Origin of the sequence: Mesorhizobium sp. KR9-304, from assembly GCF_040049215.1 — a bacterium.
GTDB lineage: Bacteria > Pseudomonadota > Alphaproteobacteria > Rhizobiales > Rhizobiaceae > Mesorhizobium_K.
Window position 1 is genome coordinate 1 of sequence record NZ_JBDZDN010000005.1, and the last position, 114,510, is coordinate 114,510.

General features: G+C 61.6%; 108 protein-coding genes and 7 pseudogenes (1 of these 115 only partly in view). 73 read left to right on the top strand and 42 right to left on the bottom strand.

The window, feature by feature from the left end; all coding sequences use genetic code 11:
* The 3 genes from ABLE71_RS21835 to ABLE71_RS21845 all read left to right on the top strand — a co-directional run.
* A partial coding sequence (locus ABLE71_RS21835) for a cation-translocating P-type ATPase C-terminal domain-containing protein (RefSeq protein ID WP_348785605.1) occupies positions 1-201 on the top strand: 201 nt, incomplete at its 5' end.
* Positions 202-229: 28 nt separating this feature from the next.
* Complete coding sequence (locus ABLE71_RS21840; RefSeq protein ID WP_348785606.1) at positions 230-655, top strand: pyridoxamine 5'-phosphate oxidase family protein; 426 nt, start codon at positions 230-232, stop codon at positions 653-655.
* A gap of 75 nt (positions 656-730) precedes the next feature.
* Entirely contained in the window at positions 731-1,870 is a 1,140-nt protein-coding gene (locus ABLE71_RS21845) for an AI-2E family transporter (RefSeq protein ID WP_348785607.1), read from the top strand.
* A gap of 40 nt (positions 1,871-1,910) precedes the next feature.
* Here the strand turns inward: ABLE71_RS21845 and ABLE71_RS21850 are convergent, their stop codons facing one another.
* The 13 genes and pseudogenes from ABLE71_RS21850 to ABLE71_RS21910 form a co-directional block, all read right to left on the bottom strand.
* Positions 1,911-2,120 (bottom strand): hypothetical protein, encoded by a 210-nt coding sequence (locus ABLE71_RS21850; protein WP_348785608.1) that lies wholly within the window; start codon positions 2,118-2,120, stop codon positions 1,911-1,913.
* Between the two features lie 230 nt (positions 2,121-2,350).
* Positions 2,351-3,496, bottom strand: coding sequence for an MFS transporter (locus ABLE71_RS21855; RefSeq protein ID WP_348785609.1), 1,146 nt, complete (start codon positions 3,494-3,496; stop codon positions 2,351-2,353).
* Between the two features lie 351 nt (positions 3,497-3,847).
* Positions 3,848-4,480, bottom strand: a complete 633-nt coding sequence (locus ABLE71_RS21860) for a DUF3734 domain-containing protein (protein ID WP_348785840.1) — start codon at positions 4,478-4,480, stop codon at positions 3,848-3,850.
* Positions 4,466-5,021: pseudogene (locus ABLE71_RS21865) on the bottom strand (SDR family NAD(P)-dependent oxidoreductase); the annotation flags it as partial. The gene ABLE71_RS21860 and the pseudogene ABLE71_RS21865, both read right to left, overlap by 15 nt.
* Positions 5,018-5,230 carry a hypothetical protein gene (locus ABLE71_RS21870; protein ID WP_348785610.1) on the bottom strand — a complete coding sequence of 71 codons (213 nt, stop codon included), beginning with the start codon at positions 5,228-5,230 and terminating at the stop codon, positions 5,018-5,020. The gene ABLE71_RS21870 and the pseudogene ABLE71_RS21865, both read right to left, overlap by 4 nt.
* Before the next feature lie 147 nt (positions 5,231-5,377).
* Positions 5,378-6,490 carry an ABC transporter permease gene (locus ABLE71_RS21875; protein ID WP_348785611.1) on the bottom strand — a complete coding sequence of 371 codons (1,113 nt, stop codon included), beginning with the start codon at positions 6,488-6,490 and terminating at the stop codon, positions 5,378-5,380.
* Between the two features lie 2 nt (positions 6,491-6,492).
* A complete protein-coding gene (gene rbbA / locus ABLE71_RS21880) occupies positions 6,493-9,276 on the bottom strand; it encodes a ribosome-associated ATPase/putative transporter RbbA (RefSeq protein ID WP_348785612.1) in 2,784 nt (927 codons plus the stop codon).
* Positions 9,273-10,343, bottom strand: coding sequence for an HlyD family efflux transporter periplasmic adaptor subunit (locus ABLE71_RS21885; protein WP_348785613.1), 1,071 nt, complete (start codon positions 10,341-10,343; stop codon positions 9,273-9,275). The genes rbbA and ABLE71_RS21885 overlap by 4 nt, the downstream gene beginning before the upstream one ends.
* An 81-nt stretch (positions 10,344-10,424) precedes the next feature.
* A complete protein-coding gene (locus ABLE71_RS21890; RefSeq protein WP_348785614.1) occupies positions 10,425-10,595 on the bottom strand; it encodes a hypothetical protein in 171 nt (56 codons plus the stop codon).
* 15 nt (positions 10,596-10,610) lie between these two features.
* Positions 10,611-10,975 (bottom strand): annotated as a pseudogene (locus ABLE71_RS21895) (DDE-type integrase/transposase/recombinase).
* 209 nt (positions 10,976-11,184) lie between these two features.
* Positions 11,185-11,661 (bottom strand): MarR family transcriptional regulator, encoded by a 477-nt coding sequence (locus ABLE71_RS21900; RefSeq protein ID WP_348785615.1) that lies wholly within the window; start codon positions 11,659-11,661, stop codon positions 11,185-11,187.
* 14 nt (positions 11,662-11,675) lie between these two features.
* Positions 11,676-12,101, bottom strand: coding sequence for an organic hydroperoxide resistance protein (locus ABLE71_RS21905; RefSeq protein WP_348785616.1), 426 nt, complete (start codon positions 12,099-12,101; stop codon positions 11,676-11,678).
* A gap of 72 nt (positions 12,102-12,173) precedes the next feature.
* A pseudogene (locus tag ABLE71_RS21910) lies at positions 12,174-12,485 on the bottom strand (hypothetical protein); the annotation flags it as partial.
* Positions 12,486-12,673: 188 nt separating this feature from the next.
* Between ABLE71_RS21910 and ABLE71_RS21915 the strand changes: the two are divergent.
* From ABLE71_RS21915 to ABLE71_RS21925, 3 genes are read left to right on the top strand one after another with little or no spacing between them, the layout of a single operon-like run.
* Entirely contained in the window at positions 12,674-13,129 is a 456-nt protein-coding gene (locus ABLE71_RS21915) for a cyclic nucleotide-binding domain-containing protein (RefSeq protein ID WP_348785617.1), read from the top strand.
* 3 nt (positions 13,130-13,132) lie between these two features.
* Entirely contained in the window at positions 13,133-13,876 is a 744-nt protein-coding gene (locus tag ABLE71_RS21920; protein WP_348785618.1) for an MBL fold metallo-hydrolase, read from the top strand.
* 28 nt (positions 13,877-13,904) lie between these two features.
* A complete protein-coding gene (locus tag ABLE71_RS21925) occupies positions 13,905-15,263 on the top strand; it encodes an ISKra4 family transposase (protein ID WP_348785619.1) in 1,359 nt (452 codons plus the stop codon).
* Between the two features lie 62 nt (positions 15,264-15,325).
* On the opposite strand, the pseudogene ABLE71_RS21930 reads toward ABLE71_RS21925, so the two are convergent.
* Together ABLE71_RS21930 and ABLE71_RS21935 are read right to left on the bottom strand one after the other, a co-directional pair.
* Positions 15,326-15,967: pseudogene (locus tag ABLE71_RS21930) on the bottom strand (DNA polymerase Y family protein); the annotation flags it as partial.
* A complete protein-coding gene (locus ABLE71_RS21935) occupies positions 15,882-16,640 on the bottom strand; it encodes an ImuA family protein (RefSeq protein WP_348785841.1) in 759 nt (252 codons plus the stop codon). The gene ABLE71_RS21935 and the pseudogene ABLE71_RS21930, both read right to left, overlap by 86 nt.
* A gap of 207 nt (positions 16,641-16,847) precedes the next feature.
* Here ABLE71_RS21935 and ABLE71_RS21940 point away from each other — a divergent pair, with 207 nt between their 5' ends.
* The 7 genes from ABLE71_RS21940 (at position 16,848) to ABLE71_RS21970 (ending at position 25,213) form a co-directional block, all read left to right on the top strand.
* On the top strand, positions 16,848-17,588 hold the full coding sequence (locus tag ABLE71_RS21940; protein WP_348785620.1) for a DUF6088 family protein: 741 nt from the start codon (positions 16,848-16,850) through the stop codon (positions 17,586-17,588).
* Positions 17,569-18,660, top strand: coding sequence for a nucleotidyl transferase AbiEii/AbiGii toxin family protein (locus tag ABLE71_RS21945; protein WP_348785621.1), 1,092 nt, complete (start codon positions 17,569-17,571; stop codon positions 18,658-18,660). The genes ABLE71_RS21940 and ABLE71_RS21945 overlap by 20 nt, the downstream gene beginning before the upstream one ends.
* A gap of 207 nt (positions 18,661-18,867) precedes the next feature.
* Positions 18,868-20,727, top strand: coding sequence for a DEAD/DEAH box helicase family protein (locus ABLE71_RS21950; protein WP_348785622.1), 1,860 nt, complete (start codon positions 18,868-18,870; stop codon positions 20,725-20,727).
* Between the two features lie 58 nt (positions 20,728-20,785).
* A complete protein-coding gene (locus ABLE71_RS21955) occupies positions 20,786-20,974 on the top strand; it encodes a hypothetical protein (protein WP_348785623.1) in 189 nt (62 codons plus the stop codon).
* Position 20,975: 1 nt separating this feature from the next.
* Positions 20,976-22,913 (top strand): AAA family ATPase, encoded by a 1,938-nt coding sequence (locus ABLE71_RS21960; protein ID WP_348785624.1) that lies wholly within the window; start codon positions 20,976-20,978, stop codon positions 22,911-22,913.
* Positions 22,910-23,374 (top strand): hypothetical protein, encoded by a 465-nt coding sequence (locus tag ABLE71_RS21965; RefSeq protein WP_348785625.1) that lies wholly within the window; start codon positions 22,910-22,912, stop codon positions 23,372-23,374. Before ABLE71_RS21960 ends, ABLE71_RS21965 begins: the two co-directional genes overlap by 4 nt.
* 21 nt (positions 23,375-23,395) lie before the next feature.
* Positions 23,396-25,213 (top strand): DUF262 domain-containing HNH endonuclease family protein, encoded by a 1,818-nt coding sequence (locus tag ABLE71_RS21970; protein WP_348785626.1) that lies wholly within the window; start codon positions 23,396-23,398, stop codon positions 25,211-25,213.
* 6 nt (positions 25,214-25,219) lie between these two features.
* Here the strand turns inward: ABLE71_RS21970 and dndA are convergent, their stop codons facing one another.
* The 10 genes from dndA to ABLE71_RS22020 form a co-directional block, all read right to left on the bottom strand.
* A complete protein-coding gene (gene dndA, locus ABLE71_RS21975) occupies positions 25,220-26,386 on the bottom strand; it encodes a cysteine desulfurase DndA (protein ID WP_348785627.1) in 1,167 nt (388 codons plus the stop codon).
* An 11-nt stretch (positions 26,387-26,397) separates the two neighbouring features.
* The gene (gene dndE, locus ABLE71_RS21980; protein ID WP_348785628.1) at positions 26,398-26,775 is read right to left on the bottom strand and encodes a DNA sulfur modification protein DndE; all 378 of its coding nucleotides are present in this window, start codon (positions 26,773-26,775) and stop codon (positions 26,398-26,400) included.
* A complete protein-coding gene (gene dndD / locus ABLE71_RS21985) occupies positions 26,756-28,771 on the bottom strand; it encodes a DNA sulfur modification protein DndD (RefSeq protein WP_348785629.1) in 2,016 nt (671 codons plus the stop codon). The genes dndE and dndD overlap by 20 nt, the downstream gene beginning before the upstream one ends.
* On the bottom strand, positions 28,768-30,255 hold the full coding sequence (dndC, locus tag ABLE71_RS21990; RefSeq protein WP_348785630.1) for a DNA phosphorothioation system sulfurtransferase DndC: 1,488 nt from the start codon (positions 30,253-30,255) through the stop codon (positions 28,768-28,770). The genes dndD and dndC overlap by 4 nt, the downstream gene beginning before the upstream one ends.
* On the bottom strand, positions 30,255-31,373 hold the full coding sequence (gene dndB / locus ABLE71_RS21995) for a DNA sulfur modification protein DndB (protein ID WP_348785631.1): 1,119 nt from the start codon (positions 31,371-31,373) through the stop codon (positions 30,255-30,257). Before dndB ends, dndC begins: the two co-directional genes overlap by 1 nt.
* A gap of 486 nt (positions 31,374-31,859) precedes the next feature.
* Positions 31,860-33,623, bottom strand: coding sequence for a hypothetical protein (locus ABLE71_RS22000; RefSeq protein WP_348785632.1), 1,764 nt, complete (start codon positions 33,621-33,623; stop codon positions 31,860-31,862).
* 191 nt (positions 33,624-33,814) lie between these two features.
* Positions 33,815-34,930, bottom strand: a complete 1,116-nt coding sequence (locus tag ABLE71_RS22005) for an RHE_PE00001 family protein (RefSeq protein WP_348785633.1) — start codon at positions 34,928-34,930, stop codon at positions 33,815-33,817.
* Positions 34,931-35,247: 317 nt separating this feature from the next.
* Complete coding sequence (locus ABLE71_RS22010; RefSeq protein WP_348785634.1) at positions 35,248-36,405, bottom strand: TniQ family protein; 1,158 nt, start codon at positions 36,403-36,405, stop codon at positions 35,248-35,250.
* Positions 36,406-36,407: 2 nt separating this feature from the next.
* Positions 36,408-37,313 (bottom strand): TniB family NTP-binding protein, encoded by a 906-nt coding sequence (locus tag ABLE71_RS22015; protein WP_348785635.1) that lies wholly within the window; start codon positions 37,311-37,313, stop codon positions 36,408-36,410.
* On the bottom strand, positions 37,310-38,989 hold the full coding sequence (locus ABLE71_RS22020) for a Mu transposase C-terminal domain-containing protein (protein ID WP_348785636.1): 1,680 nt from the start codon (positions 38,987-38,989) through the stop codon (positions 37,310-37,312). The genes ABLE71_RS22015 and ABLE71_RS22020 overlap by 4 nt, the downstream gene beginning before the upstream one ends.
* Positions 38,990-39,184: 195 nt before the next feature.
* Here ABLE71_RS22020 and ABLE71_RS22025 point away from each other — a divergent pair, with 195 nt between their 5' ends.
* A complete protein-coding gene (locus ABLE71_RS22025) occupies positions 39,185-40,117 on the top strand; it encodes a recombinase family protein (protein ID WP_348785637.1) in 933 nt (310 codons plus the stop codon).
* Between the two features lie 315 nt (positions 40,118-40,432).
* Here the strand turns inward: ABLE71_RS22025 and repC are convergent, their stop codons facing one another.
* The 3 genes from repC to repA all read right to left on the bottom strand — a co-directional run bounded on the left by repC (position 40,433) and on the right by repA (position 44,228).
* Entirely contained in the window at positions 40,433-41,776 is a 1,344-nt protein-coding gene (repC, locus tag ABLE71_RS22030) for a plasmid replication protein RepC (RefSeq protein WP_348785638.1), read from the bottom strand.
* Positions 41,777-42,000: 224 nt separating this feature from the next.
* Positions 42,001-43,014, bottom strand: a complete 1,014-nt coding sequence (gene repB, locus ABLE71_RS22035) for a plasmid partitioning protein RepB (protein WP_348785639.1) — start codon at positions 43,012-43,014, stop codon at positions 42,001-42,003.
* Positions 43,011-44,228 (bottom strand): plasmid partitioning protein RepA, encoded by a 1,218-nt coding sequence (repA, locus tag ABLE71_RS22040; RefSeq protein ID WP_348785640.1) that lies wholly within the window; start codon positions 44,226-44,228, stop codon positions 43,011-43,013. Before repA ends, repB begins: the two co-directional genes overlap by 4 nt.
* 1,083 nt (positions 44,229-45,311) lie before the next feature.
* Here repA and ABLE71_RS22045 point away from each other — a divergent pair.
* Positions 45,312-45,530 (top strand): acyl-homoserine-lactone synthase, encoded by a 219-nt coding sequence (locus tag ABLE71_RS22045; protein ID WP_348785641.1) that lies wholly within the window; start codon positions 45,312-45,314, stop codon positions 45,528-45,530.
* A gap of 365 nt (positions 45,531-45,895) precedes the next feature.
* On the opposite strand, the gene ABLE71_RS22050 is transcribed toward ABLE71_RS22045, so the two are convergent.
* Complete coding sequence (locus ABLE71_RS22050; RefSeq protein ID WP_348785642.1) at positions 45,896-46,921, bottom strand: dienelactone hydrolase-related enzyme; 1,026 nt, start codon at positions 46,919-46,921, stop codon at positions 45,896-45,898.
* Entirely contained in the window at positions 46,911-48,524 is a 1,614-nt protein-coding gene (locus ABLE71_RS22055; RefSeq protein WP_348785643.1) for a hypothetical protein, read from the bottom strand. Before ABLE71_RS22055 ends, ABLE71_RS22050 begins: the two co-directional genes overlap by 11 nt.
* Before the next feature lie 113 nt (positions 48,525-48,637).
* Between ABLE71_RS22055 and ABLE71_RS22060 the strand changes: the two genes are divergently transcribed.
* Together ABLE71_RS22060 and ABLE71_RS22065 are read left to right on the top strand one after the other, a co-directional pair.
* Positions 48,638-49,066 carry a transposase gene (locus ABLE71_RS22060; RefSeq protein ID WP_348785644.1) on the top strand — a complete coding sequence of 143 codons (429 nt, stop codon included), beginning with the start codon at positions 48,638-48,640 and terminating at the stop codon, positions 49,064-49,066.
* Between the two features lie 82 nt (positions 49,067-49,148).
* Positions 49,149-49,532 (top strand): hypothetical protein, encoded by a 384-nt coding sequence (locus ABLE71_RS22065; RefSeq protein ID WP_348785645.1) that lies wholly within the window; start codon positions 49,149-49,151, stop codon positions 49,530-49,532.
* Here the strand turns inward: ABLE71_RS22065 and ABLE71_RS22070 are convergent.
* From ABLE71_RS22070 to ABLE71_RS22085, 4 genes are read right to left on the bottom strand one after another with little or no spacing between them, the layout of a single operon-like run.
* Complete coding sequence (locus tag ABLE71_RS22070) at positions 49,516-50,004, bottom strand: hypothetical protein (protein ID WP_348785646.1); 489 nt, start codon at positions 50,002-50,004, stop codon at positions 49,516-49,518. The two genes, ABLE71_RS22065 and ABLE71_RS22070, sit on opposite strands and share 17 nt — an antisense overlap.
* A 21-nt stretch (positions 50,005-50,025) precedes the next feature.
* On the bottom strand, positions 50,026-50,730 hold the full coding sequence (locus ABLE71_RS22075; RefSeq protein WP_348785647.1) for a thermonuclease family protein: 705 nt from the start codon (positions 50,728-50,730) through the stop codon (positions 50,026-50,028).
* On the bottom strand, positions 50,727-51,272 hold the full coding sequence (locus ABLE71_RS22080; protein ID WP_348785648.1) for a thermonuclease family protein: 546 nt from the start codon (positions 51,270-51,272) through the stop codon (positions 50,727-50,729). The genes ABLE71_RS22075 and ABLE71_RS22080 overlap by 4 nt, the downstream gene beginning before the upstream one ends.
* On the bottom strand, positions 51,269-51,838 hold the full coding sequence (locus ABLE71_RS22085) for a hypothetical protein (RefSeq protein ID WP_348785842.1): 570 nt from the start codon (positions 51,836-51,838) through the stop codon (positions 51,269-51,271). The genes ABLE71_RS22080 and ABLE71_RS22085 overlap by 4 nt, the downstream gene beginning before the upstream one ends.
* Before the next feature lie 217 nt (positions 51,839-52,055).
* Between ABLE71_RS22085 and ABLE71_RS22090 the strand changes: the two genes are divergently transcribed.
* From ABLE71_RS22090 to ABLE71_RS22170, 17 genes and pseudogenes are all read left to right on the top strand, one after another.
* A complete protein-coding gene (locus ABLE71_RS22090; protein ID WP_348785649.1) occupies positions 52,056-52,895 on the top strand; it encodes a lytic transglycosylase domain-containing protein in 840 nt (279 codons plus the stop codon).
* Between the two features lie 27 nt (positions 52,896-52,922).
* Positions 52,923-53,258 carry a TrbC/VirB2 family protein gene (locus ABLE71_RS22095; RefSeq protein WP_348785650.1) on the top strand — a complete coding sequence of 112 codons (336 nt, stop codon included), beginning with the start codon at positions 52,923-52,925 and terminating at the stop codon, positions 53,256-53,258.
* 4 nt (positions 53,259-53,262) lie between these two features.
* Complete coding sequence (locus ABLE71_RS22100; RefSeq protein WP_348785651.1) at positions 53,263-53,562, top strand: VirB3 family type IV secretion system protein; 300 nt, start codon at positions 53,263-53,265, stop codon at positions 53,560-53,562.
* Positions 53,563-53,564: 2 nt separating this feature from the next.
* The gene (locus tag ABLE71_RS22105) at positions 53,565-55,979 is read left to right on the top strand and encodes a VirB4 family type IV secretion/conjugal transfer ATPase (protein WP_348785652.1); all 2,415 of its coding nucleotides are present in this window, start codon (positions 53,565-53,567) and stop codon (positions 55,977-55,979) included.
* Positions 55,976-57,043, top strand: a complete 1,068-nt coding sequence (locus ABLE71_RS22110) for a lytic transglycosylase domain-containing protein (RefSeq protein WP_348785653.1) — start codon at positions 55,976-55,978, stop codon at positions 57,041-57,043. Before ABLE71_RS22105 ends, ABLE71_RS22110 begins: the two co-directional genes overlap by 4 nt.
* An 11-nt stretch (positions 57,044-57,054) precedes the next feature.
* On the top strand, positions 57,055-57,753 hold the full coding sequence (locus tag ABLE71_RS22115) for a type IV secretion system protein (RefSeq protein WP_348785654.1): 699 nt from the start codon (positions 57,055-57,057) through the stop codon (positions 57,751-57,753).
* On the top strand, positions 57,750-57,965 hold the full coding sequence (locus ABLE71_RS22120; RefSeq protein WP_348785655.1) for a hypothetical protein: 216 nt from the start codon (positions 57,750-57,752) through the stop codon (positions 57,963-57,965). Before ABLE71_RS22115 ends, ABLE71_RS22120 begins: the two co-directional genes overlap by 4 nt.
* Before the next feature lie 12 nt (positions 57,966-57,977).
* Positions 57,978-58,982, top strand: a complete 1,005-nt coding sequence (locus ABLE71_RS22125; protein WP_348785656.1) for a type IV secretion system protein — start codon at positions 57,978-57,980, stop codon at positions 58,980-58,982.
* A gap of 51 nt (positions 58,983-59,033) precedes the next feature.
* Entirely contained in the window at positions 59,034-59,729 is a 696-nt protein-coding gene (locus tag ABLE71_RS22130) for a type IV secretion system protein (RefSeq protein ID WP_348785657.1), read from the top strand.
* A gap of 14 nt (positions 59,730-59,743) precedes the next feature.
* Positions 59,744-60,535: a TrbG/VirB9 family P-type conjugative transfer protein gene (locus tag ABLE71_RS22135; RefSeq protein ID WP_348785843.1), complete on the top strand. Its 792-nt coding sequence runs from the start codon at positions 59,744-59,746 to the stop codon at positions 60,533-60,535.
* Positions 60,535-61,761, top strand: coding sequence for a type IV secretion system protein VirB10 (virB10, locus tag ABLE71_RS22140; RefSeq protein WP_348785658.1), 1,227 nt, complete (start codon positions 60,535-60,537; stop codon positions 61,759-61,761). The genes ABLE71_RS22135 and virB10 overlap by 1 nt, the downstream gene beginning before the upstream one ends.
* Entirely contained in the window at positions 61,742-62,773 is a 1,032-nt protein-coding gene (virB11, locus tag ABLE71_RS22145; protein WP_348785659.1) for a P-type DNA transfer ATPase VirB11, read from the top strand. Before virB10 ends, virB11 begins: the two co-directional genes overlap by 20 nt.
* Positions 62,770-64,848 (top strand): type IV secretory system conjugative DNA transfer family protein, encoded by a 2,079-nt coding sequence (locus tag ABLE71_RS22150; protein ID WP_348785660.1) that lies wholly within the window; start codon positions 62,770-62,772, stop codon positions 64,846-64,848. The genes virB11 and ABLE71_RS22150 overlap by 4 nt, the downstream gene beginning before the upstream one ends.
* Before the next feature lie 36 nt (positions 64,849-64,884).
* Positions 64,885-65,016 carry a hypothetical protein gene (locus tag ABLE71_RS22155; protein WP_348785661.1) on the top strand — a complete coding sequence of 44 codons (132 nt, stop codon included), beginning with the start codon at positions 64,885-64,887 and terminating at the stop codon, positions 65,014-65,016.
* A 95-nt stretch (positions 65,017-65,111) separates the two neighbouring features.
* Positions 65,112-65,405, top strand: coding sequence for a BON domain-containing protein (locus ABLE71_RS22160; RefSeq protein WP_348785844.1), 294 nt, complete (start codon positions 65,112-65,114; stop codon positions 65,403-65,405).
* Between the two features lie 60 nt (positions 65,406-65,465).
* Complete coding sequence (locus ABLE71_RS22165; RefSeq protein WP_348785662.1) at positions 65,466-66,794, top strand: glucoamylase family protein; 1,329 nt, start codon at positions 65,466-65,468, stop codon at positions 66,792-66,794.
* Between the two features lie 276 nt (positions 66,795-67,070).
* Positions 67,071-67,301, top strand: a pseudogene (locus ABLE71_RS22170) (hypothetical protein); the annotation flags it as partial.
* 165 nt (positions 67,302-67,466) lie between these two features.
* Here the strand turns inward: ABLE71_RS22170 and ABLE71_RS22175 are convergent.
* Complete coding sequence (locus ABLE71_RS22175; protein WP_348785663.1) at positions 67,467-68,753, bottom strand: hypothetical protein; 1,287 nt, start codon at positions 68,751-68,753, stop codon at positions 67,467-67,469.
* Positions 68,754-69,013: 260 nt separating this feature from the next.
* Here ABLE71_RS22175 and ABLE71_RS22180 point away from each other — a divergent pair, with 260 nt between their 5' ends.
* The 28 genes from ABLE71_RS22180 (at position 69,014) to ABLE71_RS22315 (ending at position 99,111) form a co-directional block, all read left to right on the top strand.
* The gene (locus tag ABLE71_RS22180; RefSeq protein WP_348785664.1) at positions 69,014-69,427 is read left to right on the top strand and encodes a hypothetical protein; all 414 of its coding nucleotides are present in this window, start codon (positions 69,014-69,016) and stop codon (positions 69,425-69,427) included.
* Positions 69,428-69,602: 175 nt separating this feature from the next.
* Positions 69,603-69,884: a DUF5676 family membrane protein gene (locus ABLE71_RS22185; RefSeq protein ID WP_348785665.1), complete on the top strand. Its 282-nt coding sequence runs from the start codon at positions 69,603-69,605 to the stop codon at positions 69,882-69,884.
* Positions 69,885-69,889: 5 nt separating this feature from the next.
* Positions 69,890-70,456: a hypothetical protein gene (locus ABLE71_RS22190; protein WP_348785666.1), complete on the top strand. Its 567-nt coding sequence runs from the start codon at positions 69,890-69,892 to the stop codon at positions 70,454-70,456.
* Positions 70,428-70,754 (top strand): DUF2933 domain-containing protein, encoded by a 327-nt coding sequence (locus ABLE71_RS22195; protein WP_348785667.1) that lies wholly within the window; start codon positions 70,428-70,430, stop codon positions 70,752-70,754. Before ABLE71_RS22190 ends, ABLE71_RS22195 begins: the two co-directional genes overlap by 29 nt.
* A gap of 2 nt (positions 70,755-70,756) precedes the next feature.
* Positions 70,757-71,425, top strand: a complete 669-nt coding sequence (locus ABLE71_RS22200; protein ID WP_348785845.1) for an isoprenylcysteine carboxylmethyltransferase family protein — start codon at positions 70,757-70,759, stop codon at positions 71,423-71,425.
* A 112-nt stretch (positions 71,426-71,537) separates the two neighbouring features.
* Complete coding sequence (locus ABLE71_RS22205) at positions 71,538-72,965, top strand: multicopper oxidase family protein (RefSeq protein ID WP_348785668.1); 1,428 nt, start codon at positions 71,538-71,540, stop codon at positions 72,963-72,965.
* An 84-nt stretch (positions 72,966-73,049) separates the two neighbouring features.
* Entirely contained in the window at positions 73,050-75,476 is a 2,427-nt protein-coding gene (locus tag ABLE71_RS22210) for a heavy metal translocating P-type ATPase (protein WP_348785669.1), read from the top strand.
* Positions 75,473-76,741 (top strand): MFS transporter, encoded by a 1,269-nt coding sequence (locus ABLE71_RS22215; RefSeq protein ID WP_348785670.1) that lies wholly within the window; start codon positions 75,473-75,475, stop codon positions 76,739-76,741. Before ABLE71_RS22210 ends, ABLE71_RS22215 begins: the two co-directional genes overlap by 4 nt.
* Before the next feature lie 27 nt (positions 76,742-76,768).
* Complete coding sequence (locus ABLE71_RS22220) at positions 76,769-78,148, top strand: MBL fold metallo-hydrolase (RefSeq protein ID WP_348785671.1); 1,380 nt, start codon at positions 76,769-76,771, stop codon at positions 78,146-78,148.
* Positions 78,145-79,656 carry a thymidine phosphorylase family protein gene (locus ABLE71_RS22225; protein WP_348785672.1) on the top strand — a complete coding sequence of 504 codons (1,512 nt, stop codon included), beginning with the start codon at positions 78,145-78,147 and terminating at the stop codon, positions 79,654-79,656. Before ABLE71_RS22220 ends, ABLE71_RS22225 begins: the two co-directional genes overlap by 4 nt.
* Positions 79,653-80,564 carry a ribose-phosphate diphosphokinase gene (locus ABLE71_RS22230; RefSeq protein ID WP_348785673.1) on the top strand — a complete coding sequence of 304 codons (912 nt, stop codon included), beginning with the start codon at positions 79,653-79,655 and terminating at the stop codon, positions 80,562-80,564. The genes ABLE71_RS22225 and ABLE71_RS22230 overlap by 4 nt, the downstream gene beginning before the upstream one ends.
* A 70-nt stretch (positions 80,565-80,634) precedes the next feature.
* Positions 80,635-81,342 carry an ABC transporter ATP-binding protein gene (locus ABLE71_RS22235; protein ID WP_348785674.1) on the top strand — a complete coding sequence of 236 codons (708 nt, stop codon included), beginning with the start codon at positions 80,635-80,637 and terminating at the stop codon, positions 81,340-81,342.
* A 4-nt stretch (positions 81,343-81,346) separates the two neighbouring features.
* The gene (locus ABLE71_RS22240) at positions 81,347-83,710 is read left to right on the top strand and encodes an FtsX-like permease family protein (RefSeq protein WP_348785846.1); all 2,364 of its coding nucleotides are present in this window, start codon (positions 81,347-81,349) and stop codon (positions 83,708-83,710) included.
* 3 nt (positions 83,711-83,713) lie between these two features.
* Positions 83,714-84,931, top strand: coding sequence for an HlyD family efflux transporter periplasmic adaptor subunit (locus tag ABLE71_RS22245; RefSeq protein ID WP_348785675.1), 1,218 nt, complete (start codon positions 83,714-83,716; stop codon positions 84,929-84,931).
* Positions 84,932-85,403: 472 nt separating this feature from the next.
* Positions 85,404-86,015, top strand: coding sequence for a Spy/CpxP family protein refolding chaperone (locus ABLE71_RS22250; protein ID WP_348785676.1), 612 nt, complete (start codon positions 85,404-85,406; stop codon positions 86,013-86,015).
* 31 nt (positions 86,016-86,046) lie between these two features.
* Positions 86,047-86,580 (top strand): SRPBCC family protein, encoded by a 534-nt coding sequence (locus tag ABLE71_RS22255; protein ID WP_348785677.1) that lies wholly within the window; start codon positions 86,047-86,049, stop codon positions 86,578-86,580.
* A 14-nt stretch (positions 86,581-86,594) separates the two neighbouring features.
* Positions 86,595-88,979: a phosphoketolase family protein gene (locus ABLE71_RS22260; RefSeq protein WP_348785678.1), complete on the top strand. Its 2,385-nt coding sequence runs from the start codon at positions 86,595-86,597 to the stop codon at positions 88,977-88,979.
* A 22-nt stretch (positions 88,980-89,001) separates the two neighbouring features.
* A complete protein-coding gene (locus ABLE71_RS22265) occupies positions 89,002-90,198 on the top strand; it encodes an acetate/propionate family kinase (protein WP_348785679.1) in 1,197 nt (398 codons plus the stop codon).
* Positions 90,199-90,477: 279 nt separating this feature from the next.
* Positions 90,478-92,994, top strand: coding sequence for a heavy metal translocating P-type ATPase (locus ABLE71_RS22270; protein ID WP_348785680.1), 2,517 nt, complete (start codon positions 90,478-90,480; stop codon positions 92,992-92,994).
* A gap of 8 nt (positions 92,995-93,002) precedes the next feature.
* Complete coding sequence (cueR, locus tag ABLE71_RS22275) at positions 93,003-93,401, top strand: Cu(I)-responsive transcriptional regulator (RefSeq protein ID WP_348785681.1); 399 nt, start codon at positions 93,003-93,005, stop codon at positions 93,399-93,401.
* Complete coding sequence (locus tag ABLE71_RS22280; protein WP_348785682.1) at positions 93,398-93,958, top strand: cytochrome c; 561 nt, start codon at positions 93,398-93,400, stop codon at positions 93,956-93,958. The genes cueR and ABLE71_RS22280 overlap by 4 nt, the downstream gene beginning before the upstream one ends.
* Before the next feature lie 202 nt (positions 93,959-94,160).
* Complete coding sequence (locus ABLE71_RS22285) at positions 94,161-94,598, top strand: YqaA family protein (RefSeq protein WP_348785683.1); 438 nt, start codon at positions 94,161-94,163, stop codon at positions 94,596-94,598.
* 160 nt (positions 94,599-94,758) lie between these two features.
* The gene (locus ABLE71_RS22290) at positions 94,759-95,118 is read left to right on the top strand and encodes a hypothetical protein (RefSeq protein ID WP_348785684.1); all 360 of its coding nucleotides are present in this window, start codon (positions 94,759-94,761) and stop codon (positions 95,116-95,118) included.
* Positions 95,119-95,201: 83 nt separating this feature from the next.
* Positions 95,202-95,435 (top strand): hypothetical protein, encoded by a 234-nt coding sequence (locus ABLE71_RS22295; RefSeq protein ID WP_348785685.1) that lies wholly within the window; start codon positions 95,202-95,204, stop codon positions 95,433-95,435.
* Positions 95,432-96,889: a TolC family protein gene (locus tag ABLE71_RS22300; RefSeq protein WP_348785686.1), complete on the top strand. Its 1,458-nt coding sequence runs from the start codon at positions 95,432-95,434 to the stop codon at positions 96,887-96,889. Before ABLE71_RS22295 ends, ABLE71_RS22300 begins: the two co-directional genes overlap by 4 nt.
* A 17-nt stretch (positions 96,890-96,906) precedes the next feature.
* A complete protein-coding gene (locus tag ABLE71_RS22305; RefSeq protein ID WP_348785687.1) occupies positions 96,907-98,268 on the top strand; it encodes a copper oxidase in 1,362 nt (453 codons plus the stop codon).
* A gap of 43 nt (positions 98,269-98,311) precedes the next feature.
* Positions 98,312-98,800 (top strand): cupredoxin family protein, encoded by a 489-nt coding sequence (locus tag ABLE71_RS22310; protein ID WP_348785688.1) that lies wholly within the window; start codon positions 98,312-98,314, stop codon positions 98,798-98,800.
* 26 nt (positions 98,801-98,826) lie between these two features.
* Positions 98,827-99,111 (top strand): copper-binding protein, encoded by a 285-nt coding sequence (locus tag ABLE71_RS22315; protein WP_348785689.1) that lies wholly within the window; start codon positions 98,827-98,829, stop codon positions 99,109-99,111.
* A 73-nt stretch (positions 99,112-99,184) separates the two neighbouring features.
* Here the strand turns inward: ABLE71_RS22315 and ABLE71_RS22320 are convergent, their stop codons facing one another.
* Positions 99,185-99,550, bottom strand: coding sequence for a hypothetical protein (locus ABLE71_RS22320; RefSeq protein ID WP_348785690.1), 366 nt, complete (start codon positions 99,548-99,550; stop codon positions 99,185-99,187).
* 164 nt (positions 99,551-99,714) lie between these two features.
* On the opposite strand from ABLE71_RS22320, the gene ABLE71_RS22325 reads away from it, so the two are divergent.
* From ABLE71_RS22325 to ABLE71_RS22340, 4 genes and pseudogenes are all read left to right on the top strand, one after another.
* Positions 99,715-100,059 (top strand): hypothetical protein, encoded by a 345-nt coding sequence (locus ABLE71_RS22325; RefSeq protein WP_348785691.1) that lies wholly within the window; start codon positions 99,715-99,717, stop codon positions 100,057-100,059.
* 125 nt (positions 100,060-100,184) lie between these two features.
* Positions 100,185-100,586, top strand: coding sequence for a FixH family protein (locus tag ABLE71_RS22330; protein WP_348785692.1), 402 nt, complete (start codon positions 100,185-100,187; stop codon positions 100,584-100,586).
* Positions 100,583-102,034: pseudogene (locus ABLE71_RS22335) on the top strand (efflux RND transporter periplasmic adaptor subunit). The gene ABLE71_RS22330 and the pseudogene ABLE71_RS22335 overlap by 4 nt, the downstream one beginning before the upstream one ends.
* A complete protein-coding gene (locus ABLE71_RS22340; RefSeq protein ID WP_348785693.1) occupies positions 102,031-105,198 on the top strand; it encodes a CusA/CzcA family heavy metal efflux RND transporter in 3,168 nt (1,055 codons plus the stop codon). The pseudogene ABLE71_RS22335 and the gene ABLE71_RS22340 overlap by 4 nt, the downstream one beginning before the upstream one ends.
* Positions 105,199-105,379: 181 nt before the next feature.
* On the opposite strand, the gene ABLE71_RS22345 is transcribed toward ABLE71_RS22340, so the two are convergent.
* A complete protein-coding gene (locus ABLE71_RS22345; protein ID WP_348785694.1) occupies positions 105,380-105,712 on the bottom strand; it encodes a four-helix bundle copper-binding protein in 333 nt (110 codons plus the stop codon).
* A gap of 53 nt (positions 105,713-105,765) precedes the next feature.
* On the bottom strand, positions 105,766-106,221 hold the full coding sequence (locus tag ABLE71_RS22350) for a DUF305 domain-containing protein (protein WP_348785847.1): 456 nt from the start codon (positions 106,219-106,221) through the stop codon (positions 105,766-105,768).
* Positions 106,222-106,447: 226 nt separating this feature from the next.
* Here ABLE71_RS22350 and ABLE71_RS22355 point away from each other — a divergent pair, with 226 nt between their 5' ends.
* A complete protein-coding gene (locus tag ABLE71_RS22355; protein WP_348785695.1) occupies positions 106,448-106,660 on the top strand; it encodes a hypothetical protein in 213 nt (70 codons plus the stop codon).
* Positions 106,661-106,733: 73 nt separating this feature from the next.
* On the opposite strand, the gene ABLE71_RS22360 is transcribed toward ABLE71_RS22355, so the two are convergent.
* Positions 106,734-107,261, bottom strand: a complete 528-nt coding sequence (locus ABLE71_RS22360) for a hypothetical protein (protein WP_348785696.1) — start codon at positions 107,259-107,261, stop codon at positions 106,734-106,736.
* A gap of 212 nt (positions 107,262-107,473) precedes the next feature.
* Here ABLE71_RS22360 and ABLE71_RS22365 point away from each other — a divergent pair, with 212 nt between their 5' ends.
* The 6 genes and pseudogenes from ABLE71_RS22365 (at position 107,474) to ABLE71_RS22390 (ending at position 111,557) form a co-directional block, all read left to right on the top strand.
* Positions 107,474-108,136 carry a TetR/AcrR family transcriptional regulator gene (locus ABLE71_RS22365; RefSeq protein WP_348785697.1) on the top strand — a complete coding sequence of 221 codons (663 nt, stop codon included), beginning with the start codon at positions 107,474-107,476 and terminating at the stop codon, positions 108,134-108,136.
* A gap of 71 nt (positions 108,137-108,207) precedes the next feature.
* On the top strand, positions 108,208-109,323 hold the full coding sequence (pdxA, locus tag ABLE71_RS22370) for a 4-hydroxythreonine-4-phosphate dehydrogenase PdxA (protein WP_348785848.1): 1,116 nt from the start codon (positions 108,208-108,210) through the stop codon (positions 109,321-109,323).
* A pseudogene (locus ABLE71_RS22375) lies at positions 109,320-110,037 on the top strand (pyridoxine 5'-phosphate synthase). The gene pdxA and the pseudogene ABLE71_RS22375 overlap by 4 nt, the downstream one beginning before the upstream one ends.
* Before the next feature lie 82 nt (positions 110,038-110,119).
* Complete coding sequence (locus ABLE71_RS22380; protein ID WP_348785698.1) at positions 110,120-110,536, top strand: YkvA family protein; 417 nt, start codon at positions 110,120-110,122, stop codon at positions 110,534-110,536.
* A 26-nt stretch (positions 110,537-110,562) separates the two neighbouring features.
* Positions 110,563-111,024, top strand: a complete 462-nt coding sequence (locus tag ABLE71_RS22385; protein ID WP_348785699.1) for a DUF411 domain-containing protein — start codon at positions 110,563-110,565, stop codon at positions 111,022-111,024.
* A gap of 14 nt (positions 111,025-111,038) precedes the next feature.
* Positions 111,039-111,557 (top strand): hypothetical protein, encoded by a 519-nt coding sequence (locus ABLE71_RS22390; RefSeq protein ID WP_348785700.1) that lies wholly within the window; start codon positions 111,039-111,041, stop codon positions 111,555-111,557.
* A 290-nt stretch (positions 111,558-111,847) separates the two neighbouring features.
* Here the strand turns inward: ABLE71_RS22390 and ABLE71_RS22395 are convergent, their stop codons facing one another.
* From ABLE71_RS22395 to ABLE71_RS22405, 3 genes are all read right to left on the bottom strand, one after another.
* Positions 111,848-112,108, bottom strand: a complete 261-nt coding sequence (locus ABLE71_RS22395) for a pyocin activator PrtN family protein (RefSeq protein ID WP_348785701.1) — start codon at positions 112,106-112,108, stop codon at positions 111,848-111,850.
* A 305-nt stretch (positions 112,109-112,413) separates the two neighbouring features.
* The gene (locus ABLE71_RS22400; protein WP_348785702.1) at positions 112,414-112,635 is read right to left on the bottom strand and encodes a hypothetical protein; all 222 of its coding nucleotides are present in this window, start codon (positions 112,633-112,635) and stop codon (positions 112,414-112,416) included.
* A gap of 5 nt (positions 112,636-112,640) precedes the next feature.
* Positions 112,641-114,510, bottom strand: partial view of a hypothetical protein gene (locus tag ABLE71_RS22405; protein ID WP_348785703.1) — the 3' portion only. 530 nt of this gene lie beyond the right edge of the window; 1,870 of the gene's 2,400 nt are visible here — the last part of the coding sequence; the start codon falls outside the window, past its right edge — the gene reads right to left on this strand; the stop codon is at positions 112,641-112,643.

Below are 114,510 nucleotides of genomic sequence, written 5' to 3' on the forward strand. Positions count from 1 at the left end.
GCTGCCGTCGGCCTGTCGCTCGCCCTCCATACGGCCGTGATCTACCTACCTTTCCTGCAGGAGGCCTTTTCAACCGTGGAGATGGATCCGGAAGACTGGGTTCTTTGCGCGGCTACCGCGAGTTCGGTGCTATGGTTGCGAGAGCTGAGCAAACTCGTCGACCGGCTTCTGTGGCGCCGTCAGACACTGGAGAAGACATGATGATCTTGAGGGAGATGACGCCTGCGGAATGTATCGATGTCCTCGGCGCATCGCGGCTTGCCCGGCTGGCCTGCGCGCGGGACGACCAGCCCCCTATCTGGTTCCCATCCACTATGCCTACGCGGCGGGGTTCCTTTACAGTTTCTCGCTGCCGGGGCAGAAGATCGAGTGGATGCGGACCAATCCCAGAGTCTGTGTCCAGGTCGACCAGTTTTTCGGCGAGCATCGAAAATGGCGGAGCGTGCTCGTCTTCGGCGCTTTCGAGGAACTACTCGACCGTATCGGCTGGAAACGCGAGCGCGATCATGCCTGGTCGCTTCGTGAAAAGCAACTGGTGGGAGCCTGGTGCGCTGAAGCCTATTCCGGAGCCGGCACCTCGTCGCATTTGTTCTATCGCATCAAGGCCGAACGGATGACCGGCCGGCGCACTCTCGACGACACTGCAGATTCGTGAGCGGTAAACGTGCATCTGCCATCCTGTTCCCGATGGTCTACCGGCGTGAGGGTGGTCGACAGATAGAGTGAGACCATGACACAGGAAGCAGAAAGGGAAGCATACGGCACTGTCGCAATTGAAGGCGGTGGGAGGGCTCCGCTGCTGGATTCAGGCGCCGCGAGGACGCTGGCCATCCTGGTCGCGACGGCGTTTGGCCTCTATCTGTGCTATCGCCTTGCCCTGCCTTTCCTGGCAGCCCTGACCTGGGCCGTAGTGCTTGCGATCGTTCTTGCCCCTCTTCACCGCAGGCTTCAGTCCCGCATTGGCAACACGAACCTCGCCGCCCTGGTGCTGGTCGCTGCAGCGGCGATCATCGTGTTGACGCTACTGATCCTCGTTGCGCAACAATTGCTGCGCGAGGCCGCAAGCGGCGCCGCCTATCTGGAGAACACTCTGAGGACGTCCGACCTGCGCGAGATCATCGGAAGCCATCCGACGATACTAGCAGCGGTCACCTGGGTCGAGCAGCAGTTCGATCCCGCCGGGGCGATCAGCGGCCTGACCCAATGGCTGACCGCGCAGAGTTCGTCGCTGCTGCGTGGCTCGATCAATCAGGCGATCGGTTTCGTCCTCACCTTCTACCTGCTCTTCTACTTCCTGCGCGACCGTGAGCGCGCCGTTCGGCAGATGATGGCGTTTTCGCCGTTGCGGCCATCGGAGACCACTCATGTGGCGGCTCGCTTCGTGGACACGGTTCACGCCACCATCTTCGGCACGGTTGCGGTTGCAGCCGTTCAGGGGACGCTAGGCGGGTTAATGTTCTGGTGGCTCGGTCTGCCGACGCCGATCTTCTGGGGGTTGGTCATGGGTCTACTTGCGATCGTCCCGGTGCTCGGCGCCTTCGTCATATGGGTTCCGGCGGCGATCCTCCTCGCTCTGGAGGGGAAATGGACGAGCGCGCTCATACTCGCAGTCTGGGGCGGTGTGATCATCGCGACCATCGATAACCTGCTCTATCCCATGCTGGTCGGGAACCGGCTGCGGCTGCATACCGCAGTGGCCTTCATCAGCGCGGTCGGCGGCATCATGTTTTTCGGAGCGGCAGGGCTCGTTCTCGGCCCGGCGACAATCGCCGTGACCATGGCGCTTGTGGAGATTCTTAAGATGAGATTCAGCACCGAAGAGCGCAACCACCGAGGCGGTGATGACGCCCTACACCCGTCGCAGCGATGACAAGTCGCGGCGGTCGGCGTCGCCGGCGGCGCGCCAGGAGTCAAAACCGCCTTCGAGGATCTCGGCGTGGGATACCCTCGTGGCGGAGCCAGGCCGTGACCGTCTTGAAGTTGCGGCGGTGCGCGGCCGACAGGAGACGCGGGTCGGCGTCGAAGTCCTCGGCCAATCGAACATCGATGATCGTCGGCTCGGTCGGCAGGCCGACGAGGCGGGAAAGCTGAGATGTTGTGATTTCTGTGTTCGACGGCATGAGCGTCCACTCCCTTGTTAGGAACGACGGACGCGATGTTTAGGCTGCCGCCTCACGGGTAATCGCGAATAACCCCTTGGCGCCCCGTCTAAGGGCAAAATCGCTACCCCGCAAGGAATTGTACTTCGGGATAGCGTCTCGGTTCCAGATTTCTACCCGTGACCTGCGATCCCTCGGTTCCTTTCCAAAGCGCGGGAGCGCGTGGAACCGATAGCGGCGGAGGCGCGTTATCAATCATTGCGACGTTCGGGCGACGTTTTCCACGTCCAGCTCAGAGTAAGAACAAGACTGATCAGCGCAAGAGTGGTGAGGCCCGCTCCGGCCAGAAAGGTCGCCGCCGGACCGTAGGCGTCCCATAGTGCGCCGGCGAGAACGCTTGCGATCAGCATGGCGATGCCCCCGGCGAAATTGACCAGGCCGAACGCCGTCCCGCGGAGGTCCTCTGGCGCGGTGTCGGCCACGAGACTCGCAAAGAGCCCCTGCGCGAGCGCCATGTGAAGCCCCCAGAAGACGACGCCGAGCATGACGATCTGAATGGTCGTGCCGAGGGCAAGGATGAGGTCTGCCACGATCAGGCATATGATGCCGACCGCGAGCAGCCCGCCTCGGCCGATCCGGTCCGACAGCACGCCGGCCGGATAGGCAGCGAGTGCGTAGACGATGTTCATCACCACCATGACGGCTGGTACGAGCGCAATCGGGAGCCCGACGCTCTGGGAACGCAGGATGAGAAACGCCTCGGAGAACCGGGCAAGGGTGAGGATCGTTGCGACACCGACCACGGTCCAGAAACGGCCGGACAGCCGTTTCGCATCCGCGAGGCGCAGCCGCGGCCTGGCTTCGGCCTGATGCCGGACCGGCTCGCGGACGGCGAACACCATCACCGCCAGGGCGACGAATGCCGGGACGACCGCGATCCAGAACACGAAGCGGAAATTGTCGAAGCTGAGCGTCATCAGGACGATCGCGGCAAGCGGCCCGATGAAGGCGCCGACCGTATCGAGCGCTTGCCGCAAGCCGAAGCTTGCGCCTCTCAAGTGTGCCGGCGCGAGATCGGCGATGAGCGCGTCCCGAGGGGCATCGCGCACCCCCTTTCCGATACGATCGATGAAGCGCGCGGCGACCACCCAGCCGACCGAGCCGGCCAGAGGGAAGATCGGCTTGGTGAAGGCCGCAAGACCATAGCCGATGACGGTCAGCAGCTTGCGCTTGCCGAGCCAGTCGGACAACGCACCGGAGAATATCTTGGTGATGTTGGCGGTCGCCTCGGCGATGCCTTCGATGAAACCGATCGCCAGCGTCGACGCCCCGAGCACGGTGACGAGATAGATCGGCAGCAGCGCATGAACCATCTCCGACGAGATGTCCATGAACATGCTGACGAATCCGAGCGCCCAGATGCCTGGTGGGAGCCTGCCGCTCAATTCTGACTTAGATGGGGGTGCGTCCACTACCGTAACCAGTTTTCGCGGATGAACGCCTCGCGGCCTGTGCTTTGCGATCAAGAGACGCCGACGCGCGTCTTCGGCGAGTTGCCGACCGGAAATCCGCACGGTCGATCGGGATCGTGCAAGTATTCTGCGGCCAAGGTTCATGACCAGCAGATAGTCGCGGCGGTGACTCACGTGGACGGGCATGATAGAGGAGAAGGAGATCTCCGACGGCCCGACGCAAGGAACCCGCATCGCCGTTGAAGCGAAAAAGGGGTCGGGAGTTCGTCCACGGAGTCATACGGAGCCACCGCGAATTGCCTTGCTGGCCACCGCGTAACCTTCGGCCTGATGCGCCTTGATGGTCTTGTATGAAAAATCATAATCGAAGGAAGCAGGTTCTCGGTTTTGTTTTTGACGCGCGAACCGCGTGATGGTGGTCGCAGCTCCGTCACCCATGAGCTGAATATAGGCCGGCAAATGCTTGATCCTGGCAATTTCCGCTGGCTCGATATGGGTGAGGAGGTGATCTATGAGCTTGCGATAAGCGCTGGTCGTTTCGCGATGGCGCGGGTCGCTTCTAATCCGTTCGGAATAGACGATCTCGTCCCGTCGGAGCGGTACCTCCACTATGTTGGTAGGAGGTGGACTTCTGCCCGAGAACAGGTCGACGATAAAAACCCGCTTCCCGTCCGGACCGCAGCGATCGATGAGAAGATCGATCGGAGAGTTGCTGACGATGCCGCCGCCCCAGTAGGCCTTGCCGTCGATGAGCGTCCAGGGGAACCCCGGCGGCAGGCTGCCGCTCGCCAGGATATGGTCGGGGGTGAGATCGTCGACATAGCTATCGAAGACTTCAAGCTCCGCCGTGGTGACATTGACCGCGCTGATGAGCAAGCGCACCGGGCTTGTCCGCACCGCCGCCACCATTGCGGTCTGTGTGTAGCCCGGCGCGATGGCATTTGCGGTGATGCCGCGTGACGCCCCTTCCAGCGCTAGCGCCTTGGTGAAGCCGATCACGCCGGCCTTGGCGGCGGCATAATTGGTCTGGCCCGACAGGCCGTTGACGGAGCTGATGTTGACTATGCGGCCGAAGTGGCGACCGCGCATGCCCTCGATCACCGTGCGGCACATGTTGAAGCAGCCGCCAAGATCGATGTCGATGACCGAGCGCCATTGCTCGCCAGTCATCTTGTGCAGCATCGCGTCGGCCGTGATTCCGGCATTGTTGACCAGCACGTCGACCGGGCCGTGCTTCGCCGTCACCTCGGTCACGCCTTTGGCGCAGGCATCGAGGTCGGCCACGTCCCAGGCATAGACGGGAAGCTCGCTCGCGCTGGCGAATTCCTTCGCCTCGGCATCGTTGCCGAAATAGTTGGCGATGACCTGATAGCCGGCCGCCATCAGGGGCGAGGCAGGTGGCGGCCCCGATGCCGGTGACGACGCCGGTGACAAGAGCAATGCGGTTCATTCAAGGAACTCCTTTGGCTTGAAGCCGTTCGCACAGACATTCGCCTTGCACGGCTCGGCAATCAGTTGGTCGCAGATATCGCCGGTCTTGAGAAGCCGGCCTGCTGCAAGGGACGCGAGTCCCTTTGGCGCGAGTGGTTCCTTCCGAATAAATGGTGCGACGCTGGCGTTGAAGTTGGCCCGATACTGGTCGAGGGTGTCTTTGGCCATCGAGGCGGAAGCATCGACAGGATTGTGAGCGGCAAGGTCTTGCTCCGGACGACCACAATCTGTTTGCGACTGGAAGGATAATCGGCCATGACATGCTCCAATCTATTGATGATCCTTAGGAAAGACGCCGTATCCCGCGATCCGGTGCTATTTCAGGAATTGTCTGAATCTGTTCAGCGCCAGATAGAAAAACGCGAGGCCGGTCACGAGCAGGGCCGCGAACTGAGGCCAGACGACATCCACTCCGGCGCCGCGGAACAGGATCGACTGAGCCAGAATGACGAAATGCGTATTGGGGGCGGCGAGCATAATGTCCTGGATGATCTGGGGCATGCTTTCGCGCGGCGTGACGCCGCCCGACAGTACCTGAAGTGGCAGCAGCACCAGCATCAGCAACAGGCCGAACTGCGGCATGGAGCCTGCGATCGTCGCCAGGAAAATGCCCATGCAGGTCATGGCGAAGAGGTGGAGGGCGGCGCCGAATAGGAACAGCGTCAGCGAGCCTTCAATCGGCACGGCGAGGACGCCCTGGACGACGAAGACGAGCGAGAAGGCCGACGCCGCCAGCACGACAAGACCCATCGACCAGATCTTGCTCAGCATGATCTCGGTGGGAGTGACGGGCATGACGAGGAGGTGCTCGATCGTGCCGTGCTCACGCTCACGAATGAGTGCGGCGCCGGTCAGAATGATCGACAGCATGGTGATCGAGGAGATTACATTGGCGATGGCCCCGAACCAGCCCTTGTTGAGCTCCTGATTGAACCGCGCGCGCAACGTAAGCTCGACCGGGACCGTCATTGCCGCCCGGTAGCGGTTCACAAACTCGCTGACCTCGCTGGAGACGATCGACTGGACGTAACCACCGCCGGAGAAGGCCTGCGACATGCGCGTGGCATCGACATTGAGCTGGATCGTCGGCGATCTCCCGGCCAGAAGATCGCGCTGGAAGTTCGGCGGGATGTCGAGCGCGAAAGTATCGAGGCCGGAGTCCATGCGCCTGTCCATCTCGCGCTGCGAGATGAGCTTCGGGATGGAAAAATATGGCGGATAGAACGCCGTGATAATGCGCGACGACACCGGTGACTGGTCCTCGTCGACGACGGCGATGGCCGCCTTATTGAGTGTCTCTGGCATTGCCGTCGAGGCCGTGTAGATCGACAGCGTGAAGGCATAGACGATCAGCACGACAAGCATGGGGTCGCGGGCAAGCCCTCGCAACTCCTTGATGCCAAGCTGAGTTATGTTTGCGACACGCATGGTCAACCCGCCTGCTTCTTGAGGAATGCCGTTCCGAGGCCGAGCAGGACGGGGACCGCGATCAGTAACGGCACAAACGAGCCGGCGAGGTCGCTGAAGCCGAGCGCCTTCGAGAAGGTGCCCCGTGCGATCGTCACGAAATAGGTCGCAGGATAGATCTGGCCGATGACGGCGCCCACCCCTTCGAGGGAAGACACGGGATCGATCATGCCGGAATATTGAACGGCCGGAATGAGGGTGATGAGCGCGGTGCCGAAGATGGCGGCGATCTGGCTGCTCATGAAGGTCGAGATCAGGAGCCCCATGCCGGTGGCGGCGATGACATAGAGCAGCGCCGCCGCCGCGAGCGTGAGAAAACTCCCCGTCAGTGGAACCTTGAACACAAAGACCGCAAACGCCGTCAGCGTCAGGAAATTCAGCATGGCGAGCGCCACATAGGGAATTTGCTTGCCTACGAGGAATTCGAGCCGGGTAACCGGGGTGACGTAGAAATTGATGATCGAGCCGAGTTCCTTTTCGCGCACGACGCTGAGCACGGCGAGCATGGCCGGGATCATCATCAGCAGGAGCGGAATGACGGCCGGCACCATGGCCACGAGGCTTTCGACACCGGGGTTGTACCGGTAGCGGATCGCGATCTGGAAATCGCCGATAATGGCGGCATCGCCATAAAGCTCGCGCGCCTTCTGGGTGAGCCAGCTCGCATGCATCCCCTGCACATAGCCACGCACGGTCTCGGCCCGGGAGGGCATGGCCCCATCAATCCAGGCACCGATCTCGACGGTGCGGCGGCCGCGCGCCACGTCGCGCCCGAACCCCGGCGGGATTTCGATGGCGAGGCTTAACTCACCATCGCGCATGCGCCGGTCGAGATCGGCATAGTCGGTGATCGGCGCCTTTTCCGTGAAATAGCGCGAGCCGGCAATCTGCAATGTGTAATCGCGGCTGACCGTCGTATCGTCTCGGTCCAGAACGGCAAAGGAGAGCTTCTCGATATCGATGTTGATGCCGTAACCGACGACGAACATCAAAAGGACACTGCCGAGGATCGCGAGCGTAGCGCGGATCGGATCGCGCCTGAGCTCCAGCGTCTCCCGTTGGGTGTAGGCGAACATGCGCCGAAAATCGAAAAAGCGACGGACGGATAGAGCAGCGGGGGGTACTGCTGCTCCATCCGCCGTCTCACGCAGCGCGGGGGGTTGCGCCGCGGATTTCTGTTCGCCGATCGCCGCTTCCAGATAGGAGATGAAGGCTTCCTCGAGCGTCGTGGCAGAGCGTTTTTCGATGATCGCGGCGGGCTTGTCGCTGACCAGGACCTTGCCGGTATGCATGAGCGAAATCCGGTCGCAGAGTTCAGCCTCGTTCATGAAGTGAGTCGAGACGAAAATCGTGACGTTGTCTTTCCGCGAGAGGTCGGAGAGGATCTGCCAGAACCCGTCACGGGCGACCGGATCGACGCCCGAGGTCGGTTCATCGAGGATCAGCATGTCCGGGCCGTGGATCATCGCCACGGCAAGCGACAGCCTCTGACGGATGCCAAGCGGCAAGCCATAGGGCAGGGCCTCCATGACGTCTTCGAGATCGAAGCGTCGCGCCATCTCCTCGATCCGCCCGGGTATCGCTTCGGCCGGCATACGGAACAGTCGGGCGTGCAGGTCGAGGTTCTGCCGCACCGTCAGCTCCGAATAGAGCGAGAAGGCCTGGCTCATATAGCCAACACGGCGACGGACCTCGATATCGTTGGGATCGACCTCATGGCCGAACAGCCTTGCCGTCCCTTCGGTTGCCGCAAGAAGGCCGGTGAGCATCTTCATCGTCGTGGTCTTGCCGCAGCCGTTCGAGCCGAGGAAGCCGAAGATCTCGCCGCGCGGGATGCGAAAGCTGACATTGTCGACGGCGGTGAAATCTCCAAAACGCATCGTGAGGCCCTCGGCCTCGATCGCGATCTCACCGTCGCTGTCCGGACCGCGTGGCGGAATCACCACCTCCTGATGTCCGGCGCGCTTTTCTTCCGGCAACAGGGCGATGAACGCCGCGTCGAGATTGGATGTTCCGGTCTTGGCGAGCAGATCGGCGGGGGTGCCGGTCGCCAGGATATGTCCGGCATCCATGGCCACCAGCCAATCGAAACGAGCCGCTTCCTCCATATAGGCGGTGGCGACGATGACGCTCATGCCCGGCCTGTCCTTGCGGATGTCGTCGATCAGCTCCCAGAACTGGCGGCGCGACAGCGGGTCGACACCGGTGGTCGGCTCGTCGAGGATGAGTAAGTCCGGATCATGGATCAGGGCGCAGCACAGGCCGAGCTTCTGCTTCATTCCGCCTGAAAGCTTGCCGGCCTGCCGGTCCGGGAACGGCGCGAGCCCGGTGCTCTCCAGCAACTGACCGATCCGGCGATCGCGTTCCCTTCGGTCTTGACCAAACAGGCGGGCGAAGAAATCGATATTCTCGTACACCGATAGCGTCGGATAGAGATTCTTGCCGAGCCCTTGGGGCATGTAGGCGATGCGCGGACAGGTCCGCTGACGATGTCGGGTGTCGGCGATATCGCCCCCGAGGATCTCGATATGCCCAGCCTGCACGACATGCGCCCCGGCAATCAGCGACAGAAGGCTGGATTTGCCGACGCCGTCCGGGCCGATCAGACCGACCATCACGCCAGAAGGAAAGTCGAGATTGATATCGTCGAGCGCGCGCGTCTTGCCGTAGGAGAGCCCGACGGACCCAAGGCGTGCAACAGGCGGGGCCGAAGACCCGTCGATCTGCTCTGCGCGCGGACTGCTCATCGCACCAGAGCCTCCGTCAGACTGACAGGCCATTCAGCTTGCGGATCGAGGCGGATGTAGGCCATACCGGGCAGACCCGTCTTGACCTGCTCGATGTGCTTGCGCAGCAGGTCCTTCGAGATCTGCGCTTTGACGCGGAACATCAGCTTCTGACGCTCCTCCTCCGTCTCGACCGTCTTCGGTGTGAACTGGGCGACGTCGGCCACGAAACTCGCCTTGGCCGGGACCACCAATTGGGGGGCGGCGTCGAGGACGATGCGGACCTCGGTACCAAGCGCGATGCGCCCTGCCTGCGCCGTCGGCAGGAAGAACGTCATATAGACGTCGCCGAGGTCGACGAGGTTGAGAACACGGCCGCCGGCGGACAGAACCTCGCCCGGCTGAGCGACGCGATACTGGACACGGCCGTCGCGAGGCGATCTTAGCGTGCTGTCATCGATATCCGACGTGATGCTCTCGATCGCCGCCCGCGCGGCGTCGACAGCAGCCTCAGCGTCGACCACCTGGGCCTTGGCGGAGCTGATCGCTGCTTCGGACGCCGCAAGCGAGGCTTTGGCCGCGCCGACACCGGCTCTGGCACCTTCTGCCGTCGCCCTGTCGTCGTCGAGCGTCTGCTGGGATGTGGTGTTGGTCTTAATGAGTTCTTCGGTACGCGCGAGCTTCCGCTCCGCCGCGTCGAGTTGCGCCTCGCGCTGAGCGACCACGGCCGCCGCCGCCTCCTTTTCCGCCTGGCGCTGGACGACAAGACTTTTGGCGGTATCGACGCTGATGATCGCCCTGCGCAACTGCGCTTCGGCCTGACGGCGTTGCGCCTCCAACTGCTTGGTGTCCATGCGGGCGAGGATCTGGCCAGCGGTGACGAAATCCCCCTCGTCGACGAGAATCTCCCTGATGCGTCCCGCCGTCTTCGTCGAAATGTCGATCTCGGTCGCCTCGATCCGGCCATTGCCGCTGGCGATGCCGGCCGGCAGGCCGGGATTGGCGAGGGTCTTCCACGCGTAATAACCGCCGCCCAGCACGACGACGGCAAAAAGGACGACTAGCCATCGGTCACGGCTTTCCTTCATGTCTCACATTCTCCTCGAATTGAACGCGGCAACGTAATGTTATTGAGCGATTGGCACAGCGACGGCTGGCCGGCTCGGTTGTCATGCCGCAACGACATGGGCGATTTCGCTCCAGGTTTGCATGGCGTCGTCGCGCAGATCTCGATGGTCGGCAGATGATAGCGTGTTGCGGGGAAAGTGGAACAGATTGGTGATCGGATCATAGATGGAGACAAAACGCTGAAGCTGGCGCGCCGATTTGAAGCGTTTCATGATCCTCCCCCGCTGTCATCGGGTCGGCTGATGCAATAGAGACGCCCGGTTGTTGAGGTCCGTATGTGACCGGTGTTCGACAGCCGGCATGACCTGGCGCCTGGCGGCACCATGGGAACGCAGCTTGTCGGTCATCATGCGCTTCGGTGCAACGCCCTGCTTCTTCAACAAGCGCGTCAACAAGCGCTTGGCGGCCTTGGTGTTGCGGCGGGCTGAACGATTTCATCGAGAACATAGCCATCCTGATCGACGGCGCGCCATAGCCTGTGTTTCTTCCCGTTGATGGTGACGTCCACCTCGTCAAGGTGCCAGATATTGTCGCGGCTTGGCTGCTTGCGACACAAGCGATGCACATAGTCGAGACCGAACTTCTTGCCCATTTGCGCACAGTCTCGTAGGAAACGCCGATGCCGCGCTCCAGCAACATCTCTTCAACCAGGCGCAGGCTCAGCGGAAACCGAAAGTACAGCCACACCGCGTGGGCGATGACTCGCAGCGGGAAACGATGGCGCTTGTAGCTGACGGCGGGCGTGTTCATGCCGTCCCACTATGCGGCAAATCCTGACACCGGGTTAAGTTGATAACGCCCTCAGGATGCCTCCTTAAGCGGGGAGGATGATGTCTTTCGTGACAGTGTGCGCACCATGGCCTGGACCGAAGCGCGCAGGCCCTCGATCGAGGCCGGGTCGAGATCGAGTTGCGTTGCAAGGGTTTGCGGCACGTCGACGGCCTTTGTCCGCAGGTCACGACCATGCTGTGTCAACGCAATCAGAACGCGCCGCTCATCCTGCGGATCGCGGCGCCGAATAATAAAACCGGCCTGTTCCATGCGCTTCAGCAGCGGCGTCATCGTCCCGCTGTCGAGATGCAGGCGCTCGGCGAGATCGCCGACGCTGACCAGGTCCCGTTCCCACAGCACGAGCATCACCAGATATTGCGAATAGGTCAGGCACAAGGGCGCCAGCACCGGCCGGTACACTCGTTGCAACAGGTTGGTAGCGGCGTAGAGCGGGAAACAGACTTGCCGGTCGAGCTGCAGCGGATCGTCATTGTTCGGAGCCGGCACCGGATCTCTACCCTTCAGCGCGTATTCACCGATAAAGCGACGTCGATATTGTCCCTGACCGCGTTGGAATAGGGACAGGCCTTGTGAGCATCAGCGACGATCGCCTCGGCACTCGCCTGATCAACGCCGGCGATCGTCACGTCGAGCTTGACCGACAGGCCGAAGCCGCCGGCGCCATTCGGCGACATGCCGACCGTGGCGACCACTTCGACGTCGTCGTCTCTGATCTTATTCTCCTTGTTGCGGGTCACGTGGATCACGGCATTGCCGAAGCAGGCGGCATAGCCAGCCCCGAAGAGTTGCTCGGGGTTCGTCGCGCCCCCCTTCCCGCCTAGGCCATTAGGCACGGCAAGGCGCAGGTCGAGAAGGCCGTCGTCGCTGCGCGCGGTGCCGTTGCGCCCGCCGACCGCCGTCACCGTGGTGGAATAAACCGTATTCATAAACGTTCTCCAGTAGCCATACCATGTCTTTAGCTAGCGGTTAGATCGCTAGCAAGTTAAATATGACCGACATCACTCGGACAGGGAGAGTACCAAAATCTGTGGGGTGATTATGCCGAGTGCAACGATCACTGGAGATGGGAATGGCCAGTCTGCGCCATGTGTGACGATATAGGCTATCACCATGTAGATGACGACCCCGATCAAGAAGGCTTCGAGGTAGTAGAAATTCACCGCGGCGGTCAGTTGCGACTGCGCAAAAATATCGACAACCTCAATGGCAAACCCAAGCGAGAGCGCCTTCATGATCACCATGAACGAGTTGGCGAGGTCCGGGATTGCGGCTACGATCACCTGGGAAAGCATGACCCGCCGGAACAATTGGCGTGCTCTGGATCACATCGACGGAGTCCCAGGCCGCAATGTTCGGCCGGGTGCTGAAGTTCTCGCGCGGCGCGCTGATTTCGGACGAGACGACGGGATGAACGGTTTGGACAGTTTTGCGCCCGTAGCTTCGGGAATGGGTCCTCACTACTGGGGCGCGGCCGCGGTCACACCAGCGGGAGAGTTACATGAGCCTTGAGGAAGACGCACTGCTTCTGGCGAAGGTCGAACTCTTTGCCAATGTCGCGCCGAGGCGCCTAAAACTGCTCGCGCTGGCGTCGAGTCGCGTGCTGTTCGCGCCGGGCCAGGATCTCTGCGTGGAGGGCGACGAGGGCTATGAGGCCTTCATCCTTGTTTCCGGCGAAGCCGAAGTGAAGATCAAGACGCCGTCGGGCGTGGCCACGGTTGCACGGCTGAAACGCAACGACATCGTCGGCGAGATGGCGATCCTGCGCGACATGCCGCGCACCGCGACGGTGACGGCGGTATCGGACGTCTCGACACTCAGGATCGGCAAGCAGGATTTCCTCAACCTGCTCAAGGAATTCCCGGAAGTCACCGTCGAGGTCATGCGCTCGCTGGCCGAGCGCCTGGCGCGCACCACCAGCGAAGTGGCGAACGCGCGGTCCGCCGCGAAGGCGTGATGGATGCCGTCGATGCTTGCCATCGAGGTTCGGATCTGGGGCGCGCGCGGCACGTTTCCGATGGTGGGTGGCGCCGAGGCGCTCGAATTCGGCGGCCATACGGCCTGCGTCGAGGTCCGAGCCGGCGGCGGCGTGATGATCTTCGATGCCGGCAGCGGAATCATCCCGCTTGGAAAGGCGCTGCTCGAGGAGGGCGTCACGGAGATCGACCTCTTCTTCAGCCATGTCCACTACGACCAAATCATCGGCTTGCCCTATTTCCTTCCTGCCTTCTGGAACAAGGCCAAGCTGCGCCTCTGGGCCGGGCACATGCTCGACGGCTCGACGCCCGAACAAATGGTCGACGGCATCTTCAGGGCGCCTTACTTTCCGATCACCAAGGACTACATGCGCGCCGACGTGGAGTACCACAAGTTCTCGCCCGGCGACGTGCTGCAGCCGTCTCCCGGCGTCCGTATCGTGACGGGTCGTCTGACACATCCGAACGGCGCGGTGGGTTATCGTATCGAGCGCGCAGGGGCGACCTTCTCCTACCTCACGGATTTCGAGCATGACGATGGGGCAGGCGACGCGGAGATCCGGCGACTGGCCAAGGATGCCGATCTTGCGCTGCTCGTCGCGACCTACACACCGGAAGGATATCCGCGCTACATGAAGTTCGGCCACTCCACCTGGGAGCGGTGCGGTGCGCTCTGCGCAGAAGCCGGCGGGAGCGGGAAAAAGGTGGGGGTAAGAACCTTCGGGTAAGCGAGGCCTTTTCCGGAAAGGACACTCGTTGATGACGCAATTGAGGATGAAGGTCTGGGTGGAAATTGTCGGCGCCGATGACGTTCCGCAGCATCGGGAGATCGCAATCGTCGAGCGGATTGTCGACGGTGCGCGGCTCGGCGATTTCGGCCTCTCCCTGGAGGAAGGCAAGGTGATACAGCGCCGTCTGCAGGAAGAGTTCACCCAGATTCAGGTGGATCAAGCCGGCCAGCAGGATCGGAAATGTCCCGAATGCAACCGCCTGCGCGGGGTTCATGACTATCAGTTTCGCACGGTCCATTCTCTCTTCGGCATTTGTCGCCTGCGCGTACCTCGGTTCCGCAGCTGTGCCTGCGGAAAGGCGGCAAGATCCGACACCGGAAGCATCGGGACCTTGTTGTTGGGCAGAGCAACACCGGAGTTGCAGCGCGTCCAAGCTGAACTCGGCTCGCGACTGTCGTTTCGTGAAGCAGCCCGGGTCCTCGATCTCTTTGTGCCCGCCTCCCGGCCACATAATCATCGTACCGTCGTCAACCGGCTCGCCAAGGTGGCCGATCAGATCGAAAAGTGGGACGCTGCAAGCCCTTACCGCATCAGCCGAGCCGACGTAGCGCCCATCTCCATATTCATTGACGGCGCCTACATCCGTGCGGTTCCGGGGTATCAGAGCCGACATTTCGAGATTGCGATGGGACGCGTTGTTTCACCGGGACGGCCACCGCGTCAGTTCGCGGCCGCGCCGAACGTGACCATCGGCAAGCATGATGTGGTCCGTGCCGCGATGCGGGCGCAGGGATGGCTGCCTGGCCGGGACGTGACTGTCTTCAGCGATGGGGACGTCGGGCTTCAGGGCATCGTCCTCAGCGCAACAAGGCAGCCCGTGACCCACATTCTTGACTGGTTCCATCTGTCGATGCGGCTCCGGCACATCGAACAGGTATGGGAAGGCCTCCGGCACGTCGAGGATCTGAACATCTACCTTCGAGACGTCGCCGTTGATGTGCCGAGGCTTCGGTATCTCCTTTGGAGCGGCTATGTCAGGGAGGCAACGAGAGCCGTGAAGAACATGCTCTACCAGTTGGAGCAGCACCCTCGGCTTCGAGACGCCAGCCACAAGCTCAAGCGTTTGCACGTGTTGATCTGCAATCTCCAAACCTACCTGGTGCAGAACGCGACGTCGATTGTCGACTACTGCCAGCGATACTGGTCAGGTCAGCCGATATCGAGTTCTCCAGCCGAAAGCGCAGCAAACAGCCTCGTCAATGCCCGCATGAACAAGAAGCGTCAGATGCGCTGGTCTCCTGCCGGCGCTCATCGGGTATTGCAAGTCCGGGCGGCGGTTGCTGATGGTCGGCTCAAGCAAGCCAAGTTTGCCCTTGCGGCTTGACCCCCAGCTTTTTCCCGCCCCCAACCAACCGGCGCATTCTTGCGGTTAACTGCTAAGCGACACAAGGCTAGCGACGCGCGCGGCGTGCCGGCAAGATCCGCAATTGTCTCGAAACCGAGCCGTCGCAGGCTGTCGATTGTCACGGCAGGCAGGCGAAGGGCAGCGATCGGCAATGGCAGGATCGCTTGGGCGATTTCGCTGGGCGGTACCACAAGGGTCTGCCGTGTACCGAAGCGGGCGAGTGCGTGAGCCGCGCCCCAGCTATCGGCGACCGCGGCGCGCGCGGCCAAGCCGGAGCCGCCGAGCCGCGCCACCATCTCGGAAAGCATAGCCGCCTCGCCGCCATGCAGATGATCGGCGCCTGTCGTGTCGATCACAAGACCGTCCGGCGGATCGGCGGCGGCGATCGGCGCATAGCGGCGCAGCGCCCACAACCCGAGCCGCTCGAGCGCCAGGGCGTCGGCATCGGGTTCGGCATCATGGACGATCAGGCCTGGGACGAGCGCCTGCGCTTTGCTCGCCGGCATGCCAATGCGCAGGCCAGCTGCGTGCGCTGCCTCGTCGGCAGCAAGCACAACACGACGGCGGCCGTCGCGGCCGATCAAAACAAGCGGCGTCTCAAGCGGAGGCGCGGCGTCGCCCGATTTCCTTCTGAAGCGGTCGGTCGACCACAACGGAAGGAAGAGCGATACGACCCTTGGCATCGCATGCCTCCACTGTGAAATCCGCACTCTCTCCGGCACGGCATCGGATCAGTTCGAGCTGCCAGCGTGCACGACCGACTCCCTGGACGGGCAACGGCGTCGATGGCAAAACCGACACCCGCCAGCGTGTTTCGGCTGCGGTCGGCTGGCCGAAATCGGTGGCCTCCGTCTGGCGGCGCCAACGGCGAATGGCGATGCCGATGGCGCCGGAGCTTTCGGCGGCGAGCTGAAGTCGCCGTGAGGCCGTCATCGAAAGCCTGGCAATCTCCGAAACGACAGCACCAAAACCGCCACGAAGACCCTCTTCGAAACAGGCGAGAACTGCCTTTTCGTCGCCGGCCTCGACATAGATCACCCTTCCTGGAGGAAGGCCGGCCTGTTCGATCGCCGGCGCGAACAGGTCAGGCCGGGTAACGCACCACAGCACCTTGCCGACCGTGCGCGCGGCAATTCCCGCTGCAAAGAGCGCCGCGGCCGCGCCATCGACGGCGCCATTGCCACCCCCGGCAACCTCATGCAGCGCCCCTAACGCCAGCCCTCCTCCCGGTAGAACCCTGTCGATCGCCGGAACGCCGAAGGAAAGGACGTCGCGCCGACGTGCAGAACCGCCCTCGAGGCACGCGACGCGCTCCCGAAGTTCGGACAATGCAAACCTGTTCGAGGACATGGCCATGCCCGTCGCACTCGTCTCCGTTTTTCGATATGTTCTATTTTTGTTCTCAACGACCCCAAGAGTCAATGAGCTGATGGTGCAAAGCTTCGAGTAAGGAAATGGCGAGGTACTGACCAAAGTTTGAATACAATTTCTGGTCAGCATCCGGGTGCCAGTTGCTACTGACCAATATTTATATATAATCTTCGGTCAGCAGCGGAACCCCAAATGCCAGACCCGACGTCCGACACGCTCGATCGCATTCACGACCGGATGGCCCAGGGGGCACCAGCCGGGGTTTGGTCGCGCGCCGACTTCCTCGACATCGGGACACCGAATGCCGTCGAGAAGGCGCTGCAACGGCTGACCCTGCGGGGCGACATTCGCCGACCCTATCGCGGTCTCTATGACAAGCCCAGCGTCAGCAAGCTAACCGGCAAGATGGTGTTTCCACCTCGCTCTTCGTTCATCGACGCGATTGCGCGGCGCGACAAGTTGCGCATCCTTGTCGACGGCATGACCGCCGCAAACGACCTCGGCTTGACGACGGCCGTCCCGGCGCGCTCGACGATCTATGCCGACACCTATCCCCGGACGATCGAAATCGAGGCAAGCGCCGGCGATCCGAAGGCGGCCACGCCAGTGATCTACAAGCTCGATTTCAAGCGCATCGCGGCCAAGACAGCGTTTTGGGCTGGGCGGCCGGCCATGCGGGTGGTTCAGGCGCTCACATGGTTTCGCGACGAGAAGTCGAGCCTTGATGCCGCCGTGAACGGCATCGTACGGCACCTCGCGCGAGACCCGAACCGGGAGAAGGTCGTGGACGATCTGCGCGACAACATTCATGCGGTCCCCGCGTGGATGTATCCGCTGGCAGAGACAATTACGCGCAGAATCGCCGAGGATCGAACCGAAAGCGCGCCACAGTCAGAACCCGCGAAGGGCGATCATGCAGAAGACGTTCATTGAGATCCTGCGCTCAAGCGTCGATGAACGCCGTACTCTCTTCGAGACGGTCGCGGCCCATCTGGAAACACAGGCGGCGAACATCGAAAAGGACCTCTACGTCTGCTGGGTGCTCGACTTCCTGTTCAACCGGCGCGGCGACGATCCGATTGGTCTTTACTTCAAGGGCGGCACCAGCCTCAGCAAAGCGTATGGATTGATCCGACGATTCTCCGAGGACATCGACATCGGCATCTACAAAGCCGATCTACACGTCCCGCTTGAAGCCGACATTGCCGCCCTGCCCTCCATCAATCAGCAGCAACGCGCGCTCGCCGACAAAGTCGACGAGGCCGCGCGGCAATACATCTCCCGACCGCTGAGGGAGCTGCTGACGAAGGAGCTCACGGCCGTCGAAGAGGCGGCCGAGCGGCCTAATCATTTTTCGCTGGGTTTCGGCTTTGATCTTTATCGCAACAAGGAAGCGCTCGACATTCTGGTGCTGGGCTACAAGAGCGTCTTCGAATCCGCGGGCAGCTATGTACAGGCGGCAGTCCGCATAGAAGGCGGCGCTCGCCCCGACCCCGAGCCGGCTGAACCGCGCGAGATCGTGCCCTATATGGCTGGCGAAATGCCGGACGGGGCGAGCCTGACTGTTCGGAACGTGACGACGGTGAGGCCGGAGCGGACCTTTTGGGAGAAGGTGCTGATCCTGCATGCGATGACGGAAATGACAGAGAAGCGGCGTCAGGATGTCAAGCCAGAGCGGCCCGTGCCTGACCTCAATCGGTACTCACGTCATTACTACGACGTCCATCAGATCTGGACCCATCCCGACTACGGTATCGCAACGGCATCCATGCTCGAGCTTGCCGAGGCCTGCCGCCAGCACAAGGAGCTGATGTTTCGCGCGCCCGACCATCGCTACGACCGCGCGGTACCGGGCAGCTATCGCCTCGTCCCGACGGAGGACATGCGAGCCAAGCTCGCGGCGGACTACCAACGGATGTCGGCGATGATTTTTGGAACGCCGCCTGCTTTCTCGGACGTCATGGCGAGCATCGAGGCGCTCGAGCAACATCTCAACGCACTTTGAGGCGCGCGTGGGACGGGGCTCTTGCACCATCTGCGTCAGCGATCTCCTGCGATAGCCACCTGACGAGCCTCGGCAAGGCGGCTAGGAATGGCCACGACTCGCTTTTCGGTACCGCTAACGTAATGTGCGGTTTGACATGGGGGTGATTGTACAATGGGACTGAGGGAGCTGCCGACTACACCCCATTTTGGGACGTCGACCCATAAAGTGCTGGAGTTCTTCTACGTCCCTGCGCTCAGCAACGCAAAGAACTACGATCGCGGCGTTGGATACTTTACCTCGAACTGGCTCAGACTCGCAGCCACGGGACTCGCCGCACTGGTTGCGAATGGTGGCACAGCTCGAATTGTCGCAAGTCCAAAACTCGATCGGGAAGACTGTGCCGCGTTGAATCAGGGCGCAGACGCGCGCAACGATCCTGTCCTGCGAGCTTCGCTTCAAGGCACAATCGCAGAGTTGGAGCACGACTTAGGTCACGACACGTTGTCAGCGCTTGCCTGGATGATCGCGGACGGCCTGCTTGAGTTTAGAATTGCAATTCCGACCGGGGAACTGGACGGCGACTTCCACGACAAATTTGGGACTTTTCGAGATGAGGCCGGGGATGCGGTAGCGTTTCATGGGTCACCGAATGACAGCGAAAAGGCATTCCGAAACTACGAGTCGATTAGTGTTTTCTATTCCTGGATAGACGGTCGCGAGGCCATGAGAGTCCAGAACGAGCAGGAGCGGTTCAACCTCATCTGGAACAACGGTGACATCAATCTGAGGGTCTATGACCTGCCGGACGCTGTTCGGCGCAATCTGATCGAGTTCACGAGCCGCACGGCGCGGCCTTATCCGCCGCCACAGGCGGAAGAGGAGGGTGGCGCCGTCCGATGGGAGCATCAGCGCGATGCAGTCGCCGCTTTTCTCAAGGCTAAGGCCGGCATTCTGGAAATGGCGACCGGCACGGGAAAAACACGGACTGCACTAAACATCGCCGAGGAACTCGAAGCGCGCGGCGAGATCAAAACCGCTGTGGTGGCGGCCTATGGCACCGACTTGCTCGACCAATGGCACAAGGAGCTGGTTCGCCGCACGACCATGCCGGTCTTCCGGGCCTACGAACGCCATCACGAGGCGCAGTCGTTCCTGAACGATCCCGACGGCGCGATCTTGCTGGCCTCTCGTCAGTTGCTCGCCGACATCCTGCCGAAACTGCGCGGTGGTGCCTTCGCCAAGGCGCTGCTCATCTGCGATGAAGTGCATGGGATGGGATCGCCCAGCCTGGTTGCGTCCCTGGCCGGTCGTCTAAGGCCGTTCGCCTACCGGCTCGGCCTAAGCGCCACGCCCGAGCGCGAATACGACGGCGACGGCAACCGCTTTATCGAAGACGAAATCGGGCCGGTAATCTTCGAGTTTGGCCTGAAGGATGCCATCCAAAAGGGCATTCTCTGCGGCTTCGACTATGTAGAGCTGGAGTATGAATTCTCTGACGAGGATCGCGCGGCCTTGGCCAAGGCGATCCGCCGCTATCACGCAAAGTCCCGCGCCGGCGAAGCACCGCCGATCGAAGCGCTGTATCAAGACATCGCGCGCATACGCAAACTCTCCCAGGAGAAGATCCCGCCGTTCCGCTCCTACGTGAGGGAGCATCCGGAAGTTCTGCAGCGCTCGGTCATATTTGTCGAGACTGCGGAATATGGTCTGCTCGTGCAAGACATCCTCATGGCTCAGCATGTCGATTTCCATACCTACTATGGGGATGACGACCGGGCGAACCTTGGCCGTTTTGCGCGCGGCGAGCTCGGCTGCCTCGTAACCTGCCATCGGATTTCGGAAGGCATCGACATTCAGTCGGTGAACAACGTAGTTCTCTTCGCTTCAGCTCGCGCGCGCTTGGAGACTGTCCAACGCCTCGGCCGGTGTCTGAGGATCGATCCCAAAAACACCGAGAAGCGCGCCACTGTCGTGGACTTCATTCGAGTGGAACATGACGATCAAGATGATCCAACCGGGGAATTGAGCGCCGACGAAGAGCGTCGTGACTGGTTTCGGGATCTCGCCGCCAGCAAACAGACCTAGCCATTCTGCTTTTTGTGCTAGCGTCATTTCAATGAAAGCAGAAAAAGGGGATCCGCGCGTGGGCGCCTTGCACTCAGACCTCGACACCGCCGTAGCGGAAGCCTTGTCGGCCGCCATCGATCAATCTACGGAATTCAAGCGCCGCCTGCGCAAGCTAATCGAGAACGCCACGACTTCGAACCTCGGCGACGACGACGTACGCGAGGTCATCGAGCTTGCCACCATCGACGACGGCCTGGAGGAATGAGGTGGAGATCAGGGTCCTAGGTTGGCGCTATGAGAACCTGCGCGGCGGCTTGCGCGACGTCAGCATCGACCTGGAGAGCGCGCCGGGCCGTTGGACCCTGATTCAGATGCCGAACGGCACAGGCAAGACCACGACCATGTCGTTGTTCCGGGCAGCGTTCTCCGGCGAACATCTGACGCCCGATTTTGTGCGCGATTTGCGCGCAGCCGACGACGTCGACAACGGCCTATTCGAGGTCCGCCTCTCGATCGATGGCAAGCCGTTTCGCATCCAGGTCCGGTTGAACTTCAAGGACGGCACGCACCAATACTGGACCGCCCGTTCCGAGGTCCGCAGCGGCGGCCTGGAAGAGGGCCTCTCCCTTCCGGTCGATCTGAAGCGGCTCCTGACGTCCGACTTCACGCGGCTCTTCGTGTTCGATGGGGAGCTGGCCAAGGAGATTCGCGCGGTGGGCAAGGACCGGGCGGCGATGGCGATCCGAACTCTCTACCGCCTGGACCGGCTGGAGCACCTGAATGTGCAGATCGGCCGGCTTGTCGAGGAGCAACAGCAGCGCGCGGCCGCGGTCTCGACCGCCACTGAGCGCAAGGGGGTGACCCGCTGGAAGCGAGCCTACGACGCCGCCGTCGCCCGCAAGACGGCCTTGGCAGCCGAGCAGCGCGAACTGCAGAAGCGGCGTAAGGAAATGGAGGCACGCCGGACCAAGTTGGCGGCCGAGATCAACGAGCGGATCGAGCAGGACGACGCGCTCAAGCTGCGCAAGTCGCAGTTGGACTCCGAGCGCGAGACGATCGACCGCGCCATCTTCGAGGCCACTACCCAAGGCATGGGCGTCCTGCGGCTGCCGGCGAAGATCCATCCCAACGTAGTCGAACGGCTGCGCGCGCTGGGCAACAAGCTCACCCGGCTCAAGCTCCCCAAGACGATCTCGGCCGAGTTCTTCAAGGAGCTGGCGGAACAGCCCGAATGTATCTGCGGCCGCGAGATCACGCCGAAGGACAAGGCAGCGATCCTGTCGCGGGCCGACAGTTACCTCGCCGAAGACCAGATCCTTGTGATCAACAAGATGAAGCTCGCCCTTCGCGAGAGCAGCGCCGACGGGGCGGAGTACACCCGTATCGCCACAACGCTGAACGGCGCTCTGCGCGACCTGCGGCGCAATAAGATGGCGCACGATCAGCTGGAGCTGGAGCGGGTCGAGGCCGGCGACACCGAACTCGAGCGCCTGCGCGCCGAGGTTAGTCAGCTCGGTCGGGATCTGGAGACCTCCGAGACCAAGCTCGAAAAGCTCACCACCCGCGACGTGATCCGGCAACGGCTGTTGGACGCCAACGATCAAAACAACATCCCGCTCTGCGATGCGGAAGTGAGGCGCTGTCAAGAGAAGCTCGCGACCGCCACGGATACCCTGCGTTTTGTCCTCCAGTCGGAGCGGGTGAAGGAGTTGGTGAGCACGGTGGCCGCGCTGGCCCTTGAGCGGCTACGCGAACGAGTCCGGATCGCGACCAATGCGAAGCTGGTCCAATTCGTCCCCAGCGAGTCACTGCAGGTAGCGCGCATCGGCGGCTCCCTGGAGCTGGGATCAAGCGGCCTGGCGACCAAGGGCGGCGTGAGCGAGGGCCAGAGCTTGGCAGTAGCTTACGCCTTTCTGACCTCGCTGCTCACCGAAGCGCCTTACAAGCTGCCCTTTATCGTCGATAGCCCTGCGGTCTCCCTCGACACGGCAGTGCGGCGGGAGGTCGGCGACCTAATCCCCGACCTTTTCGACCAGATGATCATGTTCGTGATCTCAAGCGAGCGGGAAGGTTTCGCCGACGCGTTCTATGGTCGAACGGGCGTGCGCTTCATCACGCTCTGGCGGGCTGACAGCGAGCGCACGGAGGTTCGCGACGGGTTGCCGTTCTTCCGGTCGTTCCATCAGGTCGAGGCGGCCGCATGAGCTTCGTAATCAGCCAAACCGGTCGTACGTTTTTCCGCGGGATCATCGCCCCGCCGAAGTTCCTGATGTTCGACGCCTACTACTGCTGTCTGATGGCTGGCCTGGACGCCCGTAAGATCGGATCCACGGAAGACCTGGACAGCGACCCGTTCCTCAATGGCTATCCGGACGACTTTAAGGGCCAAGCCGACATCATCGCGGGCCTGCTCATTGACGCCGAGCTCGATCGCAAGGACATTCAGGCCGAGGATCGTGCCAGCATTGAACGCGAGATGACCCGGCTCATTGACCCGACGTCCGCCACGCGCCTCAACAACGACGGCGACAAGCTGCTGAATCTCTACGCCGCCGCCGGCCTGGCGTTGATCCAGGACAAGATCATGCCGCCGAGTACGATCGAGGAATTCCTCGTGGCCTACCACCGCTTCTGGCATGTGGACGCCGAGCCAACCGAAGCCTGAGCCCCGGAGTGTTCCAACCGCATGTCGATCCATCCCGCATTGGAAAGCGTCGGCCAGCTTTTCGGAGCTAACCTCATTTTCCGTGTCCCGCGCTACCAGCGCTACTACGCTTGGGACGCCGAGCAGATCGGCGACTTCCTCGCGGACCTCGAACTCTGCCTGAGGGCGCGCGCCGGCGGCGATCGCCGCGAGCATTTCTTCGGCGGCCTGGTGACCGTCCGTACGGACGTCGAGGGGAGCTCTCGCCAAAACATGGAGGTCATCGACGGTCAGCAACGGTTGGCGTCGTTCTCCATGCTAGCGGCGCAGTTGCGCAATGCCGCTGTTCAGCTAGCGGAGTCGGTGGACGCCGCAGTGCCGGACAATCCCAAGGAATTCCTGCTGGAGTTCGCCAAGACCCTGAAGGCGAAGTTCGAGCGGTACAAGGACAAGATCAAGCTGCAGGTCGTCGAAATCGACAGGCTGGAACTTTCCAAACCCGACCTGATCTTCTTCAAGGACCTCGTCGAAGGCCGCAACCCGACCCCGAGTCGCATGTCTCACAGGCTGCTCAAGCAGGCCTGGGACCGAATAGCGGCGAAGCTGGCACAGATCGTCGCCAGCGAGAGCACGGACGTCGAAAAGGCGCAGGCCCTCTCGCTAGTCGACACCGTGATGGAGGAGGACTGGATCCTCATCCACATGATCACTGACTCCAAGGCTGAAGCCTACCGCCTCTTCCGAGTCTTGAACGATCGCGGGACAGGCCTCACCGAAGGCGAGCTGCTCCGCGCGCAGCTTCTTGAGGCGCTCGACGGCGTCGCGACCCCAGTCGAGATGCAAAGCGTCGAGGACACTTGGGACACGATCTTGGCCGAGCCGCCGGACGTGGTCGAACAGCAACTGCGTTCGATCTATGCCTCCCGGATTGGCAAGCGGCCGGGGAAGACGACCTTGCTGGATGAATTCCTCGCCGGCTGTTTTCCCGAACTCGCCAGCTTGCCCTTGTCGCCCGGCGACGTTGCTGGGGTTGTCGCCAAGGTCAAGAAGCTGCACGAGGAGATCCATCTGCTGGTGAAACTACAGGGCGGCGAATGGCCGTTCTCCTCCAGCACCAAGGTCACCGCCTGGGACCGTAGTCGCTTGGGCCTCCTCATCAACGAGCTCAAGCACACAAACTGCATGCCGCTGCTACTCGCCGCCACTCAGCTGGCCGAGAAGGACTTCGCTGATGTCGTGCAGATGCTTGAGCGCTTCATGTTCCGCTACAAGGTGATCTCCGATGCCCACATTGGCGCAGCGACCAGCGTCTACCACGAGCAGGCCGTCGCTATCCGTAAGGCGCCGGCAGCCTACAAGATCGCTGACCTTCGTAAGAAGCTTCAGGCGCTGCTCGACAAGAGCGCCAACGACGCCGTCTTCAAAAGCCGGCTTCAGGGCATGATGTATGAGCGCGAGCTCACCAATAAGCCTCTGAAGTACCTGCTGATCACCTTGGAGAGCTATCTGCGCTGGTATCGCGATGGGGCGAAGGGCGCGCCAAAGTGCCTGGACAAGATGGTGGTGTTTGATCCGTCGGCAACGACGGTGGAGCACGTTTACCCAGAGAAAGCCTCAGCCGCCGATGCAAACCTTGATCCCTTACTCGACACCTTGGGCAATCTGACGCTTTTGGGTTCGACCGACAACGACGCCGCTGGCAACAAGCCCTTCGCTAAGAAGAAGGCCATCTTCGAGAAATCGCTTGTCGGCCTCAACCAGGAGATCGCCAAAAACGCTGCTTGGACCGCGGCGGTCGTCGAAGCGCGGCAGACCGACCTGGAACAAGTCGCCCTGAAAGTGTTTCGCATGACCCCTTGAGGCCGGTCAGGCCGCGGGCCGGGCGAAGCTGCTCAATATTCCCGCTTCGGCGAGAATTAGGTCGAGGGCGCAGTCCATGTCGGCTTGCGAGGTGTGACGCCCTGGCGCGATCCGGAACGCGGTTCGCGCGCGCCCCGTGTCGCCGAACATCGCCTTCAGGACGTGGGAGGTCTCGATCTTGTCCGTTGCACAGGCGCTGGCGGCAGAGAAACTTAGGTCCGCTCGCAAGTTGCGGATCAGGGCCAGTGGTTCGACCCCTTCGATCGAGAACGATAGGTTGTTGGCCAGCCGCTCCGCCGGGTGCCCGTTTAGCTTGACGCCGGGGAGGCTTGTTTGCAGCCTGTCGCGGAACAGGTTGCACATGGCACGAAGACGAACGCCATCGGCCTGCGCGCAGCGCCGCGCGATGGCCAAGGCTTCGCCCATCCCGACTATAGCGGCGGTGTTCAAGGTCCCCGGGCGCAGACCGCGCTCCTGACCGCCACCAAACAGGATCGGGGCGACGCGGGCCTTGGGTTTGCGGGCGCGGATGTAGAGCGCGCCGATGCCCTTCGGCCCATAGGCCTTGTGGGCTGACAGGCTGGCCAGATGGATGTGGTCGCGCTCGACGTCCACCGTGCCATAGGCGACCACCTGAGCCAGGTCGCTGTGGAAGAGCACGCCGCGCGCTTCACAGAGTTCGCCGATTGCCCGAATGGGCTGAAGCGTCCCGACCTCGTTGTTTGCCGCCATTACCGAGACCAGGGTCGTTTCGTCGGTGATCGCATCCGCGATCGCATCGACGCTCACCCGACCAGCCTCGTCCACCGGCGCGTAGGTTACGCGCCAGCCATCTCGCTCAAGCGCGCGGGCCGGCTCAAGGATTGCGGGGTGTTCGATGGCGGTGGTGACGACGTGCTTCTTGTTGGGGTGCGCGCGTGCGACGCCCAGGATCGCGAGGTTGTTTGCCTCGGTGCAACTGCCTGTGAACACGATCTCCTTAGGCTGCGCTCCCAGCGCCTCGGCCACTTGCGCCCGCGCGCGGTCCACCGCCAACCCAGCCGCATGACCATGCGCGTGTTCGACGCTTGCCGGATTCCCGAAGATCTCGCGCAGGAAGGGCTCCATCGCGGCGACAACGGCTGGATCGATCGGCGTCGTAGCGTTGTGATCGAGATAGAGGGGGCTGGCCACGGCGAGATCGCTCAGGCGGCCGCCGGCACGAGGCGCAGGATGTCGGCCGGCGACTTCGCCCGCACCGACAAAGTCCCGACGCCCCGATGAATGTGGCCCCGCAACCGGTCCAGCAAAATCTCGTCCTCGAGCGGCGGGTCGGGTTCCTGGCCCTCTTCGACGAAGCGCAGAAAGGCGGCTATCAATGCCCCATACTCGCCAGTTAGCGTGTAGGCGTTGAACTCCGAGCCGTCCTCGTCTGGTATGGCGGCGCCGCCAAGCGGGCCTTCCTCGAGCGAGGTCATGATGGCCATCCGGCAAAGCAGGTTGGGTGTGACGCCTGTGCGCTGGCGCAGCGACCGCAGCTTGCTGGTGGCGTCAGCGGAAATTCTAAGCTTGCTGTAGTGCACGTCGGCCCTCCCGCTTGGTTTGGGTATCAGCGAAGTAGCCATGCGACGCCACCGTGCGGCCGCTGGCCGGGTCATAGTCCAGGCGATAGGCGTGGGAGACGCTGGCCTGCAGGTCCCCGACCAGGCGATCGTCGATCTCGGTGTCGGTCGATAGCAAGATCACCTGATGTGACGCGGCAGGAAAATAACGTTCGACGAGATTGGCTCGGTGCTCGGAATCAAGCCGCGCCAGCGGGGTGTCGATAATCATCGGCAGCGGCCGGCCGCTGGTCCGCGCCAAAGCCCATAGCATGGCTATGGCGTAGACCTGCTTTTCGCCCGCCGACAGTGCCGCCTTGGGCACTTCGCGGCCGGCCGCGTCGATCAGGGTGGCCGCGAAGGACGCCACGTCGATTCGCACGTCGGCGATCAGATCGCCCTTGCGTACGAGGTGATTGAAGCAGCGCACGAATTCGACGCGCAACTGCGTGAGCTTGTGGTCCAAAAGGCGATGCTCGTAGTTCGCGAGCGCCTGCGCCGTCCGGGCGGCGAGTTCCGCCCGGTGTGTCGCGGCGTCCGAACCGGCCTGCTCCTCAAGAAGACGTCGGCGCTCGCGCTCCATCGTGACCAGCTGGCCCCGAAGCACCTTTAGCTCCTCTTGCTTGCCCTTGAGGAGCGATTCCGTCGATCCGACCCGTTGATCGGCTAAGCGCAGCTCGTCGAGCATGATCCCCGAGGCGGCGTTGTCGGCCCGAGAGAGCATGACCTCCAACTCGCGACTGCGCCGGGCGAGCGCGTCAAATTCGTCCAGCAGGGCGAACGCGCGCGGCCGCACCACGGTTTCGACCTCCGCCAGCCGGGTCAAGGCTGCGGTGCCGTCGCCCACTTCGCGGAACGCCGACGACGTCATAGCCAGTGCCGCCGTGCCGCTATGGGCTTCTATGAACCGGCGAAGGTCGGTCCAGTGCTTTTCGCTCCAGGCAGCGTCACGCCTGGGCCCGTCGCCGGTCCGCCAGGCTATCAGCGCTTCCTTTAGCGCTTCGGTGGACATCGCCGTAGCGTCGCCGCCGCTGGCGCGGGACAGCGCTTTGCGGAACGCGCCTATCAGCTTCGGCGCCATAGCGAACGGCAGCAGCTTGTTGGAGAGATCCCGAAGCTCATGCTCGCTGCGGTGCATGGCGCGCCGGACTTCCTCACGTTCGGCCTCGATCCGCACCCGATGCACCGCCGCGTCACCGCCTTCGGCAATAAATCGGCGCCTCACCTGCTCGGCCGCGCGCGCTTGGGAGTCACGCGCCGATGTGAATTCGGCAACCTCGTCGCCCAGCACCGTAGCTTGTCGCTCGGCGACGCCGACGTCGCGGATCAGGTTTTCGAGACGAGTGACCAAGTCCCCGTCATCGACCCGCTGATGCCGGGCGAGATAGAGGCCCAAGTCGGTGCGCAGGCGCCCGACCAGCTCGATCCCGAGCAGGCCCCGAACGGCTTCGGCCAACTGCTCGTTGTCTTCTTCGCCATCGGCGATCTCGCCGATCTTCTCGCCATCGAAAAAGAACAGTTGCGAAACCCCAGGGGGGATCAGCTCCTGAAGGAAGTGGTGCCACTCCTCGCGCGGCACCGAGGCGATTGCCGCGCCGTCCTTGTCGAGAAGCAAGCTCTCGACAAGGCTCTTGCCGCGCACCGCCCACTCCCGCCGGACGCGGTAGCGATGCACCGTTCCGGCCTCGGCGTAGTCAAATTCCAGGGCGACGGCGGCCGCGGGAGTTGTCGCGTCGCGATTGATACGTTGACGCAAGTAGGCCTCGTAGTCGGCTTGGCTTACGCGAGCGCCAAGGGCGCGCCGACCATAGAGCGCAAGGCGAACCGCCTCCAGGAGCGTCGTCTTTCCAGCGCCGTTCTTCCCGCCGATCAGAATGATCGGCGTCGGACCGCCCAAGCGCTGTCGCGGGACGAGATCCAAATCGGTGACTCCCGCATAAAGGCCGAAGTCTTCAAGTCTGATGCTGCGCAGGATCACGGGGCGCTCTCCGCCTGCGCGTCCTCTAATGGCAACTCTAGCGCGTCAGCCTCCTCGAGATCATCGACCTCAACAATGTCCGCCGAGCGGCTCCCCAGGCGTTCCTGCAGCACCGTCTCGAGGTCGCGCCACTCCTGACGAAACAACTCCTCGATCCGGGTATGGATGGCGTGTCGGCGCTTCAGGCCATGGGCGGCGCGTTCCACGTCGAGCAACCGTATGACTAGCTCGGTCGGCACGGAACGCTCGCTACAAACCTCTTCGAGCAGGCGGCCGTCCTCAGCCGTGAAGCTGACGCTGTCTTCCATCACCCAGTCGAGCTCGCGGCCAATGGCCGCGCGCACGATGGTCGGAACCGAGTCGGCCCAATCGCCCCGCTCGGCGCGCCAGATGCGGCGAATCTCATGCAGCTCCGCATCGTGGATCAACAGAGTGTCGTCGCCCGGCGGCGCCTCGCGCTGTACACGCACTTGCGTTTCGAGCAGGCGCTGTAGGAGGGTCTTGCAGTAGGTCAGCGTATAGGGTCCGGGCACGGGGGTGTCAGTGCCCCGGATGAAGGAGACGTGGCCGTTGCGGCGGCGGAATTCCCGATAAAGCCGCTTCTTCTCGGGCGTTTGGGTCTCAGCCAGCAGATCTCGGAATTCCAGAAGTGGCTCAAGCCAGTCCTCACCGGAATCGATCATCGCCTCCATTGAGCGATCGCGTTCGACCACGGTACAGACCCAGCACCCGAACCGGGAATTGCCGCAGCTGGGTGTCGTGGTGTCCACCACCAGTGGACACTCGCCCGCCTGGGCGTTGCGATACATCGCCACGAGGTCGCGGTTGTCGTTCCCCCAAGGCGACGGGCTTTGCAGCAGGTAGGTCCAGACATCGTCCGTCGAAAAGGCCTCGATCGGCCCGTAGACGAAGGCATTCTGTAGCGAGGAATGCCGGGAGAGCACCGAGCCCTTGATACGGTGGAACGACATAACCTGCGCCCGCGTCGCGCTCTCCGACGAGCGAACACCCAGCACCATGACGACCTCGCCGAACTCGGCTACGCGCGCCTTGATGAAGTCGTTGGCCGGCTCGATCTTCAGGCGCTCGGTGCACCAGCGGAACCGGCGAGACGGCGCGGGATAGCCCCGACCGATCAGGTTGACCCAGAAGCTGCGGTCAACGTTGGGCGTCACCTTTTCCGTCTTGATAGGTAAGCCCTGTTCGGCCGCCGCCGCGGCAATGCGGGCAAGCGTCACGTCGATGTAGCGGACAATCACCGGAGTCTCGACCAAGGTGTCGGAGGTGATCACATAGATCGGCTTCGTCCGCTGTTCGGCCGGCAGGCCGAGCAAGGCTGTCCAAACCAGCTGCAGGGCGCAGGTTGAGTCTTTGCCGCCGGAATAGCCGATCACCCATGGGCGATTGTCGGAAAGATATACCTCCCGTATCTCGCGGAGCCGGTTTTCGACGATGGCACCATCCAAAGGCGAGGTCCGCACCATCAGCTTGCGACCTTCAGCCGCGCATCGGTTGAGGGTGCATAGAGGTCCTCGATCCCCTGGGCTTCATCGGACAGCGGCAGGCCTAAAGCTTTTACAACCACATTGGTCACCAGGGTTATGTTGTTTTTCGACTTGTTCACCTTGCCGGCGACCAAGGCGCGATTGTCCCAAAGCGCCCGATTGGCCCGCGACCAGTCAATGGTGCGCAGCTTGGTCAGGCGCGCGGGCCAAGCCTTTGGCACGCTCTTCATCAACTGCGCGCCTGCCGTCGCGATCGCCTGCACCGCCACGCCATGAGCGTGTATGTAGTCTCGCCGCAGCTCGTAGGAGGCGACCTCACGCGTTCCCACCCGCTGCCAATCCGGCATGTTGGCAATAACTGCCGTCCAAAAGGCGATAGCTTTGTCCTTGTCGTCAGGCTCCACCTGACCTCCGCCGCTTTTCGCGATCACTTCGGCCGTCGCCTGATGCAAGCTACTGAGCGTGAACAGCTTGATCGACCGGTTGGAAATGCTGCTGCTGTCGTAGCAAGTGAAGTCACGAAACAGCGGCACGGCAGCCACGACGTCGCGAGACAGCGCCGCCAAGGCGTCGCGATGGTTGTAGAGCAGCTTGATCGACTTCGTCGGCCGCACCGCATGGATGTTGAGATCCGCGAACATCTGCTGCGATCGCTTCAGGCCGCGATCGGCGAACACCACCACCGAGATAGTCTCATCGCCGAGCAGCGGTCGTTCCCGGATCGCCTCCTCAATCGCCGCCCGCCGGTGCTGGCCGTCGTTGATGAGGATTGTCGCGGCCATGGCGATGCGCAACTTTCCGACGGCTCGCAACGGACCTTCCGTCGCCACCGGTTCGAATTCGATCTCGCCGTCGATCGAAGCGCAGAGTGACGAGAGTATATATTCTGATGCGTTGTTGGTGATGTAGGTCGCGATCGCTGGGACCCGCGCCTTGTTCAACACCCGTTGTGCGCGCAGCTCGGCTGGCATGGCCTCGTCGTCGAACTTGAACAGCCGCGGCACAACCTTCAGCGGAACCATGATGACGAAGTAAGCGCTGCCAGCCTGCACGCCGCGGATGGCCGTGAAATCCAAGCTGTTGCCATCCATCATCATGCTCCGATCAACGCTGACCGAGCCTACGTTGGATGAGGTTGGAAGTCAAATTTTTTATTCTGGACGTTTGTTTCGCAGAGGCTTTTGACTTCCAGTGCGCGCAGCTCGCCGGTTCATCGATGCATCGTTGGCAGCCGTGCCGCAACAACTAAAGCCAATCTAAGAGGTCTACGTTGGCGCTGATGCAAGATTGTCCACAGGTCAAATCGGGAGGTCATCTGCAATTGCGGGTTCTGATCCGGATGTCTCCAGCGACAGATCGGGAATGTAAACGTCCCGACCTCGGGCCGACGCGGCTCGATATCCCAATAGTCCGACCCGCCGTCGTGCTTCGCTTCGTCGCCGCTCCCGTGCGGCAGTGGAAACGCCTCTCGCCGCGATCCCCGACGCTGTGGAGCATCTACGCTTGGTGGCGGCCTGGACCCAAGGATCAGACGAGGGCATGCCACGACCGGTCGCTCGGCCGACAGCCGCCAATCACAGGCCTTACTTCTGCGGCTGAAAGCCGAAGTCGACGAGGAAGTCGGAACTGCGGCCGACAACAATGTCTCCCGCCAAAAGCGTCATTCGACAAAGATAGCCGAACATGAATTTGGATCGAAGATGGACGCGGATCGCGACAGCGTCGTTCGCCGCGACCTTGATTGGCGCCGCGAGCGATTTGACGATGGTCCCGGGTTCGGAGCCGAGATCGAACTGAACCGTATCGATCGGCGTCAGCGGACCCGATTCAAGCGCGCTGAAGGCGCCAAGAATTTCGAGAACTTCGAGCCTAACCGCAGTCACCAGTTGCGGTTGCGACCCATTCACCATCGACAGATTGAGTACCGGCTGAACACGCTTTGTCGACAACAGACGCGTGGCCTCATTGAGGCGATCATCTAGCGCTGGCGAGAGGACCGATCCTCTCGCCAGGATTGCATCCGCCAAGCGAACGGCATTTTGCATGGTTGCCGTCTGGGTTTCGTCTGTCCGTCCGGTATTTGGATAGACGAGGCGCAGGAACGCTAGGCCGCTCTGCCCATCGTCGGCCGGTGGAGCGGGGAGAAGTTCTCGCAAAGTCGCCGCGGTTTGATGGTCAGCTGCCGCGGCCATTCGTAGCTTGCGGCCAAGCGCCTCCATCATTGACCACATTCGACTGGTATTGAGGCCCCTTGCATCATTCGAATCGTCCACGAAGTCGGCTTTCGTCATGAACGTCGGGGGCGTCTCGTCTTCGCCGGCCCGGAAGGCGAACAGCAGGACGTCGAAATCGAGCTCAGGCCAGAGAAAATAGCCGATCGGATAATCCGCTGGCGTCTGGTAATGCCGAGCGACGGGCTCCGGCGGTTCGGTGATCTCGTGGGCAAGATAGGGAGATTCACCGCTCGCCAGCGACAGAGTCACGGACAAAGGAGCAGCAGTCGAAACTGCCGGCGGCACATATCCCGGAAGCCACGTCCGCAGATCGAACTGCCGTCCGCTGATCGCCAAGGCAATTGCCACGGCGGCGAAGACGAGCGCGACGTATTTCAGTCGCATGATCGACAGAAGCTGGATCCAGAGGCGCGGACTCTCCGGCTCCTTGCTAGCTTCCTCAATGTTGCCGTCCTCGAGGAATGGGACCCAGAACTTGCTGCAGAACCCCGGCTTCAGAAAGAAGCCGTGACCGGCACCGTTGTGCCAGCGGTCCTTTACGAGCGGGCGACGGAATCCGAATGTCCCGGCCGACCCATAACCCCATGTCACGCTTTCCGCCATCGCGGGCCAGATGTCGCGCGTCCCAACATCATTCAGGATCGGGGGCTCAAAGCGCTGATAGAACTGCTCGAAAGGAAACCCATACCGCACGACGCTGCCGCAGAAGATGATCCGGCGAAACTGCAGATCGAAATTCTCTCGAAGGATGTGCGCGACGACATAGGTCCCGAAGCTGTGCGCGATGATCGAGATCTGGTCGGCCCCACTCGTCTGCTTCGCAACGCGGATCTGCTTGAGGACTTCGTCAATCGCCTTCTGGCGAAAATACGCGACCGGGACCAGGAAACGGAACAAGTCAAACCGGCCGTAATTGGTGAACTCGACACGGAAGCCGGCGTTGGACAACGATCCGCCGACCGTTTCCTGCCAAAGCGCGAAGTCACGAATGCCGTGTACTAGAATGACAAGATGACGATCGTTCGAAGCGGCGCTAGCAGAAGCTGGCAGTGGAGCTGGTACATGCTCCGGTCCTGGATGGTCTTTCTCGTCCCGACCCACTTCGCCCGCCACAAAACACCCTTAGGGAGGATGCGCGAACTGTATAGAGAGTCACTAGCCTCCGTGCCGGCACAATGCCAGCACGCGCTCGATTTCGCTACGGGAGCTGGAGTTATTTTCTACACAGCTTGTCTCCAGTTCCGCCCGGAGCAGGAGCAGGCAGTCCCTGAAGCTGGCCAGCATGGAGCTGCACTCCGCTTCGGCTAGACGATTCCCCAGCCCTTGTACCGGCCCCTCCCCGTCATTTCGCGCAGGCCAAACGCGGCGACCAGGTCGAGCGCGCCCTGCCGCGAAACCTTAAGCGTCGCCTGGATCATGCCCGTGGTGACCAACGGCCTCGAAAGCACGAGCTCGATCATGGCTGGCAGCCTAGAATTCGCACGGCGGCCGCGCAGTTTGCGATCCATCTGCTCCCTGACGAGGAGCAGCCGATCGTGCTCCTTCAGGCCGAACGTCGCCGCTTCCTGGACGGCCTCGATAAGCGCCAGAATGCGCTCGGTCCGGCCGCGCGCCCGACGGCGCTCGCGCGCGATCCTCTGCGCACCAAGATGCAGGCAAGCGAGATGATAGTCGGTGACGCGCTCCTGCCGCAAAAGCGCGGCCACGAGCAAGGGGCCGACCCAGCCGCCGCGCTGCAGCACCTCAATCTCCTGCCAGGCCTCGAGCAGCACCGCGGCGCGGAGGATCGAAGGAAGGCTGCGCGTGTCGGCCACCACAGCCTGCCACTCGGCGAGCCGGGCGTCCTCGTCCCAGTCGAGATCGTAGATCAGCTCCGGCCGGTCGTCCGGCCGCAGCGGCTTAGCGGGCACATCCGCGCCGGCGAGCACCTTCGACGACCGCGCGAGCACGGCATCGATTTCGGCGAACTCCTCGGCCAGACGATCGTCTTCGGGTACATCCCAGGCATCCGCCCCATCGTCCTCGGCTGGCGGGCCCTCCCCTTCCCGGCCGACCTCGTCCGCCGACGCCGCGCGGCTCCGCCCTGTCAGTTCCCGCACCCCCTCCCGGCCGAGCGCCCAGTCGCGCGGTTGCGTCAGGATGCGGCGCCGCATGCGCAGCACAGCATGCGCCCGGGTCAGCTCGTGAGTTGGGGCGCGCAGGTCCATCGCTGCGTCGTGGAAGACGAGGTCCTCGACATGGACGAGCTCGCCCTCGACCCAGAGCGCGGCGGCCGCGTCGTGGAAGTGGGAGCGCTCGATCCACCCTTCGCGCACTGGTGAGCGGGCCAGCCGCTCATCGAGGCGCACCAGAGTCTCGGTCGCCTTCGCGACCTGGCCTATGAGGGTTTCGAGGGGCAGGCTGCCTGTGTCGTAAGCCATTGTTTTGATGTTAGCTGATTTGCGTTCGTCAAGCTATATGGCCTTTAACTTGACCCACAGAGGGTTTTTTCACCGTCGTTTTCGCTATCGATAAGTTCCTCATATCGGGACTGTACAGGAGGACGTCTCAGGCTCTCCGAAAGGGTAAAAAGCGGTGATTTCCGGCATCTGTGCCACCTAGGACAGTTGAAAAGTGCGTTAAGAGACGTTTACAAACGATCGTTTGTTGATATCTTCGGTGTTTGTACAACACCCCTTCCCGATGCTGAGAGATGTCATTTGTCACAGTGGACTGCACTGGCGGGACAAAGCTGACTTCAGTAGGGGTGACCGGCGCGATCAAGCGTCCTGGCAACGAGAAGCGGCGCCAACACCGGAATTCCCAAGCTTTCGAGGGTTTCGTCAGTCTGAGCGACGAACCGTGCGCTGCGTGGCTGATGATTGAGCATCCGGCGCAGATCGATCGCAACGTCGTCGTTTTCACGGGCCAGCATGGTGATGTTCTCGATTTCGCGCTGCCTCACCTCCCGCGCGAGAACGGGAGGTGAGGCAGCGCGTGAGGCGTCGGCCTCCAATGGGCGCGTGGATGTCTTCAATGGCTGGAGCCCCGCCCTGATCAGCGGCTGCATGGCCAAGGCGACTACTTTCAGCACATTGGCCCGCTCTAAACGGCTCAACTTCTCGTAAATGCCCCAGCGTCCCACGGCATGGCGATAGGACAGACCCGCGAGCGCCCATGCTGCCTCGATGTTCGGACGTGCCCGATCCTTCATGCGGCGCGGGCGACAGATCTCATCGATCACGCCCCGTAGAACGCGAAGCCAAAGCCCTCCATGAACAACGCGGCCACCGGGCAGCCGCACCCTGCCCTTGGTAACGGCCTGCAAGGTCAGTCCGTCGAGCGCGGCGAGGATCGTGTCTGCCTCTTTGGGAGCTGGATATTCGGATTGCTGGGCGGGACTGGCCGCTTGCAGCAGGATGCCATGCTCCGGGCAGCTTGCCATCCAGTTTGCTCGCCAGTGCAGCCGGCCAAACCGGCGCCGATCGCTCCGCAGGCAGTGAATGCAACCAACCATCCGGCCGCCGGCTAGATCGCCGGAAAGCCAAGGGAGCCACCCGGCATCCCGCACCGGCCGCACCCGCAGAGCCGGGTGTTCAAAAGCACCGAACTGACAACAATAGGCGGGAAAGATGTCGTTGTGCGGTGCAAGCCTGTCCAGCAGATAGGGTACATACGCCGCCATTGTCATTGCCCGGATTCGGCCGGTAGCCACACCGGTGCGCTCCGCCAAAATCCTGATCAAACTGGCGGATGGCCAGAAATCCGCCAGCCCGATGTCCAGCCTCTGGAGCCCCAAGGCAGCTTCAGCAAATTCGCCGGCGCCCATGTCATATGCATCTGCGAGCCGCCAAAGCCACGACGACAGAGCTTCTTGCGGCAATGGCTGAGGATGAATCGGCAGCCTCGTCGCCATCGTCAGGCCAGAAGCTTCTCAGTAAGACGTCGCCGCTCTGCCGGACCGTGATATTTCATCAGTTGGAGTGACCGCTGATTGATTGCTTCCTCTCCACTTTCCACCGCAGCGACAGCGGCCGAACGCAGCAGAGCCGCGATTTCGCCGATCGTCCCACCGGTGCGAGCCAAAATCCAGCGCTGTAGGTCTACCGAGTTGAGCAATGAGGGTTTTCTGAGCGGGAACGTCGCCACGAAGCTCTGAATAAGTCGGCTAAGCTCGTCACCCTCATCCCATACCGGCAGGATGATCGGATGGAACCGGTTCTCAAGCTGCGGATCGGTGCGTATGGCAAGATAGGCGTCCCGTGTGCCGGCCCCCATAACCGGGATCCGCAATTCATTGCCGAGGAACCGCAGCAGATTGAGGAATTCCCGCTGCGCCGACGACGAACCGGCCAGAATGTTGTGCAACTCGTCGATGATGAGAACCTTGGCGCCTACCCTCTTGAGGATAGACAACGCCTGCGCTTCGAGATCATGCTTCCGTGCAGTTCTCCGGACCGGCGCCCCCAGGACCTCCAGAAGATGCTGGTAGAACCGCGCAACGCCCGGATCGGTAAGCATCTGCACCACAACAACAGGGATATTTTCCTCGTCACGGTCGGGCAATGCAGGCGGCGTGTGGTCCCGTCGAAACTTTTCGACGATCATCGATTTTCCGTTGTTGGTCTGTCCCAACAGGAGAAAACATTGCGGTCGAACGCGGCCAGGCTCGTTTTCCATGGCCGTGCGAAGAAGATCGAGTGCGGCTTGTGCCTGCGGATAGCCAATCCACCACTGCCCACGGATGAAGGCAATCCTTTGGGCGTCATCTGCTGCCGCGACTGTTCGCAGATCGGGGGCAAGGTGGCTGATATCCACTGTCACCACCTTTCCACCGGAAAGGGCGGCGAGACAGGAGCATGATCATCGTCGCGCTCATTTTCGATCGTCGGCATGGCAACCACACGATCCACCGGCGTTTCAGTAGGTGGATTTTGGCGCACCAACTGACGCCGGGCCGATCTAGATTTCCGTGCCGCGGCCTTCACCAGACCGCGCTGCTGTTCCACTGTCCTGAAGATAAGCTCTTCATCGACGTGAGCCCGGCCACCAGCCTTGATCGTTCGAACGGCCTGCCGATGCTCAAAGAGCGAGATTCCGGGGCGCTCCAGACGCCGGCAGGGCACCGTCACGTAGCTTCGTCCATCCGGCTCGAGCACGAAAATCTGCGACAGGTCGCGGGGATCCCGGCGGATCAAGAAGGATCGGTGTCGGTCCCGGTTCGCGATCCACGGGCGCAGAACGTCGGAATAGTAGGTGATGTGGTCGAGCGTAAGCCCGTCCCGCTGGATCGTTCGGCGGACAACAGGCAGGAAGTCGACCAGAAATTCCCGCCCATTGCTGACTGCTCGTGGGTCTCCATGTTCGGTAATACCGCACTTCCACCGCACGAGCGGCGGCTCCATGATTCCTTCGTGAACCTCGTGATGGTATCGACCGGTGATCGCCAGAGCCAACCAGTGCTCGAGCTCGGACAGGGTCAGAACTGCTGCCGCGTCGCTGTCATAGGTCCCGCGTTCGGCCGGATTTGAAAACGTCGTGCCCGGCAAGTCGTGGATCAAGCCCATCAGTGTACCGATCAGGCGCTCGATCACGCCGCCGAAATGCGGTTGGCCCTTCGGGCGATACTCGAGGTCAATCCCATGCTGCTGGCAACCACGCGCAAGCGCCTCGCCATGAAATTCCGCTGCGTTGTCGAGATGCAGGAGCCGCGGCACACCTGCGATCGGCCACTCCGTGTCCAGACCAAGGCCGTCGAGATAGGCTCTCTTGTCAACGCCAGTGTGGGCAAGGCAGAGACCAACACTCGTTGCAGACGGCGCCTCGAACGATACCAGAAAGCCGGTGATGCAGCGGCTATAGACGTCGATCGCCACCGTCAGCCACGGCCGTCCGACGGGCATTCGGCTGATTTCGTCCACCAGGATGATGTCGACCGGTGTATGATCAATCTGGACGATGTCGAGTGGTCGGTTCGATATCGGCCCATGGCCCGCAGCTGACGTCAGCCTCCTTGCTGAGCTGCTGCGCGGGCCCTCACGACGACGTGCCACCTCTTCAGCTCGAATAGTCTCAAGACGGCGGCGGATCGTTTTAGCCGATGGAGCAACCAATCCGGCCTTTTTGCAGCGGAGTTGAATCTCTTCGACGAGCCGTATGATCCGGCGCTTCTGCCGCGTCAGGTAGGTGTCGTAGATGGCGGCGGTGACAATGTCGTCGACGCGCGCCGGCATTCTCGATCTACCTCGACCACCGGATGGTTTTCCCGGAGCCAGCGAACTCATTAATCCACCCGAGGCCCGGAACCGAGCGATCAGAGCGTATATCGTTCGTGAGCTGATCCCCAGAAGATCGGCGGCGGCTCGCGCATCAATGGCCGAGACCAATTCCTGAGCCGCCAGGGGCGCTATCACGGGATAGCGGCGCTGCGCCTCTTGCCGTGCCTCTTCGGACAGCCCAAGCGTACCGCGTTCGGCAATCGGATCAGGATCTTCTTCCATCTCTCCCAAAGCGCTTCTCAAGCCGCACGTCGAATCGCGGACATTGAAGGTAAGTATGGGCAATTTGTGCTACATAGTGAAGACAACTATGGGGAATCAGTGGTCGGCGTGGGTGACCATGGCTATCGCTAACGTATTGATTTTCCAAGTTCCGCATTGAAGCTAACTTTGACAACTGACAGAGAGACGCCGCAAATGGCCCGTGAAGCGCAATTTCGAAGGCCCGGTCGACCACAGGGTCGGCAAATCGGCTACGCGCGCGTGTCGACGGACGAACAAGCGACGGAAGCGCAGGAAATCGAGCTGCGATCGGCCGGCTGCGACGTCGTCGTTCAGGAACATGGATCTGGGGCGTCGAGAGCCCGCCCTGCCCTATTGCGGTTGATCAGCGACATCGGCGCCGGCGATGTCCTGGTCGTTGTGCGTCTCGATCGCCTTGCGCGCTCGGTCAGCCATCTTCTTCAGGTGATCGAGGATTTGACCGACAAGGGCGCGCATTTCCGATCTCTCCGAGATCCGATCGACACGTCGACGCCACAGGGTATGTTCTCGCTACAGGTACTCGGCGCCGTTGCCCAGCTCGAGCGTGCGCTGATTTCGGAGCGGACCAAGGCCGGCATCATCGCTGCAAGATCGAAGGGGCGGCTGCCGGGCAATCCTGGTATCCGGGAGCGCAAGCCCGAAGCCCTGGCGAAGATGACCGCGGTGCAAAAGGCAGCCTATGGCCGACGGCTACAATCAACAATGAACCAGTGGCTTCCGACGGTCCGTCGGATGCGACCAGACCACAACTGGGACGATGTTGCTCGGGTCCTGAAGCAGCGCGGCCTCAACTGGACGCCTGAACGACTGCGGCGGGCAGTGAGGTGGCTCGTTACCGAGCGCCTGGCCGATTCCACGTTACTGAAGCGGGCGTCTCCGCAGCCTCCCGAAGATCGCCTGATGACCCTCGTGGCAGGGATTTCGCAGTCCAACCCAGACTTATCGCTACGCGACATCGCCGGCCAGCTCGAGCGCCTGCATGAGCGAACCCCACGAGGGAGCGCAAAATGGTCGGCCTCATCAGTCAAGAACCTGCTCGATCGAGCCCGCCGGCTTGGTCTCGTCGCCGAACCACCTGCGAGCTGACCGAAATACGTGGACGTCTTCCTCGCTGCAGAACAGTCCTCAGTTTACGGTCCGTGGCAGACGCTCACCATCTCCAAGCCGCTTGTAGGCGGCCCAGGCATCAGCTGGAACCGCGCTGTCGGCCCGCGCCAGCCAAGTCGCACGATCGGATTCGGCAAGTGAGTTCCACCATACCATTCCGGCGGCTTCATCGGGCATCGGTACCCGGTCGTGTTCGTTTTTCATGCCCTCGATGCTCTCATAAGTCGGTCGCCCCGACAAGCGCTGCAGCGACCGTCCATGTCCCAAAGTGCGAATCGAAACCCGCCCGGCTGATCATGATCCGCGCCCCGGTCTGTCGAGGCTGCGGCGCAACGCATCGCTGATTTCCAGCCGGGACTCGGTGCGCACAACCTTGCCGGCCGTCTCCAATTCGACGGCCGCGGCTTCAGCTCCGTTTCCGGTCGTCTTCGACGCGTCAAGCTTGGCCCGCAACAAGGCCATCACCATCGGCCAGACCGAGAACTTTCCAGCCTTTGCCCGGTCCGTCAGGCTGCGCAAATAGCCGCCGGCACTGTTGATCTGGTCCTGCCGCTGGTAGATCGCGGCAATGGTAATCCCCGCCTGTTGCTCACCCATTGCCGTTCGCGCTTCCTCCCAGGCGCTCGGGCTAATGCCCATGGCCGGCCGGGCAACCTCGGCCGCGGCCAGAAATTCACGCCAGTTACGGATTCCGCCGCCGCCCTTCACCAGCCAAAGCATGTTCGGGCAGGCATCCAGCACGATTCCCAACGGTAGCTCACGCTTTGGCAAGCTTTGTACGTTGTCGGTGTCCGCAACGTTGGCGCCCGCTTCATCTTTATTTCCTAAGCCGCTTTCAGATTCAAACTTAGAGTCTGGTTTTGAATTCTGTATGTGGCGTCCATCTCGGGACTCATTGGCGTCCATTTTCTGCGTTTTTACAAATGATTCCAACGCCTCACGCACTTCAGCCCAAAGGCCTTCAAGCTCCTCGGCAATCGCCTCGAGCGTCTGGCGGGGTGCGGTGCGTGGTATCTGGCCGACAATCGCCTGGTAGGCCTGCTGGACCCTGCCCCAGTTCGCTGGTACGCCTTCCTCAATCCCAGCGTCGATCATCTTGACGACGTCGCGCCGGCAAATGGTTAGCCGCTCCTTGACGAGGCGAAAGGCCTTCTTCTCAGATCTCACCGCTTCCGCAAGGTCCTTGAACTCCTCGGCGCGCGCGACGATCGGCGAGATATCGAAGCCATAGGCTTGCTCGATCTCGCCCCCCTGCCCTTTTCGGGCGAAGCGCTTGCCGTTCGGGCTGTCTCGACGGATGATCAATCCGCATTCGACCAAGACGGCTAGGTGTCGCCGTAAGGTCGTCGGAGGCATTCCGTTGGCGCGGCGGGTAAGCTGCTCGTTGGATGGCCAGACGATCAACTCGCTGTCGCCAGAAAGCGCCATGTCCGGATGGAACGACAACAGCGCGTCGAGAATAGCCAAAGCGCGATCAGTGGCGCCCAGAGTGATCCTGGCGTCCTTGATATCTTGAAAGACGTGCCATTTATGGACGGTCGCGTCCTTCGGCACTGCCCTTGCGGTGACTTGGCTTGAGATCATGCCGAGCGTCATCGGCCGCCGCCCAAAGGGCGTCGTTGCGTTATGCGTGTGCATCTTTCTTCACCTATCGCTAGGCAATAGAAATCCGCTCGCCGAATCGACGCTCACGGCCCGAGGGCCTTGACTGTGATTCCAGGAAGTGCGATTCTCGTGTTTACCAGACCTGAGAAGGGCTTCCGGAATGTCGTTTCGGGGGCCTTTTTCTTTGCCCGGGTTTCTTTCTGCCGTTTGCTAGTCAGAAATTGTCAGCTGACAATTTCCTTGAAAGCGTCTATTTTTCAGTGCGTTGCTCCTTTCGACGTCTTTTTCGAGTTGGCTTCAGGGCTGCCCTTGAACTCCTCAAGGAGCGCAGGGAAGCGGCGCCGGAGAAAACTTGCGAAACTGGCATTGTCCGAGACTAGGCGAATGTTGCCGCCTTTCTTCTCGACCCAGGCAACACGGTCCGACGATACGGGCCGGCGCTTGGCCGTGCCCTTGGTCGGACCGACGGCCTGCAGAGCGAGCGCAAAGCGCTGATCGCTATCGGCACTCCCGAAGTCCGAGGACGCCCGCAGCTCGTTCAGCGCGTCATGTGCGCCGGTCTGTTCGAGTCCCTTGACGAGTTGAAGCCATCTGGGGCGGCCCACCTTCGGGGCTGGCCCGATCGCCACGATCAGATCCTCACCGATTGCCTGCGCTACCGTCAGAAGCCGCGAAATCTCGGGCTTGTCGACGCTGAGGGCAGCTGACAGGGTATCGCGGTCGAAGCCGTGGCTCTCCATCTGCATGGCGAACCGCGCCCGCTCGATGAAGGTTAGATCCTCGCGTGGCCCGTTCTCCTGACCCTGCAGGATGACCACTTCCTGGTCGGTGAGCTTGCGGATGATCGCTTTGACGTTTCGTCCGAGCTCTTGCGCCACACGCCAGCGGCGGTGTCCCGCGGCGATCTGGAAGCGCCCCTCTTTGGACGGGTGCGGACGGGCGATGATCGGAATCTGCTGACCGTTCTCTGCAATCGCCGCCTTCAGCTCCTGAAAGCGGCTGTCGCTCGTCGACGGAATCCGGTCCGAGACAATGGAGGGACTGAACAGATCCGGATCGATTTCCTGCGTCGTCTCGCGGTTTGCAAGCTCTTCGCGCAAGGCTTTCGCCTGGGCCGCTTCTGCCGAAAGGCGGTCAAGGCCCAAGCTCATCGCCTTGACCGCGCCCGACGGCCGCGCTTGCGGCAGCGACCCGTCGGTCGGACGGCCTGGCTTGCCGGCAGCCACGAGGCCCTGAAGGATGTCCCTGCCCCTTCCATCAGGTTTCTTCATTTGGCCGCCCTTCCCCAAGCCTGCAGGATCAACTTCTCAATGTCGCCATTCACGGCGTCCATCGACTCCAGAGCGCGATCGTAGGTCTGCCGGTGCATCGACTCGCGCGGGGCTTCATAAACCGTCTGTTTTGACAGACCGGCGTCGGAAATAGCCGTCGATTTCACCATCATCGGCGTGAGCACCCGCTCGCCGAACAAATTGCGCAGGAAGGCCACGATCTGGTTCTGAGGACCGTCGTTGGGCTCATGCCGCGTTACCAGATAGCGCATCCAGTCATAGTCGAGGTTGCCGCCATTATCGCGCACCACCGCCAACAATTGCGACGTCATGGCCAGAAACTGGTTCATCGAGGCGACGTCGAGCATTTGCGGGTGCACGGTGATCAGCACGGCGCTTGCAGCGCACAGCGCCGACATGGTCAGAAAGCCTAGCTGCGGCGGACAATCGATGACCACCACGTCGTAATCGTCCGCCACACTGTGCAACGCTTTGGCGACCCGCATAAAGAACAGCCCATCGTCATCGTGCTCGCCGCTCGACAGAATGCGGGGCGTGTCGTGCTCAAATTCGTGCAGCTCGAGATTGCCGGGCACGAGATCAAGGCCCGTGAAATATGTCTTGCGCACGATCTCGGCGAGCGGCCGGCGCTCCTCATCGTAACGGATCGCGCCATAGAGCGTCTGATTGTCGGCAACGTCGAATTCGGGCTGATAGCCGAACAGGGCGGACATAGATGCCTGCGGGTCGAGGTCGACGGCCAGGACGCGGTGGCCGTGAAGGGCCAGATATTGCGCGAGATGTGTCGCGGTCGTGGTCTTGCCAGAGCCACCCTTGAAATTGGTTACCGCGATAACCTGAAGGTGCTCGCCATCCTTGCGCCATGGCACATAGGATGTCTTGCCCTTCGTCAGGTGCTGCCGCAGTGCGTGGACCTGTTCGAGCGTGTAGCGGCGCCGCCCGGTATGCGCCTTCTCCGGGATCGGGCCAGCTTCGTCCGTTGCCAGATTTCTGATATAGCTTTCGGTGACGCCGATCAGTTTTGCGGTTTCGGCCGTCGAGAACGAACGGAGTTCCTTCTTGGCTTCTGGCGGGAACAGGCGCTCGCGCAAGACTTGGAGCTGAGAGCCCAAGGCCTGAGAATCTTCCCAGATCGTTTCATCAAACGCCTGGGCACCTTTTGGTCGCGAATGGGCGGCTGGGGTGGGGTTCATCGTGAAAGTCGCAAAACTGAGCCAATCGTGTAAATTTGCGCAAATTGATCTGACTCCCACCTATCGGTCAAGGAATATTGGGTTAACGGATTCCTAACGACGCGTTCGTTTTCCTATAGACGATTGTTTTATTGAGGCTTTCCGCGAATTGTCAGATGACAATCCGCAAACCTCGCGCACGCTCGCTGAGCCGCGGGACACGACTACCTACCGAAGGAGACCCGACTCACCTCGCGCCGTCACCCCGGCAGAAACGCCGGGGTGACCCGGCTCGCGCCGCTCCGATCTCTTCGGCGAATCGACGAAGCAGGATGCAAATGGCGTGCAGGCGTGCAAACGGGCAGGTCGCGGCAGAGCCGCAGGCGGATCGAGCGCGACGAGGCGGAGCTCTAACGAGCGTCAAGGCGTCTCATGGTCTTGTGATCCGCGGGTTGCGCGATGTGCTGGGCGAGCCAATCTGCCAAGCCCTCGATGATGCTTCCATCGTCGACGATCATGCTCTATCCGGATGGTCGCCTCTTCGTCGACGGTTGGGGCGGGGCATGGAGGTGCTGGCGAATCTTGAAGCCGGCGCCGCCGAATCATCATCGGCAGCGTCGCCCGCACCTTGCAGACGGAAGCGCACAACGAGCAGCCTATCCATCTCGGGTGAGTTCCGATTAGGGGACACCGGTTCGAAGGCCTGTTGCCGCCCGTAGTTGCTGCGCCAAGCTTCACTATTCACAGGCGGGCTTCTCGGCTCATTCCGCTCGAGGATTATGTACGCGATGGGATCAGGACGTTGGCGCAGGCGGCGACGATCCGCGAAGCGATCGCCGCCAATTGAACATCGTGAGCTGCCGCAGAACGGGCTCGTCGCCGGCATCCTGCTGGCGCGACCCAGATTGTAAGGCCATTCTCGCTGTGGCGACAGAACCGACCATGCTGACGAGGACGTTTCCACAGCTGCTGGCGGCTGGGCGGCTCGAAGCCCATACTGGGTCGGGTCGAGAGTTGGCGTTTCTGCGTCGCCACGCCGCGTGGCGAGGGCAGGGAAGGGGAGCGCTAATGATGCCACGCTGACCCCGTTCGCGGCGATCATCGATGGTCGATCGCGACTTCGAGATCGTCACCGTCACAGACCTGCGCTTCGAGCGCATCCTGAATCGAGCGGGTTGGCCGATGACGCGTATCGGCGAGGCGGAGCAGATAGGCCGCACGGTCGCCGTGGCCGGCATCAGAGGCCATATTCAACGCGAGAGGAGGTCGTGCATGCGATTGCGCGCAACTCTTCGACTGTTCGGCGGAGCGTGCGAGTGTTGAACCCGCGATTCGGCTTTCGTATTACCGCATCGGCGAGACGACGAGTTTCACTGGTTCGCCAACGCCCGATCCGCGCGGCTACCGAACCGAGGGCTCCGAGGTGCGGCTCTACGCAAGGGGCCAGGCTGCGAACTTCAACCTGACCGATGACATGCGTGGCGAAGCGGATCGTGAAACGCGCTTTTTGGTATTGTGCCGAGCGCGCTTGCGAAGGTCGCAGCTGTGCTCGCTCAATATCTTGAAGGGCAGGCGGCCCCGATGGTCATCACTGGAGAACGCTGAGCCTCCCCGGCAAAACGCAATCTTTGCAACAAGGGCTTCTATATATCTGTGTCTGCAGCGGTCGTGCATCGCACGGATGTATTTCACGCTCGCTGGGCCAATTCGTCAGATCTCGACAGAAACCGCTTCAAGCTCAAACCAGCCAACAAAATGTAGGGCGGAACGGCGAGTGAATAGTGGCCACAGTTTAATTCCAGAATTTTTGGCTGAGCGCCGGCCTCTCTCAGCCTTTGCATGAACCTCTGTGATAGTTCGGGCAAAACCACCCTGTCTCTCTTAGCCAACACGACGTGTAGATCGAGATCGGCCCGTACCAACTTTTGTGCGTAATTCTCCAAGTTAAGGGGGATCCACGCGGTTCTGAGATCGGCCAGATCGATCGCAGAATCAAGGCTTTCGCGTATCGATCGTGTCGCCCGACCCGTCCAAACCATATCCGCCAAATTGCCCGCCGTCAGAAACAACGAGGCCTTTGAGACCGCCAAGTCGTGCGCCGCGACCATAGCCGCAACCCAGGAGCCTAAGCTCATTCCGAGCACGGAAATCTCTCTATAGCCTTCGCTTTTCATCCAACGTATGAGTTTGCGCCCATCCAATACCGCCTGCCTTACAGATTGGATCGTTCGACCGAGATTAGCGCTAAGCATATAGTCGGCGTACGCCGAGCCAGGACGGCTGCGCTCGAAATGGTAAGGCATAGCCATCTCGACAACCGTGATGCCACGCTGCGAGAAAAAGCTGGCAATCGGACGATTCCGGGCGGCTGCATTCCAATGGTGAAAAATCACCATTGCCTGATCGAACGACCCGCTTTCCGTGATTTTCGTCCAGACAATGTTGTTCTCTGCGACGTCAGTAGAAATGTCTGATGGAAATTTGAGCCACCCATCCTTCTTTTCAAACCCCTGATCGCTCATAGTCGGCTCATCGAAAAAGGCTGGATCAGCAACGGCTTGGTTCGCAAGTGCACAGAATTCCTCGATACTTGTTATCTCCTTCGCACCTGGAAAGGCGCGTTCTGCGTCAAGGACGAAATCCGCTGGATTCTTCCCTTCTTCTCCGCGAAGGGCCCGGCGCTCGTCCCAACGATCGAGCCAACTATGAAACACTCTGATTGTTTCCTAACTCGCTCGCTCGCCAGCGGCCTAATCCTGGATCGAACAGGCCGTATAGTGCGACTAGCACTGAAATGGCCAGAAGGGTGGAAAAGCCGGCAAACGCGTCGATCAACAAGTAGCTGACAACAAGTAACGCCACGACCGCCGACATCTTCCACAAAGGCGCATGAAATCGACCTCCGTCACCTAATCGGATGGAGCCATACAGAAATACAAAACAGGTCGAAATTACGATAAGAAGGCTGCTGTAATGCGTCGGCATACGATAGCGGAACCCGGTGCTCACATCCTCGCGACCTTTGAACATCGAAGACATATCGTCGACCAACCACGCCACAATATTCTCACCACTGGATGCAAGATAAGAGCTTTGGACCTTCATCCATATGGCGACCAGAACCCCCAAAATAGTACACCGAAAAACCCCACGCATCACTGTGAGGCCGGCTTCACTGAGTTCCTGCTGATGATCAACATGCGGCAGCTTCTTAAATCCGTCTCCAATTCTCCAAAGATCATGAACAATCGAATAGAGCAAAATGAGACCTACGAAGAAAAGATAAAACACCAGGCACATGTATAGGTAAGCTAGCCCTGTAAAAACGACTGTTGCGGGGACAGATATGACCTCAGGACGCACAAGAGCTATTTTTCCCCAATCCATGGCATAGTTGCCACCGCCCTTCATCAACGGGATCAAGGACACGCCGATCCATTGAAAAAGACCCGCGAACAGCAAGCAAATCAAAAAAACCGACCAATATGTGTACGAGGAAGCGTCAACGTTGCGCAACCAAGCGTCGTCGCTTTCCACCTGATCGCCCTGCGCTGCGAGCTTTCGGCGCCCCTCACTTTTCCAGAAGACCAGCAACTCTATAACGAAGAAGAAAAACAGCGGTAGGAACACCATAAAGTCGAGTGTCCAATTTGCGGCCCAAAGGAATCCAACCTGCTTAACGAGCCCGTCCGCTCGCTCGTAGGTGACGTTGTGGATACCAATGATGTAGGACAAAAAGCCGAGGGCGGTCATGCCGGCAAACACCGACGCCGGTAAATTCAGGGGAGATCCGTGACTAAAAAATGCCTCCGATTTCCTCGCCAAACTAAAACGCCACCTCGGCCCCTCGGCTTCAGTATCCCGTTTCAGCTCTGCCGGAGACGCTGTGTCGTCATCGAAGGTCGCAGGCAGTGCTGTATCTGGAATCTCCTGTGCAACGCTGCTTCCGGCTCTCTTCCATTCTCGTCTCTTGGCCGCTAACCGCGATTGCGCCGCAATAAGCTCCATCTGCCATTCGCTAGTTGCAACCGGATCATCGCACCCAAAAACCCTCGCCAGCCAACGAATGTTGGCAGTGCTAATTCCCTTCTCGTTCTCTTGAAACCAAAGCTGCACCGTTCGCAGATCGACCCCAATCCGGTTGGAATCGATCTGTGAAATCGCCTCTGCCAGAAGCTCGGGCGTCCATGGGCCTGCAGGAAACCCGTCCTCGCCCAGTGGCCGACCAGCACCCGCCGCGGCCAGCCGCTTGAATAATTCTTTGAAATCACTTTCGTCTCCCTGCGGAGGGAGAAACATTTTTCCATTCTTAATCAATGGCTTACAGGCGCTGGTTTCGTTTCACTTCGCTAGCCTTCGTATCTTATCGTGCTCTCGTCCTTGATCAACGCTTTTATCAACTCGATTTTGGCCGGCACGGAGAGGATCGAATGAAGGGACATGCGGCTTTGTGGGATGTGGATGAACGCTATGCGCGGCTGAGCGATGCCGGTGACCCGCCGGAGAGGCTGAACATGGTTGTTGCGTGGGAGATGTTTCGCAAACCACTGGCCAAGGCACAAAACCGCCCGGATCGGTCGCAGGGCGGGCGCCAACCTTATGATGCAGGGATGATGTTTAAGGCCCTAGTGTTACAGGCACTTTACGGGCTGTCGGATGAGCAGGCCGAGTTTCAGATCATGGACCGGCGCACCTTCGGCCGGTTCCTTGGTCGTCTGGTTGCCGGCGACAGGGTCGACGTGGCTGCTGGCCAGCACCAACACCGGCTCCGAAATGTGGGGCCGACACGGCGTATCGGTCGAATAGACCAGGCTTCATCAGTTGCGTGCATCGCAAGAAACCAAGAGGCAGGCCGATGATAAGGGAAGGGAAAGGGGCTTGACGCGTAAAGGCGGATTCGTCCGCCGGGCGACAGCGACTGGTCACGGTAGGGCAATCATCATGCCGCTTTCGGACACGATCGAACGCCATAGACAGTCATCCGCCAGAACGCGGACCTTCGAGCAGATTTCCGGCTGGCTGCGGCAGCCGGCGAGGATTGTATCTCACCTGCTCCGCCGTCGCTCGAAAAGCGCGATCGCTGAGGTCATCGCGGCCGAGCCATCCGACGTTGACGAGGCCCGCGCCAAGACGCTTTATTTGATGGCGATCCTGCTGTCCGGGACCGAGCGCCTCGGTCGAGTTCAGCAGGAACAGCTCTCCACTTCCCTTGCACCGTTCCACGCAGAACTGCGAGCAACTTTGATGATCAGCGACTCTGGCGATTTAGCCGGTCCAGATCTTCCAACGACCAGACGGACGCGTACCGCTATCTCTCCAGACTGAACCAGTGTCGTTTGATCTGATCCTCGCTTGGTATGTCGAAATAGTACGGTTCATCGCGGAACGGCCGAGAGATCGAGACGGTCTGACGGCAATCGTCGCGGCGGCCACCATATCGACTTCCGCAGGTATCTCGAACCTGGGTGCAACGGTTCGGCTCGCCGCGAGCGCCGTGTTCGTTGTCGCTGTATCCGACCGACCATCCGGCCGGGCAGTCCGCGTGCTGCTCGTAGCCCGGCTTGCCGGTTCCAGCCTCGGGGCAGGTTGGCCAGGTGAAGCCCCAGCTTCCCATTGCGGAGATCAGTCGATTCATCGGTGGATGACAGGCGGGAACTCCTCGCCATGAGGGGTCGGAGGAGGAAGCGCACAACAGAACTTCACACCCCCATTCGCTGGCCTGAGCGTCGAGGTCCGGCAAAAGTGAGGCTGCAGGCGCAACGATCGCTAGGATCGCGGTCAGCATTGCACGGCGCATGAGGACTCTCCTTGTTAGAACCTATCGGTCGGTCCGTCGCGGTCGCGTTCGGGCATCTTCAAACGCCGGCGAGATCTCGTTTTCACGCTCGGCCAGCAGGTTAAAATCTGCGATCGGCTGTCGTGACAGCGTTCTGTCGATGGCCTTGCGGCGCCACTCGTCCATGTCGAGGACATAGGTTGCCCACATACCGTAGCGTGCGCTCATGGCGTGCTGCTGCCACTCGAGATAGTCGGGACGGGAAGGGGAGGGGGAAGGGGACGCGACGCGTGCCCAGCCGACGCGCAGCATCTCAACCGCGAGATCACGGCCGCCGGCGGTGCAAACGCCAACGAAAGCCTGCGGCGCAGTCGAGAATGAGACCTTGCAGGTGATCCGTTTCAACCCGACGGTTCGTTTGAGCCAGGCTTTTGCCAGCGGTCCGCACGGCACCGGCTTGGGAATTGGACTGTTTCCGTGTCGCTTTGGATCGTAGGACCATTGCGGCAGCTCACAGCTGTCGATGTCCGCCAGTTGCACCCTGGCGGCATCCTCAGGGAACCAGATCGTGCGGCCGTCGAGGACTGCGGCTCTGCCTGAGATGGTTGTTTGGATGGTGTCGCCGTTTGATCGCCCTGCAGTCGCATTTCCCGGTCCGGTCGTACGGAGCAAATCAGCCGAGAGGGCAGGGGAGGCCACTGCTGCCGTCAGCTGCAAAAAGGCAATGGTGATTCCGGTTCGTCTCATTGCCCATGCCCTGCAAGCATCCGCGCACGGCCGAGCACGATTGCCGGATGCTGAACGTCGTCGAACTGCCAGAGCCCCGCCCGCCTTTCACGGGCGCTTTGCTCGACGACTGCATAGGGTGCGTGCTGCGGCAGGCCATCGGCGCGCATGGCCGCGAACGCAAAGCCCGACGCGATCAGGACATTGGCGAGATCCAGTCGATCAGTCCCGATCGTCGCGTAGCAGGCAACGTAGGTGATATCCTCCTGTGTCGAAATCGGCGCGCAGATCGGATGTGTGTCGGCGATGTAGGCGGCGAGCACCGCCAGCGAGGCATCGCCACAATCACGACGGTGGCCCGTGTGATCGGTGTAGGTGGTTCCACGCAGGCAGGTCTGGACACCGTAGAGACGATAGCGATGACCTTCCTCGATCCAGCTATCGCCGGTCTCGAGCGTCACGCCTGGCCGAAGGTCAAAGTAACCATCGGGAGCTGCCCCGCAGACACTGGCAGAAAACACTGAAGCTACCAACGTGCCCGTAATGCCCTGCCAGGCGTTCATTGCTGCTTGATCCTGGGGTCGGCCCACATGCCGTAACCGCCGCGGCCGATCTTCTCGGCCTCGACAAGATCGACGCGAGCGGGCGAACCATCCGCCTTCTCCGCGATACGATGTGTACCGAGCGAGACGAGCTGCTCCTCGAACATATCGACGCTATCGAGACTACCGGGATAATTGTAGTAGCCGTAGCAGGTGGCGTCCTGGAGCGGCGCATTCTGCTCGGTGACGAAGGACCTGCAGAACACGACCTTCGGTGACTGCAGCAGGGTCGCCAAGCCGCGCTGTGCGAAATCGGCGCAGCTTCCGGTAAAATCCTCTTGCCGGTTCACCATGTCGCCGTCACAGGGCTTGATGCCAAATAGATGCAGCGAGAGCTTTTCGTCGACGCGGAAATCCGTCGGAGAAATCGCCTTGTAGCCTGACGCTGAGGCGAAGCCCTTCCGGTCCACGACTTTTCCCTGACCGTCGTAGTACTCGATGACGAGCACCGTCTTGCCCGGCGCCGCGAGCGAGCGGACGTAGTCTTTGTCGACCGGCTCCGCAGCGTGAGCCGAGACCGTCATCATCACCGCCGATATCCATCCGACCGTGGGGCTCAGGCGCATGACATTACCCTTTTGCTTATTTCTCTTTGCCTCATTGCCGAATTCTAGCTTGACATAGCGTTCATGTTCAAGCACCTCTTTCTAAGCAAATTGCTTCGCCGCTAAAACGCGGCAAAAAGGCAGGAGATGCGAGGGCATGCGAAAAGCGGCTTGCAGAGCTGGCACGAGGTTGGTGGGTTTGCTCGCGATCGTGTTCGCCGACTTCGGAGATTCCATCGCACACGCAGGTGAGAAACTCGTTGATCCTGCGCGCTTCGCCTATGCTTCGGGCGGTTCTCATGGTCTGGCAACCTCGGTACGCCAAGGTCAAGTGACCGGTGACGATGAATACTCACTGACACCGACCGGTGCGATCGTCCCAACATCGTTCGGCGGCTCGGGACTGCCGATCGGAGAGACGCACCAATACGGTGTCCCTTTTGGTTCCTGGGATTTGCCCGCTGATCAGCTCAACAATTCTAATCACATTGGTAACGATATTGTTGTAGAGCCTCACGCATGTGGACCGTCTCCGCTGACGTCAGACGAGATCCGTGAACTGGTGATCGATGCCGCACGGCGGCATAACGTTGATCAGGACCTCGCCGTGGCCGTTGCGTCTGCCGAGAGCGATTTCGACCGAAATCGAAACTCGCCGAAGGGTGCGCGCGGGCCCATGCAGTTGATGCCGGGAACGGCCGCCCGCTTCGGCGTCAGCGATCCATGCGAGCCCACGGGCAATATCGACGCGGGCATCCGCTATCTCGGCCTGCTTCTGGCCGAGTTCAAGAATCCGATGTTGGCGATAGCCGCCTACAACGCGGGCGAGGATCGCATCTACGAATATGGCGGTATCCCGCCGTTCCCCGAAACCGTCAGCTACGTGGCCAAGGTCGTGAGCCACCAGCTTGGTCTGCCGATGCCTCGTCGGGACAGAGCGAGAGGGCGGCACCGCGCAGCGACGGATGAGCTGAGCGAACGCGGCGTGGTCATGACGGACAAGCGTCGGCAGTGGATCGCCGGGGTCATGCAGTTCTAAGCGCGGCATTCACAGGAGAGCACGGCCATGCGGCAGATATCTCAACCAGCACCGACGATCCCGGGAAAGATCGTGCTGATCGCCGGTATGTGCGCCGCGATCCATCTCGGCGCGATCGATCTCGCGTTCGCACAAAGCTCGGGTGCGTTCGCGCCGCTCGAGACCGCCGTGCAGATGATCGTCGACTTCATCACCGGCCCGTTCGGTCGGCTGCTCGCGATCATCGCGGTTATCGGTCTTGGCTTCCTTGCCTTTGCCGGCCGTCTGTCCTGGTTTACCGCCGGCGCTGTCGTGCTGGGCATAGGTCTGGTTTTCGGCGCGCCGGCGATCGTGGACGAGATGATTTCGGCTGTCGGGAACTGAGGCGATGGACGACGTCTCCGACGACAGGCCTGAGCTCACGCCATTGGTGATTGGCCTGACGCGACCGCCCATGATGTGGGGCATCCCTCTCAACGCCTTCTACATCATCGTGGGAGTCACGCTGATCGCGTTCCTTGTGACAGCAAGTTTCTGGTCGGCGCTGATCGCGCCCTTCATTTACCTCGCACTTTTTGCCTTCTGCAGCCGCGACATCCGCATCCTTGACCTCGCGCAGGTTGCCGGGCGTCGCACGCCCCGCACACGGAACCGGCTGTTCTGGCGCACCAATTCCTATGGGCCTTAGCCATGCTGAACGTTGTCACAGAAGAGCTGGGATTTGGTCGCGAGCGTCGCCGTGAACGTGCCATGGCCGTCCACATTCCCTACATGCGCCACCTCGCCGACACGGTGATCGGGCTAGAAAGCGGCGCGATCCTCTCTGTCATCAAACTTGACGGGCTGTTCTTCCAGACGGAGGACCAGGCCGAGCTCAACATGCGCGCGAGTGTGCAGAACACCATGATCCGCGCGCTCGGCTCCAGCCGCTACTCGCTTTGGTCGACCGTCGTCCGCACGCAGGTTCAGCCGGAAACCGGCGGCTCGTTCTCGGATTCGTTCTGTGACCTGCTCGACAAGCGCTACATGACGGAACTGCGCGCCAAGCGCATGTTCACCAACGATCTCTATTTCACAATCGCGCGTTCCGGCATGCGCGGCGCGCTTGGCGCAGCCGAGACCGTCTCCCGGCTTCTCGACAGATCTTCCGGTCGGGAGATCGTCGAGCTGCGCCTACACGAGCGTATCAACGAACTCGAAGAGGTCGTCGGCAACATCGTTCGCGAGCTCCAGAAATACGGCGCGCGCCCACTCGGTATCGTCCACCATAAAGGCGAGCCGTACTCGGAACCCTGCGCCTTCTTCAACACGCTTCTAACCTGCGGGCTCTCACGGCCGATGCGGTTGCCGCGGATGGCAATCCGCAACTATGTCGGAACCTCGCGACTGCATTTTTCCAAGCGGACTATGCAGGCGCAGGGACGGGTCGAGGCTGAGAACCGCTTCGGCGCGATGCTTTCCATCAAGGAGTATCCGCCCTTCTCGGCGCCCGGCATGCTCGATGGACTGCTGCAGATGAACCATGAGTTCATGCTGACCCAATCCTTCACCCTTGCTGACAAGCCGATCGCCCAGGAACGGATCTCGCGCCTGCAGCGTCAGATCCGGGCCTCCGACGAGTCCGGCAGCACGGTCGAAACCGACATCGATTTCGCGCTCAACAGTCTCGTCAATCAGGAGGCAGTGTTCGGTTATCATCATTTCAGCCTGCTCTGCCTGTCGCGCAATCTCGCTGGCCTCGACAAGGCCGTAGCCGAACTCGGCTCCTGCCTCACAGACATGAACGTCAACTGGCTGCGCGAGGACCTCAACATGGAGGCCTCCTTCTGGGCGCAGCTGCCCGGCAACCATGCCTACATCGCCCGTTCCGCCATGCTGTCGAGCGCCAATTTCTCTGGCCTTTCCTCCATGCACAATTTCGCGACAGGGCGGGCGACCGGCGTGCATTGGGGACTGCCGATTTCCATCCTCGAGACAACGTCGCAAACGCCGTATCATTTCAATTTCCACCAGCGCGACATCGGCCACTTCCTCGTCACCGGCCCGACGGGCTCGGGCAAGACCGTCGTCCTCACCTTCCTGCTTGCGCAGGCGTTCCGCATCCGGCCGGAGCCGAAGGCCGTCTTCTTCGATAAAGATCGCGGCGCCGAGATTTTTGTGCGGGCCGTTGGGGGTGCCTACGAGGTTTTGCAACCGGGCGTTCCGACAGGGTTCAATCCGCTCCAGCTCGAGAACAATTCGACCAATCGCGATTTCTTGGCTCGCCTCCTCAAGGCGATGCTCCAGCCTGCTGACGGGAGCGGCTTTGCCCAAGAGGAAGAAGATACCCTGGAACGAGCTATTGGCCGCATCTGCCAGGAGCCGATCGGACAACGCACCCTCGCCAATCTGTCCGGCCTCCTGATGGGACGTTCCCGGGCCGACGCCAACGATCTTCAGTCGCGACTGAGACCGTGGTTCGAAGGCGAGAAGGCCTGGCTCTTCAATGCTGGACGCGACGTGCTGACGTTTTCCGGCCGGAGCATTTTTGGCTTCGATATGACGCACATCCTGGACAATCAGGAGGTGCGCACACCGGCCCTCATGTACCTGTATCACCGGCTCGATGAGCTGCTCACCGGCGATCCCGTCCTGATCTTCATGGACGAGGGCTGGAAGCTACTTCAGGACTCGACCTTCTCCGGCTACATCGTCGACAAGATGAAGACGATCCGGAAGATGAACGGGATCGTCGGCTTCGGAACGCAGTCTGCCGCCGACATTGCGCGCGCACCGCAGTCACACACGCTGATTGAGCAGTCGGCGACGAACATTCATTTCCCCAATCCGCGCGCGGACGAGGAGAGCTACATCCGCCGCTTCGGGCTGACGGCCAAGGAATACAACTTCGTCAGGAACACGCCGCCGGAGCGGCGGACCTTCCTCATCAAGCACGGGAACGACTCCGTCATCGCACGGCTCGATCTCTCGGCGATGCCCGACATCGTCAAGGTGCTATCGGGCCGCAAGGAGACTGTCGAGGCCTGCGCGGCGTTGCGTGCCCGTCTTGGTGAGGACCCGGCGGCGTGGCTCCCGGAATTCTGCGGATGGGAGCGTGCAACATGATCCGGCGGCTTTCTCTCCTTCTCACCTTGCTTGCCTCACCGGCCCTTGCCGACATTCCAACAATCGACGGCACCCTGCTCGATCCGCGCGAGGCGCGCGATCGAAAAACAACCGATATCGATGAGGCGGATCGCGACCGCTACACCCAGAACCAGGGCGTCACCTGCTCAGTCCACCGGCCGGCGCGCAAGGACGATCCGGTCGCCGCCGCGAATGCCAATCCGACGATTGCCGGCCTTGTCCGCCGCATCGCGCGCGAAGAGGGGATCGATGAGAACCAGTTTCTCGCTTTGGTCTATCAGGAGAGCCGCTTCAATCCGTGTGCAAAGTCGGGCGCCGGTGCGCTGGGCCTTGCACAGCTCATGCCTGGCACCGCGAGCGACCTCGGCGTCAATCCTTACGATATCGAGCAGAACCTGCGGGGTGGCGCGCGCTACTACAAGCAGCAGCTGCGCCGCTTCAACGGCGATGTGTCGCTGGCGCTAGCCGCCTATAATTCCGGGCCTGGCAATGTGCAGAAGTATGGCGGGATCCCGCCATTCCGCGAGACGCAGGGCTATGTCGCCAACATCACCCAAAAATGGCTGCCGGCCTTTGGCGGCTCGGACAAATCCGGCATTCCCCTCAATTATGGCGGCGGCAGTTCTGCTTTCGAAGGGGCGCGCGATAGCACGCTGAACGCGATGGGCTTGACCGCGGCGACCACTGAAGGCTCTGGCGACATCACCTCGTGGTTCGAACAATTGGGCGCCATGAACACCGGCACGATCCAGGACAGCTGGGATCACAATGGTGGGGCGCGCAACGCCAATCTCGAGATGATCAATCAGCTCATCCTGCTCGGCACGGCATTCACCGATCTCACCAACTCAAGCAACGCCATGACGGCGAGCGACATGTCGGGTGCAAACCGATCGGGTCAGTACGAGGAGACCGAAACAGGGGGCACACGGCCCGTGGCCGGCTTCTGTGACGAGAGGCAGGGGCTCGTCTGGGACGCTGGGGCAAAAGCCTGTGTCCAGAAAATCAATCTCGAAGCCGGGCTGCAGCTCACCCCGGAATGATGGAGGCGATCATGAAGCGTTCCTTAGGAATACTCGTTGGCTGTGGACTGTCGGCTTTGCCGGCAGCAGCCGACATCCCGGTGATCGACAAGACCAATTACAAGGTAGCGCGCGAGACGGCCGACACCACCTCGAAGATTCTCGACACAAACAAGGATATCCTGACGACGGTCAAGGAGACTCTGGAGGCTGTCACCGGGGACCGGGGCGGCGAAGCCGGTTCGCTGAAAGACCTCGCGATCGGCAACGGTTTCAGTGTTTCGTCCGTGCCGTCCTTCGACAACCTGCTTCAGAACGGCATCCCGGACTTCGGATCGATGAGCGGCGAGGTCGCCCAGGCGGTGACGCTGTTCATCAATGGGCTTCAACTGGTCAAATCGCTGTCCGGAAAGGAGAACAGCTCGCTGGCCAGCGACAAGTCCTATGAGGAGCTGATGCGCACCGTGCTCGGCGTTTCTGCGCTGATCACCGGATCACGGCAAGCGGTGGAGACCAGGCGTACGGCCCTCGAAAGTGCCGGACAAAACATCGGCAAGGCCGAGGACATCAAGGGCTCGATCGATCAGAACACACAGCTTCAGGTGCAGACGGGTCTGACGCTCAACGAGTTGATCGGCGTGCTCAATGGCGGGGTGCAGTCGCTGCAAGCCGAGAACCAGCGCAAGCTCACCGACATTTCGAACACGCGCAAAGCGTTGCGATACGAATGACGGTGCGCCGATCTCGATACGTTGCCGCTTTGATGCTGACCTTGGTTGTCGGCGGCTGCGGCACCCCGAAGGAAAAGACCGCGCCCTGCAAGCGGCCTGCGAACCTGTCCAGCTACGCCCCAGAAGAAGCCGCCGACTGCGGTCCGATGGGACTCGTGAACACCGACTCGGCTGCGGCACGGCGCGCGATCGAGATGCTTCAGTCGGAATGAGAAGGCAGGGCGGTGGAAGACTTCATTGGCGAACTCCTCGAACGCATCGACGCCTCGGGCGAGAATTTTTCGCAGAGAGCCTACGAGGCGCTGAGCCAGGATATCGAGCCGCTGCTGCGGCTGCTTTTCATCCTCGCCGTGCTCTTCTACGGCGTTCAGCTGTTTCTTGGCACGTCACGCATCAGCGTCGCCGAAATCATTGGGCGTCTTGCCCGGATTCTTGTCATTTTCATTCTCGTCGGAACCTGGGCGAACTTCAATTCGCTCGTCTATGAATGGCTGACAGAGGTCCCCGAGGCGGCCGGGCGGGCAATCCTGGCGGCGTCCGGCACCGGCGTGACGGAGCCGACGAACGGACTTTCCCAGATCTGGAAAACCGCCAATGTCGCCGCGGCTGCGTTCTCCGAGCAGGCCGGCTACCTCTCTGTCCTTCCAGCGCTGATCGGCATGATCATCATGCTGTTTGCCGGCATTTTTGTCGCGATCGCACTCGGGATCCTTGTTCTAGCGAAAGTCATCCTTTGGGTCCTGCTCGGCACCGCTCCCATCTTCATTTCCTGCATGTTCTTCAACGTGACCCGCAACTACGCAATGGGCTGGGTCAACCAGTGCCTGCTCTACGCGATGATTCCATTGTTCGTGTACGTCATCGCCGCGTTTCTGATCGCAGCGATGGAACCGGAATTGACGAAGATCGATCAGGTCTCGGGGAACCGCGAGCTGAAGCTCAGCGACTTCGCCGCCTTCATCATGCTGTGCATCGCCGGCGCATTTGTCCTCTTCCAGGTCCAGTCGCTCGCGCAGGGCATTGTCGGCGCCTTCGCGACCGCAATCGGTCACGAGGCGCGCAGGCGCGCCTATCAGGGCGTGTACTGGAGCCGCGAGGCGGTCGGCCGGTCTGCTCAGCAGACTCAAGCCGCGGTTCATCGCGTCCAGGCACGACTGAGATCGCAGCAGCCGACCGCTGCCGGCACTGCCATGCAGCGTACGATCACGGCGAATGGAACGCCGAGATAGGCCATGAGGGCCGAACCATGACCGAGATACAACCCGATTGCGAAATGACGAATGGCCGAGAGCACCGACAATCAACTCCGTTCCTATTTCCAGCATGGCGACATCTGGGAGCAGGAGATCATCAAGAGGGCCAAACGATCGGCGCGCGTCGCCTGGTTCTTCGCGCTGATCTTCGCGGGCCTTGCAGCGCTGAGCCTCGTTGCCGTGGTCCTTATGCTGCCGCTGAAAAGCTTCGAACCCTATGTGGTTACCGTCGATCGCACGACCGGATACATCGAGGTCCAATCCGGCCTGACACGGCCAGCCAAGCTCACCGAGCAGCAGGCGATCACCCAGGCCAACGTCGTACGCTACATCCGCAATCGCGAGGGCTACGATCCCTACGCCATCGAGGAGTACTTTGGGATCGCAGCGCTGCTTTCGACCGGCGATGCGGCGCGCGAGCTCCAGGCCCTGTTCAGCGCCGCCAATCCGCAGAATCCGGCCAAGGTCTACGGCCGTCTCAAGCGCGTGCTGGTCGAAATCAAGTCGGTGACCTTTCCGAACGCCAGCACCGCGATCGTGCGCTTCTCGACCACGGAAAAGAGCGACACGGAGTCGATCGTCCGTCATTGGATCTCGGTCGTGCGCTTCCGCTACACCGATACGCCCATTCGCAACGAGTGGCGTTTCGACAATCCCCTGGGCTTCCAGGTGTACTCGTACCGCCGGGATCAGGAAACGGTCTCGCCGGGGGAGGGGGGATGAACGCCCGTTTCCTCATGGTGGCCATTCTTATGGTGTCTGGCCTGTCCTCGGTCCTGGCAGCACAAACGCCGAAAGGCGGGTCGCTCGATGCCAGGGTCACCAGCGTGACGTATCAGGAAAACAATGTCGTCCAGGTCTTCGCGACTTACGGCATTTCCACGATGATCATCTTCGACGAGGACGAGAAATTCGAGACGATCTCGCTGGGCGATACCGAAAGCTGGCAGGTCGTGCCGGCTGAAAAAGGCAACATCCTCTTCGTCAAGCCGATCGCCAAGGACGTGGCGACCAACATGAACGTCGTCACCGACAAGCGTATTTATTATCTCGAGCTGCACGATTATGCACCGGAGGCAGGCCGCAAGGTCTTTGGGATCCGCTTTCATTATCCCGAGAAGAACCTCAACACCGCCTTGCGCAAGGAAGCCGAGCAGCGGGCCGCCTGGCCAAACATCTCCGGCATCGACAAGGCCAACGTCAACATCGACTACTCCTTTTCGGGCGATGCGCGGATGAAGCCGCTCATGGTCTTCGACGACACCAACAAGACGTTCTTCAAGTTCGACCGCCGCGTGCCCGCGATCTTCGCTGTCAATGCGAACTTCTCCGAGACGCTCAAGAACTTTCGCAGGGAAGGGGAATACATCGTGGTCGACGGTACGGCGACGCAGTTCACGCTGCGCGACGGTGACCAGTGGATCTGTATTTTCAATTTGAGGAAGCCGGATTTTGGGGCGCCTGATCCAAGTGTCCTCGGCCCGGTCGAGGATACGAGGGCAACGAAGCGGCGTAGGAGCGGCAACTGATGCAGCGCGGGCCGGAACTTGAAGCGCTGGGAAAGGCCGACGATCCGGTCGTCGCCGACCGCTCGGTCCGACGCAACCAGTTGATCGGTGGCGGCCTTCTCGTCGTCTTCGGGCTTGTTGCCGGCTACTTCGTCATAGCAGGCGGGGAGCAGCCTGCACGCGACATGCTGGACGGCGACGAGGAGTTCACGACCACCACTTTCCGTCCACCTTCATTCGTCCGCGATGGCGAACCGCAGCCTGAACCTGCCAAGCCGGAAATCATCGAACTGCCACCGCCGCCACCTCCACCAGCGCCTCCGCAAGAGACGGTCGATACGACAGAGTTCGACGTGCCTCCACCTCCCGTACCGGCAGCAGTGCCGCCCCCAACCGAGGCCAGTGAGCCACCGAGGGATGAGTTTCCGGAGCGCTTTCGTTCGAACATGATCGTCCTCGACAATAAGGCGGCCGAGAGCGCCGCGGGCGGCCTTGCGGACGGGGAAAATGCCGGGCTGTCCGTTGCCGGTGAGGATCGCGCCAGCAAATTCCTCGCCGCCGCGGCCAACCTTGGCGACCGCTCGGCCAAGGCGCGCAACATCGAACGCATCGACGCGCTTGTGCCCGAGGGCACTCTCATTCCCGGTATTCTTGAGACGGCAATCGTCAGCGACCTGCCCGGACAGATCCGGGCCATTGTTTCCGACGACGTCTATTCCTTCGATGGCCGCCGTGTCCTGATCCCCACCGGCACGCGGCTGATCGGCGAATACCAGTCGGAGGTTGTCCGCGGGCAAAAGCGAATCTTCGTGGTCTGGACCCGCATGCTGCGCGACGACGGTGTCAGCGTTCGGCTCGATTCCATTGGGGCCGACAGTCTCGGCCGTTCCGGCCTCACCGGCCGCGTCGACAACAAATTCCGCGAGCGCTTTGGCGCCGCGATTTTGCTCTCGATCGTCGGAGGCGGGGCGAGTTATCTGGCAGGTTACGGTAGCCAGGCCGCGAGCGGTGACAGTGACGACGCCGAAACCGCCGAGGAGCTCGCCCGCAATACGATCGCAGAGACCTTCTCCGATATGGCGAACCAGGCGCTCGGCGACAGTTTGCGGATTCCGCCGACCATCAGCGTCAGCCAGGGCGAACGCATTTTCGTCTTCGTGCGCCAGGACCTCGATTTCTCGGCGATGTACGAGGATCCGGTGACCGAGGCGCTGAGGGAGATCCGTCGTGAACGCGGTCTCAACTGAACTCGTCCGAAACGATCGGCACTATTTCCTCTATCGGGCGTTGGCGCCGCTAAAGCCGTTCCTCGAAAATCCGAATGTGGTTGAGGTCTCGGTCAATCGTCCCGGCGAGGTCTATGTCGAACGGCTCGGCGCCGACCATATGGAATTCCACGACCTTCCGGAACTCACGACCGCCGAGATCGTCAACATCGGCGAGCGCGTAGCTGCCTCGACGAACCAGTTCATCAGCGCCGCCAGTCCCCTGCTGAGTGCCGCCCTTCCGACCGGCGAACGCATCCAGGTCATCCTGCCGCCGGCCGCCCCCGACGGCGGCGCGATCTCGATCAGAAAACAGGTCGTGAGCGATTTTACCCTGGAGGACTATCGCGACAACGGCGCGCTCGATGGGGTGTCGGTCTCGCTAGGCGGCCTCAGCGAAACCGAACGCGTTCTGATGCGCCATCTTCGCGAACGTGACATCTACGGGTTCATCCGCGCGGCAATCGTCAATCGCGTGTCGATCTTGATCAGCGGCGGGACGTCGACGGGCAAGACCACATTTCTGAATGCCTGCCTGAAATCGGTCGACCGCCACGAACGCATCATAACGCTAGAGGACACACGCGAGCTGTTTCCACCCCAGGCGAACGCCGTGCATCTTCTCGCGTCGCGTGGGGATCAGGGCACGGCCAATGTGACGATCCAGTCCTTGCTGGAAGCCTCGCTCCGGATGCGGCCGGACCGGCTCTTCGTCGGCGAGGTGAGGGGCTCGGAAGCTTTTGCCTTCCTTCGTGCAATCAACACCGGTCATCCAGGTTCCATGTCAACGGTACACGCGGACACACCGCTCGGCGCCTACGAGCAGCTTGCCATGATGGTCATGCAGTCAGGACTTTCGGCGGCTTACCCGAAGGCTGATCTGATCTCCTACATCAGACAAGTCATCCCGGTGGTGATCCAGCTCCGGCGTGACGGCGGCCGGCGTGGCGTGTCGGAGATTTTCTTCGCGCGAGACGGGGCAGGAAACCAATGACCGGATCGCTGCGCGCCTTCTACCTCACCTTTAGCCTCGTGATCGGCTGTATGGTGTGGATGCTGGCCTATGGAATGGCTTTGCAGTTCCTGTATCGTGACGGCCGCGTGCTGCAGACGATGGTCACGACCAATCCGTTTGCACCACTTCAGCAATTCATCGCTTACGCCGACAGTCCAGCGCTTCAGATGATCGCGCTTGGCTCGATCGCGCCGGCGGTCGCCGTCGCGGGGATCGTCGCCTATGCGGGCCTTCGCCGGAATTCTAATCCGCTCGGCGATGCAAGCTTCCAGACCATGATGTCGTTGCGCCGCGGCAAATGGTTTCAGCGCAGTGGGCAAATTCTCGGGCGCTTCGGCCGTCAGATCCTGCGTGTCAACGACGAGCGCCATCACTTGGTGATCGGGCCGACGCGTTCAGGAAAGGGGGCCGGCTATGTCGTGCCGAACGCGCTCACACACGAAGGATCGATGATCGTCACCGATCTAAAGGGCGAAATTTTCCGTAGCACGGCAGGCTACCGGAAGTCGAAAGGCAACCAGGTCTTCCTCTTCGCCCCGGGTTCGGCGCGAACGCACCGCTACAATCCCCTCGATTACATCCGTTCCGACCGCGGCGACCGTACGACCGATATTCAGAACGTGGCGGCGATCCTCGTTCCCGAAAACACCGAGTCCGAGAATTCGATCTGGCAGGCGACTGCCCAGCAGGTGATGGCCGGGGTGATCAGCTATATCAATGAGAGCGTCTTCTACGAGGGGCGACGGAATCTCGCGGAGGTCACCTCTTTCTTTAACAGCGGAGCCAATCTCCAGGCGCTGATGGCGCTCATCAAGGAGAGGGAGCCGTATCTGTCGCGCTTCACGCTGGAGAGCTTCAACGCCTATATTGCGCTTTCCGAACGCGCCGCGGCATCGGCATTGCTGGATATCCAGAAAGCCTTGCGGCCGTTCCGCAACGAGCGGATCGCCGCCGCGACAAGCGTCACCGACATGGACCTGCGCGCCCTGAAGCATCGGCCGGTGTCGATCTACCTGGCGCCCAACATCACCGACATCACGCTCCTGAAACCGCTGCTCGCGCTTTTCGTCCAGCAAACGCTTGACACGTTGTTGCTGGAACAAGCCAGTAGGACGGTACCGGTCTATTTCCTGCTGGACGAGTTCCGGCAGCTCAAGAAGATGAGCGAGATAACGACCAAACTGCCCTACGTCGCCGGCTACAACATCAAAATCGCCTTCATCATCCAGGACCTGAAGAATCTGGATGAAATTTATGGCGAAACATCCCGCCACTCACTGATGGGCAATTGCGGATATCAGCTTGTCTTTGGAGCGAACGACCAGGTTACGGCGGAGACTATCTCCAAGGGCCTGGGCAAGCGGACGGTGCGCTACAAAACCGAATCCCGCACCATTGAACTGATGGGTCTGCACCGCCGCACAAAAGTTGAGCAATTGCGCGAGCGCGATCTGATGATGCCGCAAGAGATTCGTCAGATGCCGCCGAGCAAGATGGTCATTATGGCAGAAGGGCAGGGGCCGATCCTCGCGGACAAGCTGCGCTTCTTCGCGACGTCGCCGTTCGACCGGATGGAAGCTTTCTCGAGGGCGAACGTGCCCTATGTGCCCACCGTCGAGTTCCTGCCGGCAGCAACTATGCCCGCAACAACGGCTGGATTTGCACGGAGCGAAAGCGGTGACGATGCGAAGCAGGCAGACGGTGTCGGCTCCAGGCGAGCAGTTGGTTCGGTCGTTCCAACCGGGAAAGCTACCCCGCCGTATCGGTTATTTCCGGATCCTGCCAAACGGTTGGAGGGCGCAAAGATCACTGTGCGAGAGCCTGAAGTGGGGGACAGTTCGACGCCCCCAACGCAAAGGGGCGATTTGAAAGAGGTAAGGCGCAGATCCGCAGAGGCCGTCGAAGCAAGCTTTGCCGTGGCAGCGCGAAAACTGAAGATTCTTGTCGGGGAAAAGTCGAGACTGGCATCGTCAAAGGGTACACGGGACTGGTCAGCCGTGTTTGATGAGACAGTTCCCGATGAGAACGAGCTCGAGCTTGCCCTGCAAGGCTGAAAACACCTACGCGATCACCGCATTAGCAGCCTGCCCGTGATTGACGATGATGGCCGCGTGACTGGCATCCTGACCGAGGGCGATCTGATGCGCAGGTCGGAAGTCGGTGCCAGGCGCTGGCGCCAGTCGATCGGGACACGGAGGAGAACCACGCGGGCGCTTACGTGAAAAGCCACGGCTGGAAAGTGGCGGATGTGATGACCTCCGATCCAGTCAGGGTCGACGAGGAAACGCCGCTACGCGGCATCAAGCGCGTACTGGTAATGAGAGGACAGCACCTGGTCGGGATCGTCAGCCGAGCCGAACTCCTGCGAGTTCTCATCACAGCCAAATTCGACGCTACGGCGCCCGGTGATGACGCGATCCGGCGCAGCATCCTTACGCGGCCGCGAGAAGACGCAGGCATCAAAGGAGATGAACTCGCTCTCACTGTCGCCGACGGCCTGGTGCATGTATCGGGAGCGGTCTTGTCGCAAAGTGAGCGAGATGCCGTCCGCGTGGTTGCCGAGGGCGTAAGGGGCGTCAAGGGCTTTTTCGACCACCTGTCCCTTGCCTAGCCCCACACAGGCGGCCGATGCTGGACGACAGCATCCTTCGAAATCCTGTCAGGTAACATCGTGAGCAACTCCGCCATACAAGACGACCTCGAGACGTTGCAGCGGGAGACATTCGATTACTTCATCCATGAAGCTAACCCCGCCAACGGCCTTATTCGCGACAAAACCGAAACGAACTGGCCAGCGAGCATCGCCGCCACGGGCCTTGCGCTGGCCTGCTATCCGGTAGGGGTCGAACGCGGATTCATGAGCCGCCTCGCGGCGGTGGAACGCACTTTGGCCACGCTGCGCTTCTTCTGGAACAGCCCGCATGGGCCGGAGCCGGACGCCGCAGGATACCGCGGCTTCTACTACCACTTCCTGGATATGCAAACCGGCCGGCGAGCCTGGCGATGCGAGCTGTCGACCATCGACAGCACTTTTTTGTTGGCCGGTGCGCTGGCCGCCGCTGAGTTTTTCGATGCGAGCACGCAGGACGAGGCTGAGATCCGCACCTTGGCCGATGCACTCTACCGCCGCGTCGATTGGCGATGGGCACAGGACGACGGAGAAACCCTCACCCACGGTTGGACACCCGAGCGCGGGTTCCTGAAGTACCGCTGGGAAGGATATGACGAGGCGCTTTTGCTCTATGTCCTGGGGCTCGGCTCTCCGACGCATCCTCTACCCCCGACCAGCTACTCGGCCTGGACGGCCACCTTCCGCTGGGAGCACTGCTACGGCTACGACTACCTCTATGCGGGACCACTGTTCATTCATCAGCTCTCGCATGTGTGGATCGACTTTCGCGGTTTGCAGGACCCTTTCATGCGAAGCAAGGGAAGCGACTATTTTGAAAACAGTCGGCGCGCCACCTACGTCCAGCAGCGTTACGCTATTGAAAACCCGCGTGGTTTCGACGGCTATGGTGAACATTGTTGGGGCCTTACCGCGAGCGAGGGTCCCGGCCCCTCCACACTCAAGCTGAACGGTATAGAGCGCCGGTTTGAGGACTATGTCGGGCGCGGCGTCCCGTATGGCCCGGACGACGGCACGCTCGCCCCCTGGGCTATCGTGGCCTCTTTGCCGTTCGCTCCGGAGATCGTCCGACCAGCGATCGCCTTCTGCATCCATCAGGCCAAGCTCAAGGCCGCCAACGCCTATGGCTTCAAGGCAGCCTTCAATCCGACGCATCCGGGGTCACCGGACAACATCTTTGGCTGGTGGATCTCGCCTTGGCACTTCGGCCTGAACGAAGGGCCCATCGTCCTTATGATCGAGAACGAACGCAGCAGCCTGTTGTGGCGATTGATGCGCGCGTGTCCGTACATCCGCAACGGCCTGCAAAGGGCGGGATTCGAAGGCGGCTGGCTGACGGAGTTCCCGCCGGTAACGAGCCCACCGTCTTGAGCTTCAGACACCGGTCACGGGCCTGTTCAACGGGGACGGCCCTGCGTTGACCAGGATCGCCCTGCGCTGTCCAGGATCAAAGTCAGGACCAAATCCCAACGAAAGCGGCGGCGGCCGCCTGCGAGACACCTCCTTGCACTGGGCGCAGCCATACTTTGGACGGCGGGTGAGACCACGCGGAACGTCGCCGGCGTCACGTCGAGCCGCTCGGAGACGTCCTCGCCGATCCTGACCGGCCGGCAGTCGCGGCAGCCACAGGTAACGGTCTCCGGCTCGATGACGATCGCGACGTGCTCCAGATGCGCGGGGAACGCCTTGCGCGGTCGCGCAGCACGTTGCCGCTCGCCTCGTACCGGTCTGGACTTCGTCGAAGGCAAAGGCCTGCTGGTCGGCATCGATCTTCTCGGAGCGCCGCGTCGTCCTGCTCGCGCAGACGGCGAGTCAGGTGCCCACCGGCTCCCGGCTGAAGACGTGGAAAGACTAATTTCGCAACGGCCCGATGCGGCGGGGCTCGCCGCTCCGGGGATGCCGCTGGGCTCTCCAGGAATGGGGGATCAGGCGCGCAGCTTTACCAGGTCCTGCTGGTCCTCAGAGACCGCACCACCGAGGTGTTCGCCGTCCACTAATCCCAGAGAACGTCGGTGGCCGTCGGCGATCGACGAACCCGACGTGTTATATCACCAGCACGGGAGCAAAACCGCCACCCGGCGTCCTGAAATTGGTCGTCTGGCCCTGGTAGAGGCGCGCGGCCGCAAGCAGCACCTGGCCATCATAAGTGTAAAGCCGCACGTCCATCTTGCGCGGTGCGACTGCGCCATCGATCTCGATCATGCGCTGCCCGGGCGCGGCAAAGGCTTGGGCCACGTAGCCGCCCCGGGCGATCTCGGCCCACACCCCTTTCGTCACCTTGTCGCCGCGATAGACCGCCTTGCTGCCGTGGCCGGAGAGCGGCTTGAAAAACATGTCCTTGCGGGATTGCCAAAGGGCGTCCGCATTGTCGGGTGTGACCAGAACGGTCCGAGGAACGCCGGCAAGCCGCAAGCGCATTTCTAAGGAAAGGCCTATGGTTTCCAGCGCCGCCGGATCGGACAGCAGCGTCAGATTGCGCTTGACCGCAAAAAGCGCGTGATGGCGCGGATTGGGCGTGACTACCACCGCGCCGTCCCGATACGCCGCTCTGAGGGCTGCATGCTCCGGGTGGTCCAGAGCAAAATCAACCAGGCGATTATAGACGAGGTCGATCCCGTGTCCGTCTAGCCGGACCCTGCCGCCTTCATATTGCAGCTCGCTCGCCTCGCCAATCACGGCGTCGATGCCGTGCTTCCGCAACAGCTGTCTGGCGAGCACGAATTCGGGATAGAGATATTGCTCCTCAGGCCGATCGTCGATGATCGCGATTCGTCGCGGCAAACCGGCGCCGCGCTGGCGCCGCCATTCGTCCCCGAACATCGTGACAACGCGGATTTCGAAATCGTCGCCTCTGGGCCCGATAAGCCCCTGCTCGACTTCTGCACAGCAAGCCGCCTGTGCTTTGGCTAGGAGCGCGTTGAGGAATGCACCGCCTGCGTTGGTGTTCACTTCGATCAGCTTGGGGCCATCGTCACCGAGATGGAAATCGTGACCCATCAGTGCGCCGGCCGGACCGAAATCCCGCTGCGCGATTTCGGGGGCCCAAGAGAGGACTGCGTCGCGGTAGGCCGGCAATTTCGTCGCCGCCTCGATGGCTTCGACGATCCCGCGCATCTCCTCGATGACGGATTTGGATAGGAAGACCGGGACATTGGAAAACAGATGCGGCCGGGAGTTGTTGAAAGCTTCGTAGAAGCCCGCGTCGCCGGCCTCGTGATCCAGCGCCGACCGCAGCGCTGCGCGGTCGAGCGTAATGCAGAAGCAATTCCGGTTAAGCCGCGCCGTCGCGGAACTGCTGGCGTCTGCCGGAGCGGGATCCTTGACGTTCATGTCTCGTCCTTGCCTGCTGTTGGCCGCTTTCCCAAGGAAGGGCCGCTGCAGCTTGCAGCATCAACCAGATCGCTGTCGAGACTGCGTGCCATCCAGCCCCATGAAACTCGTGATCCACTTTCGAGGCTTCCACGACTTCAGACCGGCAAGCGAGACATCCCATCAGCGTCTAATGATTGCCTGGCCACTTACGGCGCTTAACATGTTCTGACTTTGATTTGCGTCAAAGCGGTAATCGTGATTGGCTCTAGACTACAACAATGAAACTCACGCTGACCCACTTCCGCGTCCTGCTCGCCGCGATCATCCTGATCGCCGGCAGCGCGATGGTGAGCAGTGGACCGGGTCTTGCCGGAGAAGCCTGGGATATCGCTGTCGAACTCGGCGTTGCCGGTGACAGTACGGCTCTCCCCGCGAACGGTTCAGACCCACTGACAAGCCACATCGCGGCAACAGCCCAGGACAGCCACCACAACAGTTGCAGGCAGGACTGCAGCACGAATTGCATGTCCTCGGCCGGATCGGGTTGTTGCGGTGCCGCCGTTCCCTTGACAAAGGGGTGCAAGGCTCTCGATCGAGCCTCTATCGCCGCATGCGGCATCACGGATACCGGATTCCTGGCAACAGGCATCGATCCCGACGCTCTTCTACGACCTCCACGAAGCCACGTCTGAACCCGCGCCAGCGCGGTTCTCGGGTTTGTTAGGCAGACAGAACCAGAGGTTCTGTCACTCCGCTAGCAATCGCGAGATTCGCGCCGGCGTTCAGCGGGACGTGCCGCTCGCACACCAGCCGTCATCGGCTATGCGAATGGCCAAGACAATGCGCCAAACTCAGTGGAGAATTTCCATGAACAAGAAGCTAAGCACTCTAGCCGTCGGCGTCGCGCTGGGCGTCACACTCGCCCTTCTGAGCATGTTGTGCGCTCTCGCCTTCGCGATATGGCCGGATCGAACGCTCGATTTCTTCGGCGCCTTCATGCATGGGCTCGACCTGAGTGCGGTCAGATCCGCCGCGCCGATCAGCCCTGGTCGTGCGCTCTACGGCATTGTCGGTCTTGGAATCGTCGGCCTCGTCGCGGGTGTTGTCTACGCCTCTATTTACAATGTCGCCGCCACCGGGCGGCGTTAGCACAAATGGCCAATGGGAAGCCGGCCATGACAAACCGTTCACAACTTGCGCCACCCGTGAGCTACACTTGGACATTCTCGTCCGCACTGCTTGCCTTTGCGGGAATGATCATTACCGGGATCGGACTGTATTTCATCGTCCTGCGTCCATCATTACTGCCCGAGGATATCCGCTACATAGGCCTGTCGGCCGCCGAGCTTGAAGCCATCGGTCCGCGGCTCGCCACGTGGCTCACGCATGTTTTCAGGGTGCTCGGGGGATACGCGCTTGCCACCGGCGCGCTTCTGATTGCGCTGGCAGCGACGGCATTCCGCACGCGCCACTCGGTCGCGGTGGCCGGAGCCCTAGTAGGAGGTGCGTCGTCCATCGGACTGATGGCGGTCGTGAACTTCATGATCGATTCCGATTTCAAATGGGCTTTGCTCGCCGGCGCGCTGGTCTGGGCACTGAGCCTGATCGTCTTTTGGTTCGAGAGTGGCGGCTCAGCCGACGCGCCCAAGAACAACAACCTCTATCAAGCCACCAGTGGAAGGAGCCCAACCCATGAACCCGCAGACACAATATCGAAATGACCATCCGTCCCGACATGGACCGGAACCCGAGTTCGAGCCAAGACCGCGCGGATTTTGGACCTCGAAAACGGCGCTCGTCACGACTGCCTTTCTGCTGATCGCCGCCTTTTTCCTTCTCTCGGAGCACCGGGCCCATGCCCTCGGCGTCCTTCCCTTCCTGCTGCTGGCGGCCTGTCCTCTGCTTCACATGTTCATGCATTCCGGCCACGGAGGGCATCGCGGCCATGGGCGGCATATTCGGGATAGCGAAGCAGATTCGGCCGCGGGAACCGGTACGAAACCCGAAAAAGGAGCATGACCATGGTCGAGCAATCTCAGGCCTATGGCCTCTGGGGCCTGGTCTTCGTCAATTCAGCGGTTTTCATTCTGTTCGCCTTCAGCTTTTTCAAACCGCGGACGGGACGCGACTGGCGCTCCTTCGGTGCGTTCAGCGCCTTCCTGGTGGCACTGTTTGCTGAGATGTACGGGTTCCCGCTAACGATCTATCTACTCTCAGGTTGGCTTCAATCGCGGTTCCCAGCCATTGACTGGTTTTCGCATGATGCTGGCCATCTCCTGGAGATGATGTTCGGATGGCGGATGAATCCGCATTTTGGCCCCTTCCACGTTCTCAGCTTCATCCTGATCGGCGGCGGATTCGTGCTGATCTCGGCCGCCTGGCGCGTGCTCTATGAGGCGCAGCGGCAGGGGCGCCTCGCAACGGGAGGCCCGTATGCGTATGTCCGCCATCCGCAATATGTCGGCTTTGTCCTCGTCTTGGCTGGTTTCCTCGTCCAGTGGCCGACCCTGCTGACGCTGGCGATGTTCCCCATACTGGTCGGCATGTATGTGCGGCTTTCCTTCACCGAGGAGCGTGAAGCGCGGAAAGAGTTCGGTGAGGCATACGATCGCTATGCAGCCGGCGTGCCCGCCTTCTTCCCGCATTTGAACAGGCTGCCCGGCGCCGCCGACAGGCCCCGCACGCGATGAATTTCTCTCCGCTTGCACCCTGGTCTCGACGCCCCGGTCAGGCGGATTGTGGCCATTTGTCCAAATGACCCTCAATCCCGAGATTTCGAACTCAAATCCGTAGGAGGCGACAATGAAACGCCGAGACTTCCTTAAAACTACATTTGCCGGAGCCGTGGTGCTTGCGACGCCACCGTCCTTGCTCACTGCGGCCGTCGCCGGCCAGTCGGCCGGCCAGACGCGGCTTGGCATTGTCCGCCGCACGATCGAGGTGAACGGCAAAGCCGCAAGCGTCTTCGGCCTCCAACGGGCTGACGGCTCGCCGGGTCTCCGCTTCCGGGCAGGCGATGCCTTCAATGTCCTGCTCCGCAACGAGACCCCCGAGTCGACGATCATCCATTGGCACGGGCTGACGCCGCCCTGGCCGAGCGACGGCGTCGGCGATGCGCCGCTTCCTCTCATCGCCGCCGGCGCCGATCGCACTTACGATTTTCCGGTCGGCAAGCCGGGTACCCATTGGATGCATGCGCACACACTGCAGGAGCAGGCCCTTCTTGCCGCGCCGCTGATCGTCGCCGATCCTGACGACGATAGAACGGACGAGCAGGAAATCGTCATTCTCCTGCACGACTTCTCGTTCTCGTCGCCGGAGGAACTTCTGGCCGGCCTGACAGGCGCTGACCCTGCGCCGATGCAGCATGGCGGCATGGACATGTCGGGGGCCGCCGCCGGCGCCATGGCGGGAATGAACCACGGCGGCATGGCCATGGATCTCAACGACATCGAGTATGACGCCTATCTGGCCAACGATCGCACGCTGGACGATCCTGAAGTTACATCTGTGGAAGCCGGCGGACGCGTGCGGGTGCGGATCATCAACGGCGCCACGGCGACCGCTTTCACGATCGATTTAGGCGAACTGGAAGGCGAGCTGATCGCGGTCGACGGTCAGGACGTCGAGCCGGTCAAGGGCAGCCGCTTCCCGATGACGATGGGGCAACGCATCGATGTCCGTCTGCAGTTGCCGCGCGAAGCACGCTCGTTTCCAATCCTGGCGCTGCGCGAGGGGAGCAGGGAACGCTCCGGCATCATCCTGCGTCCGGCCGGGGCGACAGTGACCAAGATCGCGTCGACCGGAGATGATGGCGCCCCGGTCCTTGATCTGGCGCTCGAGGCGCAGCTCCGGGCCACAACGCCACTGGCGTCGCGCCCTGCGGACAAAACGTTCGACATGGCCCTGACTGGCGACATGGCTGCCTACCGCTGGGGTTTGAAGTCCAACGAACCGATCCTGGTAGATGTGGGCGATCGCGTGGAAGTAACGCTGCGCAACACCAGCATGATGGCGCATCCTATGCACTTGCACGGTCATCACTTCCAGGTCGTTGCGATCGATGGGGAGCGCTTTGCGGGAGCAGTGAGGGATACGGTCCTGCTGCCTCTCAATCGCTCGGTGACGATCGCCGTCGATGCCAACAATCCCGGCCAGTGGGCCTTCCATTGCCACCACCTCTACCACATGGCGACCGGGATGATGTCGACCTTCGCCTATCGAGCCTAGGATATTGTGCTGGCCGTGGTGATTGTCCGCGCCCGCACAACCGAACCGCAGCACGTTGCAGCAGCAAAGCATAGGAGACTGACCATGAAAAAGGTGACGCTGGAAGTACGTGACCTTTTCGGCATGCTGGATTTCGCGGCCGTCGAGAAGCGTCTCGCCGCTTTGCCTGGTGTTGCCAGCGTTGCCATGAACGCCGGCTCGACAAGCGCCACCATCGCATTCGACGAGGCGCTGACGGACCCTGAGACCATTGCCAGCGAGATCGAAGCCTGCGGCTTTCACTGCAGGGGCGAGACCGTGCCACGGCACCTCTGCGTGCCCGGCAGCACTACGGTTCCGCCCGGGCATCCGCGCGCGCCCTCGGAACACATGCACGGACACGCGGAGCACGCCGCCGTGGCCGCCGCGGCGCCAGGCAAGCGGGAGGGAACGGCCGCAGCCAAGGTGCCGCACGATGCAATGGCTCACGAGATGGGACACGGCGCCGGCATGGACATGCAGGATATGGTGAGCGACATGCGCAATCGCTTCCTTGTCAGCCTGGTCTTCACGCTGCCGATTTTCGCCATGGAGCCGATGGGTCTGGGTGAACCCTTGTTGCGCCCACCCTTCGGGCTCAGCGAAGACCTTGCCATGTTTTTCCTCGCCAGTGCCGCGATCCTCTATCCGGTCTGGCCGTTCGTCGTCGCCGCCTGGCGCGCCCTGCGGAACGGCGTCCTCAACATGGCAGTGCTGGTGGTGTTGAGCGTTGGCACCGGCTACCTATTCAGCATCGGTGCGACGTTCTTCTTCGAAGGACAGCAATTCTATGAAGCCGCGAGCGTGCTGCTCGTTTTCATCCTGCTCGGGCATTGGCTGGAGATGCGCGCGCGGGCCGGCGCTTCCGCCGCGATCAGGGCGCTGCTCAATCTCGCGCCGCCCAAGGCCAACGTTTTCCGCGACGGCAAGGAGGTCGAGGTTGCGACCGCCGATGTCGTTCTCGGCGACATCGTCGTTCTGCGGCCCGGCAACAAGCTTCCTGTCGACGGCCAAGTGATCGAGGGCGAGTCGACCATCGACGAATCGATGCTCACCGGCGAATCCATGCCCGTCACAAAAAAGGTCGGCGATGCCGTGATCGGCGCCACGATCAACAAGAGCGGCACGCTGCGCTACCGCTCTACAAAGGTGGGCGCCGACACGGCCTTGGCCCAGATCGTCAAACTGGTCCAGGAAGCACAGAATTCCAAGGCGCCGGCCCAGTTGCTTGCCGACCGCGCCTCGCAGTGGCTGGTGCTGGCTGCGATCGTCATCGGCCTTGCGACTTTTGCCGTCTGGTTCTGGTGGATCGGCCAGCCGCTGCTCTTCGCTATGACCCTAACCATCACGGTTTTCGTTATCGCCTGTCCCGATGCTTTGGGCCTCGCCACCCCGATGGCGGTGATGGTCGGTACCGGTCTCGGAGCATCCAACGGTATCTTGTTCAAGAATGCGTCCGCTCTCGAAGATGCGACAAAACTGAATGTGATCGTCTTTGACAAGACCGGGACGCTGACCATGGGCCAGCCCAAGGTCGTCGAAATCATCCCCGCGCCCGGTGTTTCGTCTGACGAGGTTTTGCAAATCGCGGCTGCGGTCGATCAGGGGTCGGATCATCCGCTGGCCGTCGCCATCGTCGAGCGGGCCAAGGACCTGGAACTTTCAAAGGTCTCCGGCTTCCTCAATATCGAGGGCAAGGGCGCTAGCGCCGCCATCGGTGGAGATCAGGTTTTCCTCGGCAACCGGCGCCTGATGGATGAGCAGAAGATCGACCTGCTGGCGCTCGGCGACAAGGCGGAAGCGCTCAAGGGCGAAGGCCGCACCGTCATTCACGTGGCGCGATCGGGAAAACTTCTTGGACTGATCGCCATCGCCGATGCGCCGCGTCCGACCGCCATCGCGACCATCAAGAAGCTCCACGAGCAGGGCGTACGCGTCGCCATGCTCACCGGCGACAATGCCGGCACCGCCAAGCGTATCGCCGGCATTCTCGGCATCGACATCGTTCTTGCAGACGTCCTGCCGGGGCAGAAGGCTGAAAAGATCAAGGAGTTGCAGGGACAGGGCCTCAAGGTCGGCATGGTCGGCGACGGTGTCAACGATGCCCCAGCCTTGACGCAGGCTGATGTCGGCTTCGCGATCGGTGCAGGCACCGACGTGGCGATCGAAAGCGCCGATATCGTGCTGATGAAGAGCGATCCCTATGACGTGGTCGGCGCGATGACCTTGTCACGGGCCACCCTTCGCAAGATGCACCAGAACCTTTGGTGGGCGGTCGGCTACAATGTCATCGCCTTCCCGCTCGCTGCGGGCGTGTTCTATCCCTTCCTTCTGAGCCCCGAGATCGCCGCGCTAGCGATGTCGGGCAGTTCCGCCCTGGTTGCAGCCAATGCGCTTTTGCTCAAGCGGACCAAACTCGAGGGCATTCATCCAGCAACCGCGTCAACGACCGAAGCCGCCGCTCACGACCAACCAACCGGCGCACCAGCATGAGCGCGACTGCAAAACCTACCCTGCCCACGTCATCGTGGATCCTGGGCGCACTTCTGGCTTCGTCCTTCATCGTCGCGCTCGGCTATGGGATCGTCCTGCCGGTCCTGCCGACAATGGTCGAACGGCTTGCAGGCTCCACAGATCCGACATTCGCTGCACGGCACATTGGCTTTCTGACTGCTGCCTATGTCGCCGCACCTCTGGCTGTCGCATTCCTCTGGGGACGGGTGTCGGATTTGATCGGGCGTCGACCCGTCCTTGTCGTTGGTCTGATCGGCTTCGCCGTCACCTTGGCGGCTTCGGCGCTCGCGCCGAACCTGCTGCTTCTTTATGTCGGACGAATCCTGAACGGCGGCTTCGCCGCCGCCGTAGTTCCCACAGCCCTTGCGTTCATTGCCGACACGGAAGGTGACGATGATCGGCGCGCCAGAACCTTTGGGTGGGTCAGCATGGCATCGATTGCAGGCTTCCTGCTCGGTCCCATGCTCGGCGGCCTCGCAGCCGGATGGGCTTTTGACTCGGGTAAGGCGGTGCCCCTCTTGCAGGCCGCCCCTTTTCTTCTTGCGTCGGGCCTCGCCTTGGCCGCGGCCGGCGGCGTGAGGTTGATCCTGCCTGGAGGCTGGGTGTCCGGCCAGCCTGTCGACACGAGGAACCGCGAGACATCGACGTTCGTGCCAGGGGAGCTACGGCTGCTCGCCCTTGCCTCGGTGGCCGCGGCGGGACTTGGCGCATTCGAGGTCGGGCTCACGCTACGCAACGATGAACTCGCAATGAGTCCCGCCGAACTGGGCTTTACGTTCGCGACCTGCAGCGTGGTGATGTTTGCGGTGCAGGGCCTGGTTTTTTCGCCACTCGTCAAGCCGGCGACAACGAAAGTGCTGGTAGCACCCGCCTTCCTGGTGATGGCGATCGGTTTGGCGGTAATTCCATCGATCACCGCATTCAGCGAGATGCTGTTCGCGGTGTCCGTCGTCGCGGCCTCGGCCGGGGTGATCAGTCCGCTGCTCGCCTTCTGGGTGTCGCGGATCACCGCGCGAAGTCAGGGCGTCGAACTCGGCATTCAGGCGGCAGCAGTGAGCCTTGGGCTGTCGGTGGGCTCCGCGGGCGCTGGTCTGCTGTTCGGCTTCAACGGCCTGCAAGGCGCCGGCTTCCTTGCCGCAGCCGTGGTGATGGCACTCGCTGCAACGGCAAGCCTGAAGCTGCCGCTGATGGCCCCTATGACGGCTGATCCACGTGCCGTTCCTGCCGGGAAGATCCCGGAATGATCATTTTGCCAACTGTTCGGAGAGCCTATGAATTCCCCAACTTCGCTTCAATTTCTCGGCGCCGCCGGAACTGTAACCGGATCGCGGTACCTCCTCGAAACGGATGGACACCGCGTCCTCATCGACTGCGGTCTGTTTCAGGGCTACAAGCAGCTGCGTGATCGCAATCGCGCGGCATTTCCGGTGCCGCCTGAAACGATCGACACGGTGCTTCTCACCCACGCGCACCTCGATCATTCCGGCTACATTCCCGCGCTCGTGCGCAATGGCTTTCGCGGCAAGGTGATATGCACTCCTGCCACCGCAGAACTGTGCTCGCTTTTGCTTCCGGACAGCGGCCACCTTCAGGAAGAGGAAGCACGATTTGCCAAGAAACGGGGCTATTCCAAGCATGCAGACCCTCAGCCACTATACACTCTGGAAGATGCCAAGGCCTCACTCGAACACATCGCGACCCAGGACTTCGACAAGGAATTCGAAGTCGGGCGCGGCATTCGCGCCCGCTTCCTTCACGCGGGGCATCTTCTTGGCGCCTCACAGATCAGCGTCGACATTGCCGGAACAAACGTGCATTTCAGCGGTGACCTCGGACGTCCGCAAGACCCGCTGATGCGGCCACCCCTTCCGCTGGTTGAAGCCGACATACTGGTTTGCGAGTCCACTTACGGCAACCGCAGACACCCACGTATTGACGCGGAAGCGGAGCTTGCGCCGGTGATCCGGCGCGTCGCCGGCCGAGGCGGCGTGATCGTAATACCGGCTTTCGCGGTAGGCCGCGCACAAGGCATCCTGCTGCAAATCGCGCGCCTCGAACAGCGCGGCGACATCCCGACCGTGCCCGTTTTCCTCAACAGCCCGATGGCGATCGACGCCACGGATATCTACCACCGCTTTCATGACGAGCACCACGTCAGTCTCGAGGAATGCCGCGCGATGTACTCGATCGCGACGCTGGTGCGATCGGTCGAGGAATCGAAGGCCCTGAACCTCAGGCGGGGGCCGATGATCATCGTGTCGGCGAGCGGCATGCTCACGGGCGGACGCGTGCTACACCATCTTCAGGCCTTCGGATCGGATGCACGCAATGCGATCCTGCTCTCCGGCTTCCAGGCCGGAGGCACGCGAGGTGCGGCTCTGGCGGCCGGCGCCGACCATCTGCGGATATTCGGACAAGACGTGCCGATCCGCGCGGAAGTCGTTCAACTCGAGAGCTTTTCCGGTCACGCGGACGCCGACGAAATTCTCGACTGGATGCGGAGTGCCCGCCGCGTGCCCAGAATGACCTACCTCACGCATGGCGAACCGGATTCCGCCGATACGCTGCGTGGCCGCGTCATTCGCGAACTCAAATGGCAGGCGCGTGTCCCGGAACACCTCGAGCGGATCGATCTGGAGCAGCCTGCATGAGTGACGCCCATAGCCGGTTGCGTCTTGTCCGAGCCGGCATCGACACCTATCAGCAACCCGTCGTTTACATGCATCGCGACTGTCGCGTCTGCCGTTCCGAAGGCTTTACGGCGCTCACCCGGGTTTTGGTGCGCAGCGGCGATCGCGAGCTGGTCGCCACGCTCAACGTTGTTGTCGACGACCGCCTCGACCTCGACGTCGCCGCCTTGTCCGAAGCCGCCTGGGCATTGCTCCAGCCAAGCCCCGAAGCATGGGCCCTCTTTAGTCACCCCGAACCGCCCGCGTCGGCGCCGGCTTTGCGGGCGAAGGTCTTCGGCCAGCGGCTCAGCGAGACGGATTTCCTCGCCATCATGCGCGACACCGTCAACAACCGTTTGTCAGACATCGAACTGACGGCATTCGTCACGGCATGTGCCGGCGAACGGCTCGACGAACAGGAAACGATCGCGCTCACCAAAGCGATGCTCGCGGTCGGAGAGCGGATCGACTGGGGCAGCGGCGCGGTGCTGGACAAGCATTGTGTCGGCGGCCTTCCCGGAAATCGCACCACGCCCATCGTCGTTGCGATCGTTGCCGCCGCCGGCCACCGGATCCCAAAGACGTCCTCACGTGCCATCACATCTCCTGCCGGCACCGCCGACGCGATGGAGGTGATGGCGCCTGTAGCGCTCGATCTCGATGCCATGCGAAACGTGGTCGAGCGCGAAGGGGGCTGCATCGTCTGGGGTGGAAATGTCAGGCTGAGCCCAGCCGACGACATTTTGATCCGCATCGAGCGTCCACTCGACTTCGACAGTGACGGACAACTCGTGGCTAGCGTCCTTTCGAAGAAAGCCGCTGCGGGCTCGACCCATGTGCTGATCGACATTCCCGTCGGACCGACCGCCAAGGTGCGTTCCGTCGCAGCGGCAGCTTCTCTTGAGGCAAGACTCCTTGCGACGGCACAGGCGCTCGGACTTAACCTCTCGGTGCTGCGCACCGATGGCCTCCAACCTGTTGGCTACGGCATCGGTCCGGCTCTTGAAGCGCGAGACGTGTTGAGCGTGCTGCGCAATAACGCAGAAGCGCCTCGCGATCTCCGCAGCCGAGCGCTCGATCTTGCCGGGGCATTGCTTGACGCCGCGCCCGGAGCCGTGCCCGACAAAGGGCGGACCATTGCGCAAACGCTGCTCGACAGCGGCGCCGCCTATCGCAAATTTCTCGCGATCTGCGAGGCACAGGGCCGCTTTACCGAGCCGAGCGCGGCCCCGCACACCAGTCCGGTTCTCGCCAACCGAACCGGCCAGATCCAGGCGATCGACAACCGGCGGCTTGCAAAGGTTGCCAAGCTCGCCGGCGCTCCGGGCAGCGCCACCGCTGGAATCGAATCCCGCTTTCGGATTGGCGACAGCATCCAGGCCGGTGAGCCGCTGTTTCACATCCATGCCCAATCGCCAGGAGAGCTTGAATACGCATTCGATTATGCTTCGGCTCATCCGGACATATTCGAGATCGGGGTCATACAATGACCCGCGTGCTCCTTCCTTTCCCGCTGCAGCTTACGATGGCCGACGCAATAGCCCCTTTGCTGGGCGCGCGAGTCGGACGGCTGGATTGGCGCCATTTTCCGGACGGTGAGTCCCTCATCACAATCGAAGACGGCCTGGACGGCTTTGATGTCGCGCTTGTCGCCAGTCTGCGCAATCCCGATGAACTCGCCCTCCCGCTGCGGTTTGCCGCCGCAACAGCGCGCGAGTTCGGCGCTCGCTCGGTCGGACTTATCGCGCCGTATCTAGCTTACATGCGCCAGGATAAACGGTTTAATCCCGGAGAGGCTGTTAGCGCGCCCTTGTTCGCACGATTTCTCGAAGAGAGTTTCGACTGGCTGCTGACAGCGGATCCCCATCTGCACAGAAATCCCGAGCTTTCTAAGCTGTACCACATCCCGGTCCGTCGGGTGGCCACGGCGCCGCTGATCGCCGACTGGATCCGTGACAACGTCGCCAACGCGGTCCTGATTGGCCCAGACAGCGAAAGCGGCCAATGGGTATCCGACATCGCCAACCGTGCCGGCGTTCCCTATCAGGTGCTGACGAAGATCCGCCGGGGCGACCGTGACGTCGAGGTGAGCCTTCCTTCGATCGATGCGGCTCGCGCTCGAGCCCCCGTCATTATTGACGACATCGCCTCGTCCGGGCGGACTGCGATCGAAACCCTCGGTCACCTGAGGCGGTTGGGGCTTCCTCCGGCCATATGCGTCGTCATCCATCCCGTATTCGCGGAGGACGCCTACGCACAACTACTCGCGGCCGGGCCTGCCCGGGTCGTGAGCACGGACTCGATTCCCCATCCATCAAACGCGATTTCCCTAGCCGGACTTTTGGCCCAGGCCAGCATAGAAATGTTCGAAGACGCTTCGCCGAAGGAAAGATGGTGACCACAATGCTCGCAGACCTGCATGTCCCCAAATGGATCGACGTCGCACTGCGCGAGAACGGATAGCGACCATGTCCGATACCGTTTTCACAGCGAAAGCACTGACCAAAACCTATGTCTCCGGAGAAACGCAGGTGCTTGCCCTGCGCGCGGTGGACCTGGAAATCTTTGCTGGTGAATTGGTCGTTCTGCTCGGCCCGTCGGGCAGCGGGAAGTCGACCCTCCTCAACATCATGGGCGGACTTGACCACGCCACAACCGGCCAATTGTACTTCAGGGACCTTGAGCTGACCAACCTCGATGATCGAGGCCTTACAGCCTATCGCCGCCAGCACGTCGGCTTCGTGTTCCAGTTCTACAATCTGATTCCAAGCCTGACAGCTTATGAAAACGTTGCACTGGTGACCGAGATCTCCGATCACCCGATGCGTCCCGACGAAGCCCTCACGCTCGTCGGGCTCGAGGCGCGCATGCACCACTTCCCGGCACAGCTCTCGGGCGGCGAACAGCAACGCGTGGCTATTGCCCGGGCGATCGCAAAACGGCCTGAGGTGCTGCTCTGCGACGAGCCGACAGGCGCCCTCGATTCGAAGACAGGGATTCGGGTGATCGAGGCGCTGCTGGGCATCAATGCACAGCTCGGCACCACGGTGCTCATCATAACGCACAACGCCAGCATCCAGGATGTCGCCGACCGCGTCTTGTTCTTCGCCGACGGTCAAATCTCCAGAATTCACAAGAACGAGGCGCGCCGAACTGCCGCCGAGCTTGTCTGGTGATCTGATGCGCACCCTGGATATCAAGCTCTTTCGGGATCTTGTACGGCTGTGGGCCCAGGCGCTTGCGATCGCTCTCGTCATTGCCGGCGGAGTGGCAACCCTCATTCTGGCTGTCGGCTCCTACCGGTCCCTCGACGAAACGCGTGCCGCCTACTACGAACGCTACAGGTTTGCGGACGTCTTTGCCACGGCGCGGCGTGCGCCGAGAACCCTTGTCGACCAGATCGCGGAAATTCCAGGCGTTGCCGGCGTCGACGCGCGCATCGTCAAGCTCGCCCTACTCGACATACCGAACTATTCCGAACCCGCCACCGGACAAGTCCTTTCGCTGCCAGAGATCGGTGAGCCCGCGCTCAACCAGCTCTATATGCGAGAAGGTCGCGCGCCGGAACCGGGACGGGCCGACGAGGCCGTTGTCAACGAGGGCTTTGCCAAAGCCCATGGCTTCGCGCCGGGATCCCGCTTCTCGGCAATATTGAACGGCCGCAAGCGCGAACTGGTGGTTGTCGGCATCGCCTTGTCTCCCGAGTTTATTTACGCCGTGGGGCCGGGCGACATCATGCCGGACGACCGCCGCTTCGGTATCATCTGGATGTCGGAGAGGGCGCTTGCCAGCGTCTACGATCTCGATGACGCGTTTTCATCCGTGGCGGTGAAGCTGTTGCGGGGCGCTTCCGAACGCGACGTTATCATGCGCCTCGACGCGATACTCGACCGCTACGGTGGACGTGCAGCTTACGGACGGAAGGACCAGACCTCCCACGCGTGGCTCGACCACGAACTCGACATGCTCAGCAATATGAGCCGGACGCTGCCGCCGATTTTCCTTCTGGTGTCGGCATTCCTGGTCAATCTCACTCTCACTCGACTCGTAGCCCTGGAGCGCGAGCAGATCGGGCTCATGAAAGCGTTGGGATACCGCAACGCCAGCATCGTCACGCATTACCTCAAGTTCGTCATGGTCATCGCAGCCACCGGCATAGTGATCGGCGCCGCAACGGGCACGTGGCTGGGGATACGGATTACCAATCTATTCGGAGACTTTTTCCATTTTCCGTTTCTCGTGTTCACCAGAAGCCCGGATCTCTACGTGGTCGCCGCGGCGTTGAGCCTCATTGCCGCGGCGATAGGCGCTCTCCGCGCCCTTCGTGATGTCGTGAGGCTGGCGCCGGCCGTCGCGATGCAGCCGCCTGCGCCGCCGCGCTTTCGGCGGCTGCTGCCCGCCGATTTCACGTTCGACAAGTTCGTCTCGCAACCGACCATGATGATGTTGCGCAACATCACGCGCCATCCGGTCAGGTCTTCATTCACGATGCTCGGAATGGCGCTCGCGACGGCGATCCTCGTTGTTTCGCTTTTCACCCGCGACACGATGGAGGAACTCATCGATGTGACATTCTTCCTAGCCGATCGGCAGGACGCTACCGTCAGCTTCGTGGAAAAACGCCCGCAGGATGTTGTCATGCAGATCGCGCGGCTTCCGGGTGTTCTCGCAGCTGAGCCCTCGCGGGAGGTCCCGGTCCGCATACGGAGCGGAACCGTCGAGCGTCGGATCGTGATCAGCGGCAGGCCGCGCGACGCTGATCTCAATCGCATTATCGGCGCTGACCTGCGACCCGTCGTGCTGCCGGACACGGGTTTGGCGCTTTCCAGCATGCTCGCTCAGGTCCTTGGGGTCGAACTCGGCCAGTCGGTCGAGATTGATCTGCTCGAAGGGACGCGGCGGACCGTCTCTCTTCCTGTGACAGCACTAATCGAGGACTATTTCGGCATCCGGGGCATGATGGATGCCGATGCGCTCGCCCGCCTCATGCGCGAAGCACCGACGGTGAACAGCGTCAATGTGAGCCTCGACGGAAGCGCACGCGACATGTTCTACGCCGCCGTCAAAGGCATGCCGGTCGTCAGCGGTTTGGCTTTGCAGCGGGTCTCGCTGGCGAATTTCCGCGGGGCGATAGCCTTGCTTATCACGACTATGGCGGGCATCTACACGGGCCTTGCGGCCGTCATCGCCTTCGGCGTTGTCTACAACAGCGCGCGAATTTCGCTTTCGGAACGCGCCCGCGAGTTGGCCAGCCTGCGTGTCCTCGGCTTCACCCGGGGCGAAGTGTTGCGCATCCTGCTTCTCGAACTGGCGCTGCTGACGTTGCTCGCGCAGCCACCGGGTTGGGTCATGGGCTACGGCCTTGCCTGGATCATGCAAACCAACCTGGCCGGCGAATTGATGCGGGTGCGCCTTGTCGTTGAGCAGCCCACCTATGTCTTCGCCAGCGCGATCGTGATTGCCGCAGCCGTGCTTTCCGCACTCGTCGTACGCCGGCGCATCAACAAACTGGACCTTGTCACCGTTCTCAAGACGCGAGATTGAACCATGCGTACGATTTCGATGAAGCGAACCGTGGGGGCTGTGGCCTTGGGGGTGTTGGCCGCCGGCGCGGTCTGGTTCGCCTGGCCACGGCCGATCGCGGTGGACCTCGCAACAGCGACGAAAGGACCTATGGAGGTCACGATCGACGACGAGGCCAAGACACGCGTACGCCACGTGTATGTTGTGTCCGCGCCGATTGCCGGAAAGGTCCTCCGAATCTCTCCTCCACGCCATGTCGGGGACCAGGTTACCGTCGACGAAACGATGGCCGTGATGCAACCGACCGTACCGAGCTTCCATGATGCCCGCACGCATGAAGAGCTGCAGGCGGCGCTGGCGGCAACAGAAGCGGCAATGACACTCGCCGAAGCCGAAACGCGCCGGATCGAGGCGGCGCTCAGATTTTCGCGGACGGAACTGCAAAGGGCGGAAGCGCTTGCGCGGACCGAGGCGATCTCGGCCAAAGTCCTGTCCAAAGCGAGATTCGACGTCGAAACCAATGAGGCCGCCTTGGCGAGCGCCAAGGCGCAGGTCGAGGTCCGGCGCAACGAACGCGCAGGCGTTGCGGCCCGACTCAGCGAGCCGTCGGGCGCCCTCCCGCAATCGGACCCGGCCTGCTGCATCCAGATACGCGCCCCAGTGACCGGAAGCGTCCTGAAGATCATTCAGGAGAGCGAAGCGGTGGTGCAAGCAGGCGCCCCGTTGATCGAGATCGGCGACCCACGCGACCTCGAGATCGTCGCCGACCTCCTGTCGACCGATGCTGTCCGGATCAAGCCCGGCGCACCAGTTCGGATCGATGGCTGGGGCGGATCACCCATCCGTGGCCGGGTGACACGGGTAGATCCGGCGGGGTTCGTCAAGGTCTCCGCCCTCGGTATCGAGGAACAACGGGTCCGCACGATCATCGATTTCGTCGATGCTCCCGAAGCATGGCCGCAGCTCGGTCACGATTACCGTGTGATCGTGCATGTCACGATCTGGAGCGCGCAGGACGTGCTGATGGTGCCGGTCGCGGCTCTCTTTCGAAAGGGCGAGGACTGGGCTGTCTTCGCGGTGAGAGACGGCGCCGCACGCGCCTCTGCCATCAAGATCGGACAGCGCAACGGCCGAATGGCCGAGGTGCAGTCCGGTCTCGCCGCAGAAGATCGCGTCGTGCTGCACCCAAGCGACAGGGTCAAGGACGGCGTGACCGTGGCCGAGCGGGATACGTTAGAGTGAAAGGCAATGTCATGCCGCTCCTGATGGCGCATTCAGCTGCTGCCGTTTTCGCCGGGATTCGGTACCGATTTGATCTGGGACAAGCTGGGCCGCTCAAGTCCCGGTTATGGTGGACCATAGAACGAACCTGCGTACATCCCGGGGGAAGGACCAAATCGGTTGAGATCGGCTGCGATCCTACTTCGATCGAAACCCTCGGTCACTTGAAACGGCTCGGCCTGTCTCGGGCCGTTTGTATCGTCATCCGTCCCGTGTTCGCAGAGGACGCCTACGCACAACTGCTCGCGGCCGGGGCTGCTCGAGTTGTGAGCACGGACTCGATTCCCCACCCCTCGAATACGATTTCGATCGCTAGTTTGCTGGCCAAAGCCAGCGCTGAACTATTCGGAGACGCTCCGCCGAAGGAGAGATCGTGACCAGAATGCTTGCTTGCTTTGAAACATCTCCACACTAGCCAAGAAGGAAGACAACCATGACATCCCTGCTCAAGGTGCTGGCTGCAGCCGGCATGCTGCTGAATCCAGCAATGTCCTTTGCCGAGGACGCGCATCACCCGCCGTCCGGAACGGAAGAAGCACCCGCCGTGGAGACGGCCCCGAAGGAGGCCGCACCTGACGCGATGCCAGGCGGCCACGGCGGAGACGCTGGTGGTATGACGATGGGCGGGGACATGATGAAGATGATGAAGGAGATGATGGGCAGCCATGCCACGATGATGCGAGGCATGATGTCGACGGACGGGATGACGGACGGCCCGATGGGGCAGATGATGTCGCCGGAGCACGTCGAAGGCCGGATCGCCTTCCTGCGCATGGAGCTGAAGGTGACGGACGGGCAGGAGCCGCTCTGGGAGGCGGTCGCTGAAGCATTGAGGGAAAGCGCGCGCGCATCGGAACACATGATGCAGCAGGGGGCTGCATCACAGACGCTGCCATCGGCGCTCGAAGGACGGGAGCGGTCACTATCTGCCCACCTTGAAGCCGTCCGTCGTCTGAGAGCCGCCGTCGAGCCGTTCTATGCCGCCCTCGATGAGACGCAGAAGGCGACCGCGGACAAGCTCATGGAACCCATGGGTATGATGTGAAAGGTGCCGGCCCGCGCAAGGAGCATTCCCGATGCCGGAGTTTCCGTTTTACGCCGAGTCGCGGGTCGGCGTGGACGCATCTCCCGATGCTGTATTCGCTTTCCTCGACGACCACCGGAATCTCTCCGCGCACATGGAGCAGAAATCCTGGATGATGATGGGCTCCAGGATGGACATCCACCTTGACGAGGGTGGCGCGCGTTCCGTTGGCTCCAAGTTTGGTTTCACCGGGAGCTTCCTCGGCATTCCGCTGTCCGTGGAGGAGATAGTGACTGAACGCGACCCACCGCGGCAGAAGGCGTGGATCACGGTCGTCGAACCGACGCTTTGGGTCATCGGACGTTACCGGATGGGGTTCAGAATCGTGCCCCAATCCGGTTCGTCGGTGCAGACGGTCTTCATCTGCTACGATCTGCCGCAGCGTTTTCGGACACGATGGCTCGGCTGGCTTCTAAGCGGCTTCTACGCGAAATGGTGCACCAACCAGATGGCCGGCGACGCCGCACGGCATTTTCGTCACGCAATCGCTAGGATTGAAAAGTCAAATACGCCCGGCACACACTGACGAGGACGACCAGGATGACGAACCAATTAGTAACGGGCACCCCCGCGACCCTTTCTCGGCAAGAGCTCACGGGAATTGACGCGTACTGGCGGGCAGCGAACTACCTCACAGTGGGGCAAATATACCTGCTCGACAATCCACTGCTGCGAGAGCCGTTGCGGCTCGAGCACGTCAAGCCACGCCTACTCGGACATTGGGGAACTTCGCCGGGCCTGAATTTCATCTATGCCCATCTCAACCGGGTGATCCGCCTCCGCGATGCGGACATGATTTACATATGCGGTCCGGGTCACGGCGGCCCTGCAATGGTCGCCAACACCTATCTTGAGGGTACGTATAGCGAGCTCAATCCTGACATCTCTCTGGACGAGGTGGGGTTACAGAAACTCTTCCGCCAGTTTTCGTTCCCTGGTGGCATTCCGAGCCACGCCGCGCCTGACGTCCCAGGATCGATCAACGAGGGTGGCGAACTCGGCTACGCGCTGTCGCATGCCTATGGGGCTGCCTTCGATAATCCGGAACTGATCGTTGCCTGCGTTGTCGGCGACGGCGAAGCGGAGACCGGGCCTCTTGCGGCGGCCTGGCACTCGAACAAGTTCCTGAGTCCGGCGAACGACGGCGCCGTGCTTCCGATCCTTCATCTAAACGGATACAAGATCGCCAACCCAACCATTTTGGCCCGTATCCCGACGGACGAACTGCGCTCGCTTCTGGTCGGCTATGGTCACGAGCCGCTATTTGTCGAAGGCGACGAGCCGGCGGAGATGCACGAACGAATGGCCTCGGCTCTCGACGAAGCCATCCAGAAGATTCGCGCTATCCAGGACGCCGCGCGCAGCGGAAAACCTCTGGCGGGACGTCCGAATTGGCCGATGATCGTGCTGCGGAGTCCAAAGGGGTGGACCGGGCCGAAGGAGGTCGACGGGCTGAAGACGGAAGGCTTCTGGCGCTCGCACCAGGTGCCCCTTTCCGGCCTCGCCGACAACCCGGACCATCTGCGACTGCTGGAGGAATGGCTCCGAAGCTATCGGCCTGACGAGCTCTTCCAGAATGACGGCAGCCCCGTCGCGGCAATCGGCGCAACGACGCCAACCGGAACGCGACGCATGAGCGCCAATCCCCATGCCAACGGCGGCGTTTTGCGAAAGACGCTGTCCATGCCGGAGCTCGGCCCGCACGCTGTAGAGGTCAGCAAACCCGGAGCGGAAAAGGCGGAGGCTACACGGGTGATGGGCGGCTTCTTGCGGGCTGTGATGCAGGCGAACGAGGTGGCGCGCAATTTCCGTATCGTCGGTCCTGACGAGACCGCTTCGAACCGCCTCCAGGACGTTTTCGAAGTCACCGAGCGCGCCTGGATGGAGAAGATCCTACCGGAGGATGTCCACCTTGGGCGGGATGGACGCGTGCTCGAAATACTGTCAGAGCACACCTGCCAGGGCTGGCTGGAGGGCTACCTTCTCACCGGAAGGCATGGCCTGTTTTCCTGCTACGAAGCTTTCATCCACATCGTGGATTCCATGTTCAACCAGCATGCGAAATGGCTTGATGCGAGCCGCGACATCCCGTGGAGGCGTCCGGTATCGTCACTGAACTATCTGCTGACCAGCCATGTCTGGCAGCAGGACCACAATGGCTTCAGCCATCAGGACCCAGGATTCGTCGACGTTGCCCTGAACAAGAAGGCGGATATCGTCCGCGTCTATTTTCCTCCGGACGCCAACACACTGCTGAGTGTCACGGACCATGTGCTGCGGACCTGGGACCGCATCAACATCATTGTCGCCGGAAAGGCTCCCGCCTGGCAGTGGCTGTCACTGGACCAGGCGAGAGTGCATTGCGAGGCCGGGATCGGCATCTGGGACTGGGCCTCGGGGTCAGGCGAACCCGATGTCGTGATGGCGTGTGCCGGAGACATTCCGACCGTGGAAACGATGGCTGCGGTAGGCATCCTGAGGGAGCATTTGCCCGAACTGACCGTGCGGGTCGTCAACGTCGTCGACCTGATGACCTTGCAGCCACAGGAGGTCCATCCGCACGGCTTGGCGGACCGCGAGTTCGATGAGCTGTTCACAGCGAACAAACCCGTCATTTTCGCCTATCACGGCTACCCTTGGACCATTCACCGGCTTACCTACCGACGAACGAACCACGCCAACTTTCACGTCCGTGGCTTCCATGAGGAAGGCACGACAACCACGCCCTTCGACATGACGGTGATGAACGGTCTGGACCGTTACCATTTGGTGCAGAGCATCATCGACCGGACGCCGGCAGCGCACGCGAACGGCGCCGGCCTGAAGCAGATGATGCAGGCAAAGCTGCTCGAACATCACGACTACATCAGGGCACACGGGCAGGACATGCCCGAAGTGCGGGACTGGAAGTGGACTGCGCCTTGAGAGGGTCTGGTGAGGTCCCGGGATGACTGCCGCGGTCCTGGTACTGAACGCGGGCTCGTCCAGCCTGAAGTTCGCCGTGTACGAACGGCGCGAGAGTCTTCCGCTCGTCCTCAAAGGCAGCGTGTCGTCCCTTCGCGCCAATCCACGCCTGAAACTGTCTACCGGGAACGCAGTGGAGGAAAAGAGTCTCGGCAGGGAATCGCTGGAGATCGGAGCCGCAGTCGAGGTCGTCGCGGCCGAAATCGGCGAATGCGGCTCCGGTCATCCCGTGGCGGCGGTCGGACACAGGATTGTTCACGGCGGGCGGGACTTCATCTCTCCCATGGTGCTTGACGAGCCGGTTGTCGAAAGGCTGCGCGAGTTGATCCCGCTGGCCCCGCACCATCAACCGGAGAATCTGCAAGTCGTCGACCTTGCAAGGAATCTGTTCCCCGAAGCCGTCCAGGTCGGCTGCTTCGACACCGCGTTCCACGCGGCGCGTCCGAAGATCGCCAAATCCTACGGCTTACCGCGCGCACTCACCAATTCCGGGGTCCAGTCCTATGGCTTTCATGGGCTATCCTACGCCTACATCTCTTCCGAGCTTGGTAAGCTGTATGGGCCGGAGGCGGGAGGCCGGGTCATCGTGGCGCATCTCGGCAGCGGCGCAAGCCTCTGCGCGATGCTCGGCGGCAAGAGCGTTGCCACGACGATGGGGTTCTCCACCCTTGACGGGCTGGTGATGAGCACGCGATGCGGATCGCTCGACCCTGGCATCGTCATTTACTTGCTTCAGAACCTGAAAATGCCAATTGAGGAGCTATCGGCGCTTCTTTACGACCGGTCAGGGCTGCTCGGCATATCTGGAATTTCGGGAGACATGGCGACATTGCTGGAAACGGAAAGTTCCTCTGCTGCCGAAGCCGTCGATCTCTTCGTCTATCGCGCCGGGCGTGAAATCGGCTCTCTTGCAGCCGCCATAGGAGGCCTGGATACATTGGTTTTCACGGCTGGAATCGGCGAGAACTCCCCAGCAATACGCGAGCAAATCTGCGCGTCCGCTGGCTGGCTCGGCGTAAAAATCGATCCGGAAAGCAACAAGCAGAATCTGGCGCGCATTGGTTTCCCAGATTCGGCGGTCGACGTGCTCGTGATCCCGACCGACGAAGAACGGGCCATAGCTGAACAGATACTTTCGATCAGCCGATCACGAACAGCTATTCTCGCTAACGACTGCTAGGTTGTAAGGCCAGGCCGCCGCCTGGCGCCTGCGATTGACCGCACACCAATCGTCCAATTTTCTGGTTGTCGGCAGAGTGATCCAGGCCCAGCCGTCGAGCGAAAAGGGCATCTATCTCGACCTCAGTGTGCGCAAAGCTTGCAGCATCCCGCAGCAACCCTCGGGGACGTGCCGGCCATATCGCGGCAGAAGGTAGAGATCATTTTGCAGAATATCACTTGACCTTCCAGTAACTGGAAACCCTATGTGGAAGGGGAGTTGCCCGTTTAGGAGTGCCCCATGACCGACCATCACGATGACGCTGCCCGCACCGACGTATCACATGGCTCGTGCTGTTCCTCGCACGCGTCGGCCGCTACCTCGATCGTCGTCATCCGTGATCCGGTCTGCGGCATGACGGTCGATCCGGTCGCGGGAAAGCCTTCGGCGACCTTCGGCGGCGACAGCTATCATTTCTGTTCGGAAGGCTGCCGGACGAAATTCATGAAGGAGCCGGAGGCCTTTCTCAAGGCGACCGATCCGGTTTGCGGCATGACCGTCGAGCGCGCCACGGCGAAGCATTTCGCGCGCCACGAAGGCAAGGGTTTTTATTTCTGCTCGGCCGGCTGCAAGGGTAAGTTCGAGGCCGACCCCGGCAAATATCTGAGCGGCCGGCCGGAGCCTGAACCGATGCCGAAGGGCACGCAATATACCTGCCCGATGCATCCCGAAATCATCCGCGACAAGCCCGGCTCCTGCCCGATCTGTGGCATGGCGCTGGAGCCGATGGGCGTGCCGACAGGCGATGAGGGGCCCAATCCGGAGCTGATCGATTTCACCCGCCGTTTCTGGGTAAGCGCGATCCTGTCAATCCCTCTGCTTTTGATCACCATGGGACCGATGCTCGGTCTGCCTTTTCGCGACTGGCTGGGCGAATGGCCCGCGGCCTGGATCGAGTTCGCACTGGCGACTCCGGTGGTGCTCTGGGCCGCGGTGCCGTTCTTCCACCGCGGCTGGGACTCGATCGTCAACCGCAGTCCGAACATGTGGACGCTGATTTCGATCGGCGTCGGCACGGCCTATCTTTACAGTGTGGTTGCGACGTTGTTCCCGAATCTCTTTCCACACCAGTTCCGCGGCCATGGCGGCGCCGTGCCGGTCTATTTCGAGGCGGCCGCGGTCATCGTCGCGCTCGTCTTCCTCGGCCAGGTGCTTGAACTGAAGGCAAGGGAGCGCACCGGCTCCGCCATCCGCGCGCTGCTCGACCTGGCGCCGAAGACGGCGCGGCGGATTGCGGCGGACGGTTCTGAGACGGACGTGCCGCTCGACGAGGTGCAGGTCGGCGAGCGGCTGCGCGTGCGGCCCGGCGACAGTGTGCCGGTCGACGGCACCGTGCTCGAAGGCCGCTCCTCGGTCGACGAATCGATGCTGAGCGGCGAACCTGTTCCGGTCGAGAAGACCGCTGGCGACCCAGTCACCGGCGGCACGCTCAACAAGAACGGAACGCTCGTCATCCGCGCCGAGAAGGTCGGCGCCGATACGATGCTGTCGCGCATCGTCGAAATGGTCGCCAAGGCGCAGCGCTCGCGCGCGCCCATCCAGGGGCTTGCCGACCGTGTCTCCTTCTACTTCGTGCCCACTGTCGTTCTCGTGGCGATCATCGCCTTCATCGTCTGGGCCATTTATGGGCCGCAGCCGAGCATGGTCTTCGCCATCGTTTCAGCTGTCTCGGTGCTGATCATCGCTTGTCCCTGCGCGCTTGGCCTGGCGACGCCGATGTCGATCATGACCGCCACGGGGCGCGGCGCGCAGGCCGGCGTGCTGATCAAGGAGGCGGAAGCGCTGGAACGCTTCTCCAAGGTCGATACGCTGATCGTCGACAAGACCGGCACGCTCACCGAGGGCAAGCCGGAGCTGACGGATGTCGTCGGGCTAGACGACTTTGCCGAAGCCGAACTGCTCGGACTTGCCGCCAGCCTGGAAAAGGGTTCGGAGCATCCGCTGGCCGAGGCGATCGTCGATGGCGCGCGGGAGCGCGGCGCAGAAATCGGTGACGCCGGCGACTTCGAGGCCGTCACCGGCAAGGGAGTCCAAGGGACCGTCAAGGGTCGCGCTGTCGCGCTCGGCAACGCGCTGCTTATGGACGATCTGGGCATCGGCCTGGAGGCGGCGAACGAGCATGCCGATGCGCTGCGATCCGATGGCAAGACGGTGATGTTCGTCGTTGTCGATGGCAAGCTCGCCGGCTTGGTCGCCGTCGCCGATCCGATCAAGGCGACGACGGTCGAAGCGATCCGCGCGCTGCATGAAAGCGGGCTCAGGATCATCATGGCGACGGGCGACAATGAGCGCACCGCGAAAGCGGTCGCGGCGAAGCTCGGTATCGACGAGGTGCGCGCCGACATGCTGCCGGAGAGCAAGAAGGCGCTGATCGACGAACTGCATGCGAAGGGCGCAGGCGTCGCGATGGCCGGCGACGGCGTCAACGACGCGCCTGCCTTGGCGGCGGCCGATGTCGGCATCGCCATGGGCACCGGCGCCGACGTGGCGGTGGAGAGCGCCGGCATCACGCTGGTCAAGGGCGACCTCAACGGCATCGTCCGAGCGCGGCGGCTGTCGCAGGCGACGATCCGCAACATCAAGCAGAACCTGTTCTTCGCCTTCGTCTACAACGTGCTCGGCGTGCCAGTGGCGGCGGGTATCCTCTACCCGGTCTTCGGCACGCTGCTGTCGCCGATGATTGCGGCAGCAGCGATGAGCCTTTCGTCAGTTTCCGTGATCGGCAACGCGCTACGACTTCGTTCTTTGAAACTTTGAGGTTTGAGATGAACATTGGAACCGCTGCGGAAAGATCGGGCCTGCCACCCAAGACCATTCGCTATTACGAGGACATCGGGCTGTTGACCCCCGACCGCTCGGAAAACGGCTACCGGGATTATTCGACGGCCGACGTCCACCGGCTGCGGTTCCTGCAGCGCTCGCGCAGCCTCGGCTTCTCGGTCGAGGAATGCCGGCAGCTCCTCTCGCTCTACGGCGACAAGGAGCGCGAGAGCGCGGATGTGAAGGCTATAGCGAAAGCCAAGCTCGCCGAAATCGACCGGAAACTTGCGGAACTCGCCGGACTGCGGGACATGCTTCGGCATCTGGCCGACCATTGCAACGGCGATGACCGACCTGATTGCCCGATCATCGACGGCCTTGCGGGAAGCGGCACGGTTCAGTGAGGCGCGTCCCCGTCATCGCAGCAGTTCTTGTCATCGCCGGACTCGCGGCCGGGACGGCGCTCCCGGAGACAGCCGTCGCGCCTGTAGTGGCCGAGCGCCAGGCGTCGATGAAGGCGATGGCGAACGCCGCCAAGACGATTTCCGGGATTTTTGACGGCAAGTTGGCCTATGACGCCGCGGTCTTCAAGGAGGCGGCCGAAACCATTCGCCGCCGGTCCGGAAGCGCCATGGTCGTCGCATTTCCAGCGCACTCGCTTGGCGAACCCTCGGCCGCTAAGGCGGATATCGGTCAGTCGCGCGAAGAATTCGCCGCGCTTTCTCGCCATCTCGAAAGCCTGGCGGCGGCGCTGTCAGAGGCGGCCGACGACGCACCCGGAGGCATTTCGGAAGCCATGCGGATGAAGCCTGGAATGACGATGGGCAGCAGCCTTCTCGGAAAGCGGGCTGGCGGCGTGGCCGAGGACGATCCTTCGAAGATGCCAGCCGAACATCTGTTCCACCTGATGCTGCAAGACTGCACGAACTGCCACACCAAGTTCAGGGAGAAGCGGCAGTAGGGAGGGAATCGGCCTCATTCAACGCTGGACTAGGTGAGTTGGACAGCGAACCGACTGGACAGCAATGTTCGTACCGCCGGCTCATACACTCCCATATCGGGCATCACACGACCAACGACAACGTCGAGGAGAAGGGCCGAGGCGGACTGATGGTCCAAATCAATGTTCAATCCTGAAGCCCGCTCGGCAAGGCGAAACATAGATGGACCTCTTTGCTGCTTACGGCGGTCTGTTTGCTGCGGCCTTCGCCGCGGCGACCATCCTTCCGGCGCAGTCGGAGGCCGCCCTTGCAGGGCTCCTAGCGACGGGTTCCTTCTCGCCGGCAATGCTGGTTCTTGTCGCCAGCATAGGAAACATCCTTGGTTCGATGGTGAACTGGGCTCTTGGTCGAGGGGTCGAACGCTTTCGCGACAGGTCTTGGTTTCCTGCCCGTCCCACGGCGCTCGACCGCGCCGCGGGTTGGTATCGCCGCTATGGACGATGGTCCCTCCTGTTGAGCTGGGCCCCGATCATCGGCGATCCGCTGACCGTGGTCGCGGGGATGTTGCGCGAGCCTCTATGGAGCTTCGTCGCGATTGTTGCCGTCGCGAAGGTTGCGCGCTACCTGGCTGTCGCCGGAGCGGTTCTGAACCTGATGTAAGTGACGATTCAGCGATAAACGCGCAGCTCCGTTCACTTTTGGTTGCACTGCAACAAACTCACCGCGATCCGCCTTGACAAATCAAGCGAACAATTGTCCCAAGGGCACGATGAGGAAGCTTGGTCGAATCTCGATTTTGGGAAACATACCGCTCCGAGCAGTGCTGGCGATCGTGTTCCTGGTCATGTCGGCTCTTCAGCCCGGTTTGTTTGCCACGGCCAGTGCCTCGGGTTTCCACAGCGACGCGGGGATGGATCTCCCTGCCGAAGACCACTCCCACGAGATGGGTGGTCACGACCACGGCGCCGCTGCCGACGACGTGGATATGTCAGGGCACGATCACGGTACCAATTCCAGCGAGAAAAGCTGCGAAGTCCATTGCGCGCCGGCCAATGCCGTGCCGGTCGATTGTCCCGACCTAGAGCGCGTTGTCTCGCGCTGCTTTGCGGCCGTCGTTGCCGAAGTTTCGGCAGGCGGCGAGTACACCGCCCATATAAGACCTCCCAGACCCCTGAGCTGACGCGCCTCTCTGGGGCGTTCGCGCGCAGCGTCCGGAATCCGTTCCGGCGCGGCCAAACGCATACGTCAAGCTTCAGGTCCACAATGAAAATCGCAAATCTCGCGGTCCTCGCATCGCTGTTCGTTGCCGGATGCGCGGCAACCACGCCGCCGGACATCCTTCCGGCCTTCAATGCGGCCGATCCGGTGATGGGCATCCGCGATACGCACTATCACTCGGTCATCGTCGACTATCACCACCGGGAGCCCGTCGATCCGCAGAATTGGCGGCGTCTCAATGAGGAGCGCTCCCCTTCGAAGCCGGGAGCCGGATCATGAAGCGCCGGTTCCTGACCATGGCTGGGGTCGTAGCCATCCCGCTGATCGCTGCCGGATGCGCGACCAACGGGGCCCTTGAGGGTATTTCCGACCCGATGGCCGGCTTCACGACAGTCGAGGCCCGCGCCGAATCCGTAACCGGCAAGAAAACGGTGTGGGTGCAGTCCAGCGAGGAGGCGAGGGGGGTCTCAGAGCGCGTGAAAAGTCTCGTCCAGGGGAAGACGATCGGTCCGGACCTTGCGGTGCAGGTCGCTCTGCTCAACAACAAGGGCCTGCAGGCCGCGTATGCCGAGATCGGCCTGTCGGCGGCCGATGTCTGGCAAGAAGGGATGCTCGTCAATCCTACGATCTCGGTCGGCATGATTGGTGTCGATCCAGTGAAAACGATCGAAGGGGCGGTGGTCAGCAACATCCTTGCGCTGGCGACCCGTGAACGGCGCGTCGCTGTTGCGGATGCGCGCTTCCGTCAGGCCCAACTCCGCGCTGCCGAAGAAACGCTACGACTCGCCGCCGATACGCGGCGGGCCTGGATCAATGCGGTATCGGCCTGGGAAAGCGTTTCCTATTTGAATCAGGCGCAAGCCGCCGCGGATGCTGCTTCGGAACTCGCTCAAAAACTTGGCGAGACAGGCGCTTTCACAAAGACCGGCCAGGCCCGCGAACATGTTTTCTACGCCGAGATCGTCGGCCAGGCGGCGGAGGCGCGTCTTGCGGCCCGGACCGCCAAGGAAGAGCTCACCCGCCTCATGGGTCTTTGGGGGCCAGACGTTGATTATTCGGTCCCGAACGCACTCCCAGGGTTGCCGAAAGGTGCCAAGGCCAGGCGCGCCATCGAGGCCGAGGCGCTTAGAAACCGCGTCGACCTTGAGATCGCAAAGCTTGAGCTGGAGGCGCTGGCGAAATCCTACGGTCTGACCGAGGCGACCCGCTACGTCACCGACCTCGAGCTGCTCACCGGCGTGGAGGTGGAACGCGAGGAATCGGAGGAAGGCGGAACCGAGACGAGCACTTCACCCATCCTGGAAGTCGAGTTCGTCATCCCGATCTTTGACACCGGGAAGGCGCGGATGCGCAAGGCCGAGCTTGCCTACATGCAGGCTGCAAACCGGATGGCGGAAAAGGCGGTCAACATCCGATCCGAGGCGAGGTCTGCCTATGACGCTTACCGTTCGACCTACGACATCGCTCGGCACTATCGGAACAGTGTCGTGCCGCTGCGAACAAAGATCGAGGCGGAGTCGGTCCTCACCTACAACGGCATGATCACCAACACGTTCGAGCTACTCGCGGACACCCGCGCGAAAATCAGCGCGATCATGCTTTCCCTCAATGCCAAGCGCAATTTCTGGCTGGCCGACGTCAACCTCGGAACCGCCATTCATGGCGGTGGCGGGAGCTCGCCCGCAGGCGGCGAAGTACCTGCCGCAGCCGAAGCAGGCGCCGAAGGCCACTAAACTCTAAGGAGAAGAAAATGCTTTCAAGACGTCAGTTGCTAGGCGCGGGAGCCCTGCTCGCCGGCGCCACGGCATGGACCAAAACCTCGGCGATGGGCTTGCCGGATGCGGCCGTCATGGAGTCACCGGATATGCAGCCGCCGATCTTCCCGACGAGCGGGCCTGACTACCAGCCGGTGGTCACTCTCAATGGTTGGACCCTTCCGCATCGCATGAACAGCGGCGTGAAGGAATTCCACCTCGTCGCCGAGCCCGTCGAGCGGGAACTGGCACCGGGCTCGACCGCGTATCTGTGGGGCTACAACGGTCAGTCCCCCGGTCCGACGATCGAGGCAGTCGAAGGCGACCGTGTCCGCATCTTCGTGACCAACAAGCTTCCCGAGCACACCACCATCCACTGGCACGGCATGATCCTGCCAAACGGCATGGATGGTGTGACCGGCCTTACACAGCCCGGAATCCCGCCCGGCAAGACATTCGTCTACGAGTTCGACCTCGTGAAGAGCGGTACCTTCATGTACCACCCGCACGCCGACGAGATGGTCCAGATGGCCATGGGCATGATGGGTTTCTTCGTCATTCATCCGAAGGACCCGAAGTTCATGCGGGTGGACCGCGATTTCGTGTTCCTGCTGAATGCTTTCGACATCGAGCCGGGGTCGTACGTCCCGCGCATCATGGAGATGACGGACTTCAATCTTTGGGCCTGGAACAGCCGCATCTTTCCGGGGATCAGCCATCTTCCAGTGGCGAAGAACGACCGCGTCAGGGTCCGGGTGGGCAACCTGACGATGACCAACCATCCGATCCACATGCATGGTTACGACTTCGAGGTGACCTGCACCGACGGCGGCTGGGTCCGCCCGGAGGCGCGGTGGCCGGAGGTATCGATCGACATCCCCGTCGGCGCCATGCGGGCGTACGAGTTCGACGCCAAATACGAAGGTGACTGGGCGATCCATTGCCACAAGTCGCATCACACCATGAACGCCATGGGTCACGACGTGCCCACGTTCATCGGCGTCGACAACTCGAAGGTCACCGACAAGATCCGCCGGGTCCAGCCCGAATATATGGCGATGGGTGACCGCGGCATGGCCGACATGGGCGAGATGGAGATGCCGCTTCCTGACAACACGGTCCCGATGATGACCGGCTGGGGGCAGTTCGGCGCTATCGAAATGGGCGGGATGTTCTCGGTCGTGAAGGTGCGCGAAGGCCTGTCCGCGAACGACTACGCCGATCCTGGTTGGTACCAGCACCCGGAAGGAACCGTGGCCTACGAGTGGACCGGGGATGTTCCCGCTCCAGCGAAATCAGGCGACGCAAAAACGATGGCTCCGCAAAGAGAGCACGGCGGCCACGGAAAACAGGGATGAGAAACCGAAACCCCCAACCTCAACAAAAGAGAGAATGTGCAGAATGAAACGCATATTAGCAGCGGCCGTTTTGATGGCGGTCAGTTCCGGAACAGCTCTTGCCACTGGAACCCACGCCGGAGGCCATGGAGACGAAACCGCCACGATGGCAATCGGCAAGCCTGGAAAGGCGGGCAAGGCAAAGCGAACCGTCAACATCACGATGTCGGAGAGCGACGACGGCAAGATGATGTTCCAACCGGCTGTGCTCAAGGTGAAGCAGGGCGAAACCGTTCGTCTGAAGTTCATCAATAAGGGCGAGGTCGACCACGAGTTCGTCATGGACGTCCATGAAGGGATCATGGAGCACAAGGCGCTGATGGAGAAGTTCCCCGAGATGGAGCATGCCGACCCCAATTCCATTCGGCTGGCGCCGGGCGCCGGAGGCGAGATCGTCTGGACCTTCGCCAATGCCGGCGAATTCGGTTTCGCCTGCCTGATTCCGGGTCATTACGATTCCGGCATGAAAGGCGATATCAGCGTCGCCCACTAACCCTCCAAACCGCAAAGGAAGCAGCCATGAAACCATTGGTAAAGGCACTCTCGACCCTGGTGCTCGCGCTCGCCATCGGCGGGAGCGCGCTCGCACAGGAATACGTGAAAGGCGAAGTCGTCAAAATCGACGCCAAGCAGAAGAAGCTGACGATCAAACATGAGCCGCTGGAGAATCTCGATATGCCCGCGATGACGATGGTGTTTGTCGTCGCGGAGGACGCCATGCTCGAGAAAGTCAAAGCGGGTCAAGCGATCGAGTTTACAGCCGACCGCGTCAACGGACGCATCACGGTCACTGGTATCAAGTGATCCGGGAATGGAGCCGCGGGTTGAAATCAACCCGCGGCCGCGGTCTGATCGGGCAATACCGCGGGCACGAGCGTCACGATGAGGGAGCCGCGCAGAATGTTATCCAGAGGCTTTCTTTCCAGTCATCGTGTGCGGAGCGGCTCAGAGGAATAGCCATGGGATACTTCCGCGCGCCCACACTCACGTATGCGGGATAATTACAGCGAACGCGTGCACGATGCTTTCCGGTGTCTTCATATCTTACAGCGCCGGTCGCGTCCGTCTCGGCCAAGCCAATAGCGACTTCAAAGTCATAATCGCTATCTTGCGAGACACTATTGTTCAGGACGCTGAGCTGGACCGACGTGGCATCTGGAAAATTGGCAGTGTAAAATACCACTTGCTCCGCCATTGAGGGCGTAGCCACCATCACGCCGGCAAGAAATGCAATGGCGCGCATCTCCTCCTCCCGAGGATCGAAAACGACACTATCATCTATCGCACGGATATTCGAATCGAATCTCTGTTTCGGCAGGGGGGGCCGCGTCGTGCGCGGTTTCACAAGAAGGTCATAAATCCCGGAAACACTATCGCGCGATGGCTGCCTATGCCAAAGTGTGACTAATGACGAATTCGTTCGGCTTCGGAAGGATGCTGTTGCTGCTGGTCGTGTTTGGCCTGGCCTTTGCACCTTTGGGAGCTTCGCCTTCGGGTGCTTCTGTCGCCGGGTCGGGTTTGTCGATGCCGGACGACATGCCATGCTGCCCCGACGGCAAGCCAATGGTGCCGGACTGCGGCAAGGATTGCCCGCTGGCCGTTTTGTGCGTGTTGGGGGTGGTCACCGCCCCGCTTCCCGAAACGCTCTCCTTCCTTCTCCCTGCGCCGGTCGGAGACGATTTCCTGAACGGCAGAGACGTGATCCTGCCCTCGCTCGTCGGGGAACCGCCCCCGAGACCTCCCAAAGTCTGACTGGCAAATAGGCGCGTTTAGCGCCGGAACCCGTGCGGGCGAATACTGCGCGGGCCGTTCGCATGGCGTTTGTCATGCCCCCGCCGTGCGCAAGCGCGGAACAATGTCAGTCGGAAACATTGATCATGAAATCGAAATTTTTCCCATGCGCCGCAATGCTGGCGCTCGCGTCCTTCCTCGTAGCTTTTCAGGCGGCCAAAGCAGCGCAAGAGGACTACGAATTCCAGCTCGTTAAGAACGAGATCAAGGAAGGAAACGGTGCCGTCGTCGCGGTCAGGCTCCTCGACAAGAGGACAGGCGCTCCGGTGAATAACGCCGTCGTATTCGCCACCAGAATGGACATGGCTCCGGACGGAATGGAGGCGATGACTGCGTCTATCGAGGCGCTGCCATCCGAGGAGCCCGGCATCTATCGCTTCAAGACCAACTTCATGATGGCTGGAGGCTGGCGCTTCTCCATCGCGGCGAAGGTCCAGGGCGAGACCGAAACGGTCGAGGGCCGCCTGGAATTCAAGGCCGTCCAATGAAAAGGTTCGGCTCATTGCTGACGCTTGCCGTATTGGCGGCCGGGGCGGCCGCAGGCGGATACTCGGCCGGACAGCACGATCTGTCCGTCTCGGACGTCGTGCAAATGATCGAGACGAACATCGAGCGCCCGCTCAGCGCGGAACCGATGACGACGACTGCCGATCCGGTTCCCTTTGGTCCCATCATTTACTACCGCCATCCCGATGGAGATCCAGCCTATTCGTCGATGCCGAAGCGCACCGAGGACGGCCGGGATTTCGTCGCGATCCTGGCGAGCGAAGACGTTAGTTTCGAGGTTCGCCCTGAGGTCAAAGCAGGCGGCGGTGAAGCGACGGGGCCGAGCGGCCGGAAGATTCTCTACTACCGCAATCCCATGGGCCTGCCGGACACGTCTCCTGTGCCGAAGAAGGATTCCATGGGGATGGACTACATTCCCGTCTTCGAAGGCGAAGCGGATGACGGGTCGACCGTCAAGGTCTCGGCAGGAAAGCTGCAACGGACAGGCGTGAAGACAGCGCTGGCCACCAGAGGCGCGATCAAACGTCCGGTCCGGGTTCCCGGCACAGTCACGCTGGACGAGCGCCGCGTCAGCGTCGTCTCGACTCGCACCGAGGCTTTCCTCGAGGAAGTGGCGAACATTACGACCGGAGAGGCCATCGAGAAAGGTCGCCCGCTCGTCCGGTTTTACGCCAGAGAAATCGCCCAGGCAGGTGCTCTCTATGCCGCCGACCTGAAAGGCGGGTCAGGCGCCAACGCGGCGGCAGGAAGCCTGCAGCGTCTTGAAAATCTCGGCGTTCCTGCGGAAGCGATTGCTGAGATCGAGAAGACGAAGAAGGTGCCGATCTCGGTTACGCTGATGGCGCCCCGCAGCGGCGTTGTTCTCGAGCGCATGGCCGTCGACGGCATGATGGCGGAGGCGGGTGAAATTCTGTTCCGCATCGCCGATGTCTCGACCCTCTGGGTCATGGCGGACGTGCCGGAATAAGAGTTGAGTTCGGTTCGCATCGGGGACAAGGCGACCGTCCGCATCCGCAGCCTTCCGGGCAAGGTGTTCGAAGGCAAGGTCGGTCTGATCTACCCTGAAATCCAGGGACAGACCCGCACCGCGAGGATTCGCATCGAACTCCCCAACCCCGACGGGCTGCTGCTTGCCAACATGTATGCCGAGGTGGAGATCGCGACGGGCGGCACTGATCCTGTCGTGGCCGTGCCCGATAGCGCCGTCATCGACACGGGGGACCGCCAGGTTGTGATCGTCGACAAAGGCGAAGGCAGCTTTGAGCCGCGCGACGTGAAGATCGGCATGCGAGGCGACGGTATGGCCGAGATCATGGAGGGCCTTGCCGAAGGTGAAAAGGTCGTTGTCTCGGCTAACTTCCTGATCGACGCCGAAAGCAACCTGAAGGCCGCGCTCAGCGCGCTGACGCCTGCGGAGGCGCAGCCATGATCGCAAAGCTCATTGCCTGGTCGGCCCGAAATCTGATCCTCGTATTCTTCGCGACCGGACTTGCCGCTGCCGCGGGGGTCTATGCGGTCAAGACCCTGCCGCTGGATGCCATACCGGACCTCTCCGACGTCCAGGTCATCGTGTTCACCGATTATCCGGGCCAGGCCCCGCAGGTCGTCGAGGACCAGGTCACCTATCCGCTGACGACCTCTATGCTGACCGTGCCACGGTCGAAGGTGGTGCGCGGTTTCTCCTTCTTCGGCGTATCCTTCGTCTACGTGATCTTCGAGGACGGCACCGATCCCTATTGGGCGCGGAGCCGGGTGCTCGAATATCTGAACGCGGCCGCCAGCCGTCTGCCCGACGGCGTTTCCCCGGCGCTCGGACCGGACGCGACAGGCGTCGGCTGGGTTTACCAGTACGCGGTCGTCGCCAAGGAGTTGTCCCTCGCGGAACTCCGGTCCCTGCAGGACTGGGTCGTGCGCTTCGCAGTTTCGAAGGCGGAAGGCGTGTCCGAGGTTGCAAGCGTCGGCGGTTTCGTGAAGCAGTACTCGATAGTGGTCGATCCGTCGCGGATGCGCGCCCAGGGCGTGACGCTTTCGGAAATAGGCGAAGCGGTCCGCACCAGTAACATGGACACGGGTGGCCGCACGGTCGAAATTTCCGAATTCGAGTTCATGGTGCGGGGTCGCGGCTATCTGAAGAGTGTGTCCGACATCGAGAGCATCGTGCTCAAGTCGGTCAGCGGCGTGCCGCTCAGGCTCGGCGACGTCGCCAAGGTCGAGATTGTGCCTGACGAGCGCCGCGGCATCGCTGAACTGAACGGCGAGGGCGAGGTCGCGAGCGGCATCGTGTTGCAGCGGGTCGGCGCGAATGCGCTGACCGTCATCGAGAACGCCAAGGAGAGACTCGCTGAGATCGAAAGGAGCCTGCCCGAAGGCACCGAGATCGTGCCCGTCTACGATCGTTCAAAGCTCATCGAGGCGGCTATCGAAACCCTGAAGTCGACGCTGATCGAGGAGAGCATCGTTGTAGCCCTCGTCACCATCGTGTTTCTGCTTCATGTGAGGAGCGCACTGGTCGCCATAATCATGCTGCCCGTCGGCATCCTGATGGCTTTCGCCGCTATGAAGCTGCTTGGCCTCGGCTCCAACATCATGAGCCTCGGCGGCATCGCTATCGCCATCGGGGCGATGATCGACGCGGCGATCGTCATGATCGAGAACGCGCACAAGCACCTGGAACGGGCGCCTCCGGGCAAGCCCCGCATCGAGGTTTTGATCAAGGCTGCAGCCGAGGTCGGGCCAGCGCTGTTCTTCAGCCTGCTCATCATCACGGTCTCGTTCCTGCCGATATTCACGCTTGAAAGCCAGGAAGGCCGTCTGTTCGGTCCGCTCGCCTTCACCAAAACCTTCGCCATGGCGGCGGCGGCGCTGCTCTCGGTGACACTGGTGCCTGCCTTGATGGTGATGCTCGTGCGCGGCCGCATCGTGCCGGAGCACAGAAACCCGCTCAACAGGCTGCTTATCGGCCTCTATCGGCCCGTTATCGCCGGGGTGCTGAAGGCGAAGACCTTCACGATCCTGCTCGCAATCGCAGCCTTAGCTGTCACGGTTTGGCCAGCGCGCCAGCTTGGCAGCGAGTTCATGCCGAATCTCGACGAGGGAACGCTGATGTACATGCCGACGACGCTGCCAGGGCTGTCCGTCACGAAAGCCGCGGAACTGATGCAAATGCAGGACCGGATCATAAGGTCGTTCCCGGAAGTAGAGTCTGTCTTCGGCAAGGCAGGCCGCGCACAGACCGCGACCGACCCCGCGCCGACCGAGATGTTCGAAACGATCATCAACTTGAAACCGAAATCCCAATGGCGGCGGGGAGTCACGTCGGAAAGCCTGAAAACCGAGATGGACGCCGCGCTGCAGTTTCCGGGCGTGTCGAATGCCTGGACGATGCCGATCCGCGCCCGCATCGACATGCTGTCGACGGGCATACGCACGCCCGTGGGGGTCAAGGTCTACGGCACCGATCTCGCTCAAATGGAAAATGTCGCGCGCCAGATCGAGGCCGTTCTCAGGGCCGTGCCCGGCACGTCGAGTGCCTACGCCGAGCGGGTGATCGGCGGTTACTATCTCGACATCGTGCCCGACCGAACCGCCCTCGGCCGCTACGGCCTGTCGATCGGCGACGTGCAGGACGTGATCTCCATGGCGCTCGGCGCAAAGGTCATTACGTCCACGGTCGAGGGCCGCGAGCGCTATGGCGTCGCAATCCGCTATCCGCGGGCGCTCAGAAGCGATCCCGGCGCGATTGCCCGCGACGTGCAGATCGCGTTGCCCGGCGGCGGCTTCGTGCCGCTGGGCGAGGTCGCCAAGGTTGAACTCACGCGCGGCGCGACCTCGATCCGTACCGAGAACGGACAGCTCGCCGTCTACATCTTCGTCGATCTTGCCGGCCGCGATCTCGGCGGCTATGTCAGCGAGGCTCAAGCTGCGGTCGCCGCCGAGGTAAAACTGCCGCCCGGTTATTCGGTCGCCTGGAGCGGGCAGTTCGAATATCTCGAACGTGCCAAGGCGCGGCTGAAGATCGTCGTGCCGCTGACGCTCGCGCTCATCTTGCTGCTGCTCTACCTCAATTTCCGTGCGCTGACGGAGACGCTGATCGTCATGCTGTCGCTGCCATTCGCGATCGTCGGCGGCATTTGGATGATGTGGTGGCTGGGCTTCAACATGTCGGTCGCGGTCGCGGTGGGCTTCATTGCGCTCGCCGGCGTGGCCGCCGAAACCGGGGTCATCATGCTGATCTATCTCGACAACGCGTGGAGCGAAGCGAGGGCCAGATGTGCGGCCGAGAAGCGGAGTTTGACCAAGTTGGATCTCAACGAGGCGATCATGTTCGGCGCCGTCGAGCGCGTGCGCCCGAAGATGATGACAGTCGTCGCCATCATGGCGGGCTTGCTGCCTATCCTGTGGAGCACGGGCACCGGATCGGAGGTCATGCAGCGGATAGCCGTCCCCATGATCGGCGGCATGATTTCTTCAACGATCCTGACGCTTGTCGTGATCCCGGCCGTCTACGGCATCGTCAAGGGCTGGTGGTTGCCGAGCCGGAGTGTGATCGAGGAGCCAAGAGAAGACGCTCGGCTGAAACTGGCCGTGCAATAGGAGCGAAAAATGATGGATCAGATGATGTCCGGCGGCATGTGGGGCATGGGCGTGGCAGGCTTCATCCTCCCGGCTCTGGTCGTGCTGGTGATCGCTGCCTTGGTCAAGTTCGTGTTCTTCAAATGACAATCGCAGTAACGAGGGCGCGCGGGCGGAACCGGGCGCCCTCAGATGAGGCTTTCTAGGCCGCCATTTTCCGGCAGCTCTCTGCGCAGCGACGGCAGGCCTCGACACATTCCTGCATGTCGCCAAAGCGCTCGCAATCATCCGCACATTCGTTGCAGATCTCGGCGCATTCGCCACAAGTATGCTTGTGGTGCTCGGAGCCGATGAGCATGAAATGCGCCGATGTCCGGCAGATTTCGGCGCACGCCATCATCAATGTGAAGTGTTGTTTTTCGGTGTGCTGGCCGCCCAGTTCCAGGCAGTGTCCCATCGAGGTTGATAGGCATACCGAGTAACAGCGCAGGCATTCGTCGATGCAGCTTTTCATTTCGGGGCTAAGGTGATGCATTGAGGGGTGTCCTTTGTTCGAGTCGGGGAGCGCCCTGCGACGCCTCCTCACGATCACTTTGCATTAGCCTCAAGCCACTGCTTGAACTCGCCGATTTCCTTGGTCTGGGCGTCGATGATCGTCTGAGCCATCTTCTTGGCTTCGGCATTGTCGCCGTACTTCAGCTCGACTTCGGCCATGTCGATCGCACCCTGGTGATGCGCAATCATCCCGCAAGCGAAGGCGACATCGGGGTCTTTGGCCATCATGCCTTGCATCATGGCAGGATGCATCTTCATCATCGCTGCCATGTTGGCCTTGTGCGCTTCATCCATGCCCGACATGTCAATGCCGGCCATTCCCGGCATGGTGTGCCCGGCTGATGCGCCATCAGCCTGACGGCATTGCGCCGGCAAGGGCGTTGCAGCCACATCCATAGGCTGGTCGGAGGATTGCTGAGGGAACGCCGCCGAGGCGAAACCCGAAAGCAGCAATGCCGTGGCGATCGCGATTTTGGTTTTGGTCATGATTTGTCTCCTGATTGCTTGAACTATGACGCGCGGCGCCAAAGTCTCGCCTCGGCGCCGGCTCGTGACATGAATCCGCTTATGGTTTTGGCGGTCGGTCCAACCGGTCAGGGATCCGAGAACTGGGCAGACCGGCCGTTTCGATGCGGACAGGAGATTCCAGTGCGGGACTCGGCAGAGTCGCCGGGACAGCTGCGAAGCCGGCCATGCAATGGAGCGCCGAACAGCAATGTGCGACGCGATGGCCGGTATTTATGCATGGGTCAGTGGCACCCGCCTCGCTTCCCTGCGCAATCGTCTGCGGCAATTGCAATACCGTGCCGGGAGGATGATCGCGGTTCAGCGCGTTTGCGGGTTGCGCTCCGGACAGGAGCAAACCTACAGCGAAGCAGATAAGAATGGCTGCCTTCGCCCGCCGAAGAACCCAGAGTTCAACGCATGACATGCTGCGTAACGGAAGCGCGAAAACTTTGTTCCGATACTGCGGGCCGCCGGTGTAGAAGGAGCGACTGCGGCTAGCGCTGCGGAGCCGTCGGGCCCTCATGCTGCTTGCGCCACCCGTACCGGGTCAAGCCCCGCGGCTTGTACAGCGACAGCGCCACAGGCACGAGCAATACAAGCAACCCTCCCGTGGCGTGGATCACAGGTGACATCCTCAGCCCCCGAAGGTCCGCGCTGGATAATATCGTCTCTGGAGAGACGTCAGCTAGATAGCCAATTAGCTCCAGCTGAAGCAGCAGCACGATGGTGACGAGGATGTTCAGCAGAAGTTTCGCTAAGACCCAATAGTGCCGGAACAGCCCCCACGGAGTGCCTAGCGACTGGACAATCCCGGTTAGCAGAGAGGCCAGGACCAGCGGTACGATGACGAACCAGGCGGTCAGCTCCATCGCCGGATAGGCGGCGTGCACTATCTGCAAATCCTTGCTGGTCAAGCCGGCGACCGCAAGAGCGAGAAAGCCAGCTACCGCGCCAAGCGAGCCGACCGATGAAGCGACATGCACGGTGAGCGCGATCTTGCGAAGGCCGGGTGTCATGATCATGGCTGTTGCATGCTAGGCTCTGAAACGCTCGAGGACGGCATGTGCCGACCGGGGCCGTGTGGTCCGCCGACGCCGGTGAAGAGCGCAGCGATAACCAGCAGGACCAGGATGATCGCGATGATCCCCGAAATTTTCACCCAGCGGGGTGCGCCGGGGTAGGGAGGCGGGTCGGCCATGTGCGTTCCCTCCGTCGCGAGCAGCGTCGAGTTTTCATGACTATGAAAGCTTTATCGAGACAGAATGTCGATATCAAGTCCAAATGTCTCGTATCTCGACATCGCTGCTACGTCACGTATATTGGGGCGGTGCCGAAGCTATGGAACGAAACCATCGATGCGCACCGCCGCGCGGTGCGCGACGCGACCCTGGACGCCACCGCTGCGTTGGTGGCCAAGCATGGGTTGCTGTCAGTGACGATGGCGAAAATCGCCGAGGAGACTGGAATAGGTCGCGCGACGCTGTACAAATACTTCCCGGACGTCGAAGCGATCCTCGCCGCCTGGCACGAACGTCAGGTTGCAGGTCACCTCGAACATCTCATTGCAATCCGGGACCACGCTGGCAACGCTGGTGAGGGGCTAGAAGCGGTACTTGAGGCCTACGCGTTCATTTCTCACGAGCACCAGGGCACCGAACTCGGGGCAGGCCTGCATCGAGGCGAACACGTCGTCAAGGCGCGGCATCATCTCCACCAGCTCATCCGCGATCTGCTGGCCGAGGGCGCAGCGACGGGCGACCTCCGGGATGACGTCGCGCCTGACGAGCTTGCGACCTATTGCCTCCACGCCGTTACGGCAGCCAGCAGCCTGCCATCCAAGGCCGCGGTCCACCGGCTCGTCGCGGTTACTCTGGCCGGGTTGCGGTCTACACGCTAACCCGTGTCAGCGCACCCGAGACGTCGACACAGCGGTTCTTGTGGTTGCGATCGAGGAGTTTCTTGCTGTGCATGTTGCCGGCGTGCTGCGATTTTCTCGGTGAGCAAAGAGCAGAACGGAATCGCACCGCGCCGCCCTTTGAGCTTGGAGCAAAAAACCAGATGAGGAAGGCCGGGCAATCCATTGTCGTGACCATGGGCGAACCCGCGGGAATAGGCGCCGAGATCACGCTTGGCGCATGGTTGCGTCTTCGGGAAACCGATTGCGCCTTTTATCTCCTGCATGATCCCACTCACGTCTCCGAACTGGGGCAGGCACTGTCTTTGCGTGTTCCCATAACAGTCATCTCGCATCCCACAGAGGCGCGCGAGGCATTCAGGGAAGCGCTGCCCGTCATGCCCGTCCAGCTCGTGGCGCCAATCCGGTTGGGTCAACCCGATTCCCGCAATGCCGACTCGGTAATTGACGCTATCCGTCTCGCCGTCGAGCTGACTGTAACAGGCCAGGCATCCGCTCTCGTGACGAACCCGATTCAGAAGTCGGTTCTGTACGAAAGCGGTTTTCCGTTTCCAGGACACACGGAATTTCTCGAGGAACTTAGCGGCGCCGGTTTTCGCGCAGTCATGATGCTCGCCAGCGAGGAATTGAAGGTCGTCCCGGTCTCGATACATGAGGCGCTGGCCGCGGCCGTGAGCGAAATATCCAAGCAGAGAATAGTGGACGTCGCGCGGGCCACCGCCTCGGGATTGAGCCGGGACTTCGGAATCCCGAATCCACGTCTGGCGATCGCCGGGCTCAATCCGCATGCCGGCGAGGGCGGCAGCATGGGCCGCGAGGAAATCGAGACAATCGCCCCGGCAATCGAAATTCTAAAGCGGGAAGGAATCGATGCCTCGGGACCATATCCACCTGACACGATGTTCACGTCGCGTGCCCGCCAAACTTACGACGCGGCAATCTGCATGTATCACGACCAGGCATTGATCCCGCTGAAGACACTGGACGTCGATGGAGGAGTGAACATCACCATGGGCTTGCCATTCGTGCGCACGTCGCCGGACCACGGGACAGCTCTGGACATCGCCGGACGTGGGGTCGCGGATCCGGGCAGCCTCATCTCCGCCATCAGGATGGCCGCCAAGATCGCGGAACATCGTTCTCGTTCTAAAAAAGGAATCGTCGCGTGAGACAGATACGTCTTGGCGTCAACATCGACCACGTCGCCACGATCCGCAACGCGCGCGGCGGTAGCCATCCTGACCCCGTCGCCGCTGCGGTGCTGGCTCTGGAAGCAGGAGCGGATGGCATCACCTTGCACCTGCGTGAGGATCGGCGACATATCAGAGAAGACGATCTGCGTCGCCTCGGGGCCGTGATAAGCGCTCCGATCAACCTGGAGATGGCAGCCACCGAGGAGATGGTTGCCATCGCCTTGGCTGCGCTTCCGCACGCGGTATGCCTCGTGCCGGAGCGGCGCGAGGAGGTCACGACCGAGGGCGGCCTCGATGCTGCCGGCCACCGCAGGACGCTGGAGCCGGTCATTGCGAGGCTGAATGATGCGGGAATTCGCGTGTCGTTGTTCATCGATCCCGACGAAATTCAAGCTGAAGGCACCGGTGGTCGAGCTCCATACGGGAAGCTACGCGGGGACTGACGGCCAATCACACCGCGCGGAACTCGACCGGCTGGTTCGAGCTGCGGCGACCACGCGGATTTACAACATCGAATGCCACGCGGGCCACGGGCTGACGTTTGAAAATGTGTCCGACGTTGCCGCCATACCGGAAGTCGTCGAGCTGAACATTGGCCATTTCCTGATTGGTGAAGCCATTTTCGTTGGCTTGAAGGCCAGCATCTCTGAAATGAGACGACGTATCGCGGTCGCGGCGAACATGGTCTGAGGGGTACAGTGCATCGACTGCAAGGGTTGCCCTCGTTCTGGATGTCAATTGCGGGCAGCCTGTTCGCAGGTAGGATCATTCGATGCTCGACAGGCTGAAACGCTGGGCGCGCACGATCAAGCGTGATGTGCATGCCGTCTACCTTGCCGCTCGAGACCCTCGCACTCCTTGGTATGCGAAGGCGCTGGCGCTGTGCATTGCGGGATATGCCCTGTCGCCGATAGACCTGATCCCGGATTTCATTCCCGTCCTGGGGTATCTCGACGATGCGATAATCGTACCGCTCGGCATTCTGGCTGTGGTGAAAATGATCCCGCCCGAGTTGATGGCGGAGCACCGAGCCGCCGCCGCTCTCGCCGGAGAGCTCCGGACTGTGGCCCGCGATTCTGGCGGACACGGGCGCGACCGTGCTCGTCACGGCGAATGCGATGCGGCTGCTAGGTTGGAAGGGGCGGTGACCTCGCCGGACCGAATGGAAAGGCGTAGTATTGTTGGATGACATCACTCCGCGACGGGAGACAACAGATGAAAAGAAGAACCTTCCTGAGTGCTCTCCCGTTGTCGCTCGCGTTCCTTGTACCGGGCGTGGTCCACGGCACCGGACAGGCGATGACCGTCTACAAGAATTCGTGGTGCGACTGCTGCCACGGATGGGCGGAAGCGATGCGCAAGGCAGGCTATTCCGTGACCACCGTCGACATGGACGACCTCTCTCCGATCAGGAAAAGGGCTGGCGTGCCTGCTGCGATGGAAGGGTGCCATTCCGCCGAGATCGGCGGCTACTTCCTCGAAGGTCACGTTCCGCCGGAGGCCGTCGCAAAGCTGCTCGCAGAACGACCGGACATCGGTGGCCTTGCGGTCCCCGGCATGCCGCTTGGTTCGCCTGGCATGGGAGATGATCCAAAGGCGACGTACGAGGTGTTCGCGCTACCGCGCGATCCAACCGCAGCTGCTACCGTCTATTATCGCGCGGGCGAACAGCCCTGATTGCCGGGGAGCCGATGAAACCGCGGCACGCCCTCGCTGCAATCCTTGCCGTGGCGTCCGGTTATTTCTTCGCGCTTCCGGCAGCTCTTAGTGCCGATGACTCACCGATCGGTGCCTATCTCTGGTTTCCTGAACCGGGCGGGCCGAAATCCGAACAGGACTGCCACGACCTCGTCGCCCGCGTGAAACCCTCGAAGGAAAAGGCGGAGATGTCGCTGTGGGGCTGGCTTCCCGAAAACGATCCGAGCGCGGGCTCGTTCTACCTGCTCCTGTCGAAGACGCGAATGGAGCCCACCTACGGGGCGGAGGGAGACTACGATTCCGGCACCGTCACGCTCGGCGAAACCGTCAACGGCGAAACAGCGTTTACACTCATTCCGGACGACCATCCCGATACGCCCATCAAGGGCACGATCATGGCGAAACCCGATAGCAGCATCGTCGTTGTAACGCTGCGGGGAATTCCGGCCGACGCCGGCACGACGGACCGGACGACATACTTCTGTCGCTTCGAGGGAGGCATCGTGACCTGAGGTCACTGAAGCATCGTCCACCCTGGGCAGTTGTACAAAGCATTTTCCGATTTTTTCCGTCCAACATCAGATGGGACGGACTAAGAATCAAAAGCCTATCTTGCCAATCGCTTTTGACGTTGTGCTGTACCAAATGCAGTACCGCTACGAACTGGCGGGCTCGATTCGCTTCGGCCTCGCCAGAGCGCTGGAAAGCGCGGCTCGCCCGGGATGGGCGGTACACAAAGTCTTTGCCGTGAGTGATACTCCCAACGTCTCGCAATGAACCTGTGCGCGTTGGTGCTTCTTGCTTACTCAGTCAGACCTCTCATCTCTCTCCTGGCTGCTTCGGCACGGAGTTCCAGGTATTTGGCCAGGTCGGCTAGATGAACACCCTTCGCGCATTTCTGACTGTCCTCGATCCGCACGAGCGGAAGGGCAATCTCCCCCCTAGAGATTTTTCGTACCAACTTGGTGGGCGTCAGGTGAAAAAAGTAGTCTCGGCAAACGTCATCGATTGGGATTATCGCCTTACCGGCATATTGCGCCATTAACAGGAATGCAGTGTTCATTCGCGCCCGCTTTCCGAATATCTCCGGGTGACATGAGAGCGGCCGAGAAGTTAGCTAGATCCAGAGGCGTGAAAGTCGGGGATTGTCGCACCGCTAACTTGCTCAACTATCGCATCTCTATATAGCTGCTACAACACCTTGTTGCATAACATAGCTTATGCAACTTAGTGATTGATATCATTTTAGACTCTGTGACGATTGATATCTCTAGTTTTCGCTGGTCCGCTGCGCACATATAGTCAAATCGCAGCCCCTGAGTAGGTTCAACACAGCACGTTCGCCGGCACGAATCTGCACTGCGTTGGCTAGCCGATTAACCAATCCTTGAACGGCAAAATCCAAGCTTCGACGGTACTGTAAGTAGCGACCAACCAAGCCTCGATCGTCCGCAATTCAGGCCCGAAATAGATCAGTGGGCCTACAATAACGAAGGCGAGCATTAACCAGGACTGAGGCCAGCCATGATCCTTCTCCGGCAGATCATCCGGTGGAGGCCCGTACTTGTATGCCCAGTTTTCGTGCTTCATCGGACCTAACGCTCGCGGTCGTCACGCTCCCTTTCCTGCCGTTCCGCGATTTCGCGCTCCAACTCCTGTAGGCGTGGAACGTGCTGTTGCGGAGGATCGGATGGCGTAACCTCGCGTCCGGCAGAGCGGGTCGTTCGCTCGACGCCATCTCGCGCTCTCGATGCACTCGTCTCATCAACCACTGGCGCCTGGTCATCCTGGGTCAGGCTGTCGACGTGCATGCGTTCCCGCTCTGCAACTCTCATTTCACCCCGGCGCTCGGCTTCCGAATCTGCCGATCCTGGCGCGACGTTCGCTGGAGGGACAGTCGGGCCATCTCCCTTGTCCAATATCGTGCGACCGATCATCGGCTCGCTGTACCCCTTACGCGCACTAATGACTTGTTCGCCTTCGACCCGGGCGTCCGTCTCGGCGATCTCCCGGATCCAGCTGTTGCCGGCGATTGCCAGTTGCGCCGCCTGCTCGAGCTCAGCACGAAGTTGAGCGTCAGCGTTGTTGGTATCCCGCCCATCGTCCACGGCTCGGTCGATTGCCTCCCGGGCCATCTCGACTTCGAGCCTTGTGTCGTTGCCGCGATCGGTCCCCTGCTCGCCATGGCGTACAACCGCGTGGTCCCAGGCCTCGTTGTCGGTCTCCGGCCGCCCGTCGGCCGGCATTTGCGTTTCGCGTTCCCTCAGTTCCAGATACTCCCGGCGGATGCTGACGACATCGCGTGCGGCTGCGGCAATCTCGTCATAGTCCTGCCGCTCTGACGGCTCGATGCTCGCCTCGACGCTGCCAAGCACCGCCTCGACGCGCTTCTCATAGGCCTCGAATTCGGGGCGTGTCATCTGTTGCATGGTGGCCTCCTCGATTTCTGTGAGGGTTTTCAACATTACCATATTGCTTGGCGCATGGGTAGCCAAAAGCCCCGTTTCCGCATGCTGCCCGATCTTTTGCGAAGCAATCTTGATACGGTTGATCTGTAGCGCCGCGTAGTTTGCGAGTTCTTTATCCTCGATGTCGGCGGCAAGTTCACGCCATGTATGGATGGCCGCGGCCACATAGGACCGGCTGTGTCGGGGTGTGGCCGACATCTCAGTGTTCTCGCGCTTGGCATCGTAACGGCTCTGCGCGGCCTCGCTAGTGCCCTCATGCTCGGTCCGTCCAACGTAGCTGACCGGGCGCACCTGGTTGCGCGTGTAGGCAGGCGGGCTTGCCTGATCCCGCCGGTCGGTCAGTTCCATGTCGATGCCATGCTCGCGCGCCTTCTCCGCCATAAGCGCCCGCCACTCCCGAAAGACCTGCGGGCTGGTGACGATGCGTTCGCAGGTCTCGGAGCGCATGGTGACGATCGCATGGGCGTGGATGTGCGGCCGCTTACCGCCCTCGGCTATTTCCTTGGGATCGTCGGACGGGTCGTGAACGGCGAAGACATAGCGGTGCCCCGCGAACTGCTCACCCAAAAAGTCCCGGACGGCATCCTGGAAAGCGGCCAGGTCGGTGCCGGCACGGGCCGAGACGATCAGGTGCATGACGTCCCTGCCCTTGCGGCTGTGCATCTCATGACGCCAGTCCTTCTGGACGAGATCGCCCGCGTCCTCCGACGTGCTGATCAGTCGGCCCGTTTCGTCGCGAACCTCGCGGTCAAACCGCTCAACGAGGTCGCGCACGCGCGCCGTAGCGAAGCGCACGCCGTTGCCGTAGCCGTGGAACCGGAAATGTGCGTCCACGCCACTTCCGAATTCGCTGTCCTCGAACCGTTGCTGGACTATCTCGGCGGCTTTGCGGTCACCCGTCAGCCGCTCGCCGGACCGGTCGCGCAGCACGACGACGCCCCGCACGGTAAGTTCATCCCCTGCCCGCTCATCGACGGCAAAGACGAAGCGGCGGTCG

What these genes read in the sequence shown, in the direction of transcription:
- ABLE71_RS21840 (WP_348785606.1), top strand. Translation starts at nt 230, where the DNA reads ATGTATCGATGTCCTCGGCGCATCGCGGCTTGCCCGGCTGGCCTGCGC.
- ABLE71_RS21845 (WP_348785607.1), top strand. Translation starts at nt 731, where the DNA reads ATGACACAGGAAGCAGAAAGGGAAGCATACGGCACTGTCGCAATTGAA.
- ABLE71_RS21850 (WP_348785608.1), bottom strand. Translation starts at nt 2,120, where the DNA reads ATGCCGTCGAACACAGAAATCACAACATCTCAGCTTTCCCGCCTCGTC.
- ABLE71_RS21855 (WP_348785609.1), bottom strand. Translation starts at nt 3,496, where the DNA reads ATGTTCATGGACATCTCGTCGGAGATGGTTCATGCGCTGCTGCCGATC.
- ABLE71_RS21860 (WP_348785840.1), bottom strand. Translation starts at nt 4,480, where the DNA reads ATGGTGGCGGCGGTGCGGACAAGCCCGGTGCGCTTGCTCATCAGCGCG.
- ABLE71_RS21870 (WP_348785610.1), bottom strand. Translation starts at nt 5,230, where the DNA reads ATGGCCAAAGACACCCTCGACCAGTATCGGGCCAACTTCAACGCCAGC.
- ABLE71_RS21875 (WP_348785611.1), bottom strand. Translation starts at nt 6,490, where the DNA reads ATGCGTGTCGCAAACATAACTCAGCTTGGCATCAAGGAGTTGCGAGGG.
- rbbA (WP_348785612.1), bottom strand. Translation starts at nt 9,276, where the DNA reads ATGAGCAGTCCGCGCGCAGAGCAGATCGACGGGTCTTCGGCCCCGCCT.
- ABLE71_RS21885 (WP_348785613.1), bottom strand. Translation starts at nt 10,343, where the DNA reads ATGAAGGAAAGCCGTGACCGATGGCTAGTCGTCCTTTTTGCCGTCGTC.
- ABLE71_RS21890 (WP_348785614.1), bottom strand. Translation starts at nt 10,595, where the DNA reads ATGAAACGCTTCAAATCGGCGCGCCAGCTTCAGCGTTTTGTCTCCATC.
- ABLE71_RS21905 (WP_348785616.1), bottom strand. Translation starts at nt 12,101, where the DNA reads ATGAATACGGTTTATTCCACCACGGTGACGGCGGTCGGCGGGCGCAAC.
- ABLE71_RS21915 (WP_348785617.1), top strand. Translation starts at nt 12,674, where the DNA reads ATGAGCCTTGAGGAAGACGCACTGCTTCTGGCGAAGGTCGAACTCTTT.
- ABLE71_RS21920 (WP_348785618.1), top strand. Translation starts at nt 13,133, where the DNA reads ATGCCGTCGATGCTTGCCATCGAGGTTCGGATCTGGGGCGCGCGCGGC.
- ABLE71_RS21935 (WP_348785841.1), bottom strand. Translation starts at nt 16,640, where the DNA reads ATGGCCATGTCCTCGAACAGGTTTGCATTGTCCGAACTTCGGGAGCGC.
- ABLE71_RS21940 (WP_348785620.1), top strand. Translation starts at nt 16,848, where the DNA reads ATGCCAGACCCGACGTCCGACACGCTCGATCGCATTCACGACCGGATG.
- ABLE71_RS21945 (WP_348785621.1), top strand. Translation starts at nt 17,569, where the DNA reads ATGCAGAAGACGTTCATTGAGATCCTGCGCTCAAGCGTCGATGAACGC.
- ABLE71_RS21965 (WP_348785625.1), top strand. Translation starts at nt 22,910, where the DNA reads ATGAGCTTCGTAATCAGCCAAACCGGTCGTACGTTTTTCCGCGGGATC.
- ABLE71_RS21970 (WP_348785626.1), top strand. Translation starts at nt 23,396, where the DNA reads ATGTCGATCCATCCCGCATTGGAAAGCGTCGGCCAGCTTTTCGGAGCT.
- dndC (WP_348785630.1), bottom strand. Translation starts at nt 30,255, where the DNA reads ATGGTGCGGACCTCGCCTTTGGATGGTGCCATCGTCGAAAACCGGCTC.
- dndB (WP_348785631.1), bottom strand. Translation starts at nt 31,373, where the DNA reads ATGATGATGGATGGCAACAGCTTGGATTTCACGGCCATCCGCGGCGTG.
- ABLE71_RS22005 (WP_348785633.1), bottom strand. Translation starts at nt 34,930, where the DNA reads ATGGCTTACGACACAGGCAGCCTGCCCCTCGAAACCCTCATAGGCCAG.
- ABLE71_RS22010 (WP_348785634.1), bottom strand. Translation starts at nt 36,405, where the DNA reads ATGGCGACGAGGCTGCCGATTCATCCTCAGCCATTGCCGCAAGAAGCT.
- ABLE71_RS22020 (WP_348785636.1), bottom strand. Translation starts at nt 38,989, where the DNA reads ATGGAAGAAGATCCTGATCCGATTGCCGAACGCGGTACGCTTGGGCTG.
- ABLE71_RS22025 (WP_348785637.1), top strand. Translation starts at nt 39,185, where the DNA reads ATGGCCCGTGAAGCGCAATTTCGAAGGCCCGGTCGACCACAGGGTCGG.
- repC (WP_348785638.1), bottom strand. Translation starts at nt 41,776, where the DNA reads ATGCACACGCATAACGCAACGACGCCCTTTGGGCGGCGGCCGATGACG.
- repB (WP_348785639.1), bottom strand. Translation starts at nt 43,014, where the DNA reads ATGAAGAAACCTGATGGAAGGGGCAGGGACATCCTTCAGGGCCTCGTG.
- repA (WP_348785640.1), bottom strand. Translation starts at nt 44,228, where the DNA reads ATGAACCCCACCCCAGCCGCCCATTCGCGACCAAAAGGTGCCCAGGCG.
- ABLE71_RS22045 (WP_348785641.1), top strand. Translation starts at nt 45,312, where the DNA reads ATGGTCGATCGCGACTTCGAGATCGTCACCGTCACAGACCTGCGCTTC.
- ABLE71_RS22060 (WP_348785644.1), top strand. Translation starts at nt 48,638, where the DNA reads ATGAAGGGACATGCGGCTTTGTGGGATGTGGATGAACGCTATGCGCGG.
- ABLE71_RS22065 (WP_348785645.1), top strand. Translation starts at nt 49,149, where the DNA reads ATGCCGCTTTCGGACACGATCGAACGCCATAGACAGTCATCCGCCAGA.
- ABLE71_RS22070 (WP_348785646.1), bottom strand. Translation starts at nt 50,004, where the DNA reads ATGCGCCGTGCAATGCTGACCGCGATCCTAGCGATCGTTGCGCCTGCA.
- ABLE71_RS22075 (WP_348785647.1), bottom strand. Translation starts at nt 50,730, where the DNA reads ATGAGACGAACCGGAATCACCATTGCCTTTTTGCAGCTGACGGCAGCA.
- ABLE71_RS22080 (WP_348785648.1), bottom strand. Translation starts at nt 51,272, where the DNA reads ATGAACGCCTGGCAGGGCATTACGGGCACGTTGGTAGCTTCAGTGTTT.
- ABLE71_RS22085 (WP_348785842.1), bottom strand. Translation starts at nt 51,838, where the DNA reads ATGATGACGGTCTCGGCTCACGCTGCGGAGCCGGTCGACAAAGACTAC.
- ABLE71_RS22095 (WP_348785650.1), top strand. Translation starts at nt 52,923, where the DNA reads ATGCGGCAGATATCTCAACCAGCACCGACGATCCCGGGAAAGATCGTG.
- ABLE71_RS22100 (WP_348785651.1), top strand. Translation starts at nt 53,263, where the DNA reads ATGGACGACGTCTCCGACGACAGGCCTGAGCTCACGCCATTGGTGATT.
- ABLE71_RS22105 (WP_348785652.1), top strand. Translation starts at nt 53,565, where the DNA reads ATGCTGAACGTTGTCACAGAAGAGCTGGGATTTGGTCGCGAGCGTCGC.
- ABLE71_RS22110 (WP_348785653.1), top strand. Translation starts at nt 55,976, where the DNA reads ATGATCCGGCGGCTTTCTCTCCTTCTCACCTTGCTTGCCTCACCGGCC.
- ABLE71_RS22115 (WP_348785654.1), top strand. Translation starts at nt 57,055, where the DNA reads ATGAAGCGTTCCTTAGGAATACTCGTTGGCTGTGGACTGTCGGCTTTG.
- ABLE71_RS22120 (WP_348785655.1), top strand. Translation starts at nt 57,750, where the DNA reads ATGACGGTGCGCCGATCTCGATACGTTGCCGCTTTGATGCTGACCTTG.
- ABLE71_RS22130 (WP_348785657.1), top strand. Translation starts at nt 59,034, where the DNA reads ATGGCCGAGAGCACCGACAATCAACTCCGTTCCTATTTCCAGCATGGC.
- ABLE71_RS22135 (WP_348785843.1), top strand. Translation starts at nt 59,744, where the DNA reads ATGGTGGCCATTCTTATGGTGTCTGGCCTGTCCTCGGTCCTGGCAGCA.
- virB10 (WP_348785658.1), top strand. Translation starts at nt 60,535, where the DNA reads ATGCAGCGCGGGCCGGAACTTGAAGCGCTGGGAAAGGCCGACGATCCG.
- ABLE71_RS22150 (WP_348785660.1), top strand. Translation starts at nt 62,770, where the DNA reads ATGACCGGATCGCTGCGCGCCTTCTACCTCACCTTTAGCCTCGTGATC.
- ABLE71_RS22160 (WP_348785844.1), top strand. Translation starts at nt 65,112, where the DNA reads ATGAGAGGACAGCACCTGGTCGGGATCGTCAGCCGAGCCGAACTCCTG.
- ABLE71_RS22175 (WP_348785663.1), bottom strand. Translation starts at nt 68,753, where the DNA reads ATGAACGTCAAGGATCCCGCTCCGGCAGACGCCAGCAGTTCCGCGACG.
- ABLE71_RS22180 (WP_348785664.1), top strand. Translation starts at nt 69,014, where the DNA reads ATGAAACTCACGCTGACCCACTTCCGCGTCCTGCTCGCCGCGATCATC.
- ABLE71_RS22185 (WP_348785665.1), top strand. Translation starts at nt 69,603, where the DNA reads ATGAACAAGAAGCTAAGCACTCTAGCCGTCGGCGTCGCGCTGGGCGTC.
- ABLE71_RS22190 (WP_348785666.1), top strand. Translation starts at nt 69,890, where the DNA reads ATGGCCAATGGGAAGCCGGCCATGACAAACCGTTCACAACTTGCGCCA.
- ABLE71_RS22195 (WP_348785667.1), top strand. Translation starts at nt 70,428, where the DNA reads ATGAACCCGCAGACACAATATCGAAATGACCATCCGTCCCGACATGGA.
- ABLE71_RS22200 (WP_348785845.1), top strand. Translation starts at nt 70,757, where the DNA reads ATGGTCGAGCAATCTCAGGCCTATGGCCTCTGGGGCCTGGTCTTCGTC.
- ABLE71_RS22205 (WP_348785668.1), top strand. Translation starts at nt 71,538, where the DNA reads ATGAAACGCCGAGACTTCCTTAAAACTACATTTGCCGGAGCCGTGGTG.
- ABLE71_RS22210 (WP_348785669.1), top strand. Translation starts at nt 73,050, where the DNA reads ATGAAAAAGGTGACGCTGGAAGTACGTGACCTTTTCGGCATGCTGGAT.
- ABLE71_RS22215 (WP_348785670.1), top strand. Translation starts at nt 75,473, where the DNA reads ATGAGCGCGACTGCAAAACCTACCCTGCCCACGTCATCGTGGATCCTG.
- ABLE71_RS22220 (WP_348785671.1), top strand. Translation starts at nt 76,769, where the DNA reads ATGAATTCCCCAACTTCGCTTCAATTTCTCGGCGCCGCCGGAACTGTA.
- ABLE71_RS22225 (WP_348785672.1), top strand. Translation starts at nt 78,145, where the DNA reads ATGAGTGACGCCCATAGCCGGTTGCGTCTTGTCCGAGCCGGCATCGAC.
- ABLE71_RS22230 (WP_348785673.1), top strand. Translation starts at nt 79,653, where the DNA reads ATGACCCGCGTGCTCCTTCCTTTCCCGCTGCAGCTTACGATGGCCGAC.
- ABLE71_RS22235 (WP_348785674.1), top strand. Translation starts at nt 80,635, where the DNA reads ATGTCCGATACCGTTTTCACAGCGAAAGCACTGACCAAAACCTATGTC.
- ABLE71_RS22240 (WP_348785846.1), top strand. Translation starts at nt 81,347, where the DNA reads ATGCGCACCCTGGATATCAAGCTCTTTCGGGATCTTGTACGGCTGTGG.
- ABLE71_RS22245 (WP_348785675.1), top strand. Translation starts at nt 83,714, where the DNA reads ATGCGTACGATTTCGATGAAGCGAACCGTGGGGGCTGTGGCCTTGGGG.
- ABLE71_RS22250 (WP_348785676.1), top strand. Translation starts at nt 85,404, where the DNA reads ATGACATCCCTGCTCAAGGTGCTGGCTGCAGCCGGCATGCTGCTGAAT.
- ABLE71_RS22255 (WP_348785677.1), top strand. Translation starts at nt 86,047, where the DNA reads ATGCCGGAGTTTCCGTTTTACGCCGAGTCGCGGGTCGGCGTGGACGCA.
- ABLE71_RS22260 (WP_348785678.1), top strand. Translation starts at nt 86,595, where the DNA reads ATGACGAACCAATTAGTAACGGGCACCCCCGCGACCCTTTCTCGGCAA.
- ABLE71_RS22265 (WP_348785679.1), top strand. Translation starts at nt 89,002, where the DNA reads ATGACTGCCGCGGTCCTGGTACTGAACGCGGGCTCGTCCAGCCTGAAG.
- ABLE71_RS22270 (WP_348785680.1), top strand. Translation starts at nt 90,478, where the DNA reads ATGACCGACCATCACGATGACGCTGCCCGCACCGACGTATCACATGGC.
- cueR (WP_348785681.1), top strand. Translation starts at nt 93,003, where the DNA reads ATGAACATTGGAACCGCTGCGGAAAGATCGGGCCTGCCACCCAAGACC.
- ABLE71_RS22285 (WP_348785683.1), top strand. Translation starts at nt 94,161, where the DNA reads ATGGACCTCTTTGCTGCTTACGGCGGTCTGTTTGCTGCGGCCTTCGCC.
- ABLE71_RS22295 (WP_348785685.1), top strand. Translation starts at nt 95,202, where the DNA reads ATGAAAATCGCAAATCTCGCGGTCCTCGCATCGCTGTTCGTTGCCGGA.
- ABLE71_RS22300 (WP_348785686.1), top strand. Translation starts at nt 95,432, where the DNA reads ATGAAGCGCCGGTTCCTGACCATGGCTGGGGTCGTAGCCATCCCGCTG.
- ABLE71_RS22305 (WP_348785687.1), top strand. Translation starts at nt 96,907, where the DNA reads ATGCTTTCAAGACGTCAGTTGCTAGGCGCGGGAGCCCTGCTCGCCGGC.
- ABLE71_RS22310 (WP_348785688.1), top strand. Translation starts at nt 98,312, where the DNA reads ATGAAACGCATATTAGCAGCGGCCGTTTTGATGGCGGTCAGTTCCGGA.
- ABLE71_RS22315 (WP_348785689.1), top strand. Translation starts at nt 98,827, where the DNA reads ATGAAACCATTGGTAAAGGCACTCTCGACCCTGGTGCTCGCGCTCGCC.
- ABLE71_RS22320 (WP_348785690.1), bottom strand. Translation starts at nt 99,550, where the DNA reads ATGCGCGCCATTGCATTTCTTGCCGGCGTGATGGTGGCTACGCCCTCA.
- ABLE71_RS22325 (WP_348785691.1), top strand. Translation starts at nt 99,715, where the DNA reads ATGACGAATTCGTTCGGCTTCGGAAGGATGCTGTTGCTGCTGGTCGTG.
- ABLE71_RS22330 (WP_348785692.1), top strand. Translation starts at nt 100,185, where the DNA reads ATGAAATCGAAATTTTTCCCATGCGCCGCAATGCTGGCGCTCGCGTCC.
- ABLE71_RS22340 (WP_348785693.1), top strand. Translation starts at nt 102,031, where the DNA reads ATGATCGCAAAGCTCATTGCCTGGTCGGCCCGAAATCTGATCCTCGTA.
- ABLE71_RS22345 (WP_348785694.1), bottom strand. Translation starts at nt 105,712, where the DNA reads ATGCATCACCTTAGCCCCGAAATGAAAAGCTGCATCGACGAATGCCTG.
- ABLE71_RS22355 (WP_348785695.1), top strand. Translation starts at nt 106,448, where the DNA reads ATGTGCGACGCGATGGCCGGTATTTATGCATGGGTCAGTGGCACCCGC.
- ABLE71_RS22360 (WP_348785696.1), bottom strand. Translation starts at nt 107,261, where the DNA reads ATGATCATGACACCCGGCCTTCGCAAGATCGCGCTCACCGTGCATGTC.
- ABLE71_RS22365 (WP_348785697.1), top strand. Translation starts at nt 107,474, where the DNA reads ATGACTATGAAAGCTTTATCGAGACAGAATGTCGATATCAAGTCCAAA.
- pdxA (WP_348785848.1), top strand. Translation starts at nt 108,208, where the DNA reads ATGTTGCCGGCGTGCTGCGATTTTCTCGGTGAGCAAAGAGCAGAACGG.
- ABLE71_RS22380 (WP_348785698.1), top strand. Translation starts at nt 110,120, where the DNA reads ATGCTCGACAGGCTGAAACGCTGGGCGCGCACGATCAAGCGTGATGTG.
- ABLE71_RS22385 (WP_348785699.1), top strand. Translation starts at nt 110,563, where the DNA reads ATGAAAAGAAGAACCTTCCTGAGTGCTCTCCCGTTGTCGCTCGCGTTC.
- ABLE71_RS22390 (WP_348785700.1), top strand. Translation starts at nt 111,039, where the DNA reads ATGAAACCGCGGCACGCCCTCGCTGCAATCCTTGCCGTGGCGTCCGGT.
- ABLE71_RS22395 (WP_348785701.1), bottom strand. Translation starts at nt 112,108, where the DNA reads ATGAACACTGCATTCCTGTTAATGGCGCAATATGCCGGTAAGGCGATA.
- ABLE71_RS22400 (WP_348785702.1), bottom strand. Translation starts at nt 112,635, where the DNA reads ATGAAGCACGAAAACTGGGCATACAAGTACGGGCCTCCACCGGATGAT.